Source organism: Muribaculum intestinale (assembly GCF_002201515.1).
Classification (GTDB): Bacteria; Bacteroidota; Bacteroidia; order Bacteroidales; family Muribaculaceae; genus Muribaculum; species Muribaculum intestinale.
This window is the reverse complement of the sequence record NZ_CP021421.1, coordinates 1,669,857-1,785,199: the sequence shown is the minus strand read 5'-3', so window position 1 is coordinate 1,785,199 and position 115,343 is coordinate 1,669,857. Positions and strand designations below refer to the sequence as shown.

The 115,343-nt window shown below is 53.3% G+C and carries 97 protein-coding genes and 3 tRNA genes (2 of these 100 cut by a window edge); 39 read left to right on the top strand and 61 right to left on the bottom strand.

All coding sequences use genetic code 11. The features are described from left to right. From ADH68_RS07250 to rpoC, 9 genes are all read left to right on the top strand, one after another. Nucleotides 1-54 (top strand) — tRNA-Trp (locus ADH68_RS07250); it begins 22 nt to the left of the window's first position. An 11-nt stretch (nt 55-65) separates the two neighbouring features. Then, a complete protein-coding gene (secE, locus tag ADH68_RS07245) occupies nt 66-260 on the top strand; it encodes a preprotein translocase subunit SecE (protein WP_068961377.1) in 195 nt (64 codons plus the stop codon). Nucleotides 261-280: 20 nt separating this feature from the next. Beyond that, on the top strand, nt 281-841 hold the full coding sequence (gene nusG, locus ADH68_RS07240; protein ID WP_068961378.1) for a transcription termination/antitermination protein NusG: 561 nt from the start codon (nt 281-283) through the stop codon (nt 839-841). A gap of 68 nt (nt 842-909) precedes the next feature. Then, nucleotides 910-1,353 carry a 50S ribosomal protein L11 gene (rplK, locus tag ADH68_RS07235; protein ID WP_068961379.1) on the top strand — a complete coding sequence of 148 codons (444 nt, stop codon included), beginning with the start codon at nt 910-912 and terminating at the stop codon, nt 1,351-1,353. 14 nt (nt 1,354-1,367) lie between these two features. Further along, nucleotides 1,368-2,063 (top strand): 50S ribosomal protein L1, encoded by a 696-nt coding sequence (gene rplA / locus ADH68_RS07230; protein WP_068961380.1) that lies wholly within the window; start codon nt 1,368-1,370, stop codon nt 2,061-2,063. A 20-nt stretch (nt 2,064-2,083) separates the two neighbouring features. Then, nucleotides 2,084-2,611: a 50S ribosomal protein L10 gene (rplJ, locus tag ADH68_RS07225; protein WP_068961381.1), complete on the top strand. Its 528-nt coding sequence runs from the start codon at nt 2,084-2,086 to the stop codon at nt 2,609-2,611. A 39-nt stretch (nt 2,612-2,650) separates the two neighbouring features. Further along, a complete protein-coding gene (gene rplL, locus ADH68_RS07220) occupies nt 2,651-3,025 on the top strand; it encodes a 50S ribosomal protein L7/L12 (RefSeq protein ID WP_068961382.1) in 375 nt (124 codons plus the stop codon). Between the two features lie 179 nt (nt 3,026-3,204). After that, nucleotides 3,205-7,014, top strand: coding sequence for a DNA-directed RNA polymerase subunit beta (gene rpoB / locus ADH68_RS07215; protein WP_068961383.1), 3,810 nt, complete (start codon nt 3,205-3,207; stop codon nt 7,012-7,014). A gap of 25 nt (nt 7,015-7,039) precedes the next feature. Next, entirely contained in the window at nt 7,040-11,338 is a 4,299-nt protein-coding gene (gene rpoC, locus ADH68_RS07210; protein ID WP_068961384.1) for a DNA-directed RNA polymerase subunit beta', read from the top strand. 244 nt (nt 11,339-11,582) lie between these two features. Here rpoC and ADH68_RS07205 read toward each other — a convergent pair. Further along, nucleotides 11,583-11,664, bottom strand: a tRNA-Leu gene (locus ADH68_RS07205). A gap of 173 nt (nt 11,665-11,837) precedes the next feature. Between ADH68_RS07205 and ADH68_RS07200 the strand changes: the two genes are divergently transcribed. Continuing rightward, nucleotides 11,838-11,909 (top strand) — tRNA-Arg (locus ADH68_RS07200). 19 nt (nt 11,910-11,928) lie between these two features. Continuing rightward, nucleotides 11,929-12,270 carry a DUF4491 family protein gene (locus tag ADH68_RS07195; protein WP_068961385.1) on the top strand — a complete coding sequence of 114 codons (342 nt, stop codon included), beginning with the start codon at nt 11,929-11,931 and terminating at the stop codon, nt 12,268-12,270. 20 nt (nt 12,271-12,290) lie between these two features. Here ADH68_RS07195 and ADH68_RS07190 read toward each other — a convergent pair whose 3' ends face one another. The 4 genes from ADH68_RS07190 to ADH68_RS07175 form a co-directional block, all read right to left on the bottom strand. Further along, nucleotides 12,291-12,716: a sugar 3,4-ketoisomerase gene (locus tag ADH68_RS07190; protein WP_232321381.1), complete on the bottom strand. Its 426-nt coding sequence runs from the start codon at nt 12,714-12,716 to the stop codon at nt 12,291-12,293. Nucleotides 12,717-12,725: 9 nt separating this feature from the next. Continuing rightward, nucleotides 12,726-13,844 (bottom strand): DegT/DnrJ/EryC1/StrS family aminotransferase, encoded by a 1,119-nt coding sequence (locus ADH68_RS07185; protein WP_068962132.1) that lies wholly within the window; start codon nt 13,842-13,844, stop codon nt 12,726-12,728. 10 nt (nt 13,845-13,854) lie between these two features. Next, on the bottom strand, nt 13,855-14,745 hold the full coding sequence (gene rfbA, locus ADH68_RS07180; RefSeq protein ID WP_068961386.1) for a glucose-1-phosphate thymidylyltransferase RfbA: 891 nt from the start codon (nt 14,743-14,745) through the stop codon (nt 13,855-13,857). Between the two features lie 66 nt (nt 14,746-14,811). Next, nucleotides 14,812-15,582 (bottom strand): tetratricopeptide repeat protein, encoded by a 771-nt coding sequence (locus tag ADH68_RS07175; protein ID WP_068961387.1) that lies wholly within the window; start codon nt 15,580-15,582, stop codon nt 14,812-14,814. A 79-nt stretch (nt 15,583-15,661) separates the two neighbouring features. Between ADH68_RS07175 and pyrH the strand changes: the two genes are divergently transcribed. The 3 genes from pyrH to htpG all read left to right on the top strand — a co-directional run bounded on the left by pyrH (nt 15,662) and on the right by htpG (nt 19,169). Then, complete coding sequence (pyrH, locus tag ADH68_RS07170) at nt 15,662-16,372, top strand: UMP kinase (protein WP_068962133.1); 711 nt, start codon at nt 15,662-15,664, stop codon at nt 16,370-16,372. Between the two features lie 25 nt (nt 16,373-16,397). Next, the gene (gene frr, locus ADH68_RS07165; RefSeq protein WP_068961388.1) at nt 16,398-16,955 is read left to right on the top strand and encodes a ribosome recycling factor; all 558 of its coding nucleotides are present in this window, start codon (nt 16,398-16,400) and stop codon (nt 16,953-16,955) included. A 156-nt stretch (nt 16,956-17,111) separates the two neighbouring features. Next, complete coding sequence (htpG, locus tag ADH68_RS07160) at nt 17,112-19,169, top strand: molecular chaperone HtpG (protein WP_068962134.1); 2,058 nt, start codon at nt 17,112-17,114, stop codon at nt 19,167-19,169. A gap of 73 nt (nt 19,170-19,242) precedes the next feature. Here htpG and ADH68_RS07155 read toward each other — a convergent pair whose 3' ends face one another. The 3 genes from ADH68_RS07155 to ADH68_RS07145 are packed head-to-tail and all read right to left on the bottom strand — an operon-like array spanning nt 19,243 to nt 23,608. Beyond that, nucleotides 19,243-20,088 carry a DUF4249 family protein gene (locus tag ADH68_RS07155; protein ID WP_068961389.1) on the bottom strand — a complete coding sequence of 282 codons (846 nt, stop codon included), beginning with the start codon at nt 20,086-20,088 and terminating at the stop codon, nt 19,243-19,245. After that, nucleotides 20,089-22,155: a TonB-dependent receptor gene (locus tag ADH68_RS07150; protein WP_068961390.1), complete on the bottom strand. Its 2,067-nt coding sequence runs from the start codon at nt 22,153-22,155 to the stop codon at nt 20,089-20,091. A gap of 40 nt (nt 22,156-22,195) precedes the next feature. Next, nucleotides 22,196-23,608 carry a hypothetical protein gene (locus tag ADH68_RS07145; RefSeq protein ID WP_068961391.1) on the bottom strand — a complete coding sequence of 471 codons (1,413 nt, stop codon included), beginning with the start codon at nt 23,606-23,608 and terminating at the stop codon, nt 22,196-22,198. A gap of 646 nt (nt 23,609-24,254) precedes the next feature. Between ADH68_RS07145 and ADH68_RS07140 the strand changes: the two genes are divergently transcribed. From ADH68_RS07140 to folB, 5 genes are all read left to right on the top strand, one after another. Continuing rightward, nucleotides 24,255-25,178, top strand: a complete 924-nt coding sequence (locus tag ADH68_RS07140; RefSeq protein ID WP_157755875.1) for a DUF2156 domain-containing protein — start codon at nt 24,255-24,257, stop codon at nt 25,176-25,178. 79 nt (nt 25,179-25,257) lie between these two features. Next, complete coding sequence (gene lpxB / locus ADH68_RS07135; protein ID WP_068961393.1) at nt 25,258-26,397, top strand: lipid-A-disaccharide synthase; 1,140 nt, start codon at nt 25,258-25,260, stop codon at nt 26,395-26,397. Between the two features lie 41 nt (nt 26,398-26,438). Then, complete coding sequence (dgt, locus tag ADH68_RS07130) at nt 26,439-27,773, top strand: dGTP triphosphohydrolase (RefSeq protein WP_068962135.1); 1,335 nt, start codon at nt 26,439-26,441, stop codon at nt 27,771-27,773. Between the two features lie 12 nt (nt 27,774-27,785). Continuing rightward, nucleotides 27,786-29,045, top strand: coding sequence for a TPM domain-containing protein (locus ADH68_RS14060; protein WP_068961394.1), 1,260 nt, complete (start codon nt 27,786-27,788; stop codon nt 29,043-29,045). Between the two features lie 31 nt (nt 29,046-29,076). Next, nucleotides 29,077-29,433, top strand: a complete 357-nt coding sequence (gene folB / locus ADH68_RS07120) for a dihydroneopterin aldolase (protein WP_068961395.1) — start codon at nt 29,077-29,079, stop codon at nt 29,431-29,433. A gap of 110 nt (nt 29,434-29,543) precedes the next feature. Here folB and tpx read toward each other — a convergent pair whose 3' ends face one another. From tpx to ADH68_RS07085, 7 genes are all read right to left on the bottom strand, one after another. After that, nucleotides 29,544-30,041 (bottom strand): thiol peroxidase, encoded by a 498-nt coding sequence (gene tpx / locus ADH68_RS07115; RefSeq protein ID WP_068961396.1) that lies wholly within the window; start codon nt 30,039-30,041, stop codon nt 29,544-29,546. Between the two features lie 63 nt (nt 30,042-30,104). After that, nucleotides 30,105-31,244 carry a hypothetical protein gene (locus ADH68_RS07110; protein WP_068961397.1) on the bottom strand — a complete coding sequence of 380 codons (1,140 nt, stop codon included), beginning with the start codon at nt 31,242-31,244 and terminating at the stop codon, nt 30,105-30,107. A 165-nt stretch (nt 31,245-31,409) separates the two neighbouring features. Next, a complete protein-coding gene (gene ychF / locus ADH68_RS07105) occupies nt 31,410-32,513 on the bottom strand; it encodes a redox-regulated ATPase YchF (RefSeq protein WP_068961398.1) in 1,104 nt (367 codons plus the stop codon). A 641-nt stretch (nt 32,514-33,154) separates the two neighbouring features. Continuing rightward, nucleotides 33,155-33,565 carry a GNAT family N-acetyltransferase gene (locus tag ADH68_RS07100; RefSeq protein ID WP_068962136.1) on the bottom strand — a complete coding sequence of 137 codons (411 nt, stop codon included), beginning with the start codon at nt 33,563-33,565 and terminating at the stop codon, nt 33,155-33,157. 37 nt (nt 33,566-33,602) lie between these two features. Further along, the gene (locus ADH68_RS07095) at nt 33,603-34,286 is read right to left on the bottom strand and encodes a metal ABC transporter ATP-binding protein (protein WP_068961399.1); all 684 of its coding nucleotides are present in this window, start codon (nt 34,284-34,286) and stop codon (nt 33,603-33,605) included. Continuing rightward, on the bottom strand, nt 34,283-35,182 hold the full coding sequence (locus ADH68_RS07090) for a metal ABC transporter solute-binding protein, Zn/Mn family (protein WP_084274099.1): 900 nt from the start codon (nt 35,180-35,182) through the stop codon (nt 34,283-34,285). Before ADH68_RS07090 ends, ADH68_RS07095 begins: the two co-directional genes overlap by 4 nt. 47 nt (nt 35,183-35,229) lie before the next feature. Next, nucleotides 35,230-35,763, bottom strand: coding sequence for a GNAT family N-acetyltransferase (locus tag ADH68_RS07085; protein ID WP_068961400.1), 534 nt, complete (start codon nt 35,761-35,763; stop codon nt 35,230-35,232). A 189-nt stretch (nt 35,764-35,952) separates the two neighbouring features. Here ADH68_RS07085 and ADH68_RS07080 point away from each other — a divergent pair, with 189 nt between their 5' ends. The 3 genes from ADH68_RS07080 to ribD all read left to right on the top strand — a co-directional run bounded on the left by ADH68_RS07080 (nt 35,953) and on the right by ribD (nt 38,403). Next, complete coding sequence (locus tag ADH68_RS07080; RefSeq protein WP_068961401.1) at nt 35,953-36,426, top strand: Lrp/AsnC family transcriptional regulator; 474 nt, start codon at nt 35,953-35,955, stop codon at nt 36,424-36,426. A 163-nt stretch (nt 36,427-36,589) separates the two neighbouring features. Beyond that, a complete protein-coding gene (locus tag ADH68_RS07075) occupies nt 36,590-37,387 on the top strand; it encodes an inositol monophosphatase family protein (RefSeq protein WP_068961402.1) in 798 nt (265 codons plus the stop codon). Further along, nucleotides 37,384-38,403, top strand: a complete 1,020-nt coding sequence (gene ribD / locus ADH68_RS07070) for a bifunctional diaminohydroxyphosphoribosylaminopyrimidine deaminase/5-amino-6-(5-phosphoribosylamino)uracil reductase RibD (protein ID WP_068961403.1) — start codon at nt 37,384-37,386, stop codon at nt 38,401-38,403. Before ADH68_RS07075 ends, ribD begins: the two co-directional genes overlap by 4 nt. A 39-nt stretch (nt 38,404-38,442) precedes the next feature. Here ribD and ADH68_RS07065 read toward each other — a convergent pair whose 3' ends face one another. Continuing rightward, a complete protein-coding gene (locus tag ADH68_RS07065) occupies nt 38,443-40,254 on the bottom strand; it encodes a hypothetical protein (protein WP_068961404.1) in 1,812 nt (603 codons plus the stop codon). Between the two features lie 189 nt (nt 40,255-40,443). Between ADH68_RS07065 and ADH68_RS07060 the strand changes: the two genes are divergently transcribed. Genes ADH68_RS07060 through ADH68_RS07045 form a run of 4 tightly spaced genes read left to right on the top strand, consistent with a single transcriptional unit; the run spans nt 40,444 to nt 48,904 of the window. Next, entirely contained in the window at nt 40,444-43,236 is a 2,793-nt protein-coding gene (locus ADH68_RS07060) for a carboxypeptidase-like regulatory domain-containing protein (RefSeq protein ID WP_068961405.1), read from the top strand. 16 nt (nt 43,237-43,252) lie between these two features. Then, complete coding sequence (locus tag ADH68_RS07055) at nt 43,253-44,578, top strand: DUF4876 domain-containing protein (RefSeq protein ID WP_068961406.1); 1,326 nt, start codon at nt 43,253-43,255, stop codon at nt 44,576-44,578. Next, on the top strand, nt 44,575-46,035 hold the full coding sequence (locus tag ADH68_RS07050; protein ID WP_068961407.1) for a DUF6850 family outer membrane beta-barrel protein: 1,461 nt from the start codon (nt 44,575-44,577) through the stop codon (nt 46,033-46,035). The genes ADH68_RS07055 and ADH68_RS07050 overlap by 4 nt, the downstream gene beginning before the upstream one ends. Nucleotides 46,036-46,075: 40 nt before the next feature. Then, complete coding sequence (locus ADH68_RS07045) at nt 46,076-48,904, top strand: M16 family metallopeptidase (RefSeq protein ID WP_068961408.1); 2,829 nt, start codon at nt 46,076-46,078, stop codon at nt 48,902-48,904. Nucleotides 48,905-49,036: 132 nt separating this feature from the next. Here the strand turns inward: ADH68_RS07045 and ADH68_RS07040 are convergent, their stop codons facing one another. From ADH68_RS07040 to ADH68_RS07015, 6 genes are all read right to left on the bottom strand, one after another. Then, complete coding sequence (locus ADH68_RS07040) at nt 49,037-49,930, bottom strand: FKBP-type peptidyl-prolyl cis-trans isomerase (RefSeq protein ID WP_068961409.1); 894 nt, start codon at nt 49,928-49,930, stop codon at nt 49,037-49,039. 24 nt (nt 49,931-49,954) lie between these two features. Further along, the gene (locus ADH68_RS07035; RefSeq protein WP_068961410.1) at nt 49,955-50,575 is read right to left on the bottom strand and encodes an FKBP-type peptidyl-prolyl cis-trans isomerase; all 621 of its coding nucleotides are present in this window, start codon (nt 50,573-50,575) and stop codon (nt 49,955-49,957) included. Nucleotides 50,576-51,153: 578 nt separating this feature from the next. After that, nucleotides 51,154-53,235: a GDSL-type esterase/lipase family protein gene (locus ADH68_RS07030; RefSeq protein ID WP_068961411.1), complete on the bottom strand. Its 2,082-nt coding sequence runs from the start codon at nt 53,233-53,235 to the stop codon at nt 51,154-51,156. Between the two features lie 4 nt (nt 53,236-53,239). After that, nucleotides 53,240-53,908 (bottom strand): SGNH/GDSL hydrolase family protein, encoded by a 669-nt coding sequence (locus tag ADH68_RS07025; RefSeq protein ID WP_068961412.1) that lies wholly within the window; start codon nt 53,906-53,908, stop codon nt 53,240-53,242. 132 nt (nt 53,909-54,040) lie between these two features. Next, the gene (locus ADH68_RS07020; protein ID WP_068961413.1) at nt 54,041-55,483 is read right to left on the bottom strand and encodes a DUF5723 family protein; all 1,443 of its coding nucleotides are present in this window, start codon (nt 55,481-55,483) and stop codon (nt 54,041-54,043) included. A 20-nt stretch (nt 55,484-55,503) separates the two neighbouring features. Then, entirely contained in the window at nt 55,504-57,285 is a 1,782-nt protein-coding gene (locus ADH68_RS07015; protein ID WP_128712237.1) for a hypothetical protein, read from the bottom strand. Nucleotides 57,286-57,574: 289 nt separating this feature from the next. Here ADH68_RS07015 and ADH68_RS07010 point away from each other — a divergent pair, with 289 nt between their 5' ends. The 3 genes from ADH68_RS07010 (at nt 57,575) to ADH68_RS07000 (ending at nt 60,710) form a co-directional block, all read left to right on the top strand. Continuing rightward, complete coding sequence (locus ADH68_RS07010; protein ID WP_084274101.1) at nt 57,575-58,780, top strand: exo-beta-N-acetylmuramidase NamZ family protein; 1,206 nt, start codon at nt 57,575-57,577, stop codon at nt 58,778-58,780. A gap of 18 nt (nt 58,781-58,798) precedes the next feature. After that, complete coding sequence (locus tag ADH68_RS07005) at nt 58,799-59,716, top strand: helix-turn-helix transcriptional regulator (protein WP_068961416.1); 918 nt, start codon at nt 58,799-58,801, stop codon at nt 59,714-59,716. Nucleotides 59,717-59,879: 163 nt separating this feature from the next. Then, nucleotides 59,880-60,710 (top strand): DeoR/GlpR family DNA-binding transcription regulator, encoded by an 831-nt coding sequence (locus tag ADH68_RS07000; RefSeq protein WP_068961417.1) that lies wholly within the window; start codon nt 59,880-59,882, stop codon nt 60,708-60,710. Here ADH68_RS07000 and ADH68_RS06995 read toward each other — a convergent pair. The 4 genes from ADH68_RS06995 to rpsA form a co-directional block, all read right to left on the bottom strand. After that, complete coding sequence (locus ADH68_RS06995) at nt 60,650-61,375, bottom strand: ComF family protein (RefSeq protein WP_157755874.1); 726 nt, start codon at nt 61,373-61,375, stop codon at nt 60,650-60,652. The genes ADH68_RS07000 and ADH68_RS06995 overlap by 61 nt on opposite strands. Further along, on the bottom strand, nt 61,341-61,865 hold the full coding sequence (locus ADH68_RS06990; protein WP_068961418.1) for a regulatory protein RecX: 525 nt from the start codon (nt 61,863-61,865) through the stop codon (nt 61,341-61,343). Before ADH68_RS06990 ends, ADH68_RS06995 begins: the two co-directional genes overlap by 35 nt. Before the next feature lie 84 nt (nt 61,866-61,949). Further along, nucleotides 61,950-62,828, bottom strand: a complete 879-nt coding sequence (gene prmC / locus ADH68_RS06985; protein WP_068961419.1) for a peptide chain release factor N(5)-glutamine methyltransferase — start codon at nt 62,826-62,828, stop codon at nt 61,950-61,952. 219 nt (nt 62,829-63,047) lie between these two features. Beyond that, complete coding sequence (gene rpsA, locus ADH68_RS06980) at nt 63,048-64,829, bottom strand: 30S ribosomal protein S1 (protein WP_068961420.1); 1,782 nt, start codon at nt 64,827-64,829, stop codon at nt 63,048-63,050. A 295-nt stretch (nt 64,830-65,124) separates the two neighbouring features. On the opposite strand from rpsA, the gene ADH68_RS06975 reads away from it, so the two are divergent. The 5 genes from ADH68_RS06975 (at nt 65,125) to ADH68_RS06955 (ending at nt 73,070) form a co-directional block, all read left to right on the top strand. Beyond that, the gene (locus ADH68_RS06975) at nt 65,125-66,963 is read left to right on the top strand and encodes an LTA synthase family protein (RefSeq protein ID WP_084274103.1); all 1,839 of its coding nucleotides are present in this window, start codon (nt 65,125-65,127) and stop codon (nt 66,961-66,963) included. 41 nt (nt 66,964-67,004) lie between these two features. Further along, nucleotides 67,005-68,588: a DUF6056 family protein gene (locus ADH68_RS06970; RefSeq protein ID WP_068961422.1), complete on the top strand. Its 1,584-nt coding sequence runs from the start codon at nt 67,005-67,007 to the stop codon at nt 68,586-68,588. Between the two features lie 368 nt (nt 68,589-68,956). After that, the gene (locus tag ADH68_RS06965; RefSeq protein ID WP_068961423.1) at nt 68,957-69,457 is read left to right on the top strand and encodes a thioredoxin family protein; all 501 of its coding nucleotides are present in this window, start codon (nt 68,957-68,959) and stop codon (nt 69,455-69,457) included. A 250-nt stretch (nt 69,458-69,707) separates the two neighbouring features. Next, nucleotides 69,708-71,717: an OPT family oligopeptide transporter gene (locus ADH68_RS06960; RefSeq protein ID WP_068961424.1), complete on the top strand. Its 2,010-nt coding sequence runs from the start codon at nt 69,708-69,710 to the stop codon at nt 71,715-71,717. 63 nt (nt 71,718-71,780) lie between these two features. Beyond that, nucleotides 71,781-73,070 (top strand): MATE family efflux transporter, encoded by a 1,290-nt coding sequence (locus tag ADH68_RS06955; protein ID WP_068961425.1) that lies wholly within the window; start codon nt 71,781-71,783, stop codon nt 73,068-73,070. Between the two features lie 248 nt (nt 73,071-73,318). On the opposite strand, the gene ADH68_RS06950 is transcribed toward ADH68_RS06955, so the two are convergent. The 11 genes from ADH68_RS06950 to rplM form a co-directional block, all read right to left on the bottom strand. Then, on the bottom strand, nt 73,319-75,397 hold the full coding sequence (locus tag ADH68_RS06950; RefSeq protein WP_068961426.1) for a SurA N-terminal domain-containing protein: 2,079 nt from the start codon (nt 75,395-75,397) through the stop codon (nt 73,319-73,321). 184 nt (nt 75,398-75,581) lie between these two features. Further along, on the bottom strand, nt 75,582-76,469 hold the full coding sequence (locus tag ADH68_RS06945; RefSeq protein WP_068961427.1) for a DMT family transporter: 888 nt from the start codon (nt 76,467-76,469) through the stop codon (nt 75,582-75,584). Between the two features lie 2 nt (nt 76,470-76,471). Beyond that, nucleotides 76,472-78,754, bottom strand: coding sequence for a cation:proton antiporter (locus tag ADH68_RS06940; protein ID WP_232321383.1), 2,283 nt, complete (start codon nt 78,752-78,754; stop codon nt 76,472-76,474). A gap of 44 nt (nt 78,755-78,798) precedes the next feature. Further along, nucleotides 78,799-79,536: an MgtC/SapB family protein gene (locus tag ADH68_RS06935; RefSeq protein WP_068961428.1), complete on the bottom strand. Its 738-nt coding sequence runs from the start codon at nt 79,534-79,536 to the stop codon at nt 78,799-78,801. Between the two features lie 20 nt (nt 79,537-79,556). Continuing rightward, nucleotides 79,557-80,501, bottom strand: a complete 945-nt coding sequence (locus tag ADH68_RS06930; RefSeq protein WP_068961429.1) for a hypothetical protein — start codon at nt 80,499-80,501, stop codon at nt 79,557-79,559. Nucleotides 80,502-80,787: 286 nt separating this feature from the next. Then, a complete protein-coding gene (locus ADH68_RS06925) occupies nt 80,788-82,152 on the bottom strand; it encodes a leucine-rich repeat domain-containing protein (protein ID WP_084274104.1) in 1,365 nt (454 codons plus the stop codon). 9 nt (nt 82,153-82,161) lie between these two features. Continuing rightward, on the bottom strand, nt 82,162-84,627 hold the full coding sequence (locus tag ADH68_RS06920) for a hypothetical protein (protein ID WP_133165664.1): 2,466 nt from the start codon (nt 84,625-84,627) through the stop codon (nt 82,162-82,164). Between the two features lie 288 nt (nt 84,628-84,915). After that, on the bottom strand, nt 84,916-85,908 hold the full coding sequence (gene tsf, locus ADH68_RS06915; RefSeq protein WP_068961432.1) for a translation elongation factor Ts: 993 nt from the start codon (nt 85,906-85,908) through the stop codon (nt 84,916-84,918). A gap of 36 nt (nt 85,909-85,944) precedes the next feature. After that, a complete protein-coding gene (rpsB, locus tag ADH68_RS06910; protein WP_068961433.1) occupies nt 85,945-86,778 on the bottom strand; it encodes a 30S ribosomal protein S2 in 834 nt (277 codons plus the stop codon). Nucleotides 86,779-86,958: 180 nt separating this feature from the next. Then, nucleotides 86,959-87,345: a 30S ribosomal protein S9 gene (gene rpsI, locus ADH68_RS06905; RefSeq protein ID WP_068961434.1), complete on the bottom strand. Its 387-nt coding sequence runs from the start codon at nt 87,343-87,345 to the stop codon at nt 86,959-86,961. 5 nt (nt 87,346-87,350) lie between these two features. Beyond that, on the bottom strand, nt 87,351-87,830 hold the full coding sequence (rplM, locus tag ADH68_RS06900) for a 50S ribosomal protein L13 (protein WP_068961435.1): 480 nt from the start codon (nt 87,828-87,830) through the stop codon (nt 87,351-87,353). Nucleotides 87,831-88,129: 299 nt separating this feature from the next. Between rplM and ADH68_RS06895 the strand changes: the two genes are divergently transcribed. From ADH68_RS06895 to ribH, 3 genes are all read left to right on the top strand, one after another. Then, nucleotides 88,130-88,753, top strand: coding sequence for a KpsF/GutQ family sugar-phosphate isomerase (locus tag ADH68_RS06895; RefSeq protein WP_068961436.1), 624 nt, complete (start codon nt 88,130-88,132; stop codon nt 88,751-88,753). A gap of 61 nt (nt 88,754-88,814) precedes the next feature. Beyond that, complete coding sequence (locus tag ADH68_RS06890) at nt 88,815-89,591, top strand: carbohydrate kinase family protein (protein ID WP_068961437.1); 777 nt, start codon at nt 88,815-88,817, stop codon at nt 89,589-89,591. Nucleotides 89,592-89,641: 50 nt separating this feature from the next. Then, complete coding sequence (gene ribH / locus ADH68_RS06885) at nt 89,642-90,136, top strand: 6,7-dimethyl-8-ribityllumazine synthase (RefSeq protein WP_068961438.1); 495 nt, start codon at nt 89,642-89,644, stop codon at nt 90,134-90,136. A 164-nt stretch (nt 90,137-90,300) separates the two neighbouring features. Here the strand turns inward: ribH and ADH68_RS06880 are convergent, their stop codons facing one another. From ADH68_RS06880 to ADH68_RS06785, 20 genes are all read right to left on the bottom strand, one after another. Then, nucleotides 90,301-90,492 (bottom strand): hypothetical protein, encoded by a 192-nt coding sequence (locus ADH68_RS06880; protein WP_068961439.1) that lies wholly within the window; start codon nt 90,490-90,492, stop codon nt 90,301-90,303. A gap of 224 nt (nt 90,493-90,716) precedes the next feature. Beyond that, complete coding sequence (locus ADH68_RS06875) at nt 90,717-90,929, bottom strand: hypothetical protein (RefSeq protein WP_068961440.1); 213 nt, start codon at nt 90,927-90,929, stop codon at nt 90,717-90,719. Nucleotides 90,930-91,043: 114 nt separating this feature from the next. Continuing rightward, nucleotides 91,044-92,525, bottom strand: a complete 1,482-nt coding sequence (locus ADH68_RS06870) for an NADH-quinone oxidoreductase subunit N (RefSeq protein ID WP_068961441.1) — start codon at nt 92,523-92,525, stop codon at nt 91,044-91,046. Nucleotides 92,526-92,536: 11 nt separating this feature from the next. Next, nucleotides 92,537-94,042 (bottom strand): complex I subunit 4 family protein, encoded by a 1,506-nt coding sequence (locus tag ADH68_RS06865; protein ID WP_068961442.1) that lies wholly within the window; start codon nt 94,040-94,042, stop codon nt 92,537-92,539. A gap of 38 nt (nt 94,043-94,080) precedes the next feature. Continuing rightward, entirely contained in the window at nt 94,081-96,042 is a 1,962-nt protein-coding gene (gene nuoL, locus ADH68_RS06860) for an NADH-quinone oxidoreductase subunit L (protein ID WP_068961443.1), read from the bottom strand. A 9-nt stretch (nt 96,043-96,051) separates the two neighbouring features. Continuing rightward, nucleotides 96,052-96,366: an NADH-quinone oxidoreductase subunit NuoK gene (gene nuoK, locus ADH68_RS06855; protein WP_068961444.1), complete on the bottom strand. Its 315-nt coding sequence runs from the start codon at nt 96,364-96,366 to the stop codon at nt 96,052-96,054. A gap of 7 nt (nt 96,367-96,373) precedes the next feature. Then, entirely contained in the window at nt 96,374-96,892 is a 519-nt protein-coding gene (locus ADH68_RS06850) for an NADH-quinone oxidoreductase subunit J family protein (protein WP_068961445.1), read from the bottom strand. A gap of 9 nt (nt 96,893-96,901) precedes the next feature. Then, nucleotides 96,902-97,495 (bottom strand): 4Fe-4S binding protein, encoded by a 594-nt coding sequence (locus tag ADH68_RS06845; RefSeq protein WP_068961446.1) that lies wholly within the window; start codon nt 97,493-97,495, stop codon nt 96,902-96,904. A gap of 135 nt (nt 97,496-97,630) precedes the next feature. Further along, on the bottom strand, nt 97,631-98,512 hold the full coding sequence (gene atpG, locus ADH68_RS06840) for an ATP synthase F1 subunit gamma (RefSeq protein WP_068961447.1): 882 nt from the start codon (nt 98,510-98,512) through the stop codon (nt 97,631-97,633). A gap of 69 nt (nt 98,513-98,581) precedes the next feature. Next, on the bottom strand, nt 98,582-100,159 hold the full coding sequence (atpA, locus tag ADH68_RS06835; RefSeq protein ID WP_068961448.1) for a F0F1 ATP synthase subunit alpha: 1,578 nt from the start codon (nt 100,157-100,159) through the stop codon (nt 98,582-98,584). Nucleotides 100,160-100,176: 17 nt separating this feature from the next. After that, nucleotides 100,177-100,722 (bottom strand): F0F1 ATP synthase subunit delta, encoded by a 546-nt coding sequence (locus tag ADH68_RS06830; RefSeq protein ID WP_068961449.1) that lies wholly within the window; start codon nt 100,720-100,722, stop codon nt 100,177-100,179. 8 nt (nt 100,723-100,730) lie between these two features. Beyond that, nucleotides 100,731-101,228, bottom strand: a complete 498-nt coding sequence (gene atpF, locus ADH68_RS06825; RefSeq protein WP_068961450.1) for a F0F1 ATP synthase subunit B — start codon at nt 101,226-101,228, stop codon at nt 100,731-100,733. A 19-nt stretch (nt 101,229-101,247) separates the two neighbouring features. Further along, the gene (gene atpE, locus ADH68_RS06820) at nt 101,248-101,499 is read right to left on the bottom strand and encodes an ATP synthase F0 subunit C (protein WP_088294794.1); all 252 of its coding nucleotides are present in this window, start codon (nt 101,497-101,499) and stop codon (nt 101,248-101,250) included. Nucleotides 101,500-101,552: 53 nt separating this feature from the next. Further along, the gene (gene atpB / locus ADH68_RS06815) at nt 101,553-102,746 is read right to left on the bottom strand and encodes a F0F1 ATP synthase subunit A (protein ID WP_068961452.1); all 1,194 of its coding nucleotides are present in this window, start codon (nt 102,744-102,746) and stop codon (nt 101,553-101,555) included. Between the two features lies 1 nt (nt 102,747). Then, on the bottom strand, nt 102,748-102,981 hold the full coding sequence (locus ADH68_RS06810) for a F0F1 ATP synthase subunit epsilon (RefSeq protein WP_068961453.1): 234 nt from the start codon (nt 102,979-102,981) through the stop codon (nt 102,748-102,750). Between the two features lie 39 nt (nt 102,982-103,020). Further along, nucleotides 103,021-104,523, bottom strand: coding sequence for a F0F1 ATP synthase subunit beta (gene atpD, locus ADH68_RS06805; RefSeq protein WP_068961454.1), 1,503 nt, complete (start codon nt 104,521-104,523; stop codon nt 103,021-103,023). Between the two features lie 49 nt (nt 104,524-104,572). Then, entirely contained in the window at nt 104,573-105,652 is a 1,080-nt protein-coding gene (gene nuoH / locus ADH68_RS06800; protein WP_068961455.1) for an NADH-quinone oxidoreductase subunit NuoH, read from the bottom strand. Nucleotides 105,653-105,711: 59 nt separating this feature from the next. Then, complete coding sequence (locus ADH68_RS06795) at nt 105,712-107,340, bottom strand: NADH-quinone oxidoreductase subunit D-related protein (RefSeq protein ID WP_068961456.1); 1,629 nt, start codon at nt 107,338-107,340, stop codon at nt 105,712-105,714. A gap of 56 nt (nt 107,341-107,396) precedes the next feature. Next, complete coding sequence (locus ADH68_RS06790) at nt 107,397-108,041, bottom strand: NADH-quinone oxidoreductase subunit B (protein WP_068961457.1); 645 nt, start codon at nt 108,039-108,041, stop codon at nt 107,397-107,399. After that, complete coding sequence (locus ADH68_RS06785) at nt 108,032-108,406, bottom strand: NADH-quinone oxidoreductase subunit A (RefSeq protein WP_068961458.1); 375 nt, start codon at nt 108,404-108,406, stop codon at nt 108,032-108,034. Before ADH68_RS06785 ends, ADH68_RS06790 begins: the two co-directional genes overlap by 10 nt. 439 nt (nt 108,407-108,845) lie before the next feature. On the opposite strand from ADH68_RS06785, the gene ADH68_RS06780 reads away from it, so the two are divergent. Both ADH68_RS06780 and ADH68_RS13925 read left to right on the top strand, forming a co-directional pair. Further along, nucleotides 108,846-109,376 carry a hypothetical protein gene (locus ADH68_RS06780; RefSeq protein WP_068961459.1) on the top strand — a complete coding sequence of 177 codons (531 nt, stop codon included), beginning with the start codon at nt 108,846-108,848 and terminating at the stop codon, nt 109,374-109,376. A 173-nt stretch (nt 109,377-109,549) separates the two neighbouring features. Beyond that, nucleotides 109,550-109,693, top strand: a complete 144-nt coding sequence (locus tag ADH68_RS13925) for a hypothetical protein (protein ID WP_157517407.1) — start codon at nt 109,550-109,552, stop codon at nt 109,691-109,693. A 778-nt stretch (nt 109,694-110,471) separates the two neighbouring features. On the opposite strand, the gene ADH68_RS06775 is transcribed toward ADH68_RS13925, so the two are convergent. The 4 genes from ADH68_RS06775 to ADH68_RS06760 all read right to left on the bottom strand — a co-directional run. After that, the gene (locus ADH68_RS06775) at nt 110,472-112,007 is read right to left on the bottom strand and encodes a hypothetical protein (RefSeq protein ID WP_068961460.1); all 1,536 of its coding nucleotides are present in this window, start codon (nt 112,005-112,007) and stop codon (nt 110,472-110,474) included. An 89-nt stretch (nt 112,008-112,096) separates the two neighbouring features. Then, the gene (locus ADH68_RS06770) at nt 112,097-113,059 is read right to left on the bottom strand and encodes a hypothetical protein (RefSeq protein ID WP_068961461.1); all 963 of its coding nucleotides are present in this window, start codon (nt 113,057-113,059) and stop codon (nt 112,097-112,099) included. A gap of 30 nt (nt 113,060-113,089) precedes the next feature. Then, complete coding sequence (locus ADH68_RS06765; protein WP_068961462.1) at nt 113,090-114,673, bottom strand: RagB/SusD family nutrient uptake outer membrane protein; 1,584 nt, start codon at nt 114,671-114,673, stop codon at nt 113,090-113,092. 21 nt (nt 114,674-114,694) lie between these two features. Beyond that, nucleotides 114,695-115,343, bottom strand: the end of a protein-coding gene (locus ADH68_RS06760) for a SusC/RagA family TonB-linked outer membrane protein (protein ID WP_068961463.1). 1,955 nt of this gene lie beyond the right edge of the window; only the last 649 of its 2,604 coding nucleotides appear in the window; its start codon lies off the right edge, out of view — the gene reads right to left on this strand; its stop codon occupies nt 114,695-114,697.

Here is a 115,343-nt window from a genome sequence, read left to right as displayed (position 1 = left end):
AGCACCGGTCTCCAAAACCGGGTGTCGGGAGTTCGAGTCTCTCGTCCCGTGCCAAAAATTGAGAAATGAAGAATTTTAAACTACTTACAGACCTTCAGGAGTCTTATACCGAACTGCGGTATAAGACCTCTTGGCCTACTAAGACCCAGCTGATCAAGAGCAGTTGCATAGTGCTGATAGCTTCCGTCATAATCGCACTGATTATCTTGATCTTCGACCAGATCATCGATCATTTCATGCACTTCATTTACGGACTTTAATACCGCAGGCGTAGTAAATCATGGCTGAATCGAAAAAAGAATGGTACGTGCTTCGTGCCATATCAGGAAAAGAAGCTAAAGTCAAGGAGCTTCTTGATGCACAGATCAAGAATACCAATCTTGGCAACTACGTATCGCAGGTGTTGATTCCCTCCGAGAAGATTGTGACCACCCGCAATGGAAAGCGTGTCGTAAAAGAGCGCAACCTCTATTCGGGCTACGTATTCATCGAGGCAACCCTTACCGGAGAAGTGATTCATGAGCTCAGCAACACCACCAACGTAATCGACTTCCTTCGCGGACGCTCGAAAGGCTCAGCCCCCGAGTCGCTCCGTCAGTCGGAAGTAATGCGTATGCTTGGCGCTGCCGATGAGATTAATGACGCTAACGAGGATGGATTCAATGACTTCCTTGTAGGCGAACATGTCAAAGTTACCGTCGGCCCATTTGCCGGATTTACCGGTGAGATTGTCGATCTCGACTCCGAGAAACGCAAACTCAAGGTAGAGGTAAAGATTTTCGGCCGTCGTACACCACTTGAGCTGGAAGCGTCGCAGGTAGAGCGTGAGTTGGCCAAATAATGCGGTTACGAGCATTGTTTGCGTCAATATAGCGCACGTTTATACAACACCATCAAATTTGTAAAAAAATGGCTAAAGAAATTGCTGGACAGATCAAATTGCAGATTAAAGGTGGGGCAGCAAATCCTTCACCGCCAGTAGGTCCCGCTCTGGGTTCTAAGGGCATCAACATCATGGAGTTTTGCAAGCAATTCAACGCCCGTACCCAGGACAAGGCTGGAAAGGTTCTTCCGGTTGTCATTACATACTACACCGACAAGTCATTTGACTTTGTAGTTAAGACTCCCCCTGTTGCCATCCAGCTCCTCGAGGCTGCCAAGGTTAAGAGCGGTTCTGCCGAGCCTAACCGTAAGAAGGTTGCCGAAATCACCTGGGAGCAGGTTAAGGCTATTGCTGAAGACAAAATGCCCGACCTCAACTGCTTCACTGTCGAATCCGCAATGCGCATGGTCGCCGGCACTGCTCGAAGCATGGGTATCACCGTAAAGGGAGCATTCCCGGAAAATAACTAATAACTTCAATTGACATGGCAAAACTTACTAAAAACCAAAAGTTAGCTTTAGCGAAGATTGAAGCAGGGAAGGCTTATTCACTCCTCGAAGCCGCCGATAAGGTAAAGGAGACAAACTACGCTAAGTTTGACGCCTCGCTTGATATCGACGTACGTCTGGGTGTTGATCCCCGTAAGGCTAACCAAATGGTACGCGGCGTTGTCACTCTGCCTCACGGCACTGGTAAGAAGACTACCGTGCTCGTACTTTGCAACCCCGATGCCGAGACTGCAGCCAAGGCTGCCGGTGCCGACTATGTGGGTCTTGACGAGTATATCGACAAAATCAAAGGTGGCTGGACCGATGTTGACGTAATCATCACTCAGCCCGCCATCATGGGTAAAATCGGTGCCCTCGGCCGTATCCTCGGTCCCCGTGGCCTCATGCCGAACCCCAAGAGCGGCACCGTTACCAACGACGTTGCCAAAGCTGTCGAAGAGGTAAAGAAAGGTAAGATCGACTTCAAGGTTGACAAGAATGGTATTGTACACTCGTCTATCGGCAAGGTGAGCTTCACCCCCGAGCAGATGCGCGACAATGCACGCGAGTTCATCAACACTCTGATCAAGCTCAAGCCCGCTACCGCTAAAGGCACCTATATTAAGAGCATTTATCTTTCAAGCACCATGAGTCCCGGCATCAAGGTTGACTCAAAGTCAGTGGATGCCTAACCCATTAAAGACGATTCACAATGAAGAAGGAAGATAAAGCAATTATTATAGAAAAGATTGCAGACACCATCAAACAGTACAGCTGCTTCTATCTGGTAGAGACCGCCGGTCTCAACGCAGAAAAGACTTCTGACCTGCGCCGTGCCTGCAACAAGGCCGACATCAAGCTCCTTGTTGTCAAGAATACTCTTCTCCACAAGGCTCTCGAGTCGCTCGACCAGGACTATTCTGAAATCTACCCCGCTCTCAAGGAAGCTACATCCATCATGTTCTCTAATGTTGGCAATGCTCCCGCGAAGCTCATCAAAGATGTCCTCAAGAAAGATAAAGACGCCAAGCTCCCCTTGCTTAAGGCTGCCTATGTAGAGGAAACCGTCTACCTTGGCGCTGATCAGCTTGACACGCTGGCTGCAATCAAGAGCAAGAACGAACTCATCGCCGATGTTGTCGCTCTGCTCCAGTCTCCGGCCAAGAATGTGGTATCCGCTCTTACTTCGGGTGGCACCAAGCTCCACGGCATCCTTGAAACTCTCTCCAACAAAGAATAATCAATACCCAATTCGAACAAACAAAAAAATCATACTAAAATGGCAGATTTAAAAGCTTTTGCAGAACAATTAGTTAACCTCTCAGTAAAAGAAGTAAACGAACTTGCTCAGATTCTCAAGGAAGAGTATGGCATCGAACCCGCAGCTGCTGCTGTTGCCGTTGCCGCTCCCGCTGCCGGTGGTGCTGCTGCCGCTGAGGAGAAGACCTCTTTCGACGTAGTACTCAAGAGCGCTGGTGCCAGCAAGCTCGCCGTTGTTAAGCTCGTTAAGGAGCTCACAGGTCTCGGCCTCAAGGAAGCTAAAGAACTCGTTGACGGCGCTCCCGGCGTTGTTAAGGAAGGTCTCTCTAAGGCTGACGCCGAGGGTCTCAAGAAGCAGCTCGAAGAGGCTGGCGCTGAAGTTGAACTTAAATAATTTTACCTGTCACCAGGTAACCGGGTTAAGAATCATACTATATGATTCTTAACCTTTTTGTGCTATATTTTAAGTACACTTCACCTGAAGTATCGTATCGGGATGCATCAGGCAATATCCGTAGACAACCGGCATCCTCACTGATTCCGCTGCGATACTTCTCTTAACCATTTCTCTAAATGTCTGTTACCGCAACTAAACCCCGTATCAATTTCACATCGGTAAAGAATCCTCTTCCTTACCCCGATTTCCTGGAGGTGCAGCTAAAATCGTTTCAGGACTTCCTGCAACTCGACACTCCCCCGGAAAAGCGCAAAAATGAGGGTCTATACAAAGTTTTTGCCGAGAACTTCCCAATCGTGGATACCCGCAACAACTATGTGCTGGAATTTCTCGATTATTATATCGATCCGCCCAGATACACCATCGCTGAATGTCTGGAACGCGGACTGACCTACTCTGTACCCCTCAAAGCCAAGCTAAAACTATACTGTACCGACCCGGATCACGAGGATTTTGAACCCAAAATCCAGGACGTTTATCTCGGCCCGATTCCCTATATGACCGCACAGGGAACATTTGTGATCAACGGTGCCGAACGCGTTGTGGTATCACAGCTTCACCGTTCGCCCGGCGTGTTCTTCGGTCAGAGCACCCACGCCAACGGTACAAAGCTCTACTCCGCCCGTATCATCCCGTTCCGTGGCAGCTGGATTGAGTTCGCCACCGACATCAACAACGTGATGTACGCCTACATCGACCGCAAGAAGAAGCTCCCCGTGACCACACTTCTCCGTGCGATTGGCCTTGAGAGCGACAAAGACATTATTGAGATTTTTGGCCTCGCCGAAGAGATTAAGGTCAACAAGACCAACCTCAAGAAAGCAATCGGCCGCAAGCTGGCTGCCCGCGTCGTAAAGAAGTGGGTAGAGGATTTCGTCGACGAAGATACCGGCGAAATCAGCTCGATTGAGCGTACTGAAGTAGTTGTAGAGCGCGAGTCAGTGCTGGAAGACGAGATGATACAGGATATCATCGACGCCGGCGCGCAGACCGTCCTGCTCCACAAAGAGGATGCTTCGGCCAGCGACTACTCCATCATATTCAACACTCTCCAGAAAGATACATCCAACTCTGAGAAGGAGGCCATACAATATATATACCGACAGCTGCGCAATGCAGAGGCTCCCGACGATGCTTCGGCACGCGAGGTGATAACCAACCTCTTCTTCTCCGAAAAGCGCTACGACCTCGGAGAAGTAGGCCGCTACCGCATCAACAAGAAACTCGGTCTGGGCACATCGATGGACGTGAAGGTTCTTACAAAAGAGGACATTATCGCAATCATCAAGTACCTGATCGAGCTTATAAACTCAAAGACCGATGTCGATGATATCGACCACCTCAGCAACCGTCGTGTACGCACCGTAGGCGAACAGCTCTACAACCAGTTCGGCGTAGGCCTCGCACGCATGTCGCGTACCATCCGCGAACGCATGAACGTGCGCGACAACGAGGACTTCACTCCCATCGATCTTATCAACGCCAAGACCATATCATCGGTAATCAACACCTTCTTCGGCACCAACGCGTTGTCGCAGTTCATGGACCAGACCAACCCCCTGGCTGAGATTACCCACAAGCGCCGTATGTCGGCCCTCGGCCCCGGCGGTCTGTCGCGCGAGCGTGCAGGCTTCGAGGTGCGAGACGTACACTACACCCACTACGGCCGTCTATGTCCGATTGAGACCCCTGAAGGCCCCAACATCGGTCTGATATCCTCGCTCTGCGTATACGCCAAAATCAACGACCTCGGATTCATCGAGACCCCCTACCGCGAGGTTAAGGATAGCAAGGTCAACGTAAACAACGACGAGGTGGTATACCTCACCGCCGAAATGGAGGAAGGCAAGATTATTGCTCAGGGCAACGCACCCATCACCATCACCGGCGACTTCGAGCGCGAGCGCGTCAAAGCCCGTCAGGACGCCGACTTCCCTATCGTCGCACCTGCCGAAGTCGACCTCATGGACGTGTCGCCGACTCAGATTGCTTCAATCGCGGCATCGCTCATCCCCTTCCTCGAACACGACGACGCCAACCGCGCACTCATGGGTTCAAACATGATGCGCCAGGCCGTGCCTCTGCTCCGCAGCGAGGCTCCCATCGTGGGCACCGGCCTGGAAGGACAGCTCATCAGCGACTCACGCACACAGATTATGGCCGAAGGCGACGGTGTAATCGAATTTGTCGATGCAAAGACAATCCGCATCCGCTACGACCGCACTGAGGACGAGGAGTTTGTGGCATTTGAAGATGCTGTGAAAGAATACAACATCCCCAAGTTCCGCAAGACCAACCAGAGCACAACCATCGACCTGCGCCCGATATGCACAAAAGGCCAGCGCGTAGTGCCGGGCCAGATTCTCACCGAAGGTTATTCGACCGAAAACGGCGAACTCGCTCTCGGACGCAACCTCAAGGTGGCATTCATGCCCTGGAAAGGATACAACTATGAGGATGCCATCGTGCTCAACGAACGCATGGTACGCGAGGACATCCTCACATCGGTCCACGTCGACGAGTACTCCCTCGAAGTACGCGAGACCAAGCGCGGTATGGAAGAGCTTACCTCCGACATACCCAACGTCAGCGAAGACGCCACCAAGGACCTCGACGAACGCGGTATCATCCGTGTGGGCGCACACGTGGCCCCCGGCGATATCATGATTGGTAAGATTACCCCCAAGGGCGAATCTGACCCCACTCCGGAGGAAAAACTCCTCCGCGCCATCTTCGGCGACAAAGCCGGCGACGTCAAGGACGCATCGCTTAAGGCCACTCCATCGCTCAAGGGTGTCGTCATCGGCACAAACCTGTTCCAGCGCGCCACAAAGAAGAAATCAAAGAGCGCCAACGCCCAGCTCCCCAAACTCGACGAAGAGTATGAGAAGCGTCAGGCCGAGCTCCGCGATATTCTAGTAAACAAGCTCCTTATCCTCACTGAAGGAAAAACCTCCAACGGTGTCAAAGACTTCCTCGGAGCCGACATCGTGGCCAAAGGAGCCAAATTTACCGCCGGCGCACTCAAGGACATCAACTACGACACTGTAAACCTCTCGAAATGGACTGCCGACGCTCATAAGAACGACCTAATCCGCGCTACCATTTCCAACTATATCCGCAAGTCGAAAGAAATCGACGCAGAACTCCGCCGCAGAAAATTCGACATATCAATCGGCGACGAACTTCCCTCGGGCATCATGCAGATGGCCAAGGTATACATCGCCAAGAAGCGCAAAATCAGCGTAGGCGACAAAATGGCCGGACGTCACGGTAACAAAGGTATCGTGTCGCGCATCGTGCGCCAGGAAGACATGCCCTTCCTCGCCGACGGTACTCCGGTCGACATCTGCCTCAACCCGCTGGGTGTGCCATCCCGTATGAACCTCGGACAGATTTTCGAGACCGTACTCGGATGGGCCGGACGCGAACTCGGCGAGAAATTCGCCACCCCGATTTTCGACGGCGCCTCGCTCGACGACCTCAACGACTGGACCGATAAGGCAGGCATACCCCGCTACGGAAAGACATATCTCTACGACGGCGGTACCGGCGAACGCTTCGACCAGCCCGCTACCGTAGGCATCATCTACATGCTCAAACTCGGCCACATGGTCGAAGACAAGATGCACGCACGTAGCATCGGCCCGTACTCGCTCATCACCCAGCAGCCCCTCGGTGGTAAGGCCCAGTTCGGCGGACAGCGTTTCGGTGAGATGGAGGTGTGGGCGCTCGAGGCATTCGGCGCATCCCACATCCTGCAGGAAATCCTGACCATCAAGTCGGACGACGTAAACGGACGCTCCAAAGCCTACGAGTCAATCGTCAAAGGCGATCCCATGCCTACACCCGGCATCCCCGAGTCGCTCAACGTTCTTCTCCACGAATTGCGCGGCCTCGGTCTGAGCATCAACTTAGAGCAGTAATCTTTATAAGAAAGGTAAATATATAATGGCTTTTAGAAAAGACAACAAGACAAAGACCGGTTTCTCCAAAATCTCCATCGGGCTCGCTTCGCCCGAGGAGATTCTCGAGAAGTCGAGCGGAGAGGTCCTCAAGCCTGAAACCATCAACTACCGCACATACAAGCCCGAACGCGACGGCCTCTTCTGCGAGAAGATATTTGGCCCCGTAAAGGACTACGAGTGCCATTGCGGAAAGTACAAACGCATCCGCTACAAAGGCATCGTATGCGACCGATGCGGTGTAATGGTGACCGAAAAGAAGGTACGCCGCGAGCGCATGGGCCATATCAAGCTGGTAGTGCCCGTGGCTCACATCTGGTATTTCCGCTCTTTGCCTAACAAAATAGGATACCTGCTTGGACTTCCCTCCAAGAAGCTCGACGCAGTTATCTACTACGAGCGCTACGTCGTGATACAGCCCGGAGCAGCCGAAGGCGTCGACAAACTCGATCTTCTCACCGAAGAGGAATACTTCGACATCATCGACCGTCTCCCCGAAGGCAACGACCGTCTCGAGGACACCGACCCCAACAAGTTCATCGCAAAGATGGGCGCCGAGGCTGTCTACGACCTTCTCACACGTATCGACCTCGACTCTCTATCCTACGAACTGCGCCACCGTGCCAACACCGACGGCTCGCAGCAGCGCAAGACCGAGGCCCTCAAGCGCCTCCAGATTGTAGAATCATTCCGTGCTTCGCGCCACCGCAACAAGCCCGAGTGGATGATACTCCAGGCTGTGCCTGTAATTCCCCCCGAACTCCGCCCCCTCGTTCCCCTCGACGGCGGACGCTTCGCAACATCCGACCTCAACGACCTCTACCGTCGCGTAATCATACGTAACAACCGTCTGAAGCGCCTTATCGAAATCAAGGCTCCCGAGGTGATTCTCCGCAACGAGAAGCGTATGCTCCAGGAGGCCGTCGACTCTCTGCTCGACAACTCACGCAAGTCATCGGCTGTAAAGACCGACGCAAACCGTCCCCTCAAGTCGCTCTCCGACTCCCTTAAAGGAAAGCAGGGACGCTTCCGTCAGAACCTTCTCGGTAAACGTGTCGACTACTCCGCACGTTCGGTTATCGTCGTAGGCCCCGAGCTCAAGATGCACGAGTGCGGCCTGCCAAAGAACATGGCAGCCGAGCTCTACAAGCCCTTCGTAATCCGCAAGCTCATCGAGCGCGGCATCGTCAAGACCGTGAAATCGGCCAAGAAGATTGTCGACCGCAAGGAACCTGTCGTATGGGACATCCTCGAGCACGTGATGAAAGGCCACCCCGTGCTCCTCAACCGAGCCCCGACACTTCACCGTCTCGGTATCCAGGCATTCCAGCCCAAGATGATTGAAGGCAAGGCTATCCAGCTCCACCCACTTGCATGTACGGCATTCAACGCCGACTTCGACGGTGACCAGATGGCCGTACACCTTCCCCTCGGCAACGAGGCCGTGCTCGAAGCCCAGATGCTCATGCTCGGCGCCCACAACATCCTCAACCCCGCCAACGGTGCTCCTATTACCGTGCCTTCACAGGACATGGTACTCGGACTCTACTATATCACCAAACTCCGCCCCGGTGCACAGGGAGAAGGCCACAAGTTCTACGGCCCCGAAGAGGCGCTCATCGCCTACAACGAAGGCCGCATATCGCTCCACGCCCCCATCTCGGTAGTTGTGGACGATATCGACGAACAGGGCAACCCCATCCAGCACCTTGTCGATAACACCTCCGTAGGCCGCGTCATCTTCAACCAGAGCGTGCCCAAGGAAATCGGTTATGTCAACAAGATTATCTCCAAGAAGTCGCTCCGCGACATCATCGGCGATGTAATCAGCACATGCGGTGTGACACGTTCAGCCCAGTTCCTCGACGACATCAAGAACCTCGGCTACTACATGGCATTCCGCGGTGGTCTGTCGTTCAACCTCGGCGACGTGCTCATTCCACCGGAAAAAGAGCAGCTCGTGGCCGAAGGAAACGAGCAGGTGCAGGAAGTCCTCAACAACTATGCAATGGGCTTCATCACCAACAACGAACGTTACAACCAGATTATCGATATCTGGACACACGTCAACTCCCGTCTTACCGACATCCTCATGAAGCAGATGACTGCCGCCAACCAGGGCTTCAACTCTGTATTCATGATGCTCGACTCTGGTGCCCGTGGTTCGAAAGACCAGATTCGTCAGCTCGCCGGCATGCGTGGTCTTATGGCCAAGCCCCAGAAAGCCGGTGCCGAAGGCGGCCAGATTATCGAGAACCCGATTCTTGCCAACTTCAAGGAGGGTCTCTCGGTGCTCGAATACTTCATCTCTACCCACGGTGCCCGAAAGGGTCTTGCCGACACCGCCCTCAAGACCGCCGACGCGGGTTACCTTACCCGCCGTCTGGTCGACGTCGCCCACGACGTGATTATTCACGAAGAGGACTGCGGCACACTGCGCGGTCTCGTATGTAAGGAGATTAAAAACAATGAAGAGGTTGTGGCATCGCTCGGCGAGCGTATCCTCGGCCGCGTATCGGTACACGACGTATTCGACCCCATCTCCGGAGAACTCATCGTAGCCTCAGGCGACGAAATCGACGACATTGCCGCCAAGCGCATCAACGAGTCACCCATCGAATCGGTTGAAATCCGATCGGTACTCACCTGCGAGTCCAAGAAGGGCGTATGCGCCAAATGCTACGGCCGCGACCTCTCCAAGAACCGTCTCGTGCAGAAAGGCGAGGCTGTCGGAGTCATCGCCGCACAGTCAATCGGCGAGCCCGGTACACAGCTTACCCTCCGTACATTCCACGTCGGTGGTGTGGCCTCAAACATCGCTGCCATCTCCACCATCACCTCTCGCTACGAAGGTGTGCTCGAAATCGATGAGCTCCGCACCGTACAGACCGAGGAGAAGGATGCCAACGGACGCCCCGTGGAAGTCGTAATCGGACGTCTCGCCGAAATGCGCATCGTCGACCCCAACACAAAGATGATGCTCACCTCGGCCAACATCCCCTACGGCTCGAAACTCTACTTCGACAATGGCGCCACCCTCAAGAAGGGCGACGTAATTTGCGAATGGGACCCCTTCAACGCCGTTATCATCTCGGAAGTAGGCGGCAAAATCCACTTCGAAAACCTCATCGAGAACGTCACATACCGCGTCGACTACGACGAGCAGACCAATCTTGAGGACCGTATCATCATCGAGTCGAAAGACCGCACACGCGTGCCCGAGGCTCAGATTCTCGACAAAAACGGCCAGATACTCAAGACCTACGCTCTCCCTGTGGGCGCCCACGTAATGGAACTCAAGGAAGGCGACGACATAAAGGTCGGCGACGTCCTCGTCAAGATACCCCGCTCGGCCGGCAACGCCGGTGACATCACCGGTGGTCTCCCCCGTGTCACCGAGCTCTTCGAGGCCCGCAACCCGTCAAACCCCGCCATCGTATCGGAAATCGACGGAGAGGTCAAGTTCGGCAAGCTCAAGAGAGGTAACCGCGAGATATCAGTCACCTCCAAGCTTGGCGAGACAAAGAAATACCTCGTGCCTCTGTCAAAACAGATTCTTGTGCAGGAGAACGACTACGTGCGTGCCGGCACACCTCTGTCCGACGGCGCCACAACTCCCGCCGACATCCTCAACATCATGGGCCCGACAGCCGTACAGGAGTACATCGTCAATGAGGTGCAGGATGTATACCGCATGCAGGGTGTGAAGATCAACGACAAGCACTTCGAAGTCATCGTACGCCAGATGATGCGCAAAGTCAACATCCTCGACCCGGGCGACACATGCTTCCTCGAACAGCAGATTGTCGACAAGCGCGAGTTCATGGAAGAGAACGACCGCATCTGGGGCAAGAAAGTAGTAGTCGACGCCGGCGACAGCGACAGCGTGCAGCCGGGTCAGATTATTACCGCACGCAAACTCCGCGACGAGAACTCGGCACTCAAACGCCGCGACCTCAAGATAATCACCGTACGCGACGCCGTGCCCGCTACCTCCGAGCAGATACTCCAGGGTATCACACGCGCTGCCCTTCAGACATCGAGCTTCATGTCGGCCGCCTCATTCCAGGAGACCACAAAGGTGCTCAACGAGGCTGCCATCAACGGCAAGACCGATACCCTCGAAGGCATGAAGGAAAACGTAATCTGCGGACACCTAATCCCCGCCGGTACAGGTCTGCGCGAGTACAACTCGCTCATCGTTGCCGGTAAAGACGACATCGAGGCCGTAATCGAAAAGCCCGAGATTATCAATGTCGAGGCTGTCGAGACAAAAGCCCTCTAAAGCCGAATGTAATTCTAAGTCAACAATGATTTAGCTCAAAAGCATCTATACACACCGGAGAGTGCGCCCCAATTCGGGCGCACTCTCTTTTTTTTACCCATCTGTATCTATTAGCCGGGGACTACGCCTGACATCCAGGCAAAACTCCAATAAGAGATTGTCTAAGAGAACTCATAATAGTAAATGCATATACAAGGAAAGGTCGTTGGCAATGTCAGACGACACTGCCAACGACCTTTCCTTGTGCGCTCGGGGGGACTCGAACCCCCACGACGGAAGTCACCAGATCCTAAGTCTGGCGCGGCTACCAATTACGCCACGAGCGCCAATGCGGATGCAAAGATACGCATTTATTTACTATAATCCAACTTCATAATTCCTTTAATTGCAGGTTTGGCTGCAAAAACATCCATTGATAATATCCAAAAACCGGATATTCACGCGTCAACTATACCTGTATTTGCAATTATTTGCGTATCTTTGTCGCAGTTTTCCCTATGGCCTGGTAGTTCAACGGATAGAATAGAGGTTTCCTAAACCTTAGATAGGGGTTCGATTCCCCTCCGGGCTACATCCACCCTCCCTTATTTATGAATATCGCCGCTTTATTGCAGGAACATCATATTCTCGGCGTAGCCATCGGAGCCGCCACATTTCTAATCATAGGCTTGTTTCATCCCCTCGTAATCAAAGGACACTATTACTTCGGCACAGCATGCCGCTGGTGGTTTCTCGCCGCCGGCATAATATTCATGATTCTTGCCGTGGCCGTGAGCGATGTGCTATGGTCAAGTCTGCTCGGTGTAGTGTCATTCTCATCGCTGTGGAGCATAAAAGAAGTCGTAGAGCAGGAACAGCGAGTAAAAAAAGGATGGTTTCCGGCCAATCCCAAGCGTCACAGCGCAAATACCGACAAGACACGCATAGGATAACTACACCTGGTTATCCACATTTACCGACCGACGGATAGACCGCGCGACTGCAGATACTCATCGTACGAGCGTATATAATCCTCCTCGTCATATCTGTGCGACGCAAGCACCATACACACAGCACCCGAACTGAAATCGTCAAGAGTACGCCATATCCCCACCGGCACAAGCACACCTTCATACGGATGATTCAACAGAAACGAGCGACGGTTCACACCATCGTCCAATGTAAGAGTGAACGACCCGTTTATAGCAATAATCATTTCCTGACACTCCTTATGTGCATGTCCGCCGCGGCACTCTCCTCCGGGCACATCATACACCCAATAGGCTCTCTGTATCTCAAACGGCAGATCAGTTCCCGACTGCGCTACGGTAAGATTGCCCCTACGGTCGGCAATCTTGCAGAAAGGTGTCACTTTTATATCTTCAACAGTTGTCATCATTGTGGAGAATCAAATTCGGAATTCATTGATAATAGCTGCAATCTCACGGGCATCATCAACCGATGTGCATGCAGGTGAGATTGGAAGGCTCACAACTTCATTGGCGAGACGTTCAGCGACAGGCATACTGTACCGGGCCAAATCGGGATAGCAGTTCTGACGATGTGGCGGGCACGGATAATGTACCAGCGTCTCCACGCCCCGGGAAAGCAAATAGCCTCGCAACTCATCGCGCCACGGAGTAGTGATGACATACTGGTGGTACACATGCCTGTCAGGCCCGGGCTCCGGCTTCAACACCAGCGGATTGGCAATCTCCGCATCATATGTGGCGGCAATCTCTCGCCGCCCGTCGTTCTCATGCCCGGTATACGCCAGCTTCACACGTATCATTGCAGCCTGTATCGGGTCGAGACGAGAATTGGCTCCGAGATGGTCAAAATAATAAGCCTTGCCTCCTGAGCCGTAATTGCGCAGAGAGCGCAACATGTCGGCAAGCTCTGCATCATCAGTCGTTACCGCACCAGCATCACCAAGCGCACCCACATTCTTTGTAGGATAGAAACTGAAACATCCCGCATCGCCCAAAGCACCACAGCACCGGCCGTCGGCAAGCGACGCTCCGATAGCCTGCGCCACATCTTCGATGACAAGCAGACCGTTGGCCGAGGCGAAATCCGCGATACGACTGTCCCAGGCCGGACGCCCGTAAAGATGCACAGGCATGACGGCACGCGTACGCGGTGTCATAGCACGCTCAAGCAGCGAAGTATCGATATTATGGGTCGATGCGTCCGCGTCGACAGGGACCGGACGCAGACCGGCAGTACTTACCGCCAACACCGATGCGAAATAGGTATTGGCAGGCACAATTACCTCATCGCCCGGCGACAGGCGTCCCAGCTCAATCCATGCCGAAAGCGTTAGTCTCAGCGCGTCGAGCCCGCTCGCCACCCCTACGGCATGGCGTGTGCCTACAAGTCCGGAAAGCTCGCGCTCAAACTCCTCGACTTCAGTGCCGCCGATGTATCGGCCGCTATCTATCACGCGCGCGCAGGCATCCTTCAGAGCAACAGCATAAGGAGCGTTAACTTTTCCTAAATCAAGAAAGGGATAATGCTTAGCCATGATAGTGCCGTTATCGCGGATTGGGGCCGTCATTGGCAAGCTGCACGAGATATGCGCCATAAGCATTCCCCGAAAGCGGAGCCGCAATCGCCAGAAGCTGCTCGGCCGTGATAAATCCGCGACGGAACGCAATCTCCTCAAGCGCCGCAATCTGAAATCCCTGACGCTTCTCGATAGCGGCGACAAAATTCGACGCCTCAAGCAGAGAATCGACAGTGCCCGTATCGAGCCATGCGAATCCGCGTCCGAATTTCTTCACGCTCAGACGGCTCTCTCCGAGATAACTCATATTGACCGACGTAATCTCAAGCTCACCCCTGGCCGAAGGCTTTACCTCCGACGCCACTTTTACCACATCGTTGGGATAGAAATACAGCCCTACAACGGCATAATCCGACGCAGGAAATTCCGGTTTCTCCTGAATGTCTATTGCTTTGCCCGACTCATCGAAACTTACCACTCCATAGCGCTCGGGATCCTGCACCTGATAGGCGAACACTACAGCATCACGCTGCTCCCTCACTATGCGCGAAGCGTCGTTGAGCATTCCGCTAAAGCCCTGCCCGTAGAATATATTGTCGCCGAGCACGAGCACAACGTCGTCATCACCGATAAAATCCTTACCGATAATGAATGCCTGTGCCAGCCCCTCGGGACGCGGCTGCTCGGCATATTCGAATCTTACACCGAGGCGGCTGCCGTCGCCAAGCAGACGCCTGAACGCCGGCAAATCGTCGGGAGTGGATATTATCAATATATCGCGTATGCCGGCAAGCATCAGCACCGACACAGGATAGTACACCATCGGCTTATCATATATCGGAAGCAATTGCTTCGACACTCCTGTGGTCACAGGATACAGACGAGTGCCGGCACCACCGGCGAGAACTATACCTTTCATATTTTGGTCATGTTATATTATATATAACGCCGCTACAATCGTTTATGGTGTTGCATTAAAAAAATTTCACTTACTCTCCGCTCCTGCCTCCAGACGCGATATGCACTCATCAACATATGGAGTAGGCTTCAATGCCTGTGCCCGTCTAAGATAATGCAGTGCGTCGGCAGCCTTACCGTTGTCCCTGCAGTAGTTGCCCAGATAAAGCAAAGCGGTATAATTGTCGGGATATAGAGCAAGCACATCCCTGTATGTGGCCATGGCTCCCTCATAGTCTCCGTTAAGCAGCCTTCCCTGCGCGAGAGCAAGCATGAAATCGGCATTGTCGGGAGCGCCCGAAAGCATTATACGGCTATACTTCTCAATCTCCTGAGCATTACGCCTGAACAGATAATATTGCAGCAACTGCTTGTCAATACTGCGTCCGAGCCACCTCTGGCGCTCCTTCAGCAACAGCAGAAACTTCTCATACTGTGAAGTCTCTCCAAGCGAGAAACTCACAAGGCGCACACCCTGCAGCAGCGAATCCACAGGTACCAGATTGGCCTGCGCCTTCTCGGCAAGAGCAATCTCGTAGTCAGGAAGCGAGCGCATTCCGGCCGTCACTATCGCATGGGCATACGTATCGCACACCTTAGGCTGCTCCTCAAGCATCAGTTCATACATGGCCGCGGCGTTGGCCCACTCCCTGTACTTGAAGAATCGCCCGGCCTTTACCGCCGTAGCCTCATAGCTGCGCTTTTGTGTGGATGACGGAGTATCGGCCGACACACATGCCGGAGCTATCAAGATTGCCGCGACCACCCACCCGCATATTTTTGTACGCAATAGTTTCATCCTGAAAATGCTTTTCGTATATTTGCAAAATGGAACCGGAATAATCCTGTTTGAAATCCAAATTTACAAATATATTGCAATGAGAACAAAATATAATCGCATACTTTTGAAACTTAGCGGCGAATCTCTCGCCGGAGGCAAAGGTCACGGCATTGATACCGAGCGTCTGAACGCCTATGCCCAGCAGATAAGCGAAATCGTGGCCTCCGGAGTGCAGGTGGCGATTGTAATCGGCGGAGGCAACATATTCCGTGGTCTCCAGGGAGCATCCAAAGGTTTTGACCGTGTGAAAGGCGACCAGATGGGCATGCTTGCCACAGTCATCAACTCGCTCGCACTCAGCTCGGCTCTCGGCGCTGTAGGTCAGCCGGCCAAAGTATACACTGCCATCAACATGTTCCCAATCGGAGAGCATTACAGCAAATGGCGTGCAATAGAGTCAATGGAACGAGGCGAAGTAGCCATCATTTCCGGCGGCACAGGCAATCCGTTCTTCACTACCGACACAGGCTCAGCACTGCGCGGCATTGAGGTAGAGGCCGACGTGATGCTTAAAGGTACACGTGTCGACGGCATATACACCGCCGACCCTGAAAAAGACCCCACTGCAACAAAATTCTCAGAAATCACATACGACGAAGTATACACCCGCGGCCTTAAGGTAATGGACCTCACTGCTACCGCACTCTGCAAGGAGAACGGACTGCCGATTATCGTATTCGACATGGACACCCCCGGCAACCTCGCCCGCGTACTCTCCGGCGAACCAATCGGCACACTCGTCTACTGATCCGACAATTCAAAACATATATAATATGGAAGTAAAAGACTATCTCGACCCCGCTGAGGAAAAAATGGAGATGGCCGTGGCCTATCTCGACGAGTCGCTGGCCCACATACGTGCCGGCAAAGCCAACCCGAAAATCCTCGACGGCATACGTGTGGAGTATTACGGTAGCGCAGTGCCCATCTCAAATGTCGCCAACATCTCCGTGCCCGATGCACGCACCATCGTAATCACCCCTTGGGAAAAAGCGATGTTCAAGGAAATCGAGCGTGGCATCATCAACTCCGAAGTAGGCATAACCCCTGAAAACAACGGAGAAGTGATACGCCTCTCAATCCCGCCGCTTACCGAAGAGCGCCGTAAAAACCTCGTAAAGCAATCGAAGGCCGAGGCTGAAAACGCCAAGGTTTCGGTGCGCAATGCCCGCCGCGACGCCATCGACGGCCTCAAGAAAGCAGTAAAGCAGGGTATGCCCGAGGATGTAGAGAAGGACGCCGAAGCACAGGCCCAGAAGCTCCACGACAAGTATCTCAAGAAAATCGACGATCTCTTCGCCGCCAAAGAAAAAGAGATTCTTACCGTGTAATTCCCATCGTTTATCGATAAAAAAGGAGATGCCCATGCATCTCCTTTTTTTCAAAACAGACAAATTGTCAGTATGATTATAGAAATTTAACCGGAAACGGGAGTGGCACACGTTTTGCAATGTGTTATACATAGAATGAATAACCAAAACAGACCCATGGATACCAAGACAGGAAAAATCGGGGTAACGACCGACAATATCTTCCCCGTTATCAAGAAATTTCTATACTCCGACCACGAGATATTTCTGCGCGAGCTGGTGAGCAACGCCATCGACGCCACACAGAAATTGCGCACACTCTCATCGTTCGGCGAATACAAAGGCACACTCGACGATATGAACGTGCGCGTGGCCATCGACAAAGAGGCCGGCACCCTTACCGTGAGCGACCACGGCATAGGCATGACTGCCGAAGATATCGACAAATACATCAACCAGATTGCATTCTCCGGTGCAGAAGAGTTCCTGGCAAAGTACAAGGACCGCGCTGAGAATATAATCGGACACTTCGGCCTCGGATTCTATTCGGCGTTTATGGTTGCCAAGAAAGTCGAGATACGCACACTCAGCTACAAAGAAGGCTCGCAGGCCATGATGTGGAGCTGCGACGGTTCGCCGGAGTACACAATGGAGCCGATTGAGAAAAAAGAGCGCGGCACCAACATAGTGCTCTACATCGACGATGACAACAAGGACTTCCTCGAACAGGCCCGCATTGACACCCTGCTCAAAAAATACTGCCGCTTCCTACCCGTACCTGTAATCTCAGGCAAGCAGCAGGAGTGGAAGGACGGAAAGATGACCGACACCGACCGCGACAACGTAATCAACAACACCGAACCGGCATGGACCAAAAAGCCGGCCGACCTTACCGACGAGGATTACCGCGCATTCTATCGCGAACTGTATCCCGGTCAGGACGATCCCCTCTTCTGGATACACCTCAATGTTGATTATCCTTTCACGCTGACAGGTATACTCTATTTCCCGAAGATAAAGAGCAACATCGACATCAACCGACAGGGACGCATCCAACTCTACTGCAACCAGGTGTTCGTCACCGACTCGGTAGAAGGTGTCGTGCCTGAGTTCATGATGCTCATGCAGGGTGTCATCGACAGTCCCGACATTCCGCTCAACGTAAGCCGTTCATATCTGCAGAGCGACTCCGCAGTAAAGAAAATCTCGGGCTACATCACACGCAAGGTCGCCGACCGTCTCGACGAGATTTTCACACAGAACCGCACCGACTTCGAAGCCAAGTGGGACGATATCAAGATTTTCATCGAGTATGGCATGCTTACCGACGAAAAGTTTGCCGACCGCGCCAAGAAATTTGTGCTCCTCAAGGACACCGAGGGCAAATTCTTCACTCTCGACGAATACAAAGCCCTTATCGAACCTACTCAGACCGATAAGGACGGAACTACCGTATATCTCTACACCACCGACCCGACTGCCCAATACAACTATATCAACGCAGCCACCGAGCGCGGCTACGATGTGCTGGTGATGGACGGACAACTCGACTCCCACTTCATCGGACTGCTTGAGCAAAAGGTCGAGAAGAGCCGGTTCGTGCGCGTGGATTCCGATGTAATCGACAACCTCATATCCAAAGAAGACCGCAAGGTTGCCGACCTCACCCCGTTGCAGCGCAACGAGCTCACTACCATATTCCGCTCGCAGATTCCCGCTGTCGACAAAGCCGAGTTCCTTGTAAGTTTCGAGGCCCTTTCTGCCACTGCCGCACCTGTGATGATAACCCAGAACGAGTATATGCGCCGTATGAAAGACATGGCGGCTATGCAGCCCGGCATGGCTTTCTACGCTGAAATGCCCGACAGCTACAACCTCATCGTAAACACCGAACACCGTCTCATCAAGGAGATACGCGATGCGGCAGCCGAGGCTCTTGACGCCAAGGTACAGCCCGTAGAGACTGATATTGAAGCCGCCAACGCTGAAATAACACGTCTGCGCGACGCGGCAAAAGCAGCCGGCGACAAGACCGATGCCGAGACCGACAAACAGCTCGCCGACCTCGAAAAGAAGGTAAGCGAACTCCGCGACGCCGAAAACAAGACAATCTCCGAATTCGCGGCCACACAGCCCCGTGTAAAGCAACTCATCGACCTTGCATTGCTCGGCAACGGACTGCTCCGCGGCTCCGACCTGTCATCGTTCATCTCACGTTCAGTCGAGCTGATGTAATTGCATTGACCATAGGTTGACATAAACTACTGCGCGTACGGCCACTCCTATCGAGTGCCATACGCGCAGTAGTTTATTCTATTATTATCGTGCGGACATCGACACCGCGGGCGCTCCATATGCCGTAGCCTCCGTCGATATTGCCATGCATCGGAATCGTACCGGCAAGAAATATATTGCCGCCGAATGCAGTAAAATCGTCATATTCATGCCAGAAACGCCATACTTCGGGAGCTATTGCTGTAAGCGCCACCATAATGGTGCGCCCTGTACGAAAATATGGGGTATAGTCTCCTCCGTCGGTGTCAATACTCGGGCGGCACACAGTAAGAGTCACCTCTCCGCCGCCACCCGATGACGATGCCGCATAAGCACCCATGAAGCATGGCAGCATCCTCCCGCTGAGCGACGGGTCATACACCGCAAGTTGATAACACTTGTCGTTGCCAATACCGGGAACAAACGTAAGCGACACCTCGCGGAGGGTATCCGAGTCAGCTACCGGAGCCACATCTATACGGCTTATATCCACCGGACGAGGCATAGTGCATGATGATACTATCCTCTCCCCCTCATACTCCGCGGTTATGGTATAGGTACGCCCCGGCACACCTGTAATCTGTGCGGTAGTATACACAAACGGCGGTGTCATGCTGTTGTCGATACGCCCTATCATAGTCTCGGTGCGCTCTCCGTCGGATATAGTGACATTGGCCCAACGCACCACGAGATCGCTCAAAGTAGTGGATTCGGTCGACATTGGAGAAAAACTGCGGGTGAGAATCACTGTCGGATGTCCGCCTGAATCAATCCAGCCTTCCACCACGAGACGCCCTGTGCCTGCGGTATCATCATCAATGGTCTTTTGGCATGACACGAGTATAAGACATGCCGTCACGATATAAAACACTCTCTTCATTCAAAAACGCATTACATATGCAATCGATGGCATAAACTTATATAGCGACGAGGCCTCCCTGCGGGCAAACACATTCTCATCGGTATCATAGCCGAATGTCACTATCGACACATTATTGTGTCCATAGGCATTGATTACCGACAACACAAGCATATTGTCGATACCTGGCCATTGCTTAATCCGGAAACTCCACGATGCCGACAGGTCAAGCCTATGATAAGGCGGCATACACCGTGAATTACGCTCGCCATACTCCGAAATCACATTTTCGCCGATAAGGTACAGAGCCGTGACCGGAGTCACCGGTCGCCCGGTGGCATAGGTCCATACGGCATCAAGCCCCACCGACCCGCTAAGGCGGTAATGTGCCTGCACCGTAGCCGACAGGCGTTGCTCGACAGCGGCTGTCACCCAGTCACTCCCGATTGAGGGGAAGCGCCGTTGCGCACGTCCCCAGGCAAGCGACACGGAGCCGGTAAGGCGTCCTGCCACTTTCGAGGCCATGAATCCGAGGCCATAATTGCGGCCGTCGCCGGTTATGATATGCTCCATGCTGTCATAATCGGCATCAAGCAGTGTGATGGTAGTACCGTCATACTCCGAAGCCCCGCTGAGCCGCTTGTAATATATGTCGGCCGACAACTCCCAGCCGGCATTGTCAGGAGCATACATCCAGGAGGCGGCCAGTGTGCGTGCTCTCTGCGCTTTGAGCGAGCGGGATGCGGCAAGCCAGAAATTGGATGCAAGCCCGATATCGCTGAACCCCACCTGATGGAGAGTCTGAGTGTAGCCTGAAGCGTGCAGACTGAAAGTACCTGCCTTTGATGTCCACTCAAGTGTGGCCATAGGGTCGACAAACACCGGATGATAATCCCGGGCGCCATATACAGTGAGACTGCTCCCGAGGGTAAGTGTCAGACTTTTAATTGGAGATAGCTCTACCGCTACATGTCCGCGTGACAAAAACGAACTGACCCTATCGGGACGCCGGGCGCTACCGTAGCCGTCGACCGATGCCCATTGCGGAATACCGGATATGTACGATGCGGAGGCACCCATCAGAAGCCGCATGCCGGCACTGCCACCGAAATCGTAAGCGCCATGTCCGCGTGTGCCTGTCTCAGTGATAGATGAGGGCACTTTGGCCGATATGCGTGTCATTGTCATGCCGAATGTAGAGCCGAATGTGGAGCAATACAGGTTCTGATGCCATTGGAAACGCCGTGCCTTATGCTCCCACTCTGCGGCAGCCAGAAAATTATGCCAGCGGAAACGTGTGTCGAGGGCATAACGCTTGTCGGCGGTAGACAAAAAGTCGCGGTTGTAGAACAAGTGCATCGCCAGCCGGTCGGAACTCCCGGCGATAAAGCGGGCAGTAAGATTATAATCGTTAAATCCGTAGTCGATATCAGTGGAATTGGCCTTGAGCACGCCGCCATATAGTGCGTTGATATAACTCAACCGTCCCGAGACGGTAATGTCGGCCCTCTTTCCTACAGGCGCCGTAACTGTGGCACTGCTCGCGAGCAGCCCTACATTGACCACCCCGCGAAGCCTTTCGGATAGACCGCGTCGTGGAGAGAATTCGATGCGTCCGCCAAGGCGCGGAGGCATATCCGGTGTATGCACTGATTTCTCCACTCTGACCACCGGATAATGCTCGGCATTGAATACCGAGAATATGCCTCCGAAATGATAAGGGAAAAACACAGGAGCGCCACCTATGCCGTAGTAAGTGTGGGAATATTCGGTACCGTCGACAGATACTCCCGAAGCATAATCTCCGGCCGACGATATGCCAGGCAAAGTGCCTATCCAGCGCATGGCGTCAGCTTCTCCGAAAGCTCTCATCCGCTGCCCGGTGACAGTGGCATCGAGTGTCACCGCACCGTCGGCCGACAGGCGTGCCGGCCTGCGCGACCGCGCCTCGACCGTCACCTCTTCAAGCGTGACATCACTGTCGGGATACCCTATGCTGTCGGGGCTTGAGAAAACGGTCTCACTCCTACCCGGGAGAGTCCCGATACATAAAAGCGGGAGCCACGCTGACCGCGCGACTCCTGCCATAAATCGTTGACTTGCCGATGTTGATTTCAATTCCTGACAATCAATCGAGGCCGAATGCACCACGATATGTATTTACAATACCTTTAATCGCATTTATAGAACCGTTGAGTGCACCGCTGTCGATAAAGTCGCCAAACGACATCGCCGACCCGCCGGCAAGCGCCACCATAGGCTCTACATCATACCATGTATATCCCCATGATGTGTGTGGCATCGCACCCCATGTGATTGTGCCCTGCTCATAGTCGGTGTTGCCGAAATTCAGGGTGGTGGTCACACTGCTGTTGAGTGCTGCGGCAAAGGCATTCACCTCCTGGAGCACCTCTTCATCATAATCGCCATTGGCAACAATAGCCTTGAGAGAACTGCATGACGAGCTAATCTGTATGCGGTCGAGAAGGTCGACCTTGGCGGTAGCGCCCTTGAAGAGATTGTCGATCTGTGAGGCAATGGCATCCGGGCCGGCGTTGCCGAGCTGCTCAAGCATCTGACGGTTGCAAAGGTTGGTGCCCTTGACCTCGGCTACAGAATAAAGCACACGCGACGAACCGATTGAAGCGTTGCATTTCTCCGAAATGCTTGTATCGATACCTGTCACCTCGGCGTTGGCGCTAATATTGGCCAACTGTGCCGATGACTTGACTGCAAATGTGTGTGCACTCTCGCTGTAGTTGCTCTCGACCACTGCACTTACTGCATTATCACCGTTATGCGACATTACAAATGTCAGCTTGGCAGGAACATTGACAGTCCAGTGGGTGGTGATTTCCGTGTCGTTGGATACCCACACCTGGTTCTTGTCGTCCCAGTAACCGTCGTAGTCATAGTCAACCGTATCAAACTTTCCTGTCCAGCTCTCGCCGCTGACAGTCAGCGAAACTTCCACACGATCCTTTTCGGAACGGAATATTATGGCATTGAAACTGTCGGCGGTTTTGGCCCATACATACTCCTCTTCCTCGTCATCATAGACCGGCGTATATACTCCGAGGTAATCCCGTGGATTGACCGTGAAACTGTTGGATACCTGCTGCACCGCACGTGATATGCCGGCATAATCGCCGCTTTCAGTGTTCTGTGCCATAGAGCGAGTGGCCTTTGCCAGCGCATGTGAGTAGCCCATATCGGAATTCTGACCGGCAACGCCATAGGAGTCAAGCACATTGGCTATGACCATCAGCGACTCCACCGCACCCCTCTGGTCCTGCGGATTGCACAACTGCTTAAGCTGAGTAGCTGTAGCCTCAATATATTTGCCCGCCTGTGACGAAGTCAATACTCCTGTCACAGTGGGGTCGACAGCACCGGGTTCGGTAGAAGGAGGTGTAACTGTGCCATGTATACCGTCTGTACTTGTAAGAATTTCATCGCTGTCGGAAGAACCGCATGCGGTAAAAGCACCGCCTATAAGTCCCGCTAAAGCCCATACAGCAATCTTTCCGGATATTTCCATCTGTGTGATATAAATTATGGTTTATTAAACTATTCAGCGCAAAGGAAACAATTTTTTAGTATTTCGAGCATATCTCTTATGTTAAATATCTGTTACAGTAATGCATTTAACTTTTTTTATTAAAATGAAAAAGCCACAGTCATCACGACTACGGCTTTCCCGAAAAATTTAGTGAATGTTGATTGTGCGATATCGTTTGAATTGTCCTGATGCTTCAAAAGTCAGTAAAACATATAGAAGCGTCCCTGACAACTAATTACGTCTTAAATATTAATTACAGCAATCGGGATTTTTACCGGCATCATATGCTTGAACCGTATATATACCGGAACAGCCGCAAGCCACAAGGCTCCGGCACAACCCCAACCGGGTAAAAATATCTCTGTATCAACATAGTTTTATGTTAGTTATAGACTTGTATCTTATTCATAAGCCGCAGAGCGGCAGACGAATGTCTCATGACATGGAGAAGAGAGGCGTATACCGCAAATTACGAGCATACAATCAATTTCAATGTGTTGCCGCAAAGGTATGGGTTTTTCTCCGACAATGCAAGCATTTATGCTATTCTTTTTGTTTTATAATTAATCCGTGGTACAATGGAATAATCCACACGGGTTGTTATGAATCAACAATAATCTGCTTTATGTATCTGTCAACTACTGCCGTAATACCCCGACTGCGTTTCCATAAAATGGACTACAACGCTGTCGCCACTATCAGCCCGCTGCTCGCCCGCTCCCACAGCCGTACATGCGACTACACCATCGCAGGAATGATTATGTGGGCACATTATTTCAATTATGAATACGCTATTGTCGATAACACCCTATTTGTAAAAGGCGTAGAAGAGAATGACCGCACCACGCCGGCATTCTCTATACCCATAGGCGAGATGCCGCTGTCGGACGCAGCAGCACTGCTTAAGGAATATTGTATGGCCGAAAACATTCCGCTTGTATTTTCAGCCGTGCCCGAAGACCGTGTCGAGGAACTAAGACAACTCGGCGAATGCCGCATAGAGGAGCTGACCGACTGGGCCGACTATCTATATAATGCCCGTGACCTCGCCACACTCTCCGGCAACCGCTACAGCAAAAAACGCAACCATGTGAACCGGTTCACCTCCGACCATCCGGGAGCAAGCCTTGTCGACCTCACACCGGACATGGTACCCCGGATAAAGACGTTTCTTGATACTCTGCCTCCCGACGAGGAACATGTGACGGCACAAATCGAGCGCAACGAAGTGATGCGGCTGCTCGACCACTGGGACTCACTGCCCATGGATGGAGCGGCTCTGATGACTCCCGACCGCGGTATAGTGGCATTCGCCATCGGAGAAGTCATAGCCGACACTCTCTATGTGCATATCGAGAAAATGCTCCACGACATAAACGGCGCCGGTGAGACAATCAACAAGGAGTTTGCAGCCATGATGCTCGACCGCTACGGAGTGACATTCATCAACCGCGAGGAGGATGCCGGCGACGAGGGCCTACGACGCGCCAAAGAGTCGTACCATCCGCTCATGATGCTGCGCAAATACAATGTAGCGTTCAGCGGCTGAACGAATTCCTACGCATTTTCCACTCTCAAAGAGCAAATAATTACGTATCTTTGTGGAAAATCATCTAAACCTACGAGCGATGAAGTACTTTATATCGGCAGGAGAGCCTTCGGGCGACCTCCATGCATCCGAACTGATTGCAGCAATCATGCACACCGACAAATCTGCGGAGATAGCATTTCTTGGCGGCGACCTCATGGCGGCCGCAGCCGGATGCGAGCCGGTAATCCACTATCGCGAGATGGCTTTCATGGGATTCAGCGAGGTGTTGCGCCATCTGCCCCAGATTGCATCCAACATGAAGCGCGCGCGCAAAGCCATCGACGACTTCCGTCCCGATGTGCTCGTGCTTGTCGACTATCCGAGCTTCAACCTCAAACTCGCAGCCTATGCCCGCAAGCATGGCACCCGGGTGGCCTACTATATATCGCCGAAGGTATGGGCATGGAAAGAATGGAGAGTAAAAGAGATACGCCGTCTGGTCGACAGGATGTGCTGCATACTCCCATTCGAGCCTGCATTCTACCGCGACCGCCACAACTACGAAGCCACATACGTAGGCAATCCGTCGGTAAAGGAGGTCGATGAAAGACTGGCCCGCGCATCATCACGGGAAGAATTCATACGGCGACACAATCTACCCGACCGACCGATAATAGCGCTCGTGCCGGGGAGCCGACGCAGTGAAATCAAAAACAATCTCCAGATAATGGAAGCGGCCGCAGCCATGTACCCCGACTATATGCCGGTAGTGGCGGCGGCTCCGGGCATCGATCTGTCATATTACGGATATTATCTGACTCCGGGCATACCGCTTGTGAGCGGCGACACATTCGAACTGATGCACCACGCCGAAGTGGCGCTCGTGACCTCAGGCACAGCCACTCTGGAATGCGCCCTGATAGGCACCCCACAGGTAGTATGCTACAGAGCCAACGGAATAAAGCTCTCCTACAAAATAATGGAGAAACTGCTGAAAATATCCTACGTATCGCTCCCCAACCTGATTTCCGGGAAAAAGATTATCCCGGAAATGCTCGTACACATGTGCACTCCCAAATTGGTAGGACGTGAACTCGGCAACATACTTCCCGGACGCCCGGGCCACGACAACCAGCTCGAAGGATACCGCGAGATGCGCGCTATTCTCGGCACAAACGATGCTCCGGCTACCGCCGCCGGAATAATACACCAACTCGCAAACAGAAAGCAACAATGACTACCGACACCCCGGACAATACCATAAGCACCCCGCCGGCCATGAGCTGGGACCGACTCATCTGCGACAAGCGGTTCGGACTGGAACACTACCACGACGCGCGCAGTGGCATTCGCAGCGACTTCCAGCGCGATTTCGATCGGCTGGTGTTCTCGTCGCCATTCCGACGACTGCAAAACAAGACTCAGGTGTTTCCTCTGCCAGGCTCGGTATTCGTACACAACCGACTGACCCACTCAATGGAGGTGGCCTCGGTAGGACGCAGTCTGGCCAATGAAATCACTCGCGAATTGCGCAAGCGGCATGCATCACAGCCATGGGTAGGCAAACTCGATGCTATCGACGAAATCGTGGGCGCCGCATGCCTCGCACACGACCTCGGCAATCCGCCGTTCGGACATTCGGGCGAGAAAGCCATATCGACTTTCTTCAGCGAAGGAGAGGGTGCGGGACTGTGCCCAATGCTCACACCCGAACAGTGGGCCGACATAACACACTTCGAGGGGAATGCCAACTCGTTCAGGCTCCTAACCCATCAGTTCAACGGACGTCGCCCGGGTGGTTTCGCCATGACCTACTCCATGCTCGCCTCTATCGTAAAGTACCCTTATGAATCGTCGCTGGCCGGAGCCAACGGCAAATTCGGCTTCTTCACGACCGAAATATCGACATTCCGCCGTATCGCCGACGAGCTCGGTCTTATAGCCCTACCTGCACCGGACGGCCGCACTCGCTATTGCCGCCATCCGCTCGTCTACATTGTGGAAGCTGCCGACGATATCTGCTACCAGGTGATGGACATGGAGGACGCCCATAAGCTGCATGTGGTAAGCACACGCGAAGTGACCGACATGTTTCTCGGATTCTTCTCCGAAGAGCGGCGCTCGCGCATGATGGAGATTATGGACAAGGTGGCCGACCCCAACGAGAAAATCGCCTATATGCGCTCGTGTGTCATCGGCTCGCTTGTCAGCCAATGCTCACGCGCATTCCTCGACAACGAGGATACTATACTGCGCGGTGCCTTCTCAGGCTCCCTGCTCGATCATATCGATGAACAGGAGTGCCGGGGCTACCGCAACTGCTCTGACCTTGCATGGAAAAAGATATATTGTGCGGGCGATGTGGTCGACATCGAGCTCGCGGGCAACCGCATCATATCGTTCCTGCTGGAGAAACTGATACATGCCGTACGCAACCCGTCGCTCAACTATTCCGAACTGCTTCTGAGCAAAGTGCCGCAACAGTACGACACGGCGGCCCCTACCCTGTTCGGAAGAATACAGGCCGTGCTCGACCACATGTCGGCGATGACCGACGTCTATGCCCTCGACCTATTCCGCAAACTCAACGGCCACTCTCTTCCGGCCGTATAAGATACATACGTTATGACACGCAAGATTCTGACATTCTTCCTGATAATACTTGCAGCCGCCATATCAGCGGGGGCTGCCGTACACTCCGTAAAGGATATACCCAACGTACACCTGGCCGATGCACGGCGCTATGTGTCGGACCCCGACGGACTCCTGTCGCCAGCCATGCGCGACAGCCTCGACGCAGCCATAAGACGCGTGTGGGAGACATCGTCGGCCGAACTCGCCGTAGTGGTAGTCGACCGCATCGAGGGTGGCGACATCGACAGCTTCGCCACCGAACTGTTTACCGACTGGGGCATCGGCAAGGAGGACAACGACAACGGTGTGCTCTACCTCGTGGCCATGGGCGACCGCAAGGCTGTGATACGCACCGGCTACGGGGCCGAGGGCGTAGTGCCCGACATAATAGCGGGGCGCATCATACGCAGTTCCAACCAATATTTCAAAGGTGGCGACACCGACGGCGGAGTGGCCGACGCGGTAGGCAATCTGAGCTATCTCCTCACAACCCCGGGCGCTACCGAGGAGCTTATGTCGAAATATGCCAACGACCGGCGCCGCGGCGGGGAGGAGACCATCGACTTCTTCGGGATATGGATAAAGATAAGCATGTTTATCGCTGCCCTTATGCTGATATTCTTTATAATCACGCTCGTGTCGACACGTCGTCAGAACCGCTACCAGCGCTACATCAGGCTACAGCAACTGCAACTGCCGGCGCTCATTATCTCGTTTGCCACCATCGGTATGGGGCTTGTGGTATTTGTGCCGCTCATGATTATCATGCGCCGTCTGCGCACAGCATCGCGCAAATGTCCCAACTGCTCGACAAAGATGAAGCGCCTCGACGAGAAGTCGGACAACGCCTACCTCACACCCGCCCAGGACACCGAAGAGCGCATCGACTCAGTCGACTACGACGTGTGGCTGTGTCCCAACTGCGGTGAGACCGACATCCTTCCATATGTCAACCACTCGAAAAACTATACGCCATGTCCAAACTGCGGCGCACGCGCATGTACACTCGTGGCCGACCGCATAGTCAAGAGTCCGACTACAAGAGAGGAGGGCTGGGGACAGAAGATATACAACTGCCGCAACTGCCACAAAGACAATGCCCGCAACTACACTATCCCGAAAGCCGCCCCTCCGGTAGTAATCGTTCCCCCGATTGGTGGCCGAGGCGGTGGATTCGGTGGAGGAGGCTTCGGCGGAGGCTCGTTTGGAGGAGGCTCAACCGGTGGAGGCGGAGCATCGGGAGGATGGTAACTCCCCATACATTTTATATGGACTGTAAATCATGAATGACCTTACTATAGAAGTAAACGGATTGCGACTGTTTGCCCGCCATGGCGTAGGCGAGCAGGAACGCAAGGTAGGAAACCTGTTTGAAGTAACTGTGCACCTCCGCTATCCCGCCGACGGGGCAATCGCGGATGACCGTCTTGAGGATACTCTCAACTATGCCGAAGCTGTGGCAGTGGTGCGTGAAGTAATGACTGTGCCGTCGCAGCTTCTCGAACATGTGGCCGGACGACTGCGCATGGCTCTTACCCGACGTTTCCCGCTCATAGCCGGTGGAATGATACGCGTAGCCAAACTTGTACCCCCCTTTGCCGCCGACATCGATTCGGTAGCGGTAGTGCTACGATGGTGATTGTAGATATCGACAGCATATACATCATTATACTACTATCCCCTTAGAAGCGACAGTCGCCTCTAAGGGGATAGTAGTATAATGATGTGCGATATAAGTGGTCTGTTGCGTCAGAGCATTCCCAGAGCTGCATCATAGTCGGGCTCACCGGTAATCTCATCGACAAGCTCGCGGTATATTACCTTACGGTCGGCGTCAATGATAACGACAGCACGGGTAAGCAGCCCCTTGAGAGGACCATCGACAAGTTCAACGCCATACGAGCGCGCGAACTCCGAAGAACGGAACGCCGACGCCGGAATTACATCCTTCAGCCCTTCGAGCGTACAGAATCGTCCTGCTGCAAAAGGCAGGTCGACCGACACACAGAGCACTACGGCATCCTTTTTTCCGGCGGCCTTCTCGTTGAACCGGCGCACCGATGTGGCGCATACCGGAGTGTCAAGACTCGGGAAAATATTCAACACTATCTTCTTCCCGGGGAAGTCAGAAAGGCCCACTTCTTTTAGTTCAGGGGTCACAAGCGAGAAATCGGGAGCGGTGGAGCCTACCGAGGGCAGATTTCCACAGGTATGGCATTCGTTACCTTTGAAATATACGGTTTCCATTTCGACAGAATTATTTTTATGAACATGTTAAATGTAAGCCACGGGTCCGACTTGAGAGCACTCTCAACGGAGCATCGCCGCTTTCTGAATAACATCGGACACAAGCGAATTGTTGTAGCCGACAACTACATCGGCCACCACTCCGTCGCTCCCGACCAGTATCACCACCGGAAATGTGGCGGTGCCGCAGTCGCGCGCCAAAGCCTTGGCCGATACAAGTGTAGTCTCCCCCATCCTGTCGGCCGGGAGGAGGCTGTCGACAGCGTCACGGTCATTGCTCACCGAGGCCCATAGGATGTCGGCGTTGTAAGGCAGCTGCATGGCCGCGCTTCTCACCCCTTCGATTGTAGCCCGGGCAAACGACGACTCAGGCTCGAAAAGCACCACCATAGTAGGCTGGCGGAATCCCTGAGTGCGTCCTAAATATGTATACCGCTCGCCGGTAAGGGTAGGCAGAGCGAATCTCGGCAGAGGCTGTCCCGGCAGATTCACTATGGCAAAAGTATTTTCTCGATACTTCTCGAATATATCGGGGTACATGTCGGCGAGCAGACTGTCGGTAAGCGGGGCACACGCCAGAGGTGCCTCCGGAGCGGTGTATGTCGCCACAATGGTCTGCTCGGCCAGAGCGCCCGGATTGTTGTCGGTGGTGATGCACAGAGGCATGGCGCTCTCACGGTCGAAGAGATAAAGAGCCTCACGCGACACAGCGCCGTTCACCTCAAGCCGCGCGCCAAGAGCCATGGCCGCGCGCCCGTCGACTATAGTGTCGGGGGTGAAATGCCACAGGTAGTCCGACGATGTGGTTATAGCCTCTATCTCGTCGGCGATAAACTGCGGCAACAGTTCGGCAAACTGTGTGCGCCTCTGCGCGCCCGGCGTGCGTCCCGAGGGGAGAAAAGGCATAGGGTCTGACAGAAAATGCCGTTCTACCATACGCTCGCCGCGGAATGTGAACAGATTGCCGCTGAAATATGCCGAGAAGCCGTCGGTAGCGACTCGGTTCTCCGACCCCGGCACCGACCACCGTATCAGATAATCGCATGGAGCCAGTGTGTCGGCCGGCGATGCGGCGGAATACAGGTCGACATGATACGCCACATCGTCCTGTAGTGACATAAGCACCTTGAAATCGACAGTCGCATTGTAGCACACCTTTCCGCGCAGACGCGAAATAAGGTCATCTACCCCTTGTGACGACATTGCGCACAAGGGGTAGATAAGCACTACTGCTAACAGTAAGCGTAGATTGCATCTCATAGATAAATGTGTGAAACGTTGTAATATAAAAACCGCTACACCACACATTTTGTTCACATGCTCAAGTGATCCTTCGCCCCGAGATGGCACGGGTCAGGCATGCACTTCTTACACATTGAAGCGGAAATGCATTATATCGCCATCCTGCACCACATATTCCTTACCCTCGATACCGAGCTTGCCGGCCTCGCGCACGCCGGTCTCGCCTCCGAGGGCCACATAGTCGTCATACTTGATTACCTCGGCACGGATAAATCCCTTCTCGAAGTCAGTATGGATGATACCGGCACACTTTGGAGCCTTGGAGCCGCGCATGAATGTCCAGGCGCGAACCTCGTCGGGACCTGCGGTAAAGTAGGTCTGAAGGTCGAGCAGCGCGTAGGCCGAGCGTATCAGTCGGCTAACACCCGACTCTTCAAGTCCGATTTCGGCAAGAAATTCCTGACGCTCTTCCCAAGTGTCGAGTTCCGCGATATCGGCCTCGGTCTGGGCGGCCACAATCAGTATCTGGGCGTTCTCCCCCTTCACGGCCTCACGTACGGCCTCCACATAGGCGTTGCCGGTGGCTGCAGAGCCGTCGTCGACATTACATACATAGAGCACAGGCTTGTTGGTGAGCAGGAACAGTTCGCGGGCAAATTTCTGCTCATCCTGTCCGTCAAAGCTCACCGAGCGTGCAGGCAGACCCTGGTCGAGCGCCTCCTTGTAGCGGAGGAGCACATCAAGTTGCATCTTGGCCACCTTGTCGCCTCCGGTCTGCGCCTGTTTCTGGGTCTTGGCGATACGGCTCTCTACGGTCTCGAGGTCCTTGAGCTGAAGTTCGTAATCGATAATCTCCTTGTCGCGCACGGGATCAACCGAGCCGTCGACATGGGTGATATTGTCGTCGTCGAAGCAGCGGAGCACATGTATGATGGCATCGGTCTCGCGGATGTTGGCCAGGAACTTGTTGCCCAGGCCCTCGCCCTTGGAAGCACCCTTTACCAGACCGGCAATATCGACAATCTCGACCGTGGCGGGCACCACGCTCTTGGGCTGACACATCTCCACGAGTTTGGTCAGGCGGTCGTCGGGCACGGTGATTACGCCCACATTCGGCTCAATGGTACAGAATGGAAAGTTGGCCGACTGAGCCTTAGCGTTTGACAGACAGTTGAAAAGGGTCGATTTGCCCACGTTGGGCAGACCGACTATGCCGCATTGCAATGCCATGATAGTTCTGTTTTAATTATGTAAGTTGCTTGTATGATTCAAAAACACGGGGCATCCACATAGCTTCGCGGGGGTGTCAGCAATGGTTAATATGCCGGCAATCTCCTCAAAAGCAAAGTGATATTTCCATGGCAAAGTTAGTAAAAATCCCCCACTCCGCGAAATCGCTCACAATCGTCGTATGCCGATGTTACTTAACAACAAACACCATCCCATTTGTCGCCGGGCAAAAACCAAATTGTCACCTCTCACCTATGGTTGCGAACCGCTATGGCGGCTCTTACCATAGGCTAACGTTGTGAACGCCCCCAGAGGGGCTATGCGCTAACGCGTTGGGTTGCCATCGCAGAGCCATCCGGGCATCCGCCAATCCACCGTCTCAACATCACGCGCCATCCAGGGATGAACACATACCAATCTCCCTCCATCATCCTCGCCACCTCAACATCACGTGCCATCCGTGGATGAACACTGCGATTGTATTGCCATCCCTCTATTTTTGGTTTACATATGCAACTCCACGCGTCAGCGCATAGCCCCTCTGGGGGCGTCTACAACGTTAGCCCCACCCAAGAGCCGCCTTAGCGGTTCGCAGAGTGGGGTTGGCCCCCTTCCACGGAATGCCTGGCGTAGCCCGGCGACTAGTCGCCCATCTCGGTCAGATACATGGCTACCGAATCGTGGGCTGCATGGAAACCGCAGTTCTCGTAAAATCCTGTGCCATGCGTATAGGCTATAAGCACAATCTTAAGGTAATCGGCATATCGCTCCTTGGCTATTTCCACGAGGCGCCGCCCGATGCCACAATGCTGGCACTCAGGGTCGACAAGCAGATAATGTATATATGCCGTCATCACCCCGTCGTCCATCGCACACAACATACCTACGAGGCGCTCGCCGTCCCAGGCCGACAGCACTGTCTCATACCGCTGCATGGCCTGCACCAGACGTTCGGGATAGCGTCCCGACGACCATTCGACCGACAGGAACAGCCGCTCCAGTTCATCGCGGCCAAAAGTCTTAATCTCCTTATACTCTATATTACTGTTCATATCCATACTGTATCTGTCATGGCGCACTGCTCTCTAACTATTCGTCGCACTCAGAGGCCACGTAATGATGATGGGCCGAGCATTCATGTATCGAATGGTCGACAATTATATGCCTGTTGGCCATGCCTGCGATTGCCGACATCTCGTGGCTCACAAGCACAATGGTAGTATCACCGGCCAACTGTCCGATTATATCATAGAGCTGATGCTCAAACCGTTTGTCGATATAACTCAGCGGCTCATCAAGTACAAGCAGCTCGGGAGCTGATATCATGGCCCGCCCGAGCAGCGTGCGCTGAAGCTGTCCGCCCGACAGTTCACCGATGGCCGCATCGGCACGCTCACAGAGGCCCATAAGCGCAATGGTATCGTCAACGCGGCGCATGCGGGATGCCTTGTCGGTATTCACCCCGAGCAGCCCCGAGGCTATCACCTCGCGCACCGTAATGGGGAACCGCGAGTCGACCATATTCTTCTGAGGCAGATAGCCTATAGGCAGACGCGTCACCTCGTGTCCGTCGGTGTCGCGGTAGACGACACTCCCTGCTGTCGGTGGCAGTAGCTTGAGCATCATGCGCAGAAGCGAAGTCTTTCCCCCGCCGTTAGGCCCCGTTATAGCCATAAAATCGCCCCGCCTGACGCTAAAGTCGATGTCGTTCAACACCACCCGGCGGTCGTAGCGCAGCGAGACGCCCTGCATCTCGATTATCGTACTGTTCATTGTGAGTCAGATGCCATGGCATTGGCTATATTCAGCATTTCCCCCTTCCAGTCGTAGTCAAGAGGATTGATTTCCACTACCCGTGCGCCAATCTGGTCATTGACGGTCTGGGCCTGTCGCGAGTCGGCATCCTTCTGGAAGAACATCACACGGGCGCTGTCACTTCGTGCCGTTTCCACAGCGCGGCTTATATCCTCAACCGACATCTCCTTACCTTCGGGGCTGAGAGCTATCTGGTGGAGACCGTAGTCGCGGGCGAAATAGCTGAGCGATGGATGCCACACGACAAACGACGCTCCGCGGCACGGGCGCAGTATTGAGTCTAGCGCCATGTCGAGCGAATCGAGCGACTGAATAAATGTCTTGAACCGGCGGGCATAGTATCCCTTGTTGGACGGGTCTATGTCGACCATAGCCTCATACATGTTGGATGCCATCTTCTTGACATTGCGCACCGACGTCCATGTATGCGGATCAACTTCGGCAGCCACCTCCTCTCCCGCTCCCTCGCGGGCATGTGTACCCGTGATGAGCGCCACCCCCTCCGAGGTATCGTAAAGTCGCAGTCCGGGATTGTTGTTGTGAATCTTGTTGATGATAGCGCTCTCAAACGGTATGTTGCCAACACGCATGTATGCTTTCGACATCTCCAGATTAAGCAGATGGGTCATACTGGGGTCGTAGCTCTCCGGATTGGCACCGCTCCCGAGCAGACACTTTACGTCCCACTTGTCGCCGACTATCTGCTCGAGTATATATTTCTGCGGCTGTATGCTGACCGTCACCGCGGGTTTCTGCTCCTGATGTCCGATACATCCGGACAACAGTGCCGCAGGAATCAGAAGCGCTGACACAAGGAGCATGCCGGCAGTCTTACGGTAGTGAATCTTGGCCATGTATTCTTGATTTTTTGCAAATTTAATAAATCTGCGACAACCTGCCGTCACCCTCTTGCCTTGTATACCCGCGAATAAAGAAATTCGCGTGCGCTGTCAAGATCAATGTCACCAGAAGTCATCAGCACCATAGGCAGAGGATTGAGTCCCGAGGCATAAGGTGGCTGCATATACTCAAACGAGTAGCGCGGCTCAAGACCGTGTCGGCGGTAAAAGTCGATACGTCGCACGGCCATAGGCCCCGAGTCGGGGAGTTCGACTTCAAGCAGAAGAGGCTTGTCGGATTCCTCCCTCAGCCGCTCTATTACCGCCCCGCCGATGCCGTTGCCGCGCATATGGTCGAGAGTGGCGAAATGCTCGATATAAAGAAATTCGCCAGAGTCCCATGTCGTAACGAAACCGGCTATACGCCCCCCGGCATATATCACACGGAAATCGAAAGCAGGCTCGCCACCGTCGATAAGTGAAAAAAGATGGTGACACGGACGCCTCTCATCAGCAGGGAAGGCCAGCAGATAAAGCGACAGAATGGAGATAGGCATACTCTCATGAGAGGTAATTTTAATAAATTCAGGTTTCATATGCGTAATCCGGACTTTGCCAAAGGTAGCTTTTTACGATTGTTTTACAAATTTAGCGGAACTTTATGAAAGTTTCATTATTTATGCGTAATTTTGCTTTTTGAAAAAGGAAGAGTGTTTCACTTTATCTTTTTTCATATCTCAACAATTCATTACAAACTTTAAACAAGTACATTAAAATATAAGTTTATGGCAAGAGCTCAATTGGATTCTCTGGATTACAAAATTCTTCATACACTGTCGTCAAACGGTCGTAAGCCTTACCTTGAGATAGCACGCGAGTGTGGTGTTTCAGGCGCTGCTATCCATCAGCGTATACAGAAGCTCACCGCAATGGGTGTGCTCAAAGGCTCTGAATGCCTTATCGACGCAGCTTCGGTAGGCTACGACACATGCGCCTACATCGGCTTCTTCCTCAAGGACCCGTCGAAGTTTGATGAAGTTGTAGAGCGTCTCCGCGAAATACCCGAAGTAGTGGAAGTACACTTCACCACCGGACAGTACGACATGTTTATCAAACTATATGCTCGCAACAACGACCACCTGCTCCACCTCATCCACGAAGAGCTGCAGGCGCTCGGCCTGGCCCGCACAGAGTCACTGATATCATTCAAGGAGGTATTCAAGCGTCAGCTTCCGATACATCAGCGCAACAAGGACTGATACCCTCCGTTTCTCCCCACGTCATTAGCGAACATTCACCTCTCCCCATACCTTATTATATATAAAGTAGACGGTGCGTACGTCCGATACCCGGTAGTGCGCACCGTCTGCATAAATAAAGGCACCAACTTGATATCAAATATTATAGTCTAAAAAAGGAATTATGCAAGACCTCAGACCTCATCTCGACGGTATATTGCTCGACGCCATGTCGCTGGCACGCCAGGCAGGAGCGGTACATATGCGCTACTTCCGCGGAAATGAACTCGACATCACCGCCAAACTCAACGATGCCGACATAGTGACAGCCGCCGACAAGGCCGCCGAACGACTTATCATCGACAGCATACGCCGGAAATATCCCGACCATTCCATACTCTCGGAGGAATCGGGTGAGACTGTGCAGGCCCCGGGATTCCGCTGGGTAATCGACCCGCTCGACGGCACCACCAACTTCTCACAGGGTCTGCCGATATTCAGTGTGTCAATCGGCGTGGAGTATGAGGGACGCCCGGTGGTGGGAGTGGTCTACGACGCATATCTCGACGAGATGTTCCACGCCGTGGAGGGCGCCGGAGCATTTCTCAACGGCAACCCCATACATTGCGCCGAAAAGAGTTCGCTTGACCACGCTGTGGTGTCGACAGGATTTCCGGTAGACAAGGGCGAGACGCCTGACAACAATCTCGACAATGTGTCGCGCATAATGCCCCGAGTGCGCGGGTTGCGGCGACTCGGGTCGGCGGCCATGGACATGTGTTATGTGGCAGCCGGATTTCTCGACGGCTATTGGGAACTCAACCTCCACCGCTGGGACGTGAGCGCCGCAATGCTTATCGTAAACGAGGCGGGAGGCAGTTGCACGGAGTTCCGCACCGACCGCAACATAAGCCTTGTGGCCGCATCGCCGGCTATACACGACATGCTCCTGCCGCTTATCTCTACCCGCCCCGCACAATGAACACACCCTCCCTCAATATGGACAAGCTGATGATGCGCCGTGCCATACAGCTCGCCCGCCACGGACTCGGCACCACATCGCCCAATCCTATGGTAGGAGCCGTGATTGCTCTACCCGACGGGAGGATTATCGGCGAGGGATGGCACAGACGGTGTGGCGAAGGACATGCCGAGGTCAATGCCGTGGCCTCGGTAGCCGACCGCGACATGCTGCGCGAGGCCACAATCTACGTGACCCTCGAACCATGCTCCCACTACGGACGCACGCCTCCATGCTCGAAACTCATAATCGACTGCGGCATACCGCGTGTGGTAGTCGGCACACTTGATCCGGCACCATGGGTGGCCGGACGCGGAGTGGCCATGCTACGCGAAGTCGGTCGTAAAGTGACCGTAGGCATTCTTGAGGAAGAGTGCAGGGCCTTGAACCCGGTATTCATGACAGCCCACAGCCTCGGCCGTCCGTGGGTGACATTGAAATGGGCACAGAGCGCCGACGGCTTCATCGACCGCGAACGCTGTCCCGGCGGAGCTCCGGCCCGCTTCTCGACTGCACTGTCGACAATGCTCGTACATCGTCTGCGCTCGCTCCACGACGCCATACTCGTAGGGAGCGGTACTGTCATAGCTGATAATCCGTCGCTGACCACACGCGCATGGCCAGGACGCGACGCCACTCCCGTAGTGGCCGACCGACGGGGACGCATCAATCCAGTGTCGACATGCCTCGATACCGACAGACTGATAACCCTCGGTGTATCCACCCCTGCGGATATGCTGGCCATCTTGCGGGAAAAAGGCATAACCTCGGTGCTCGTAGAGGGTGGCGCAGCCATACTGCAATCGTTTATCGACGCAGGCCTATATGATTTCGTGCGCGTGGAGACATCGCCGGTACGTCTGAATACAGGAGTCCCGGCTCCTGCTATCGGCCTTGTTCCAGCCGATAGCTTTGAAGTCGGGACTAACCGTATCGATTTATACGGACGTGTGCCTTGGTGGGCCTCAATCCGCTAAACCGAAAATTCCAAAATAGATTCAGTTGTAAGAGATTGTCTATTTGACCATCAGTTTCTTGCCTACGGCCAGATAGATGCCTCGTGGGAGCGTTATGCTTGCCGATGATTCTGCGCCCACGCGCTCGGCTGCGACCTGACGGCCCACAATATCATACACAATCACGGTAGTGTCGCTACCGCCGTTGTTTACGACATTTATGCATCCGACTCCGCCCATTACCTCTATGCCATCGGCTGCTGCTATGCCGGATATGGCGGATGTCGACGACGATTGCTTCAGACTCTCGGGCAGTATGGCCTTGCCGATAAAGCCCTTCCAGTTTACTGCTTTCTCACCGGCTTCCAGACCCTTTGGTGCCGGAGTGCCTTTTGTGCGGCCCGTATAGTATACTACACCCTCCTTGGGGTCGTAGGCGATATTGTACATTGTGATTGTTGTGCCTGTGATAAGGTCAAACGAAGCACTCTCGTCGTAAGCGAGCGTATTAGCGTCCATCGCATGCATGAAGATAGGCGCGGGATTCACACCCCAGTTGTAGCCGTAAGCCCACACGTCGCCGGTGCCGGCGGGATTCTGTATCGCACCGAAGTAGCCGATGATTCCAGTCTTGGCGTTATATGCGCTTGTTGCCTGTGCGGCCACGAGACGGCCGTCGGTAGCCGATGCCTTGAAGATATACCCCTCGCGCATCTTGTTTTTCGACTCAACGGCCACTCCTGTCGACGGATCGTAGAACTTGCCGTTGCCCATGCCTCCGAGCCATATATTATTGCCGGCCTTGGAGATTGAGCTGTTCTGGATTACATTGGCATTGTATGTGGCGTCGCGCTCGCCGTTGTAGATTGACACCCAGTCGGCATTGAGGTCGGAGTCAAACTTGCCGAGCACGATATTGAACACATTGGCAAGGGGTGACAGAGTCACTCCGCCAAACTCGCAGTTCTCGCCCTCGACACCCTTCATATAAGCATGCACATACAGAGCGCCGTCGGCCCACACCATTGACTGAATCGAACCCTTCTTCACAATGCCCTTGTTGGCGGCATTGCCCGCAAAGTATCCGTTGCTGTCGAGTTTCACAAGGAATAGATCGCCGTTGTCATACTGTGTGAAGTCGCCGTCGAAATTATCCATATTGTCGGGGGTGAGCACAGTCTCCGTGCCGTCGGCGTTGGGGAAATGCATAGGCATTACATAGCGTCCTCCAAGATACACATTGCCGTAATCATCACCTTCCACAGCAAGCAGATCGACCGATACTGTCACCTCCTTGTTGTTGACTACAGGATGCTCTACATCAATCAGACGCGACCACTGTATCGCTCCTTCATTATCGACCTTAAGCACTATCAGCGCATTATAGCGGCTCTCGCCACACTGCCAGTCAATGGTGTGGCTGTCCCCTTTGCCATCGACAAAATTGATAGGCTCCGACTCATATCCCTGCGCATGGCGCATACGCAGAGCAACTATGGCACCTCCGTCGGCAGTTGCCACGACTCCGTTCTGGTTTGTCCATGTCTCCCCGCTGTTACTGTAAAGAGTATAGAGCTTGTTCCCTGATTTGTCGAGTTTTACAAGACAAACATTCTGATTGGCCGAGGTAGTTGTCGACTTTGAGCCTTCAAACAGACTCTCGCCATTGTAGGTAATCTGCAGATTGCCGTCAGCAGTGCCGGCAGTCGAAAGCCAGTATACACTGTTGTCGTCATACTCTATGACAAGCGGACACACGCCGCTCGAAGTCGGGCCGTCAAGATAGTTGATCCACTGCGAATCGCCATCGGCGGCATAAGCACCCAGGGCACACACTGCCGCCATTGATGCAAGAAGAGTAAATTTCTTCATATTGAAATTAAGTTAAATATGATTGGTTGATTTTCCGCATGCAAAGTTAACGGCACGTTTATTCACAAAAAATACCATATTTTAGGCAAAAAAATGTCTGAATATACCGTCTAAATACTAAAATTTAGGTATTTCTCACGCTCGGCAGGGTCCGTAACTTTGCATTCACAAAGAATATATGCCCTGTATATGAAGCTATTCCTCAGCATAATACTTTTCATTATCGCATTTTCGACACCTGTACACGTATTTTCAGCCGACAGTTTCACTCTATCCGGCAATGTCCGCGATTCCGCCGACAACGAGCCTCTCACAGGAGCATCCATATCGGTAAATCCGGGCAACCACATATCGGCTACCGACATTGACGGACACTTCTCCCTGTCTCTGCCAAAGGGCACTTATACTCTGAAAATATCATATATAGGATATACCCCTCTGACGCGCCGGATTACCCTGAGCGGCGACATGTCAATCACATTGCACCCTAAGCGTTCGGGCATTGCGCTCGGCGAAGTCACCGTCACAGCCTCGGAGTCGACAGGCATCACAAGCTCATCGCGTATCGGGCGCGACGCTATGGCTCATCTTCAGCCGACAAGTTTTACCGATCTTCTCGAATTGCTTCCGGGTGGCATGTCGAAAGACCCCGATATGAGTTCAGTCAATTCGATAGCCCTCCGGGAGACGGGAGTCAAGGGGGCGACAGGTGCCGACGTGACCAATCCTGATTATGCCGTGACATCGCTCGGCACACTGTTTATGATTGACGGCACACCGGTCAACGGCGACGCTAACCTACAGACAGTAGGCACCACATCCGACGCCACCTCACCCGACTATACCCGCAACACCACCAACCGCGGAGTCGACATGCGCACAATCTCTACCGACAATATCGAATCAGTCGAGATTGTGCGCGGCATTCCCTCGGCTGAATACGGCAATCTAACCTCCGGCCTGGTCAATATCAAACGTATCCGCCGCTCGACTCCGCTCTATGCCCGCTTCAAGGCCGACGAATACAGCAAATTATTCTATGTCGGCAAGGGGTTCGGCATACGTGGCCACGAACATGTGATAAATGCCGATCTCGGGTGGCTTGACTCCAAGAGCGACCCACGTAATTCGCTTGAGAACTACCGTCGCCTGACAGCCTCGGCCCGACTGAGTATGCGCTGGATACGTCCGGCTACAGTCACGTCATTCTCTTTCGGAGGTGACTTCACCGGCTCTTTCGACAATGCCAAGTCTGACCCCGACCTCTCATACCGGAAAGTCGACGAGTACCGTTCGGAGTATCGGCGCACATCGGTCACATCCGATTTCTCGATGAGATTCACTCACGGCTCACTGCTGAAAGGGATTCTCATTAATGCCTCGGGAAGCTACCAAAACGACAGACTGACACGTCGCAAGCAGGTGGCCCCACAACGTGCGTCGGTAGCGCCTACATCCATGGCCGAAGGAGTGAACGACGGCAGCTATCTGCTCGGCGAATATATCGCCGACTATCTTAGCGACGGCCGGCCAGTAAATATATTTATCAAATCACGCGCAAACGGCTCGCTTCCTCTCGGCAGCATATCCAACGACTGGAAACTCGGCGTCGAATATACTTTCTCAAAAAATTACGGACACGGCCAGGTATACGACCTCACACGTCCGTTGTCGGCATCCTGGACATCGCGTCCGAGAGCTTATCGTGACATACCTGCCCTACAGGTAGTATCGTCATTCATAGAGGAACAGGCTACAGTACCTGTCGGAGGAAACTCGGTAGAGATTCAGGCCGGCGCACGAACAATAAGCCTTGTAGGTCTTGACCGACGCTACTCACTGAACGGAAAGGTATACATAGACCCGCGCGCCAACATCGTATGGAATTTCCCTGCCATACGGATAGGCGACCGCAAGCTGAGGCTCCTCGCCGCCGGAGGATGGGGGCTCACTACCAAGATGCCGACAGTAGATTACCTGTTTCCTCAGGCGGCATACAACGATTTCGTGCAACTCAACTATTACGATGTTGCCAATCCGCGCGAACACAGCCGTGTGAGTCTGCGCACATATATCGACGATGCCACCAACTACTCGCTGCGCTCCGCACGCAATCATAAATGGGAAATACGCCTCGGAGCCGAACTCGAGGGGAACCGTATGTCGGTGACATATTTCCGGGAAAAGATGAACGACGGATTCCGTTATTCGTCATACTACGCGCCATACTCCTACCGCAAATACGATGCCTCGGCCATTAATCCGGCGCAGCTCGAAGCCCCACCGGCACTTGAGTCACTCCCGTATGAGGATGTGACAGTGCTCGACGGATTCCGACGCGCCACCAACGGTACCCGTATCGACAAGGAGGGTATCGAGTTCCAGCTTAACACTATGCGCATACCGGCAATCGCTACGGCGCTAACCGTCACCGGAGCATGGTTTCGCTCTACCTATTCCAACTCGCAGATGCTGTATGCAACAGTCACCGATGTCGTAGGCCAGACTCCCGTAAGCGACATGTATATCGGCCTGTACGACTATCGCGACGGACGTGTCAACGAACAGTTCAACACCAACTTCATGCTCGACACCCAGATTCCAAAGCGCGGACTCATATTCACCACCTCAATACAATGCATGTGGTGGACCAAATCGACACGTCTGCGCCAGAACGGCACTCCCGTCAGCTATCTGTCGGCGGCTGACGGTCTGTTGCATCCATACACCTCCGCCGATGCGTCAGACCCTGCACGACAGTTCCTCATAAAGCATTACAACGAAGATACATACCGCACATTCCGTGTACCACTGGCAGTCTATGTCAACCTCAAGGCCACCAAAAGTATCGGACGCTACCTCAATGTATCAATGTTTGTCAACAGGCTTTTCGACCACCTGCCGTCATACTATTCCAACGGTATACTGGTACGACGCTCCTCCGACCCGTATTTCGGCATGGAGCTTAACTTCACTATATGAAACATAATTGACCGATATGAAACATATATTACTTGCTTTACTGCCGCTGTTGGCGCTACTGTGCGGATGCGGCGATGACTCCCTGTCGGGCGCGGTTGACGTGGCCCGCGTTAACATACAGATTGAGCGCCCCTCCGACCTCGATTCCGATGCTGATGTGACGCGCGGCAATCTCTCGTTCCGTAACGTATCGTCGGGACTAACATCACAATGGCTCGAAGGCGACGATATCTCGGTAATGCCGGGTCTCTACGATATCGACTACTCGGCCGAGGTGAGACTTCCATCCGGCACGGTGACTCAACTGAAGGCAGCCCGACGCTCGGTGGTCCTTCCGGCTTCGTCCACGCCCGTAAATATCGTGATGCAGGCCTACAACAACCGCATCGCCGACGATCTGGTAATCGCCGAGGTATTCTTCTCCGGGACTCTGCAAAGCTCGGGCAACCAGTATTACGGCGACGACTATGTGAAGCTGTACAACAACACCGACCACGTGTTGTATGCCGACGGAATAACCCTATGGGAGTCTAAATTTACCACTGTCGACAAATACAACTATACTCCCGACATTCTTCCTGAAGCTGTCACCGTACAGGCCCTTTACACGGTGCCCGGCTCGGGCACCGACCATCCGGTTCTCCCGGGCGAATATTTCCTGCTCGCCGACACAGGCATCGACCACCGCACTATAAATCCCAACTCGTTTGACCTCTCGGAGGCTGATTTCGAGTGGTACGATGTATCGACCAAGCCCAACAATCTTGACATCGACTCTCCGACAGTACCCAATCTCGATAAATGGTATTGCTATACATTATCCTTCTTTGTGCTGCACAACCGCGGCTTCCGGGCCTACGGAATATCGCGCATACCTGTCGACCGCGACACATATCTGCGCGACTATCTGTATACCTACAATTACGACATCATAACCGAGGCGGGGGTGTTTCCGATGGAGACATCGGCATTCCGTATGCCCAACGAATGGGTTGTCGACGCAGTATGCTGCTCTGTGGCATCAAGATACGCATGGAACGTGGTGGATGCCTCAATAGACACGGGCTGGACGCATTGCGGCACTATCGACAAGGACAAGACACGCTATTTCCACTCGGTGCGCCGCAAAGTATTGTACATAAACGACAACGGCACACCTGTGCTGAAAGATACCAATGACTCGTCGGCTGACTTCAATCCCGACTGCATTGCTTCTGAAATCGAGCTTCAGGCTACTGCGGCCGATGCCAACGGCACTCCCTGCACTACTCTTACATTCGACGGGATAACACCCGTCACTCCCGACGCCGAAGCCGCCTACCGTCAAGCCAACCACCGATGAACCGCTATCTTCTTATCCTGCCAATATTGGTAGCCACTCCCGCCCTATATGCCTCCGACGAGACGGCCGACAGCATTGCCGCAACGGCAATATTGCAACGGCAACTGACTGTCGACGCACAGACCACAAGGTTTGTCAGCGCACCATATGCCTCTCCGGCGATGCGCCAGTTCCGACTTCCGTTTACCTACGGTACCGTAGGTGCGGGATGGCAAGGTGAATATATATCCGAGGCCGTCAATCCACAGACCGGAAGCGGAGAGCAATATGGATTTTTCAGTGCCGATGCAGAGCTGAAGAGCGGAACATCCACGCTGTGGGGCACAGCCGGCTATACCAACGGCATAATCCGGGATGTACGATACAACGAGACATCCGACATCAGCCTCACCTACCCTTACGTAACGGCAGATGAAGTGGGAGGTGACATGCGTGCCGAGCGATACAGTTTCTCGGGCGGCTACTCCGACCGCTACAGGCATATGGCATGGGGAGTATCGCTGTCGTATGATGCCGGTCTGTATTACCGCAATATCGACCCGCGTCCGCGCAATACCACCGGAACACTCGACATCGACGCAGGCGTGGCTTTGCGCACATGGGCCGACTACTATATCGGCCTGTCGGGAGCATATCGAAAGTACCGTCAGACCTGCGACCTCATGTTCATGAGCGAAACGGGAGAAGCCAAGGTGTATCATCTGACAGGTCTCGGCAACCATTACGCACGCTTCGCCGGCACAGGCTACTGCAATTATTACGACGGTGAGCGCTATCTGGCCCGGGTGACGCTGGTCAGAGCCTCGCGTACCGGCCTAAGTGTCGACGCCGAATTTTCTCGGTTCTTGTTCGACCATATCCTCAAAGACCTTAACCGTCTACCTATGGCCTCGGCCTGGCACAACGAGGCCCGGCTGCATGTCGCATGGCGTCACTCCGGAGAAAGCCACTCATGGGGGATAAAGACTGAGGGGGATTTATATCGCCGACATGGTTCAGAGAATATATTCGGCGATGCCGTAACGGGTACATACCCACAGATAGGCTCGCTTGAGATGTATGCCGACAACCTGCGGCAGATATCTGCCTCGATGTTCTACGAATTCACCGGCAAATCACTGACATGGAGCATTACCCCGGAGTGGGGATACACATACCGGTCGGAAGTTTACGCCTCTCCGGCCGCAAGCCGCAGGACTGAATCCAACAATGTAGCCATCACGGCAGCAATAGCCTCTGTCAATGCCGACAGATGGTACTGGCGCATCGAAGCATCCGCCTTTGTATCCGACGGCCTGAACCTTGGCACACTCCGTACCGGCTCCATATCAATGTCATTGAGCCGGCGCCTTCGTGCCGACCATGCCATAGGGATATCTCTGGGCTATCGCCACAGCGACTACACCGAAGGCCCCACCGCCAATGGCGGAAACGCCTCCATCCAATTTATCTTCTGACATAAACGCAATAAACAATCATTTACCGTCTTGTAAATTTATGAACATAAGAAAGATTCTACTGACAATCACGGCTATTGCCGCGTGCCTGTCGGCATCGGCATACACGGCTGTAAACGACACGGCAGTGCGTGTCGGCACACTCCCCAACGGACTCACGTATTATATCCGCCACAACACCGTGCCGGCAGGGTGCGCCGATTTCTTCCTCGCCAGAAACATGGGTTCGGTGGTCGAACGCGAGAATGAGCGTGGACTCGCCCACTTCCTCGAACACATGTGCTTCAACGGCACTGAACACTTCCCCGGCAACTCGCTGATATCATATCTCGAAACTCTCGGTGTAAAATTCGGAAAAAATCTCAATGCATATACATCGACCGACGAAACGGTATACAACATCTGCAAGGTGCCGTCAGGCCGCATGTCGGCAGTGGATTCATGCCTGCTGATACTGCGCGACTGGAGCTGCGCGCTCACCCTGTCCGACAAGGATATCGACGACGAGCGCGGTGTCATAGTGAACGAATGGCGTCACCGCAACTCGTCGGCCAACCGCATGCTGGAGAACGCTCTACCTACACTTTACCCGGGGTCAATCTATGGAGAGCGTATGCCAATAGGCAAGATGGAAGTCGTGGAAAACTTCAAGCCTAAAACCCTTAGGGATTTCTACCGAAGATGGCATCGTCCGGACAACGAGGCGATTATCATTGTCGGCGACATCAATCCCGACACAATCGAGGCTCGTATCGTATCACTCTTCTCACAGATAAAGGCCCCAAAAGGCGCCAGTAAAACGACTGCACCCACAGTGCCTGTAAGCGACAATCTTATAGTGTCATGCCAGACCGACCACGAACAGCCTGTACACATGGTACAGCTACACTTCCGTCACGATACACCCGATTATACCTCGGAATCCGATGAAATACGAGCCGCTCTTGTAAGCGACCTGATGCTCAACATGCTTGTCAATCGCTTTGACGAACTCGAGTCGGAGCCCGACTGTGCATTCCACCACATGGGTCTCGGCGACCGCAAGTATCTGATGTCGCGTCCGGCCCGTTCACTCATGATTCGCGGTCTGTGTCAGGCCGGACGCGAGGTAGAGAGCCTTACCGCATGGTACCGGGAGATGAAGCGCGCATTTGACTTCGGCTTCCTACCTTCTGAGCTTGAACATGCCAAAGCTCAGCTGTCGGAAACACTTGGAGCAGAACTGCGCAAAGCATCCCGCAAAAGCAACTCCGACTACGCGCGAGAGTACGTGCGCCACTACCTTGACGGCGGAGTGATTTCATCGGTCGAAAGCCGAGTGAACGCCAAGACAGAAATGATGCCCGAGATTACAGCCGATGATATCACTGCCGCACTGCGCTCGATAGTCAATCCGTCGGGACGCGGAGTGGTGATTCTGTCATATATGCCTGAAGAGGAGAACAATTTTGACGAGGATGATATGCGCGCGGCATTCCATTCGGTCAACGACCTGGCTCTGACTCCTTATGTCGACCGTGTGGTCGACGGCCCGATTCTCGAGTCGGAACCGCAACGAGGCGAAATCGCCCGAATTGACTCGCTGGGACGATTCGACGCCGTGCGCTATACTCTCTCCAACGGTATAACAGTGCTGGCGCGGCGCTCACCGGTGACTCCCGGACAAGTACTCGTCAGGGCTCTCAGCCCGGGCGGACTGTCGATGCAGTATACCGACAGTATCGTTCCTTCGCTCAAGATGCTTGAAGAAGTAATACCCATATCGGCTTACGGGCGTTTTTCAGCCAATGACTTGAAGCGCCGCCTTACAGGAAAGGATTTGAAAGTATCGGTAGAAATCAAGGAAACGGAGGAGAAAGTCGAGGCATCGGCGACAACTGCCACGCTTGCCGACGCATTCCGTCTCATGTACCTGCGTATGACCGACATACGCCCCGACCGCAAGGCTTATGAGTCTCTGGTGAAGACTCGCTCGGCACAGTTGCGCAACATGATGCGCAATGCCATACAGATAATGGGCGACTCCATACACCGCAATGTGTACAACCATCACCCGCTTGGCGCCAAGACTATCGCCGCGACTGTCGAAGCAGCCGACTACGACACTATGCTCGGCCTGTATCGTGACCGTTTTGCCGATTGCAGCGACTTCACCTACTATGTGACCGGCGATTTCGCCCCCGACTCTCTCGCCGATCTGCTGGAACGATACGTGGCCTCGCTGCCAGCCGCCGGACGCCGGGAATATCCACGTGAGATGGGCTACCGTTATACTCCGGGCGACAAGGAAATACGATTTACAGCCGAGATGTCGACACCGCAGTCGGTTGTATATACCTTCCGCCATGCAGCATTACCCTATACGATGGAAAATATTGTGGCGGCACGGGCATTCGGCCAGATATACAAATCGCGTCTGCTCGCCGAATTGCGCGAGAAAAGAGGGTGGACCTACTCAATCAATTCCCACTGTTCGGTAGTGCCTGATATGAACGGAATCGACGGACCGACATTCCTCCTGCCTGTATATGTGAAGGTGCCCGATGGTAAAGAGAATGAAACATCGCGCATCGTCGATGACATACTCGCCGGAATCGCCACCGATGGAGTCACCGCCGAAGAACTCGGAAGAGTGCGCGAAAACGCACTGCGCGACAACAATGAGGCTGAGACCGACAACTCCTACTGGCTTGCCGTACTTAAAGTATTTGACCGTGACGGGGTGGACTACCCTGCCGAATATACCGATGCATTCCGCGCCCTCACTCCCGAGGCAATACGCAAGTTCGCATCTGAAAGCATACTCCCCTCGTCGCGGATGAAAATAATAATGACCCCTGCCACCTCCGCAGAGTCGTCAGCCAATTGAAATACCGGGGACTTTTCTATAAATAGCAGATGCCCTGCGAAGCCATTCGAGACTTCGCAGGGCATCTGCTATTTGTTCAAGTAATCTCTCTCTTATACGACAGAAAATGTCATTAAAGAGGGGCGACAGCTATTAGTTCTGGGGATTTACGTCGACAATCTCAACGTCAAATACAAGCATCTGGTTGGGACCGATGCCGGCTGCGGGCTGGCCGTTTACACCATAACCGAGCTTACCGGGGATATAAAGAGTCGCCTTTCCACCCTTTTTGAGCATCTTCAGACCCTCACCGAAACCGGGCACTACGCCACGGGCCATGAAGCGGGCGGGATTGCCCTTGCTTGAGTCAAACTCTTTGCCATCGGTAAAACGTCCGGTGTAATTGACAAGCAGAGGGGTATTGTCGCCGATAGCCTCGCCTTCGCCTTCTTTCTCAATCTTATAGTAGAGACCTGTCTCGCTCTTCTTGATGGCGGGGTCGGTCTTCATAAGGCCGGCCATGTACTCCTCGCCGGCCTTGATGTTGGCCTGCGATTCGGGAGAATTTTCTTTCTCGGCATTCTTGCGTTCCTGTGCGGTCTGCTCGGCACGCTGTGCACAGTTCTGGAACTGCTGCTGCATTGCATCCATCTGAGGCAGAGAGTCGGCAAGAAGGGCTTTCTTGAACTCAGCCATCCACTGGGCTGCGTCAACATTCATGCCAAGTTCTTTCATTGCATATGCACGCTGCTGAGCCAGACGCACACCCATGCTCAGACCCTGAAGATAGCTTTGGTCGGCAGTATCGGCGAGAATGGCAGTCTGCACACCGCGCAGGAAAGCCTCCTTGTCGACCTTTACTCCGGCTGGTGCAGCCTGAAGCATCTGTGCGGCCTGTCCGCCGGCCACATATCCCCATGCTGTAGTCAGAGAGTCATTGAGGGCCTGCTCCTCGGGAGAGAGTTTCGAGCTGCTGTTGCCGCCACAGGAAGTGGCTGTGCCCACAAGCATAGCTGCTGCTCCGAGGGCAAAAATCAGTTTCTTCATAATTGTATATTTTCTATAATCAGATTAATTGTTTACCTTGATAAGTTCCACATCAAAGATCAGAGTGGCATTCGGGCCGATGACATTTCCGGCACCGTTGGGTCCGTAAGCAAGATTAGAGGGGATAAACAGACGCCACTTAGCACCCTCCTTCATCATCTGAAGAGCCTCGACCCAACCGGGGATAACCTGTGTCACACCGAATGTGGCGGGCTCGCCACGCTCTACCGAGCTGTCAAACACTGTGCCGTCGATAAGTTTGCCGGTATAGTGCACAGTAACACTGTCGGTGGCGGCAGGCATCTTGCCGGTGCCTTCCTCAAGCACCTCGTACTGAAGACCGGAAGCGGTAGTCTTTACCTCCACACGCTTGCCGTTCTCATCGAGGAATGTCTTTCCGGCGGCAGCGTTAACCTCGCCCATCTTCTCGGCGGCGGCACGCTGCTCGGCTTCCATCTTTTCAAAGAACTCCTTAATCTCCTTCTTGGCCTCGTCGTAAGTCATTTTGGGAGCTGCGCCCTCAAACACTGCGGCAACGCCGTCGGCGAAATCCTTAACATTAATAGTCTTAATGCCGGAAGCCTGAAAATTGTTGCCCATGCTCAAGCCGAGAGCATAGCTTATACGGTCTAATGAATTGTCCATATCTTAAATCTATTTATTTTGGTTATATATTTTCGAAAATAATACGCTCGTCATTCTCCTTTTGCATAAAGAATCATAACGGTATATTCCCCACAAATTTAACCATAATATTTGAATTGTCAAATTCGGCCGCTACCGGCGCTGTAATATACAACGTTGATAACGTCCAAATGGTTGACAATCAATCGCGCGTGGAGCCCTGTCGGAAGAATGTGATTGAATCCTTAAGGCATTCAATCGAAACGACAGGCACACCGTCAGTCATCTACATACGCCATCACTAAAGGCAATGAGCCATATCCGTGTATATGGAATTGGGAAGGTGATGGGTGGGTATATGGAATGGTGATGGGTGGGCGGATGTCCGGCTGGGGCTGCGATGGCAACCCAACGCGTCAGCGCACAGCCACTCTGGGGGCGTTCACAACGTTAGCCTATGTAAGCTCCGCGTTAGCGGTGCGCAGCCACAGGTTAAGGCACAACCATCCGTCATGCCCGGCGTAGCCCAGCGACTAATCCCCGGGCTACGCCGACAATCCGGCAGAACAACCGGATTCCATTCGGCAGATTAACCGACTTTACTTCTCTGCGCGGAAAGTGGATGCCGGCAAGCCGGCTGAGTTTACAAGATTGGCGCGAGTGAACGGTTGCCATGCATAACGTATATAGCGTGGGGAGGCCACCTTTTCGCTGTAGACTTTCAAGCGCCCGTCATCCGTCACTTCAGCGACAGCAGGGTAGTACAGTCCTTCGGTAGCGGCAAGTTCAAACGTACGCAAGGGCGCCCCGTCGGAACTTGTCATGCCGTCGCCATAATCAAAGTCGACATACACTGCGTCGGCACAGAAATCTGCGCTCCTGAACAACGGACCGCATGGCACAGTGGCCGTCAATCCATAAGTGTCATGCAATGCCAGGCGTCCAAGTCTCTCGCCGATGGGCTGCTTATTGACAGGGTGCACATCGAGCGAATCACCCCAGTCGCTTGACACCGCCATAGCGGTATGAGGGATTTTCTCCATCATCCTGCGCTGGCTGTCGCGAAACCATGGCCAGGACGGACGGTCGATACTCGAGAGCTGTACATAATAGAAGGGCATACTGTCGTTCTCCCATGTCTTGCGCCAGCTGTCAATCAGCAAGGGAAAGAGGCGCTCATGCGCCTCGCTGTTATGGGCATTGGATTCACCCTGATACCAGATTACCCCCTTTATAGGATAACTGTCAAGGGGAAGGATACCCGACTCGTACAGGTAGCATGGTTCGTAAGGATGTCTCTGCTTCGACTTGTTTTCAGCCAATCCTACATTGAGAGCGGCACGCCCACGTACCCAGTCCTGGATAAAATCGTTGTTGGTCCAGTCTCTCAATATCTCGGGGAATCCATACTCAAGAGCGTTGCGGCTTATCCATGCCTCAGTGGGCGAGCCGCCTATGGCATTACATATCAGACCGACCGGCACATTCAGACTGTCGCGCAGCATCTTACCGAAATAATATGCCACGGCAGAGAAATCGGATGCATTGGCGGCAGTAGCCGGTTTCCATTCCGCGCTACGGTAATACTGGAGATGGTTGAGCGAATCAAGCACCGATGCATCCCACTGCACAGGGTCGGTGCGCCAGCGCGCCTTCATGTCGTACAGACGCAACTGATTGTCAGCGCATCCGCTGTCATCGCCGGGAGCTGTAGCCGACTGGCGCAGCATAAATTCCATATTCGACTGTCCGGAGCAGAGCCATACCTCACCGACAAGCACATCGGAGTATTTCAGAGACCTGGAAGGGGTGGATATCATAAGCTCGTACGGACCTCCTGCTTTCATCGGAGGTAGAGTGACATGCCATTTGCCGTCATTGGCCGCAGTGGCGACGGCCTTCACGCCGTTGACGGCAACCGTTACTTTCTCTCCTGCATCGGCAATGCCTTGGATAAGCAACGGCTCATCACGTTGCAACACCATATTATCAGTATAAACGGGCGACATGGCCAGGCCGCCGTAATCGCCTGTAATGGCGGAGTAAACAGTTTTTGCAAGGATGGCAGCACCTTCTGCATCGGGATGCACAGCATCGGGAAAGAGCTGAGGATAGGGATACAGCGGCGCATGGAAATCGATTAACTCCACTCCGGCATATCCGGCTACAGTCTCAATCGCCGACTGTATCTCGCCATGCCAGTCGCGAGTGCCCGAAAGGAAACGCGGATGACAGTCGGCAATCGGAGTCATGCGTGCGATTATCACTCTTGCCTTTGGATTAACCTGACGGAGTGTGTCAATCAGGCTCAGATAATCACCGACGAAGAAATCGCGGTAATTAGGCCAGTTGCGCGGATCGGTGTCATTAATACCAAGATGTATCACCACAATATCGCCGGCAAAATCGAGCGCATCGACATATTCCTGCTGACGGGTATACGGACGATGCCCCTTGTTGAGTAGTGTCGCTCCCGGCTTACCGAAATTGCCTACGATATAACCGTCGCCGAGCATTTCCTGCAACCGCACCGGATATGCCTCCGTGTCACGGTCGGCCAGTCCGGTACCATAGGTGATACTGTTGCCTACACATGCCACCTTTATTTTATCTTTAGCAAAAGACAGCTGACAGCATAGCAGACAGATAATCAATGATAATATCCCTGTATTTCTTATCATACAATTATTCCTCATCAACATAAGGCTTTACAATTCCTACCCATTTTTTGTATCCTTTTCCAAGCAGATGGAGGCCGTCATTGGTATACTTGATATTCATCTTGCCTGTGGTATTGTCAATGAAATGGGAGTAGAGGTCGATATATTTTACTCCACGGTCGGCGGCAAGACGCACAAGGCCTTTGTTTATCTCGGGGACAACCTGCCAGCGCGAGGTATGTCCGTTGAACATCTTATAATGGTCGGATACGGGAAGTACGCTTTGGAGATATATCTTAGTAGAGGGTGAGTCTTTACGGATTTTATCAACAATCATGCCTATACGCTCCACAATCGTGTCGGCAGAGGCGCCACGATCTACATCATTTATGCCGATAAGAAGAAATATCTTTGCCGGCGACCCTTTCAGTATCGCATCAAGTCGGTCATACACTCCCATGCATACATCACCACTGATGCCACGGTTCTTGACATGCGGATTGTCAAAAAGCTCGGCCCACTCGCCACCGTTGGTAATGCTGTTTCCAAGAAATATTATGTCGGAAGATGTGACCGGAAGTTCCTCAAAAAGAGTGGCACGCTGGTAATAGAATGTTGAATATTTACGCTCCTGCGCATGAATAGACGAAGCAAGGGCCAAGATGGCCATTAAAAAAAAGAGTTTTTTCTTCATGGTTTATTTCTATAGCTTATTTTCAAATGCAAAGATATTAAAACTATTTTTAATCCGGCACTCCGTTATAAAAAAGACAGATGGCCTAAGGCATTTACCGTAGGCCATCTGTCTTTTTATTATTCCGTAGTATCAGCCGCGCTTACGCTTTCCGAAAGTGAAGTTTATGCCAAACTGTACATTGAAATTTACATTGCCCACAGGGATATACTGCTCGGTGACCTTGAAGAACTGGTAGTCACTGCCGAGGAACAGGTTGAATCCCGCCGGATGGAAGTTGATGACCCATCCCAGAGAGCTGCCAAACGACGAAAGAGCGTAGTTGGCCGACAGGTCAAACCATCCGCAGGGAATGATGTTGGCGGAAATGCGGCCCTCAGTCCAGGAATACATGCCGTCGATACGCTGGGTAAGGAGCAGACCGCCTACGAGCCCCTTCCAGACAGGAGCGGTATAGGCTGCACCCACACTTATGGTAGTGCCGAGGCCTGTAGTACGCTTTGCTCCTGTCTCTGTGCGGTGGAAGTTGAGGCATTCCTCCATATCGTCGCCGAGTTTCTCAAACTGATTGCCAAGTTTGTTTTCCTCGTAATTTGGGTCGGAAGAATCTACAGCGATATCCTGGAAGCCGTCGAATGTCCATGTAGTGGATGGAGTCTGACCTTTTATCACATTGTTCCAGCTCATCATGCCGAGGTCGAGCACTGCGGCGCTCAACTCGAGGTTAGGAAGAAGCTGATATGTGGCGCCGAGGTCAAATCCAAGACCAAAACCCGACATACCGAAGCTGTCGTAGTCGATATCACCCCATTCCACCATATTGGCGTCAGGCGAAGAGGCCGACTCCTTGCCGAGCTCATACTTTGTGGGCACACGCAATCCCTTGCCCGCAGCAATGGCCATCTCACCCTGTGCCTTTATCTGCCATATCTGGTCGCTTAAGGTTATATCCATATCGCTGATGCGGGCGTTGACATTGGCTCCGCCGAGGAGCACCTTCACCTTGGCCCCGACACGGAGGTCTTTGGTAATAGCACGGCTATGGCCAAAAGCAATCTCACCTATCACCTTGGCATTTATGCCAAGGTCTTTGAAGTTATAATGGGTCGACGGGCCTGTCATGCCGCGCTTCATAAAAGCAAGCATATCCTTGGGAATCACCAGCGACGCACTTTCGCGCACGCTGATGCCCACGGTATTGTAGCCGCCGAATCCGCGGAATCCGAACGACAGAAGATTGACGCTTGCCGACTGGGTAAAGTGGTTGCGATCCTTTAATTTGCCGAGGAATTCATCGGTCCCGACAGTCGGACTCATGAATGTGGTGAGCCGGCCGCCGCCGACAGGATAAAGGAATGTGCTGAGGCCGATATTGCTGTTGAGGCCTATGTTTAACCCACCGAGAGCCGGGATGGCCACATAGCCGCGCTCAGGAGCAAGCGCCGGATTGAGCTCATGGCGGAAATTGTAGCCCGGCAGAAAGTAAGCCGAGCGGAGTGCCTCCTGTGCGGAGGCGGTCAATGCAGTCATCGCCACGACAGCGACTGCCATTGCCTTATATATAGTATGCTTCATTGCAAGTTGATGGTTGAAGGTTAGTCGTTGAGGTCTACAATTATGCCGCCGGCGATAGTCACACTCAGCTTGCTGATGGTAAGAGCCTGCGATTCATTGAGCGGCTGGCCGACAATGGGACTGTCTGCCGCGAATGTATATTCGATACCATCGAGACCGGCGAGATTGGCCACTTCGCTTACAAGCTCTACGGTAAATGAACTCTGGCTCGGCGACGACAATGTGCCTGCCGCGATATTCCCGGTAACATTCACACGGATGTCGCGTGAGCGGTCGCCGTTGGGGTCATCCTTGAAGATGGCTCTCACCGAGGGAGTCATCGACAGGGGGATTGTATTCGTGGTCTGTGCGGAAATAATCACACGCTTGAAGTTGTAGTCCTCGAGGTCTTCGTCCCATCCCTCTTCCTTATCGGAATATGTGAATGTAAGCGCCGGTCCGAAAGCGAGCGGGGCAATGACTTCGTTGGCGGTAGTAAACGAGTAGTCTCGCCCAAGTACAAACTCAACCGGCTGCTGCACTACAGCTACCTGACAGTCGGCAACCTCGATATAGTCGGGAATAGTGGAAATCAAATTGGTAAGATCTGATGAGGTGACATTGCCGGTAATATCATTGCGATTGCCCTGTCCGGTACGTGATATACATATTACATTATGTCCGGGGACCACGCGTATGCCGCCGACATTGACACTGGCGAGCAACCCCTTCTCATTGGAAACAGAGCGCAGCGTGACATTGATGTCGGCCGATACTTCCGACGAGTTATCGACGGTAAGATATATCTGCGGATTGTCGATATCAAGATTGGACGAGCCGTCGTTGAGAAAATCCGGAATATCGTTGATGGCAAATGAGGTGTTGTCGATAGTGACAGTAGGATTTACCACGCCCTCTATGCTCTTAATCACAGCCGAGCTGAGTGAGAATGAGGTGTTTATATTAAACGAGACATCTCCTGCCGGAACCGACACGCCCGACACTTCAATCTCGCCGGTAGTGGTGACTTTTCCGTCGAAGATAAAATTGTGGTTTACAAGCCCCTGTCCGGAGGGCAAACGAGAGCAGTCCATGCCGGTAATACGGATTACCAGATCAAGGCTGCTGACAGTAGCGTCGGCGTTGAATACCAGGTCGCTCCCCTCGAAAGCACAGTCAACGTTGGCCGACACAACCTCAAGCGAGAGTGACGGGTCGAATGACACGCGGAAACCACGCTTGATTTTAGCGTCTATCCGACTGTTGTTCATACCTACCCACATGTTGAACACGCCTCTGATATCGGTACCGATACGGTTAAGGCTTACAAGGTCGCGGTTTACACCGGATTCGCTCATGTGCACGGTATTCTCGATTGCATCGATTTTCTGCACGAGCCCCGAAGATGTCGCGTTCCCACCGATAAGAATACCGAATGTAGGCAGAGTGACACCGGCTGGAACTGTAAAATTGACAGGTATGGACTGGTTGGCTCCCGCAGCCGACAGATTCGTGATTACTACCTCGTCGACGGAGAATGTAGTGCTGCTGCCGCTACCGCTCTGAACGAGCACATAATCGCCCGCCGACAGTCCGTAAAGAGCTCCGTCGGGTCGTATCGAGCTGCTCCCATCATCGGGTAGATTCATGATTTTCTTCATGCTGTAGGGCGCGACACTGCTTGGCGGGAGGGTTAGATTTCCTCCAAACTCCATTGTCATATCGATATCCTGGGACAGATCGTAACCATGGTCTACGCATCCCTGCATCCCGAACATCGCTCCAATAGCCATAAGGCTATAGATACCTCTGTGATAATGCATTTTTAATGGTTTATATTTATTAAATTTATAAAATTTCCGTTGCAAATTTAATATATTCCAACTAAATCACATAAAGTAATCTAATTTTTTCCTTGAAAAATATCATTATTAATACATTTATGCAAAATATAGTTAAAGCAACATCTGCCGGGCATCTCCTTTCACGATTATCATTAAACAAGCTCTTTTTATATGTTATCCAAAATTTCAGCTATCAAATCGCACAAATGTGCAATAGTTTTCATAACTTTGCGCTACACACTCATCCTCTCACCTCAACAATTATAATATGAATATATTACGACAATTATTTATAGTGAATGTTGGATTTATATTGTCGATAGTGGCACTATTCCTTTTCGGAATGATACCGGCAAACGCCACAGAAGTAACCGTAGGCGGAGCGCGTACAGAAATATATGCCCCGATGCTGTCGGGGAAAAAGGTAGCGCTTCTGTCAAACCATACCGGAATTCTCCCCGACGGACGCCATACTCTCGACGCCATGCTCGGAGCAGGCGTTAAAGTAACCCGACTGCTATCGCCTGAACATGGATTCAGAGGGACAGCCGATGCCGGCGAACATGTATCGGCCGGTATCGATGCGCCAACCGGGCTTCCGGTCGTGTCGCTATATACCGGAGGGAGCACGGGGCTCCCACAAGGCGCTCTTGATGGAATCGATGCCGTAGCCATCGACCTGCAGGATGTAGGAGTGAGGTTCTACACATATCATATAACAATGATAAAGGTAATGGAAGGGGCCGCCAAAGCCGGCATTCCGGTAATCGTGATGGATCGCCCCAACCCGTTGGGATGGATTGTAGACGGCCCGGTGCTCGACATGAAACTCCGCTCCGGAGTCGGGCGTCTGCCTATACCTGTCGTACACGGAATGACCATGGGCGAACTGGCTCTCGCCGCCAATGGCGAGGGGTGGCTCGACGGAAATCTGAAGTGTGACCTCACCGTTGTGCCTTGCCTGGACTATACACATGCCACACGCTACAACCTGCCGGTAGCTCCATCACCCAACCTGCGCTCGACCAAGGCCATCGGCCTGTATCCGTCACTATGCCTCATGGAGGGTACGACAGCAAGCGTGGGGCGCGGCACCGACTCCCCGTTCACCATATACGGACATCCCGATATGGAGCCCCGTGGATTTTCATTCACTCCCCGCAGTATGCCCGGAGCCAAGCAGCCGCCTCATTTGGGAAAGGTATGCCAGGGAGTAGACCTGCGCGGCATATCCGACGCCGACGCTCTCAACACGGGATTTGACCCAGCCTATGTAATCGATGCGTATTCCCACATGCAGAGGGGTGCCGACAAATTTTTCAGCCGATTTTTTGACAAACTCGCAGGAAATGCATCCATACGGAGAATGATTCTGCTCGGCACTCCTGCCGATAAAATCAGAGACTCATGGGCCGATGAAGTATACAGGTTCAAGCAGCTGCGCCATAAATATCTACTCTATCCGGAAAAATAATACTACCTTGAATATACCATGTCACGCGATCTTTTCTCACGCTACATATGGCTCATCGACACAATAAAGCGCTATGGAGCTCTCACCCGCGAGCAAATCAACCAGTTATGGATACGCTCGTCATTCTCCAACGGCGAACCGATGCCGAGGCGTACGTTCTATGCATACCGCAATGCCATAGAAGAACTGTTTAAAGTCAACATCGAATGCAATCCGTCGACATTCGAATATTTCATAGCTCACGACGACGAGCACCACGAGAGTGTGATGAACTGGCTGCTCAACTCAGCGTCGATAGGCAATCTGCTGAATGATGCACGCGATATAGGCGACAAGATATTTCTTGAAAACGTGCCTTCGGCCAGACAGCATCTGTCAATCGCAGTCGACTCTCTGAAGGAACGCCGTCAGATAAAATTCTCGTATCATCCCTATTCGCGCATAAATCCTACTCCCGACATCGTAGTAGAACCTTACTTCCTGAAAATATTCCGCCAAAGATGGTATCTGACAGGACGTAATGTAAAAGAGAACACAATCAAGACATATGCACTCGACCGCATGTCGGAGGTGACCCTGCTGACTACACTGTATGAAATTCCCGACGACTTCAATGCCGAGGCTTATTTTCACGACAGTTATGGTATAGTGTTCGACGAAGGTGAGGTAAAGCGTGTGGCTCTGCGCACCGACTCCCGTCAGGCGAAATACTTCCGCTCGGTACCGCTACACCATTCCCAGCAGGAGGTCATACACGACAGCTACTCGATATTCTATTTCAAAATAAAGCTCACCCCCGACTTCGTGCAGGAGATACTGTCATATGGTCCGAAAGTGACTGTACTGTCTCCGCCCGAACTACGGGCCATAATGGTCGACTCGCTCAAAAAGACACTCGACACATATGCCGACACGTCTCTGTTTCCGGAGCCGTGACATCGTGATGTGCAGGCATGATTCAGAGCCCGCTTAAGAGTCGCTCCGATAATATATTAAACATGCTTTATAGCATGCTCCTGTAATGACACGCCTATTTTATCGGAACTTTTCATTATATTTGCATCTCTGACCAGTCAGTATATATCACGCCTAAACACATATGACAAAAGAAGAACGCCACTCATTAATTATCGACACCCTTATCAAACACGAGTCGATTATGGTATCCGACCTGTCGTCGCTACTGGCAGTGTCGGCCGTAACAATACGCAAGGACCTAACAGAACTTGAAAAGGAGAACAAACTTTACCGTAGCCATGGAAAAGCAATTCTGATTAATCCTTATATCAACAACCGTTCGGTCAACGAAAAGGAAAAACTATACCGTGAGGAGAAGAAACTCATCGGAAAGGCTGCCGCATCACTCATCACAAAGGACGATTCGGTAATCATCGCATCGGGCACCACTGTGCTCGCAATGGCGCGCTCCATACGTCCTATCCATAAACTGACCGTGATATCGGCATCGCTTCAAGTGTCGGAAATCCTCGGAAGCAACGAAGCCATCGAGATAGTACAACTCGGCGGCTCGCTGCGCCACAGCTCGCTGTCGACTGTAGGAAAATATGCGGAAGCTCCTTTGGCCGATTTCTCTTGCAGCAAACTGTTTCTCGGAGTCGACGGCATCGACCTGGAATTCGGCATCACAACCACCGACATCCGTGAGGCCGACCTCAACAAAGCCATGATGCGCTCGGCACAAAAGACCATCGTGCTGGCCGACTCTTCCAAATTCCGCCGTCGCGGATTCAGCAAAATCGCAAACATGGACGAGATTGATCTCATCATAACTGATTCACGCATCTCTGACAAACTGGCCCAGCGCATCGAAAGCCTAGGCATTGAACTCACAATTGTGCCCGATGAAAATCACGACATCCGTGCGCTTGCGATAGCCAACACCGACAATCTGGCAGTAGGAGAAGCCTGACGCAACGCTGCCGCACAGGCCAGCACAGTGGCTCCGGTAGTCACCACATCATCAACTATAAGCAGATGCAGCCCGTCGATATCGCCGGGCCGCACTGTTTTATAGAGCGACTGGGCGTTCTGCCATCGCCCGAACCCTCCGCGACGTGTCTGCGAGGAGTGGCCATGTGCTGCGACAAGATTGTCGAACATAGGTAGACCGGTGGCATCCTGCACACCGCGCGCCACCCACTCGGCCTGATTAAACCCACGGCGCATCCTTTTCAGGAAATGCATCGGCACAGGCAATATACCGTCGATTCCGTCGAAAAATCCCTCACGGTGCAATCCCGCGGCATACCTCCGTGCAAGCCACCTCATTATCACGGGCCGGCCATGATATTTGGCATGCTGTATCAGGCGTGCATATGCCGACCCTCGGTCATAGTGGCAGTAGGCCACAGCGCGCTCGACAGGAACAGTGCCGACAAGTCTTTCCTCAAGTGGGTTGGGCGACATGAGATGCATGTGGGTCTGGGGCAGAGCGCTACGGCAATGGAGGCACAACACCTCCTCACCCGCAACAAGAGAGCGCCCGCATACCGCGCATACGTGTGGAAACACAAGGTCAGCCACATAGGCTGCGGCCCTGTCAATCAGACTCCCCGCCATACACTTCGGCCTCATCGGCAATCTGCATGGCCGCCTCACGCACAGCGCGGGCAGCCAGCGACGGTTCATATCCTGCGCTCACAAGCGATCTCAACACCTTGGTGCCACCCTCATAACCGGCCTCCACTCCACCCAGGCGCAACAGACGCGCACATGCGGCATGAAGCAGTCCGGCATAATATCTGTCCTGGTCAATCTCCTCATCCACGGCCTCCTTGGCCATATCCGAGGGTATGCGTTTTGCAGCAAGCCCCATGAGAATCTTGCGCCGCCCCCAGTGGCTGAAAAGCCATTTGTCACGCACATAGGCATGGGCAAAACGCTCGTCGTCGATATACCTGCGCTCCTTCAGGCTCGAAATTATGCTGTCGATATCCTCCGGGCCTATACGCCACGCATAGAGCTTGCGGCGCACCTCTTCGGTACATCTCTCTGATTTTGCACAAAGCGCCTCCAGGCGTTCCAGAGCCTTGTCGGGCGATATTTCAGTCTTCTTGCTTATCATACAGGGAATATGGGATTCATGACTCGTGTTTATACCGGAATTGTATCAGACTCGTGGATATTGTTTTACCGATAATCCATATAATCATTCTTTACGGGCCGAGGCAAAGCGTGTGAGTCCGGCAAAATCGCGGTAAGATGTCACATCGGTAAGTCCGGCATCGCGCATACAGCCGATTACTTTCTCTGCACCGGCAGGGTCAAGCTCCACATAAAGCATGCCTCCGGGAAGCAACGCTCCGGAAGCATACGTCGCAATCGGGCGATAGAACTTCATCGGGTCGGCGTCGGGCACAAACAGGGCCAGACCGGGCTCGTAGTCGAGCACGTTACGGTCCATCCCCTTGGCATCGCTCTGAGGTATATATGGAGGGTTGCTCACTATTATATCATACTCCGGGGCGGCAGGCGTCTTCATGGAAAGCAAATCGGACTGAGCGAAGTCGACTCTGACATGCTGCGCCAAAGCATTCTCACGCGCTACGCCGAGCGCCGCATCCGATATGTCGACAGCATCCACCCGGGCAAACGGGAGTACGCGTGCAAGCGTCACGGCTATACATCCCGAGCCGGTACAGAGATCCATTACGCGCAAATCGCGTCTGTCGCCCCAACGGTCTACAATCATATCGACGAGCTGCGCGGTCTCGGGGCGAGGAATAAGCACATCGGGCGTAACCTTCAGTTCAGCGCCATACCACTGCGTATGTCCATATATATATTGTATAGGCTCCCCGGCGAGCAGACGTGCCGCAACTCTGTCGATACGCATCAGAGTCTCCGGCATAACCTCTTCATCACGCCGCAACACAACGTTGACCGGCGAGAGCCTCAACGACTCCTCAAATATAATTTTCGTCATAGCACCAGCCTCTCCGTTGCCGTAGCGCGGGGAAAGAGCATGACGGAGTGCATCAGCAAGCGCTCCTATCGTGGCCTTATCCGGTAATATCCGCTTTTCCATATCAATTGTTTTTCTGAACCTGACAGGTTACATTTACAAAGATAACAAATTGCCGACGTTTCCGTATGCACGGATTCCAGCAATTTTCCCCAAAAAGGGTTACACACCCGACATGTGTACATATCCGGCATGTAGAGGACCATCCTATATAAAAAAAGCAGCGCGAATACCCTTGCGGGCATCGCGCTACCATTGCGTTTATTCTCGTAGAGCAAGATATTACTTGCCTGCGAGCTTCTCCTTGAGAGCGGCGAGCTCCTGGAGGTCGCCGAGAGTTGTCTTCTCGATGGGAGTGTTGAGCACGGGCTGCTCCTCACGACGGCTGTTCTGACGACGTGCCTTGCGTGCCTCGTTCTTCTCGGCCTTAGCCTCATCCTCGAAGATACGGCTGTGGCTGAGGAAGATACGCTTGTTGTCCTTGTTGAACTCGATAACCTTGAAGTCGAGCGTGTCGCCAACCTTGGGCATAGAGCCGTCCTGCTTAACGAGGTGCTTGGGAGTAGCGAAGCCTTCCATACCGTGGTCAAGTGAGATAACGGCACCCTTGTCCTGCATCTCAACGATAGTACCTTCCTGGATGCTGCCGGGGGTGAAGATAGCCTCAAGTCCTTCCCAGGGATTATCCTCGAGCTGCTTGTGTCCGAGCGACAGACGACGGTTGTCCTTGTCGATTTCGAGAACAACAACTTCGATTTCTGCGCCGAGCTGAGTGAATTCAGAAGGATGCTTAACCTTCTTGGTCCAGCTGAGGTCAGAGATGTGGATCAGGCCGTCAACGCCCTCCTCGATTTCAACAAATACACCGAAGTTGGTGAAGTTGCGAACCTTGGCAGTGTGCTTAGAGCCGATGGGATAGCGTACTTCGATATCTTCCCAGGGATCCTTCTTAAGCTGCTTGATGCCAAGCGACATCTTGCGCTCGTCGCGGTCGAGGGTGAGGATTACGGCCTCTACCTCGTCGCCTACCTTCATGAAGTCCTGAGCGCTGCGGAGGTGCTGGCTCCACGACATTTCGCTTACGTGGATAAGACCCTCTACGCCGGGGGCGATTTCAACAAACGCACCGTAGTCGGCCATAACCACTACGCGGCCGTTGACCTTGTCGCCAACCTTGAGCTCTGAGTCAAGAGCATCCCAGGGATGGGGCTGGAGCTGCTTGAGACCGAGGGCGATACGCTTGCGCTCGTCGTCGAAGTCGAGGATTACAACGTCGAGTTCCTGGTCAAGCTTCACTACCTCTTCGGGGTGGCTTACGCGGCCCCAGCTCAGGTCGGTGATGTGGATCAGGCCGTCTACGCCGCCAAGGTCGATGAACACACCGTAGGTGGTGATGTTCTTCACTACGCCCTTGAGCACCTGGCCGCGCTCGAGCTTCGATATGATTTCTTTCTTCTGCTGTTCCAGCTCGGCCTCGATGAGCGCCTTGTGGCTGACAACAACATTCTTGAATTCCTGGTTGATCTTAACGACCTTGAACTCCATGGTCTTGCCCACGAAGATGTCGTAGTCGCGGATAGGCTTCACGTCGATCTGTGAGCCGGGGAGGAAGGCCTCGATGCCGAATACGTCGACAATCATACCGCCCTTGGTGCGGCACTTGATAAAGCCCTTGATTACCTCGTCGTTCTCCAGAGCCTGGTTGATACGCTCCCAGCTGCGCGACATGCGTGCCTTGCGGTGAGAGAGGATCAGCTGACCCTTCTTGTCTTCCTGATTCTCGATGAATACCTCTACTGTATCGCCTACCTTGATGTCGGGATTGTAGCGGAATTCGTTTACAGGGATGATGCCGTCGCTCTTGTAGCCGATGTTAACCACTGCCTCACGCTTGTTAAGGGCGATGATGGTACCTTCGATTACTTCTTTGTCCTTTACAGTGTTGAGCGACTCGTCATAAGTCTTGGTGAGTTCTTCGCGGCTCTTGGTGCCTTTCTGTTCGCCTTTTTCATAGGCTTCCCAGTCGAAGTCCTCGATGGGTGAAGTTTTAATTTCTTCGTTCATTAAAAAGGTTAATAAAATAAGTTAATTAATTGTACGCAACCCACAGGCGGCACTTCACCGGCATGAGCCGTGTCGACGTGCCTCCGAACGTCACCAATCCCTCTGCGGAACCGGCCATGACGTTCATCGCGTCAACACCCTGCCCAGTCGCTGACAAGCACCATCAGGCACTCTTCGCCCCCTCTGCATTGCGTCCCGCAAAGTTACTACATAACTTTCGTTTACACAAATACTTCCACCCTAAATTAATAATATTAGGCACAAAATATATACCTTTGTATAAAATCACTCATATATGAGATTTCTTCGAAACCATATCATAACACATAAATCTCTGCTAACCCTATTTGCCGTCGATTTCACATCAGCGCTTCTGTTGATGGCTACATTCCTGATTATCATAAAAATACCCGCATCTAATCCCGTTACATTCATATCCCATCTACTGCCCGAAGCCATACTGTTGACCTTGCCGGCGATACTGTTATGGCCCAGAGGAAGATACATCACAACAACGATTTTCACACTCGTCGCCATATTCTTTTTTGTCAACATACTGTATTTCCGCAACTTCCACAACCTAATCACATTCTCAACGCTAAGGCTATGCACCACGGTCGACAGCATCATACTGCGCTCGGCACTGTCATCTATAAAGTGGTATGATTTCATACTTTTCATTCCTCCCGCCATTACAGCTATCACTGGGTTCACAGCCTTTGATAAAACTGCAAGCACCCGGATTTCAGGAAAAGCCAAAATAACAGTTCTGATACTCTCTGCCGTAATAATCTCACTGTCACAATACAAGCATTTCCGCGACTTCACGATCTACTCTATCAGCAGAGGACACATGCCTGAAAATGCCTCCTTACCTGAAAAAACAAGACTCTTCTTCCAGAACAATGCCTCCTTTTACTCCGACATCATCCGACATGGCATCTCCGGCGCATATCTGATTGATGCATGGCATACCTGTAACATCATTGCCGGTGCCGCCGCGATGTCAGCAGAAGACATCAATGCAATAAAGACATGGCATGATTCGGAACATCAGACATCCCCTCCCGGCACTCTCCGGCAAAAGAATCTGATAATGATAATCGTAGAGTCGCTCAACACCACCGCCTGCGAATGGAGCGCCGGCAACAGAAAGGCGATGCCCAATCTCAACCGGCTCATCGCCGACTCTACGTCCATTACATTCACATCAGTATGTCCCCAGGTCGGCAACGGCCGAAGCAGCGACGGACAACTGATGTATAATACCGGCATATACCCGTCGCCATCCGACCCTATGTGCGCCATATCGCCCGAAGGCCCATATCCGTCATTACCGCGAATGCTTCGCGATACATATTATTCAATAGAGATAATCCCTGAAAATCCACGATTATGGAATCATGCCTCAACCAGCAAGGCATATGGATTCAAGGAGATGAGACACACTCTGGCCGACGATGACCCGGTGGTCGAAGCCGACAGCATACTCCTGAGCAAAGCCTACAATATAATTTCGGAAATGCAAGAGCCGTTTATCGCGGTAATCACCACCTTGTCGATGCACGACCCTTATATCCAGGCCCCGCCGGCGACAACATGGATTTCACAGGTGCCCGACATGGAGGATACCGACAAAAATTATCTGGAGGCATGCGCAGTCTTCGACAAGGCCCTTGGCACATTCATTGACCGTCTATGGCACACCACGCTCCGTGAAAACACCATCGTTGTAATAGTCTCCGACCACGAAGCACGCAGGATGTGTCTTAGCCCCGCCATGTCCGACGACCGGCTGCTTTTTACCATCGTCAACTCCGGCCTACCGGGGTTCACCAACGACGAAACCGTAGGACAGATTGACGTGTTCCCGACCATCGTCGATGCCATGGGGCTATGGGACTCCGTCACATGGCATGGATTCGGCAAAAGCCTCCTGCGGGAAATCCCCGGATTCGCTCTGCGCCACGATGGCTCCATCGCCGGCAACGCAATGAGCGACACTGCCGGTATCGCAAGACAGCAACGCGCGGCAGAACTCTCCTACAGATGGATTGTCGCCGACAACAAGCGCTACATCCTCGACTCACTCGGCATCGACAGCACAATACTACCGCCGTCAGCTACTGATTGAAATAATAGTTCAATATATCAACTCATCATAAACCGACGCACATGAAAGGACTTTTAGCCAAGGACACAACGCTTATGTCAATTATCATCCTGGCAATCATTCTGATATATGCTTCATTTTCGTGGCTATGCCCGATTATGATTGACGATTATATGTTCTGGGACAAATACCTCACCGCCAACAACGGGAGCATTTTGCCATCGCTGTCGGGCTACTGCAACTATGTACGCGATTTATGGCTATATGAAAACGGCCGGCTTGCCAACATGCTGTGTGCGCCCGTCGTACTATGGATGCCCAAATTGGCTTGGGCCATCATCCTTGCCGTGATAATCTGTGCCATATATCTGTCAGCAGCAAGTCTGGTCAACGGCAGCCGCCCCGTCAGCCCGCTTCTTCTCATGTCGGTATGGATATGCTGCATACTGCTCCTCCCCTGGCATGACTACAGCTCACTCATGCTTATCGACTATGCTCTCAACTATTTTCCGTCCACCCTGCTGACACTCGCCACCATATGGGCCGCGTATCGCATCGGATCGGGCCGGCGGTTCCGCAACGCCCGTTATTGCCTGATTATATTCGTAGCATTTCTGACAGGAGTATTCCATGAAGGATTTTCAATGCCACTGCTTGCCGCATTATCTGTCATTGCAGCAACCCGACGTTTTTCCATGCCGGGACAATGGTGGGGAGTATACATAGCGCTTTTGTGCGGAACTATCATCAGCGCAGGCTCTCCGGCTATTTGGACGAGATTTTTCACCGTCATGGACTCCAGGACGCAACAGCATCTCCTACCCTATCTCAGAACATTGGTAAAAACCACACCGGTGCTCCTCGCCATGTCTACGGTCGCAATCGCCGCTCTGCCGTTCAGAAAATCCCGCCAGGTACTTAACTCAATCATTTCCGACAGGTTGAACCAATATCTGATTCTTACGGCATCGATATCGGCAATAATGGTAATCATATTAAAAGCTCCCGCGCGCGCCACTACCGGATTAAATCTGCTGTTGATTATATTACTCCTACGCACTGTTAAATCACTCGGAATCAACCCCTTTCAAAAGTCATCGACAACAGCCGTTATAGTATCGCTAATCTCCGTATGCCTGTTCTACTCCGGTGTATTGCTATGGCAATTCAAGATATTTGACGAAAACCATCAAATAACCATGCTGCTTAAAGACGTGGACAGCGACGAGACAATATATATGGATACCATTCGCCATGCGCCGTGGTGGACATTATCCCACCCGATAGTCGACATATGGTATACAAGCGGACAAATCCGGTTTGTAAACAATATATACGGTCGTCCGGAAGATATCCCTCCCGTGCTGCCGAAGGTACTCGAAAGGTATGATTTCAGCAATCCTGTCACTATACCGGAAAAACCCGTTTTCTGTCAGGCCGGAGATATAATATTAATGAAAGGTGACAATATCGATGCCGACAAGCTCCCATACAACTGGAGATTCACTCTCGCCGGCGGAGAGGAAGTCGGGTCGTATGTGATGTTTGTCCCGTTCATAGCCAACAATGGCGAGAGGTGGATAGCCGGATTCCCCACAAGAATTCAAGTAAAAGGACCGTTCCTCAACATAAAGGAATCATACTGACGCAAGACGAAAATTGCCGTATAACCATGTTGTAAAACATGGTTTTAACAGAGATTAACCAAGTCGTTAAAACCCACTCCCGGAGAGCGTTTTCAGCCTACTAATTGCGCTAAAACGGTCATTATCAACGGATAGATTTGGACAGACGGGTACTTTTTCGTACCTTTGCACTGTGGAAATAAAAAATCCACTCCGGACAGAGGTTCGGAAACGAGCCGGCAGAGGCCGGCCCGCGCCGAAAATCGGCAACAGACTTCCGGAGCTCCGCGCCCGCCATTATTTACGATTGCACACATTTATTAGGCGCAACGCGGCATCTCCCCCTAAAGCACCGGACAGACTGTAAGTGCTAACATTAATACAAACTGATGAAGAAACCAATGTTTATCATTGTGCTCTTCGCAGCTCTGATCGCCCTGTTTACCGCAGCTACCGACCGCGCCGTCGATGGCGCCAAAGGCTCAAAAGCTCCGGTATTCAAAATCGAACGCGCCGATTCACTCGTGCAGCTCGACAACCTTAAGGGCGAGTGGATACTCCTCCAGTTCTGGAGTTCGGCCGATGCCTCTTCAAGGCTCGCCGCAAAAGAGTACTCACGCCTACACAGTGCAACTACAGATAGCGCAGGCAATGAGCAATTCCGTCACCTGGCGGTCAACTTCGACCGTTCGTCAAGCCTTTTTCGTGAGATAGTGCGCAGGGACGGCCTTAACGCGAAGTCACAATTTTATGTCGGGGATGGACAGATGCGAAGCAGTCTCGCCCGCAACTACCACCTCGAAGCCGGCATGAAGGCATTCCTTATCAATCCCGACGGACAGATTGTTGCCGTCAATCCTTCAGCCCGGACAATCAGGGAAGCTATATAATAGCTCCTTGTCCCGAAAAACATACAGGGACAGACATACGCAGAATTCAAGCAACGACCGCAACGGCTATACAGAGGTTACTCACAACTTATCAAGAAAACACAGTCGCCATCGGTCCGACCACAATCTATCGTTCACCGCGTAATTCGACGCGATGAGCGATTTTTTTATGTCTATCCCATGACGGCGGCCCTCTTTCTCATGATTTTTCGCTAAATTCGCGCAAAAGAATCAATTATCACATATCGAAATGTCTGAAAAAAAATCGCATGGAAATGTCAATCCCGACGGATTTGACGCAACGACAGCCGACAACGGCCCCGCCGGACTACCGGAAAACGCATTCCGCGAGCTCGCCGCCGATGAAAGCTACACACCCGTAATGCATCCGGCCCACGACTATCCGGAAGTAACACCCTACTCCGTGGGTATGGGCCTTGTGCTGGCAGTAATATTCTCTGCCGCTGCCGCCTATCTGGGGCTACGCGTGGGGCAGGTATTCGAGGCGGCCATACCGATTGCCATCATCGCCGTAGGCCTCAGTGGGGCGCTCGGAAAGCGCAATGCGCTTGGCCAGAATGTAATAATCCAGTCTATCGGAGCATGTTCGGGCGTAATTGTGGCTGGAGCCATCTTCACTCTGCCGGCTCTCTATATCCTTCAGGCCAAATATCCTGAAATCACAGTCAACTTCCTCGAGATATTCTGTTCCTCGCTTCTCGGAGGTATACTCGGCATACTCTTTTTCATCCCCTTCCGCAAATATTTCGTGAAGGACATGCACGGCAAATACCCCTTCCCCGAAGCCACAGCCACAACCCAGGTGCTGATTTCCGGAGAAGGGAAAGGCGCCGAAGGCGGCTCTCAGGCCAAGACACTCGTAATAGCCTCGCTCATCGGTGGTATCTACGACTACCTGCTCGCCACATTCGGATGGTGGGCCGAAAACGTAACCTCCATAGCATCGCAGTGGGGTGCTACGCTGGCCGAGAAGACCAAACTCGTATTCAGCGTAAACACCGGCGCGGCTCTGCTTGGTCTGGGATATATAATCGGCATACGCTACGCATTCATCATATGTGCCGGCTCATTCTTCGTATGGTGGGTGCTCATACCCCTCATCGGCACATACGGCGCCCCTGAAATAACATCGCTCGCTCCGGGAGCAATATTCAGCGACTATGCCCGACTGATTGGCATCGGCGGAATCGCCATGGCCGGAGTGCTCGGCATCATCAAGTCGTGGGGCATTATCGTGCAAGCCGTAGGGCTTGCAGGACGCGAGCTAAAGGGTAAAAGCTCTGCTGCAAAAGAAGTACGCTGGCAGACAGATATCTCCATGAAGGCGATTGTATACATGATTGTAGTAGCTCTCGTAGCCGTGTTGCTGTTCTTCTGGTTCGGAGTCATCCACTCCTTCTGGCAGGCCCTTGTGGCATGGGTGGTAGTCGCCGTAATCGCGTTTCTGTTTACGACAGTGGCAGCCAACGCCATCGCTATTGTAGGCAGCAACCCCGTATCGGGCATGACCCTGATGACCCTCATCATAGCATCGGCAATATTCGTGGGAGTAGGCCTCAGCGGCACATCGGGCATCGTGGCATCAATGGTAATCGGAGGCGTTGTCTGCACCGCCCTGTCGATGGCAGGAGGCTTTGTCACCGACCTGAAAATCGGTTACTGGCTCGGCTCCACACCCCGCAAACAGGAATGCTGGAAGTTCCTCGGCACACTCGTTTCCGCAGCCACTGTAGGCGGTGTGATACTTGTCTTGAACAAGGTGTACGACTTCTCCAACCCCGACATCATCGCAGCTCCACAGGCCAATGCCATGGCTCGCGTCATCGAGCCTCTCATGATGGGCGGCGACACCCCATGGATTCTCTATATGGCCGGAGCGGTACTCGCTCTCATCCTCAACTGGCTCGGCGTACCGGCCCTCGCCTTCTGCCTTGGCATGTTTATCCCCCTCCAGCTCAACACACCGCTCCTCGTAGGTGGTGCCATAGCATGGTGGGTAGGCTCTCGCTCGAAGGATGAAGCTGTAAACGCAGCACGTCGCGACCGTGGCACACTCATCTCATCGGGTCTCATCGCCGGAGGCGCTCTGTTCGGAGTGTTCGCAGCGCTCACACGCTTCTGCGGATTCGAATACACCAATCCGCTTTCAGGCTCCACCACCCAGACTCTCGGCATCGTGCTTTATGCATTGCTTATAATTTATCTCCTTTGGGACTGCATGCGCGCAAAGAAAGCCTGAATGGTTATGTAAACATGCTCTAATTCGGAATAACAATATTTCGTGAACATACATCCTATTCCCATGCAATCGGGGGTCAACCGCAACATTCTACAGCTTGCGGTGCCCTCGATTGTCACTAATATCACCACCCCGCTCCTGGCCCTGATGGATGTGACCATAGCCGGACACATGGGGGCGCCTGTATATATCGCAGCCATAGCAGTCGGCGGCTCGATGTTCAACATGCTCTACTGGCTGTTCGGGTTCCTCCGCATGGGCTCCAGCGGCATGACCGCACAGGCCTACGGCGCTGACGATTCAGCCGCCACTGCCACCATACTGCGGCAGGCTCTCCTTGTGGCAATCATAGCCGGCTTGGCAATGATTGCTCTGCGCACTCCGATTTGCGACATGATTATTCGGTTTATGGACACCGACGACACCACATCGGCGCTGGCCTCGGAATACTTTCATATACTGATATGGGGAGCCCCACCCTATCTGGCCACTTTCGCACTTTCGGGATGGTTTCTTGGAATGCAGAACTCAAAGGTGACAATGTGGACATCCATATTGATTAACGTCACCAATATAGTCGCAAGCCTCTCGCTCGTGTACATATTCCACCTCGGGATAGCGGGTATCGCCACAGGAACGCTGATAGCCCAATGGACGGGATTCTCTGTCCTGCTGCTTCTGGCTCTGCGGCGTTGTTCCGACGCCCGCGCGCCTTTGCGCGATATCTTCGATATGCCGCGCCTGAAGCGTTTCTTCCGGGTCAATACCGACATATTTCTGCGCACAGTATGCCTTGTGTCGGTAACAATGTGGTTTACACGCATGGGGGCGATACAGGGCGAACGCATGCTTGCCGTCAACGCACTGCTGATGCAGTTTTTTACATTATTCTCATATTTCATGGACGGATTTGCCTTTGCCGGCGAGGCGCTCACCGGACGATATAAAGGAGCAGCCGACCACATGATGATGCGGCGTGCCATACGCGCCCTCCTACGCTGGGGAGCCGCCGTTGCAATAATATTCTGCGCCATATATATCCTTGCGGGAGACCGGATACTGCATCTGCTGAGTTCCGACCTCGGCATAAACGCCATGGCTCACGAGTATCTGCTCTGGACCGCAACAGTGCCGATTGCCGGATTTCTTGCGTTCACATGGGACGGTATATTCATCGGAACCACGGCCACACGGCGCATGCTTATGTCTATGGCGATGGCCACCGCAGCATTCTTCATTGCCGAGACCATAGCATTTCCACGGCTTGCCAACCACGGGCTCTGGCTCGCATTTATCATATACCTGTCAGTACGTGGCCTAATCCTTACTCTCTTCGCCCGCCGCCTCTACTGATTTCGCCGCCATCCTCAAGATTCCCTGTCTAAAAATTTGAAGTCATCTCACCCTCAATCCTCCAAAAAATAAGAGCACAACCTTCGGCGATGAAGATTGTGCTCTTGTGTTTTTTCTCGGTTTCAGGTATTGCCGGATGATGGTAAGGTAAGTGTTCCGGCAAAAGGTTAGCAAAGAAGATGAATTAGGATAAAAATGGGATATCCGGCCTATCCGGATATCCCGGGTATAATATTAGGGAACTAAAATTATTCAGTATAGAATTTGAGAGTGTTGTTCTCAACCTTCTCCTTCTCCATCATGATGCCGATAAGATTCTGCATCACGGCCTGAGAACCGAACTGCTGGTTGAAGCGGGCGGCATTTTCCTGATAGTTGTAGGGACGGCCCTGATTGTCTACCTCATAAACGGTATATACAAACACTGCGTTGTTGCCCTGTACAGGCTCGGAAACCTTCCCCTTGGGAGCCACAGGCACCTGACCAAGGAGAGCCGACTCCATAACACCGATACCGGGGATGTACATCTGGCCAAAGGTCACTTCGGTTGAGTCGACCTGCGAGCCAAGCAGACGTGCATAGCCGTTGATGTCGCTTGCCTTGCCCTTGACCTGCTCGATAATGGCGGCGGCCTTCTTGTCGTTGCGTACCTTGCGGGTAAGAGCGGCGCTGATGGCCTCGTCGTTCATCGGCATATAGCCGGGCTTCACAATATCGTTGAGAGCGACTACGATAAGATTGTCGTTCTGGCTGTCCTGAAGTACGGGACTTACCTGACCGGCCTTGGCGTCCATCACCCATTTTACCACATTGCGGGTATAAGGCACATTGCCTATCATATAGGAGTTGGCTGTGACAGTAGCGGGCTGGAGAGTATATCCGGCTGCGATAGCCTTGCTCATGGTAAGGGAGTCGGCATTGCTGATACCGCTTACAAAAGCCTGGAGGTCGTCGTTGAGTTTGTCGACAGTGGCGTCGGAGGGATATACCTTATAGTTTACTGTAGCGTAGTCGTAGATGGTGACAGGAGCCTTCTTTGAGTTTACACGGATGATGCTTGCCATGTTGGCGGCGCTGTCGGCGATAAAGTAGCCGTTGCCAGCCTCAAGGATGCGAGTCTTGACATCATTGTCGGGAGCCGAGGCAAGAGTCTGCCAGAGATTAGAGCGGCTGTCGAGCACACCGGGAGTGTCTGCCACGTCGGCTGCGGTCTTGCCGGAGTTGAGGGCGGCGAGGAGCGAGTCGCGGGCGGCGGCATTGCCCTGGAACTGGATGATGTCGAGGTTCACTGAGTCTACTGCATTCTTCTTGCCGATAAGTTTGGCGATTGTGAACTCATCGTCGATATAGCTTATCTGGGCCACTGCGCCTACTGCCGAGTCGGCGAGGAAAGCGCGGAGTACAGGGCTGCTTACTGCGGCTGCTGTCGACGATGTGCGGTTGACACCGAAGTTGGTGTCGCCGGCTACAGCATCGATGGCGGGAGTGTTGCGGAGATTTACGATAACCGAGTCAACTAGCGCCTGGCCTTCGGCCTTATCGGCTGCCGAGGGAGCGACGTTGACAACGATGAAGTTGGCGCGGCGGGTCTCGTCATCCACACGGTAAGCCTCTTTCTCCTTGTTGTAGGCGTCGCGGAGTTCGCTGTCGCTTACGGGATACTCTTCGTCGGGCATTGTGCTGAAATTCTTGGAAGCGTAGGCGATATGACTTGTAGAAGCGTTGCCGGCATAGTACTCCTTGGCGTCAAGATCGTTGGCCACAAGAGCGCCGGTAAGAAGAGTCTGCAGCTTCTGAATCTTCAGCATCTGGTTCATCTGGTTTTCCTGAGCAAGCCACATCTGCTGCAGCTGCTGGGCAGTTTCTGCCGGAAGATTGTATTTTGTGGGATTGAATGCATAGTCATACACCTGGTCGGGGCTCTCGGCTCCCATCTGGCGGGCAAACTGCATCATGTAGGGATGAGCGTTGGCGCCGGTCATAGCCTTGGAAAGTTCTGCATCGGTGACTGTGATGCCGAGGCGATTCATTTCCTCATCAAGGAGCGACTCCTGAATCATGCTTTGAAGCACCTGAGCCTGCATGACAGCAGGATCAATCTTGCTGTTAGGCTGCTGTTGCTGCATCTGCTGCGATGCCTCTTCATTGCGACGCTGGAAATCCTGCACGTCAATTTTTCTGTCACCCACTTTGGCTATAGTGGTACCTGTGCCGAAAAGAGTGCGTCCGGATGTAAAGAAGTCTCCGATGATGAATGCCAGAAGAGCGACGCCTACCACAACAAGGAGCAGTGTCGATCTCTTGCGGATTTTTTCAAGTGTTGCCATTTATATTTTATCTGTTTTTTAATTGCGTAATTGATTGGTCTTCACCCGCAAAACTTTACTTTTGGGGGTAAAATCGCACAAAGTTACGAAATTTGCCGTATTATCCCAATCCGGGACCACGTTTTTTCACACAATTTTTCGACTCAATCATGCGATTTTCACCATCACCCGCTCTGCGATAAGCCTACATCGAGCCGATGACAAGCAGCGCAAGGCCGGCGATAAGCACACATAGGTCTATCAGCTTGGCGCGGACATGACGTTCCCTGAGCGCTATCACACCGTAGAAGAACGACACTACGACACTGCCGCGACGTATCATCGACACGACAGCTATCATAGCTCCCGGCAACGACAACGCATAGAAATAGGCGATATCGGCGGCCGTAAGAAACAGGGAGATGAACAGTATGGTCCAACGCCACCGGAACGGTGTCACAGCCTCGCCGCGCATGCGGTGTCCGCGCAATATCAGGGCTATGGTTATCCCCATAATCACAAACTGATAGAAACTGTACCAGGCCTGTACCTCAAGAGGCTCGTAGCGTCCGAGCAACCATTTGTCGTACAGAGCGCTGACAGCTCCCATGAAGGCGGCTCCGACAGCCATGAGCACCCAACGGCCCTCGCCTGTACCGCGCCCCTCCTTCATGCCGATACGGCTTATGAAGAACAGCGAAAAGAAGCCCAGGGCCACACCACCCCACTGCCATGCGTTAAGTCGCTCTCCATATATGAGTATGGCACCTACAAGCACCATCACAGGGCGCGACGCGTTTACGGGCCCGGCCACCGTGAGAGGCAGATGCTTGATACTGAAATATCCGAGTAGCCACGACGAAAGCACGATAAGCGCCTTCACCATTATCCGGAAGTGCCCTGTCAGGGTGCCGCCAAGCCCTATATATCCATCTGCAAGACCGACAATAATGACAGGCGCCATGAGCAGCGAACTGAACAGGGTGTTGAGAAACAGTACCACCAGCACATTGTTGCCGGCTACCGACAGTTTCTTGAAAACGTCATAAAATCCCAGGCACAGCGCCGAGGCTACAGCAAGCAGTATCCACATGATTACTTCATCTTTTCTACACTCTCCGACGACCCGACAATCCACAATACATCCTCGGCCTCAAACAGGGTGGTGCCATCGGGATGCATGTATGTGCCGTCAGGACGCTGTATCGCCACAAGCAACACCTTGTATTTATCGCGCAACTGTCCTGTTGCCGATGTCTTGCCTATAAGCTCGGAGGTGGCCGACAGCTGCACCTTGGTCAGCTTCACATCGGCCATCGCCGGAGTGTCGGGCTCCGAATCGTCTATACGCTCAATTACCGGGAGTATGCTCTCTATTTGGTCATCTGTACCGATGATACCGAGCGTATCGCCGGGGAAAATACGCATCGCCCCGTTAGGCACAAGCAGAGTATGGCCGCCACGCTGTATGCTCGCCACATTGACGCCATATTTCTTGCGCAGGTTGGAGTCCATCAGCCGGTCGCCCACAAAGGGACAGCCGTAGCCGACCGTTATAAACGCCAGATGCATGTCGCTGACCAGATTGTTGTTCTTGCCCGAGCGACGCAGCTCGCGCTCATTGAGATTGTCAAAAAATCGCATCTCCATATGCTGCAGGCGCTTGCGCAGACGCCCCGAGAAGGTGCAGAGCATCACCACAAAAATCAGCAGACCGACTATCCAGCCGATTCTCATCGAATGGATGGCGCTTATGGCATAGATGATAAATCCTAAGGCCAGAAGCAGGCGGAAGATAGTCATCACAATCAGCGGCACGTCAAAATGGGCATTCGCCGCCACCAGGCGCTCGCGTTCGGTCTTGCGCGAGGCGGGCATGGCCAGTGCAAGAAGGAAAGGCGCCATCAGAAGCAATGTAATCACCGAGGTAATAAAACGCCCCCAGCCGGGCGAGAACTCGAGCAGCAGTGGCTCGACATATTTCAGACACAACAGCATGATTGCTATCACCACACTGCTGTAAAGGAGTATGCGCCACACATATCGCTTCAGCACCGAGGCCCACAGCACACGTGTCTCGCTCTCCGAGTTTGCGTTCTCGCTATAACGCTCTATGAGGAAATGCATGCGCTTGGGCAGATGTCTCTCGACAAAGCCGTAGACCGGATCGGCCATACGTATAAAATACGGCGTAGTGAAAGTGGTAAGCACCGACACAGCCACCACTATCGGATAGATAGTAGGGTCAAGCACACCGAGCGACATACCCAGCGACGCGATGATAAACGCGAACTCGCCTATCTGCGTGAGGGAGAAGCCCGACTCCATCGCTATGCGAAGCGACTGTCCTGTAATAAGCATACCGAAAGTGCCAAACAGAATCATGCCGGCTATCACCACTCCCGAGAGCAGCAATATCGGCCAGAAGTACTCGACTATGACATTAAGGTCGACCATCATGCCGACCGATATGAAGAATACCGCGCCAAACAGGTCCTTGACCGGACTCACCACAGCCTCGATTGACTCGGCGTAGCTCATCCCTGCGATTATCGACCCCATAACAAACGCTCCGAGCGCAAGCGAAAATCCGCAGTACACCGAGAACACAGCCATGCCGAAACAGAGACCCAAGGCGATTATGAGCAGAGTCTCGCTGTTGAGATAGCGGCGTATGCGGTTGAGCGCCGACGGAAGCACGTATACCCCCACCAGAAACCATATTATAAGGAAAAACACCAGCTTGGCCACGCTCATCAGCAGCTCGCTCCCCTCCACACTGTTGTTTATGGCTATCGACGAGAGCACCACCATCATGAGCACCGCAAACAGGTCCTCGACTATGAGCACCGCGAATACCAGCGAGGCAAATTTCTTCTGCCGGAGTCCCAGGTCGGTGAACGCCTTTATGATGATAGTGGTCGACGACATCGACAGCATTCCGCCGAGAAACAGACTGTTCATGTGGGAGAAATTCAGCAGATGCCCTATGGCAAACCCCGTACACATCATCCCTATCACGATAATCATAGCCGTCACCACAGCCGAGCCCCCGGTGTTGAGCAATTTCTTGAAGCTGAATTCCAGCCCCAGAGAGAAGAGCAGCACCACAATGCCGAGCTGCGCCCAGAATTCTATGTTGCTCTCCGTCGTGACAGACGGAAGATAATGAAAATGAGGGCTTGCGAGAAATCCCGCAACGATATAGCCCAGCACTACCGGCTGTTTCAGCCATTTGAACAGCACCGTCACCACGGCGCCCATCAGCAATATGAAAGCAAGGTCTCTCACCAGGCTCTCCACCTGGATATCGCTCATCTCGCCGCCTCCGGATGCGACATCGCCTGTCGCGGCAGCCATTATCAGATTCAGCAACATATGTAATTTCGTAGATTCAATCCATCCTTATTGTCCGCCGCCTATTATATCGACACCTGCGTGCCGAGCGATATCGCTATGGTAGGCTTCACATCGCGCAGTTCGGCAAACAGTTTCATATAGTCGGTGCGCTCCCTCACGAGCACCACAAGATTCAGGCGTGTCACAGGCTCCATATAGTCATACTCTACATACACATTGCTAAGATGTATATGATGGCGCGCAAGCACCTCGCGGTATCCCTCGATATCCTCCGCTATCACCGACAGTTTGAGCCTTATGATGCGCGACTCGACGCCTGAATGCACATAATGCTCCCAGCGCTCCATCACCACGAGCACCACAAGTATCAGTCCGGTGGTTATCACCGACAGCCAGTAAAGCCCTACACCGACAGCCATGCCGATGGCCGCGATAATCCAGATGCCGGCGGCAGTGGTAAGCCCGCGCACCGACCCTTTCATCTGTATGATGGCCCCGGCGCCGAGAAAACCGATACCGGTCACCACCTGGGCCGCGATACGCCCCGGGTCGCCATTCTTGAGCCCCATATATTCCTGTGGAACATATATCGACAGTATCATTGCAAGAGTGGCGCCCATGGCTATGAGAGCGAATGTGCGCACTCCGGCAATCTGCCCTTTACGCTTGCGCTCATAGCCGACACAGCAGCCGAGCATCAGACTCAGGCAGAGCTTGAACACCGACGAGACCGTATTGACTTCAATCGAGGTGATATCCGTCACAAAGTCGGCCCACGCATATGCGCCGCAGAGTATCATGTCGAGAATCCTCCTGCGGTTTATTTACGCATCGTAAACTTGCGCGATGCCAGACGGTAATTGTCGGCAAACAGTTCTACAAGATAATCGCCCGGAGTAAGAGCCGTGTTAACATCCCAGTAGATTTTTACTCCGCCGATTTCCTCGCCGGCATATTCGATTGTCTTGCGTGCAGTACACTGAAGCGACGAACCCTCGAAACTGAAGCTACCTCCGGCGCCGAGCAGTGTGCCCTCTGGCGATGTGATACGCAGGTAGATGGTCTTCTCGCCTACAGGAGTCGAATTGTTCTGCGGTATGGTAAATGTCACCTCAAGCTGCTTGGCCTTGGTGATATTCTTCTCTGTCTTGCCGTTTTTCTTCAGTCCGATAAGCTGTACGCCGGTCACATTCAGTTTCTCGGCGAGCACCATACGCTCCGACAATGCCTCGACGCGCTTGGTCTGCGACTCTACGCGGCTGCTAAGTTGCTGGTTGCGCTGCTTGATTTCTGCATTCTCGTCGCGCAGGGCGGCATTCTCCTTACCCAATGAGTCAATCTGCGACACATAGTGGCGCAATATATTTTTCAGAGTGCCTATCTCATCCTGAAGCTGCTTTATGCGCTTCGAGCTCTTCTGCTTCTCGTTTTTAAGTTCCTGAAGCAGCTTCTCGACCTTGGATTTTGCAGCCGCATACTTTGTCACCAGCGAGTCATTGGCCAGCAACTGCGACTGATTCTCATACTGTGCATACTGCGTGTTGAGCACCTGATACTCGTTGGCGAGCTGCAACTGCTCATTGGTAAGCTGCAGCTGCTCGTTGGCCAGTTTCTGCTGTTCGAGTTCGCTGTGCATCTTTGTCGTTGTCATCACCACAGCGACAATTGCCCCGACAATAAGCAGAGCAAGCACAACGATTGCAATCATCGTAGTCCCGGACTTCTTTCCTGAAGTCTTGCTGAAGTCATCAAATTTCTCGGCCATGACCTATAATTAAGCTGTGAAAGAAACGTTTTGTCGAATTATGGCAAAGTTACAAACTTTATTCCATAAACCCGTACCCTATCGCCAAATTCTTCATATCACGCCACTCGGCCACATCCCGACGCATGGCTCAGAGGCCTCAGCCTCGCCACCCCATCGCACCTATGCCTCCGTCGACATCCGACAATCCACCGAAGCCCCCTTAAACAGCACATACCCCGGCCATAAAGCCCCGTAGCGGCTACCATTCGGGAATCCCGCCACGGGGCACTACCGGAAATCCGGACTAATGTAGTTCTTTCCTGGCAGAGCCATCAGAATATCTTACGACCACAACACCACGGTAGCTATCGTCGACCTTACGCCCGTTAAGGTCATATCGTCCGGTCTCGACCGGTTCGCCATTATGCCGTATATCATCAATTCCGCTCAACTCCGACAACGGATATATCCGTGTAAAATTCTTCCATCCCGGAGCAGAACGATATGCTTCGACCGCATCAGACGGAACATACAGTGGTATCCTACCGGCAAATTCCTCATGACAGAGCAACGGCTCCTCCCGCATGAGTTCGTCAGTCAACTCGCCCGTTGTTTCATCCCGTTTATATTCCTGGACAACCTTAGGAGGAGTCGGATTCATCGACACAATCTTCGACAGGCATAAGTCCGTCTGATAAGACACATCTTTAGTATACTCACGATATGTCTTTTCATCCAAATATGAGGTACATTCATTGCAATACACATACGGAAAGTCTGAACTTCCGGTATAATTCAAAACTTTCTGTGTTGACAACGCAGGGCCAAAGGCCATCTCCCCCACCTCTTCTAATGATTCCGGCAATACAATTTCCTTTGCCGACATTGAATACATGGCTTTAACACCTATATGCGTGAGACTGCTTGCCTTTGACAGGTCTATATCAAAATCTCCGCAATAAAATGCCATATCACCGATATATTCAAGTGTCGACGGCATCACCAGCGTAGAGTCAATCACCACCACATTATCACAGGCTGAGTCGCCTATATGAATCAATCCTTCAGGCAGTTCCACTGATTCAAAGCCCCAATACATTTCGTATTCAGGGTTTGTAAACACATCCAGGCTTACCTGGTAACGACCCTCCACCATAAGATCTGTACAAGGCCATAATTCGGTTGTATCATCGTTATCATAATATGCAGCATCTCCAGTTGCATCTGACTGATAAATATGCTGGCCCTGTTTATATCTCACCCGCTCATAGGGCCTGGGGTCGATTTTCGCCAGCGACAATACATCATACGTCAGTTGATGTCCATACTTCTCGTCATATACATCAGAAATAGAGGGACAGGTTTCCCAAGGTATGGCATCCTCTTTAAATGGAAGCATACGCAATTGCGCCGGCAAAGCCAGATTCATTTGATATGAAGTACAACGCCTAAACGACGTTGGAGTATTTTGCCACCGATCACTATAGATATTTCGGACTTTTACTTGCAGCCCTCCTGTTTCTCCCCACATCGCACACGTATAAGGCTTAAAATATGGGGCATCTTTTACCCTGCCATAGCCCATATTATGGTTAGGACAGTCCCAACGATATGCATATGCCATGATACACATTATCGTCATACCTAAAATTATAATCAGTCTTCTCATAACAATATATTACTTTTTAACTTTCATTGTCCAGGAATCATCCGTGCCGACATTGTACACACGGTCACCGACCCTCCACTCTCCTATAGTAAAATCAATTGATTTAGTCGAATAGACATCTACATTTTGCCCATGATAATCAATGCCGGTTACACCGTCATTAAATGGTATCTCCGCCGGCTGCGCTCCTATCTTTTTCCACGCAAAACCGCTGGCACACATTCCATTGTCATAGATAACACGACTTCCGGCAACAGGCACAATACTTTCTTCCCACTCAATCGCGCCTCCATTTTGTGACTGGTAGCCGCGGTAAAGATGAACCAGGAAGTTAAGACCGGTCATTTCATCATACCCGGAGACATTAATCAGAATGGTTCCCGTAGTATCCGTGTCCTTAAAACTTCTTCTGACTACAGTATTACCGCCGTCAAACATAAAATCCCTTAGACTCACATTACCGGTGCCACATGTGTAAATCCTTCGTTCATCGCTCCATATTATCAGATATTTATATCGGTATATCCCGCTTTTGCCTACCCAATTACCATGACTCATATTAAGCAAAAACGGATATAGGCCAATCGAATTAATATTATGAGCCGAACTATTAGGAATCAACACTTTATTGACAGGCATTACCCTGCTCTGACAGGAAGCAAGGAATGAAACTGAATTGAACTTAGTATTCTCTTCCACTTTATAATTATCACCGACAGGAGTCTCGGTCGCCGTCAATATGCCATACGGTACTCCGGTAGGAGTAACCTTTGAATTATTATAAGTACGGTAACAATTGGATATCTCCACATTGATATCTGCCGGCATAACCACATCATAGCCAAATTTATGCGACATAGCTTCCACGAAATCAGCATATTCCTGGCTTGTTCTCGCGTCTTGATACCTTGCCTGCCATTGGAATATATTGTTGGAAAGTCTGATCATCGGTACATTTGGGAAAACCCGACTGATATATATGGATGCGTTTTCACATCTTTCAAAATAGTTGGAATCAATATTAACCACAGAATTATTGATATATATTCTTGGAGAAATTCCTTCAAAATGATTTCCGGTGACACTCAATCCGTTACTGTCAAATATTTCAAGAGAACAATTGATTATATTGGCATCCACCACCCCGCCATGACATTGCCGTAAGCATACCCCTTTTGTAAACTCAGGGTCATGCAGAGCATTTCCATGAAACACCAGAGCATCTCCCAATGTTCCCATATCTATTGCATATTCGGACTCTATTTTGGGGCTGCCATCATTATTCAGCTCTACCGGAAGACAATTGGCATTAATCTCGAAATTATTGCATCCGGGTCTATGTAAAGTGCATCTTGCCAAAGTCTTACAGTCGCAATAGTTCGACTGCCATAATATCGACTGCCACAGTCCGTCAAACAATACGCTCTCAATGCGAGCACCACCGGCCACAAAAATACCACGCAAAAACGGCATACCTATACAGTATTCTTTTATAGCAGCAGGAGCTTTGGCCTCGGCAGAATAATTCCATTTGTTCAGAATCATGATATTCTCAATTGCAGTACCCGGACAAGGATAAGCCCGCTTCCAATAGTACTTGGTATTCCCAATAGCCGGCTTTTTATCCAATGAGATATCATCCGTCTGCACAAACGAATCCACCACATTTACCGCCACAACCACACCGTGTGAAAAACCGGTTGATATCGAAGGCCTCGCTACGTTCGACGGAATTGGCGGCATCAATTTCACCACAGTCGGACGAGGCTCCAGAACAGTGGAACATACCGGATTTAGCCCAGGCTTGACCTCCTGAGTGCCATTCTCTCCGATTAGTCTTATGCCCATCGTCACCAGAATCGTATGCTTTACATAATACAGTCCTGCCGGAAGAAATACATCACCCGTTGTTTTGAGAGCTATAGCCTTGTTAATTGGAACCGACCAATCATCGCAACCGGCATCAGCAAACCACTGCGGATAGGCTCTGTCCATATCCCAGCGCCCCTTGAACTCAGTACCGTCAAACGCTTTGCATATCGGAGCATCCAGATAACTTCTCATGTGCTGAAATGCATGATAGTCTTCCGAGTTAATCAAACTATCATTTTCAGCAGCCCAGCCTCCCGCAAGGATTCCACCCTTAACGGGGAAATCAGACAACAACAACGTGCCCCCTGACTTCAAATTACACCGTGCACCGGTAAGATTCAATGTACCTCCTCGGGCATCAAGACGGGAATTCTCGCCTAACGTCAACACACAGCCGGAAGCGACAATCAAACTTCCTGATTCAATACGCAACAATGAATTCCGTCCAAGTGTAAGGTTTCTACATTCTATAATGGCATTATTGCATATGATTATCTCAACGCCATCTTCAATCGTCATATTATCCTGAATACTGCCGGAGCATGACAACAATACACGATTGTCATTGCACTGTGTACCGAAGAGAGAGAGTTTTAGTGTCATATCGAAAGTTATTTAACAGCAGGAGAACATTCTCATTTCGCAAAGATATCATTCAAATATAAGCATTCAAAATATTTTACCGTTTTTAACATTATTTTATAAGCCGTCCAATAATTATAACGAATTATTTTAATACTACGAATTGAAATAATTTCCGATTATAATCCACATCACAATAATGACAGGCTACTGACTTATCCGATACATCGACGAAAAAAGTTGCCGGGCATCGGAGCTGTATGTCGCTCCGATGCCCGGCTATAAATAATTGTTATGACTATCGGTGGATTAGTCGGCGTTGAGGTTGACGCGCTTGAAAGCGACGGCAACGAGGCCCTTCTGGGTCTGTTCGAGGAACTGGCCTACAGAGAGCTTGCTGTCCTGAACATACTCCTGCTCCATGAGGCAGCTTTCCTTGAAGAACTTGTTGAGACGGCCGTTGGCGATATTCTGGATCATAGCTTCGGGGAGGTTTGCAGCCTTTGCCTCGGCGGTTTCCTTCATAATCTGGCGAGCCTTTGCAGCATCTTCTTCGGTAATCCAGCCCTTGGTGATGTTCGACTCGATGTGGTCGTCGGAGTCGAAGTGGTTGGGGTTGAGACCCGCTTTTCTGAGAGCTGCTTCAACAGCCTTCTTAATCTGCTCCTGCTTGGTCTTCTCTACAGCTACTGCGATTTCCTGGTCGATTGTGGCCTGGGGAACATCCTCGCGGCTTACGGCTACGGGATTCATCGAAGCAATCTGCATGCAGATTTCGCGGCCAATCTGAGCGTCAACATCGGGGAGGTTGAAGCCTACGATAGCGGCGAGTTTGTTGTTGAAGTGGTTGTAGGCGGCGGTGGTGGGAGCCTCTACTACCTCGTAAGCGCCGATTTCAGTCTTTTCGCCGGTCTTGCCCGACTCCTCTGTCACGAGGTCGGCAACGGTGATACCGTCAACGGTCACTGCCTTGAGCTCCTCTGCGGTCTTGCAGCGGTTGGCCACTGCGAGGTCGAGAAGTTTCTTGGCGAGGTTTACGAAGCCTTCGTTCTTGGCCACAAAGTCGGTCTCGCAGTTGAGAGCGAGAATGGCTGCGAAGTTGCCTTCGTTCTTAGAGAGCACGCAACCCTCTGCTGCCTGGCGGTCCTCACGCTTGGCGGCAACAGCCTGACCCTTCTTGCGGAGGATCTCTACGGCGGCGTCCATGTCGCCGTTAGCTTCGGCGAGAGCTTTCTTGCAGTCCATCAGGCCGGCGCTTGTAAGGTGGCGCAGCTTGGTGATTTCTGCCATTGTAACTGCCATATTCTTTAGTTTTTAGCGGTTCGTAATTAAGATGGATTATGCCTCTTCGGCGGGAGCGGCCTCTTCAGCCTTTACCTCGGCTTCGGCGGGAGCTTCCTCCTCGCTGCGACGGGCAACGCGGCGACGGCCACGGGGAGCCTGGGCGGGAGCTTCTTCGTCGGCGGGAGCGTCGGCCTTCTCTGCCTTGCGCTCTTCAAGGCCCTCGGCCATGGCGGCTACTACAGTGTCGAGGATGAGCTCGATCGACTTGGATGCGTCGTCGTTGGCAGGGATTACGAAGTCAACGTTGTTGGGGTTGGAGTTGGTATCTACCATAGCGAATACGGGGATACCAAGACGGTTGGCCTCGGCTACTGCGATGTGCTCCTTCATTACGTCTACTACGAAAAGGGCCGAAGGCAGACGGTTGAGGTCGGCGATTGAGCCGAGAGTCTTCTCGAGCTTGGCACGCTGACGGCTGATCTGCAGCTTCTCGCGCTTCGACAGATTGTCGAATGTTCCGTCTTTCGACATCTTGTCGATGTTGGCCATCTTCTTGACAGCCTTGCGGATGGTGGGGAAGTTGGTCAGCATACCGCCGGGCCAGCGCTCGATTACGTAGGGCATGTTGATCTGCGATGCCTTGTCGGCGATCACTTGTTTGGCCTGCTTTTTGGTGGCTACGAAGAGTACCTTCTTGCCAGCCTTAGCTATGCTCTTGAGAGCAGCCGATGCTTCTTCGAGCTTGGCGGCTGTCTTGTAGAGGTCGATGATGTGGATACCGTTGCGCTCCATGAAGATGTAGGGGGCCATGGCCGGATTCCATTTACGCTTGAGGTGGCCGAAGTGGCAACCTGCTTCAAGGAGCTGTTCAAATGTAGGTGTTGACATTTGTGTTGTTGGATGTTGTTTACGTTCTGTCAATTTTACAATCCCGGGGTAGGGAACGTGTCCATCGCCGGAATTTAGATGCTAAACACTATCGAGGGAGAGGTGATTATATGGTCTGTGCGGTCTCTCCCGTGACGGATGCGCCCTGACTGGAACGCCGCCACATGGAGAAAAACGACATTAACGCTTGGAGAACTGGAAGCGCTTGCGTGCCTTGGGCTGACCGGGTTTCTTACGCTCTACCGAACGCGGGTCGCGGGTCATGAAGCCTTCTGCACGGAGTGCGGGCTTGTCCTCGGGGTTAACCTTTACAAGAGCGCGGGCGATAGCCAGACGGAGTGCCTCTGCCTGTCCTTTGTAACCGCCGCCGTCGAGGTTGACCTTGATGTCATACTTGCCCTCGGCTTCGAGTGTTGCCAAAGGCTGCTTTACGATATACTGAAGTATAGACGAGGGGAAATATACTTCGAGGGGACGCTTGTTGATGGTGATGGTGCCATTGCCCTCGCCCATGATTACGCGGGCGATAGCGGCCTTGCGACGGCCTACTGCATTAACCTTTTCCATACTTCTTATTTAATGGTGTTGATGTCGATTACTTTGGGGTTCTGCGCTTCGTGGGGATGTGCGGGACCGTTGTATACGTGCATATTCTCGATGATCTGACGACCCAGACGGTTCTTGGGAAGCATACCCTTTATCACCTTGATGAAGAGGGGGTTGTAGCCGGGCTTGATGTGCTTGTTGAACGACTTCTGCTTGAGAAGCTCGGGGGTCGACACACGCTGGCCGCCGGGATAGCCGGTATAGCGGAGATATTCGCGGTCGGTCCACTTGTTGCCGGTGAGGCGCACCTTGTCGGCGTTGATGATGATTACATTGTCACCACACTCTACGAAAGGAGAGTAGGTGGGCTTGTTCTTGCCGCGAAGTATCATGGCAACAACTGAGCAAAGACGGCCGAGAACCTGGTCGGTGGCGTCGATTACCACCCATTCGCGGTTGCACTGCTGCTCGTTGGGGGTTAATGTCTTGTAGCTTAAAGTATCCACGTTAAATCTTTAATTAATAGATGATTAGTTTGACTTGTCGTTGAGTTGCATTCGGCCAAAAATGCTTCTCCGTGCAAATCAATGCATTAATTTGGACATAATCGGTGTGCAAAGGTACGACTTTTTAAGTTCCCCGCAAAATCATTTTAATTATTTTTAACTCTCCCGACTTCGCCATACCCTCTCCTGCCATGTTGATAGTGTAATGCACCTGCCATATACAGACACGTTTTTTCTTCCGCACTTGCCCGTTTCTCATTTATATTGCCTAAATTTGCATTGATTAACATAAATACACTATGACCGACGTACAGGAATCGATGCGGCACATCCTCCGATGTGAAAGCGACGCAATTCTCAACATACCCGTCTCCGACGCCTACGACCGTGCTGTAGAGCTTATTATCGAGCACGTACACCGACGCCGGGGCAAGCTCGTGACCTCTGGAATGGGTAAAGCCGGACAGATTGCGATGAACATCGCCACAACATTCTCCTCGACAGGAACTCCCGCCGTAAATCTCCACCCGAGCGAGGCACAGCACGGCGACCTCGGCGTGCTACAGCCCGACGACGTGATGCTCCTCATCAGCAACTCCGGAAAGACCTACGAAATCATCGCTCTCGTAGAACTTGCCCACAATCTCTATCCCCGGGTGCCACTTATCGTGATAACCGGAAATCCCGACAGTCCGCTCGCCGCGATTGCCGACGTGACACTCTCCACAGGAGGGGCGCCAGAGGTATGTCCGCTCGGACTCACGCCCACCACCTCAACCACAATGATGACCGTTATCGGCGACGTCCTCGTGGTAAATGTTATGCGACTTACCGGATTCTCACGCGAACAGTATGCCCTGCGCCACCACGGCGGATACCTTGGCTCCAAATCTCGCGGCGAAGAATCCTCTACCGAAAGGTAACACACCCCACCCACTCGGCAGACAACTACGGAACACACACACAACAGCATCATACTTGACAATGCGTAAAATAATCATAATCGGCGAATGCGCCCTGCAGATTACCTTCGACGGCACAGCCCCGGTCGCATCAGCACCCCATGGCGTCCTGCTCAACGCCGCGGCGGCAATAGCCGCATCCGCACAGCAGGTAAGCCTCGTAAGCGAGATTGCCTCCGACCCCGTGGGCGACATAATACTGCGCTATCTTAACGACGCCGGTGTCGACACGGAAAGCGTCGACCGATACACCGGAGGAGCGACACAGCTGCACCTGCTCTTCTCCGACGGAAAAAGCTCGCGCTACGGAGCATACCACGACTCCGGATTCACCGTAGTATGGCCGAGAATAAATCCCGGCGACATACTGCTCTTCGGCGGAAACTACGCCCTCGACCCAAGAGCACGGACACGCCTGTTCGACATAGTGCGATATGCCCGCGAACGCAATGCAAAGGTCATATATGTACCCGACTTCGAGCCGGCGCGAGTGCGCAACATCACCCACCTCATGCCGGCTATCCTCGAAAACTTTGAGGCGGCCGACATTGCCGTGACCACCTCTGCCGACCTTCGTGCGATATTCCGCGCGAAAGACCCCGACGAGGCATTCCGCGACCACATTTCATTCTACACCGACACCATGTACAACCTCTCCCACGATGGCCGGCTTACAATCCATTCCCACGCTTCGCCCGACACTCTGCCGACTCTGTTCCTCACATCCCCCACCCCGGTGGCGCTCCTTTCGGCCCTGACCACAGTACTCCTCGCCGACAACGACTCTCCCGAGAAATAATCCCATGGCCGTCTCTTCCGGCGGCTATTCTGTAAAATCAAAAAAACGATATGTCAACAGCCCTCTCTACCGGTGCCCCCTCAGGCGAACTGCCGGTTATATCAAAAAATGCAAAAATAGCCCTCGTCGCCGCCCGCTGGAACAGCCACATCACCACACCGCTTGCCCAAGGAGCCGCCAATCTCCTCGAGAGCCGCGGCATAGCATACAGCAGCTTTGAAGTGCCCGGAACTGTCGAACTCACCTACGCCGCAGCTCGCCTGCAGCCAATGTTCGACGCCGTAATAATAATCGGATGCGTAATCCGCGGCGACACCCCACACTTCGACTACGTATGCCAAAGCGTCACCGAAGGCATGACACAGCTCAACCTCAATGCCGAATGCCCGGTGATATTCGGAGTGCTCACCGTTAACGACGAGCAGCAGGCTATCGACCGAGCCGGAGGCCGGCTCGGCAACAAAGGCACCGAAGCGGCCGAAGCGGCAATCCACATGATCAGCTTCGCCGAAGCCACTGCCATCACTACCGATTCCCTTCAATAACCCGACAGTCAGCGGAGAAAACACCGCTAAGACTACATACAAAAAAATTCAAGGAGCTGCACCCTAATCTTCACGGATGCAGCTCCTTGCCATTTGTTAACCAATGTATCTACGATACAATCATCTCTTTCTAAGAGTAGGATTACGCTTGCTCGATATCTGCTTTACGGCAGGCCTATAAGCATACGGTCAAGCGACTCATAAGCCAAGTCGTTGGCCTCTCCTCCCGAAGTGTGGAGAGTCGGCTTTCCCTGACCGATGTCAATGCGCGCCACATCCCCCAAAGCAACCTCCCTGGTGGTACCATCCTTTGATATCACCACGACCGCACGCTCGCCCAGAGCATTGGCAGGCATAGCCATGCAATAGATACAAGCATCGCACCCACAAGCTGTCTGTAGCAAAATCTCATAATAATCAGTCTATTTTTAACAATCTTCTACAAAGATCAGCAAATATCACACTTATAAGCAACTCGATATTATTTTTTGACTTAGAGTTTGTTTATTATGTTGACGGCAATAGAGGCGCATCAGTACATGCACCGATGCACCTCCTCTTTGGGTTAATGACAATATGATTATATCAAAAAACTATCCGTCAGGCTCATAGCCGTTAATTTACTTTCTTGAGAGCGGGCTGTCTGACGGCGCAATACCTCAATCTGCTCCGGAGTCAGTTCCGCCGGCAGATGGGCCACAAATGCATCAAGTCGCTCGTCGAGTTCTTCATCCGTAGGGCATTGCGACATATCATATTCGTCCTCCATGCCATTGACATTCTCAGTATCCATATTGCATTATAAGTTAAATAATCGTTTGATTGAGAAAAAAGCAAAGCGGGGATGGAATTCGGTTTCCACCCCCGCTTTTTATGTATGTCAAGCGGTAGCGTGACCGCCGTATTGTCAATTGGCGAATGAAGCGAATATGTATTCGGGATTCATCACCGACGCATCGATAAGGCCGTTGTAGATGCACGACACAATACCGATAAGGATGATGCCTGCCACACATACTGTCATGGCCAGACGCTCGCTGCCGGCGCTGCGGAATGCAGGAATCACGCAGGCTTCCTGGTTGTTGATAAACATCGCCTTCACTACGAGCAGGTAGTAGTAGAGCGAGATGATAGTGTTGATCAACGCGATGAGCACCAGCACATAGAGAGCCGGAGTGCCCGGTTCGGTGGCGGCTGCGAAGATGAAGAACTTGCTGAAGAAGCCCGCAAACGGCGGGATACCGGCCAAAGAGAACATGGCGAGCATCATTGTGAACGCCAACTTGGGATTGGTCGAATACAGGTTGTTGTAGCTGTCCATATCCACCTTGCCTGTCTTGTTCTCGATAGCCTGGATTACACCGAAGGCAGCGAGGTTGCTGAAGATATACACAAGGATATAGTACATCAGCGAGCCAAGCCCCTGGGTAGTGGCGGCCATCACGCCGAGCATGATATAACCGGCCTGGGATATCGACGAGAAAGCGAGGAATCGCTTCAGATTCTTCTGGCGGAGGGCGAAGAGGTTACCTACGGTGATGGTGAGGATAATCAGAGCATAGAGCATCCACTCCCAGGCCTTGCCGTAGAACGGACCGAACACCTGCACCATTATCACGAAGAACGAGAAAGCGGCGGCTCCCTTGGAGATTACCGACAGATACGAGGTGATGGTGGTCGGAGCGCCCTGGTATACGTCGGCGGTCCACAGGTGGAACGGCACAAGCGAGAGCTTAAAGCCCATGCCGGCGATTACAAACGCGATGGCGAGAAGTAGCATCAGGCTGTTCTGCGGATTGATTGATGCGGCGATGTCGGCGAAGTAGAGGGTGCCGCTCAGAGCGTACACAAACGACAGGCCCATCATGAATATCGCCGAGGAGAACACGGCTGTGAGCAGATACTTGATGGCGGCCTCGTGGCTCTCGTAGCGCTGCTTGTCAAAGGCCACAAGGGCGGCAAGCGGCAGAGAAGCTGTCTCCAGACCGATGATGAAGAGCAGGAAGTGGCGTGCCGAAATCATCAGGTACATACCGAAGAGGGTGATGAGCAGAAGCTCGTAGAACTCTCCGCGGCGCACCTTCATAAACTCGCTGTCGGCCCACTGCATGGCCTGCACCAGCACGATGAGAGCGCCGATGTTGAGTATGTTCTTGATGGCTGTCATCACAGGCGAGGTGGCATACATGCCGCCGAAAGCCGTGGCCGAGGTCGCATCCCAGGGATATACGAATCCGCCGATAGTGACCAAAGCGAAGAGGCACACTGTGAACATCGACAGTCCGCGGGGTGCCTGCCGCGAGCTGAATGTGTCGAAAAGAAAGACCAATAAGATGAGGACCAGCAATCCTATCTCTTGGTGCATGACCAGAAACTGTGAATAATCCATATCTTATTATCTTACTTTGTGAGGACTTCGATAATGGGGAGGAACGAATTGTGGATCAAGGTGCTGATCCAGTTGGGGAAGCAACCGATACCGGCCACACACACGATAAGTGTGATAGCCGACAGACGCTCCCACCATGTGGCGTCGGTGAGCGACAGATGGTGCTCGTCCTGTACCGGGCCGAAGAGCAGCTTGCCTACAACGCGGAGGATATACACCGCGGTAATCACAATCGAGCAGCAGGCAGCCACGGTAAACGCGCGGTGGAACATGTCGGTGTGCTCCCATGAGCCTACAAAGATTGTCATTTCAGCCACGAAGCCCGACAGACCGGGCAGACCCAGCGAGGCCATACCGGCGATTACATAGCATACGGCCAGGAAAGGCATTATCTTCATAAGGCCGCCCATCAGACGGATATCGCGGGTATGTGTACGTCCGTAAATCATACCGATAAGGGCGAAGAAGAGGGCTGTCATCAGACCGTGCGAGAGCATCTGGAGCACGGCGCCTGTCATGGCGGTGGTGTTGAGCATGAGGATGGCGAAGAGCACCATGCCGCAGTGGCTTACCGAAGAGTAGGCGTTGATATACTTGAGGTCGGTCTGTACGCAGGCGCTGAATGCTCCGTACACTACCGAGATACCGGTCAGGATAAGGAATATCCATGCCAGCTCATTGGCCGCCTGGGGCATCAGATAGATGGCCACACGGAAGCAGCCGTAACCGCCGAGCTTCATGAGCACACCGGCGTGGAGCATCGACACAGCGGTCGGAGCCGAGGCGTGACCGTCGGGACTCCATGTGTGGAACGGGAACATCGCGCCGAGCACACCGAAACCTACGAATGTAATCGGGAAGAGGAATGTCTGCCAGCCGTGGGGTATGGCGCCGTTGGCCGAAATCTCAAGAAGGTTCATGGTCAGCTGTCCGCCCTCGGGAGCCGAGTGGTAGTAGATGCCGAGGATGCCGAGCAGCAGGAATGCCGAGCCGCCCATAAGCATAAGGGTCAGCTTCATGGCGCTGTACTCCTTGCGGCCTGTACCCCAGAGTCCGATGAGAAGGTACATCGGGATAAGAGCCACCTCGTAGAACATGAACATCGTAAACAGGTCGATTGAGATGAAGAACCCGAACACGCCGGTCGACAGAAGAATGAGCCAAAGGAAGAAATCTTTGGGCAGCGGATCGATTTTCCACGATGCGAAAGTGCCGGCAAATACGATAATCGCCGAAAGCAGAATCATCGCCACGGAAATTCCGTCGACACCGAGGGCAAGATGGATGTTGAGAGGCTCAAACCACATCCACGACCCGGTGTAGAGCATCGGAGCGTCGGCGCCGAGCTGGCGCAGATGCAGGAAGTCAAAGAGCAGATATACCGAAAGGGCCACAAGCGCCGTAGAGCCGATGACGGCCACTGTGCGCACCTGCTTGATGTCCCGGCAGAGGAACAGCAGCCCGAGCATCACCAGCGGGATGACTACGAAATATATCAGAATATTTGAGAATATCATAATTACTATATTTTTTCAGAGTGTTTTCGCATCAGTGATTACAGCAGGCAGATCCAGGCTATTGTACCCAGAGCAAGCGCTCCGACAAGATAAATCCATACATAGAACTGCACGTTGCCCGACTGAAGTCCGCGCACCTGCAATGAGGTCCACTGGGTGACTTTGGCAAAGCTGTCCATCGTTCCGTCGATGATATGGCGGTCAAACCATGCTATCGGACGGCATATGCACTGAAATATCACCTTGTGGGTAATCCACATATAGAGCTCGTCCCAGTAGAAGCGATGGTGGGCGGCGGTCCAAAGGCCGTGGAATGTATCGGCGAGCTTGTCGGGGAGAGGATTCTCCTTGAGATACATCTTTGTGGCCAGCAGAATGGCAAGCACTGCAACGCACACGCTGGAGATAGCCACCCAGCCTACCATGTGGATATCGTAGCTGGCGCCGTTCCATGTCACGAAGTGTCCGAAAGGTATGAAACCGGCCACACAGCTTACAGCGGCAAGGAATACCAGAGGTATGCTCATCACCACAGGAGCGTCGTGGGGGGTATGGTGAGCGCAGTCATGCTCTTTCCACCAGAAAATCATGTAGTAGAGACGGAACATGTAGAAAGCGGTCAGGCCCGCAACCATCATAAGCCATGCGCCCCAGAACCAGTGGTTCTCGAATGCGGCGGCCAAAATCTCGTCCTTGGAGAAGAAGCCGGCGAAGGGGGGTATGCCCGCGATGGCCAGACAGCCGATAAGGAACGTGATGTGGGTGACGGGCATATACTTGCGCAGACCGTGCATGGCCGTATAGTTGTTGGAGTGTACGGCATGTATCAGAGCACCGGCGCCAAGGAACAACAGAGCCTTGAACATGGCGTGGGTGAACAGATGGAACATCGAGGCCATGAAGCCGAGACCCTCGTGGATTTCGGGACGGGCGATGCCGAGCGATGTCACCATGAACGCAATCTGAGAGATGGTCGAGAACGCGAGCACGCGCTTGATGTCAATCTGTGTGCATGCCACCACAGCCGCATAGAATGCGGTGATGCAGCCCACGACAGCGATGATGTTCATCGCCGACATCTCAAGCAGATAGAGCGGGAACAGACGGGCCACCAGGTACACACCGGCCACAACCATCGTTGCGGCATGGATGAGGGCCGACACGGGAGTCGGGCCTTCCATAGCATCGGGGAGCCAGATGTGGAGCGGAAGCATAGCCGACTTACCCATACCTCCCATGAAGATAAGCACGAGAGCCCATGTGAGAGTCGAGGCACCGAGGAAGGTCATTCCGGAGAATGAAGTAAGGATGCCGGTGAACGGACCGGTGTAGGAAGCGACTCCGCCTTCATAGTTGGCCACAGCGGCCGAAGTGATGTCGAGGAAGTCGAACGTCTGTGTGCAGTAGCTGAGAATAAGGATACCCAGCAGGAAGCCGAGGTCGGCGAAACGGGTGACGATAAACGCCTTCTTAGAGGCCGACACTGCCGAAGGCAGCTTGTAGAAGAAGCCGATCAGCAGGTAGGACGATGCGCCCACAAGCTCCCAGAAGATATACATCTGGAAGATGTTGGTGGCCACTACAAGGCCGAGCATCGAGAAGCTGAAGAGCGACAGGAATGCGAAATAACGCTGGAAGCCCTTCTCTCCCTCCATGTAGCCCATCGAGTAGAGATGCACCATAAACGAGATGGTGGGTATCACGATGAGCATCATGGCCGATATCGGGTCGAGCATGAAGCCCAGACGGATTACAAGATGCTGTGTGAACTGTAGCCAGTCCACATTCCAGAGTACAAGAGCGGCACGTGTGCCCTCGGCGGTATAGAAGTCGCCGAAGAAGTAGCTCAGTGCGGTCCAGTAGCTGAGCACGAGCACGGTGCCCATACCGAGACAGCCGAGTACGCCCGCGAGCTTATGGCTCATCTTCATGCCTGTAAGGCCGAGCAGCAGGAACATGAAGAGGGGTATGCAGAGTATGAAGATTGATATAATTTCCATAACCGTGTCTTAGAATTTCATTTTGTTAAGGTCGCGTATATCAATATTGCGTGCCCAGCGGAAGAGGTTTACGATAATGGCAATCGCAAGCCCCGTCTCGGCGGCGGCGATAGCGATGGCGAAAAGTGTAAACATCATGCCCTCGAGCTGTCCGGGATACAGAAAGCGGTTGAACACCACAAAGTTGATATCGACGGCATTGAGCATAAGCTCCAGCGAGATGAGTATCGCAATCAGATTTTTACGGGTGACGAAACCGTAGACTCCGCAGCAGAACATTATGATGCTGGGGATTATATACATTGCTATAGGTAAATTGTCCATCGTCTGATCAACGTTTGCGGGCGATTACCACGCCACCGATTATACATGCGAGTAACAACACACTCACTGCCTCGAACGGCAGCAGATAACCGAACTTCTCGGTACCGAGCAGCACCTCACCAAGATGATTCATGGTGAAATCTCCGTCAAACGGACGGCTGAAGGTACTCCAGAAGTCAGGACGGGCCACCACTGCGTAGCCCAGACCCGCGAGTGCTAGCGCCGAGGCCACACCTCCGAAAAGACGGCGGCGCGAAGTAAGTTGCGAACTGGCGTCACCGGGCTTCGTCGTCAGCAGTATCGAGAATACCACAAGCACGACGATACCACCGGCGTAAACGGCAATCTGCACAGCGCCGAGAAACTCATAGTCGAGCTTGAAGTAGAGGCCGGCGGTGGCAAATAGCGTAAACAGCAGGTAGGTCGCCGCTCTAAGGATGCGACGTGTGGTGACAGTCAGTATCGAAAAGATGATAATCGAGGCTACGATTATCCAGTACATTACAATACTTCCAACTGATTCCATATATACGATTTAATTTTCTTTCTTTTCGGGTTCGGTTGCAGGAGCCGAGGTGGCCTCGGCCTTAGGTGCGGCAGGGGCTGCCTTGGGTGCTGCGGCAGGAGCCTTGGGTGCGGGATCGCCCGGCTGCTCGGGGAGATAGTTGAGCTGCTGCACAAGTTTCTCACGGGTAAACACGGCCTGCTCGAAGTCGTTGCTGAACTCGATGGCGTCGAATGGGCATGTGGTGACACACAGCTCGCAGAATGTACAGCTGCCAAGGTCGTACATATACTTGTCGAGCTTGCGTTTCTTCTTTCCGTCGGGGAGGTCGACCATCTTGGTGGTGATGGTGATGGTGCCGTTCGGACAATTGCGCTGGCATGTGCCGCACGCCGTACAACGGTTGCGTCCGTCAGGAAGATAGATAAACTGTAGCTTGGCGCGGAAGCGCGGGGCCGCATACTGCTGATAGCGGGGTTCCGAGGGGTCGGCGCCCTTGCGGGAGTCGGGATACGACTCGGTCACCTTGGGAGTGAAAAACTCCTTGCCGGTGACTCCCATACCTTTTATAAGGCTTGATATGCCTGTGCCCAGTGATGAAAAATACTCTTTTACACTGCCCATAGATATGACTGGTGTTCTTTTTTTCGCGTACCGATAGCAAAATTATATGTGGTTCGTCTTTGCGGGAAGGCATCCGGCGGTCCGGTACGGCAATATTCTCACTGCCGGATGCTCCCTCTATGCCGGAGGCGCGGCCTATCTGACCTGACCTCCGAGGATATCGAGCAGCTCCGAGGTGATAGCCTGCTGGCGCAGCTTGTTGTATTCAAGCTGCAGCTGCTCGAGGAGTTTCTTGGCGTTGTCGTTGGCGCTCTGCATGGCCATGATGCGGGCGGCCTGCTCGCTGGCGACATTCTCGGTGAATATCTCCTGCACCACTGCGAGGATGAAGAGCGGGAGCACCGAGTTGAATATCGTGTTGGCGTCGGGCTCGAAGATATAGGGGCGGCACTGCACGGTCACGGCGTTGGCGGTAAGTGTCTCGTGCACTACCGGCAGAAGCTGTTCGTTGCGCAGAGTCTGGCGGCTCATGCTCTTGAAGTTCATGTAGAGGAGATCGAGCATGTCGATGTCCCCGTCGAGAAACTTCTGCTGGAGAGCCGACGTGAAAGCCTTCACAGCCTCGCCGTCGCTCTTGGCATGGATGTCGCCTATTACCTCTACAGTGATGCCGTTGCCCGAGAGCTTGCGGGTGGCCTTGACCATCTTGTTACCTACAGGATACAGGGTTATCTCAAGCGACGCTCCGTAGCGCTCGCGCAACTGGTTGATGCGCAGCAGAAGGCCCTTGAAGATATTGATATTGTAGGCGCCACACAGACCGTCGTCACTGCCCCACACGGCGATACCCGCACGGGTCACGTCGCGCGTAAGAGTCAGAGGCGAGCTGAATTCGGCGTCGGCCGACAGGAGATTGCCCATGATGGTCTCGATCTGGCCGCGGAAGGGGAGCAGACGGCGCAGCGACTGCTCGGCCTTGTGCATCTTGGCCGATGAAATCATCTTCATGGCGCCGGTAATCTTCTCCGACGACTTGACCGATCCGATACGGCCCTTTAGTTCTCGCAGAGTTGCCATTGTGAGTTATTGATACGAAGCGGTGCGGGGCTTTGACGGGCACCCGCACTGCCTCTGTCGGTTCCTTTATTAGTTCTTGTAGCGGCTCGCTATCTCGCGGGCGGCCTTGGTGAGCTTGTCGGTGATATCGTCGGTAAGCTGGCCGGCGGCGATGGCGTCGAGCACATCTTTCTGGTACTTGGCGTGGAGGAGCTGGAGGAAGAGTTTCTGGAACTCGGCCACCTTGTCGAGAGGCACATCCTCAAGCAGGCCCTTGGTGCCGCAGAAGATTACGGCCACCTCGTCCTCGACGGCCATAGGCTCGTACTGGGGCTGGATGAGGAGTCGCTCGTTCTTGCGTCCCTTGTCGATGACACGCGCGGTAACAGGGTCGATATCGCCGCCGAATTTGGTAAACGACTCAAGCTCGCGGAACTGTGCCTGGTCGATTTTCAGCGTACCGGCAATCTTCTTCATCGGCTTGATCTGGGCGTTACCGCCTACACGCGATACGGAGATACCCACATTGATAGCCGGACGGATACCGCGGTTGAACAGTGCGGTCTCAAGGAAGATCTGGCCGTCGGTAATCGAAATTACGTTGGTAGGGATGTAAGCCGACACGTCGCCCGCCTGGGTCTCGATAATCGGGAGCGCAGTAAGCGAGCCACCACCCTTCACCTTGTCTTTGAGCACGGCGGGAAGGTCGTTCATCGAGGCGGCCACCTCCTGGTTGTCGATAATCTTGGCGGCACGTTCAAGCAGACGCGAGTGGAGATAGAAGATATCGCCGGGGTATGCCTCGCGGCCCGAGGGACGCTTAAGGATAAGCGAGATCTCGCGATAGGCCACAGCCTGCTTCGACAGGTCGTCGTATACGATAAGGGCGTCTCGGCCGGTGTCGCGGAAATACTCGCCGATGGCTACGCCGGCAAACGGGGCATAGTAGCGCATCGAGGCCGAGTCGGAGGCGTTGGCGGCCACAATCACGGTATAGGGGAGCGCACCGTTGTCGCGCAGAGTCTGCACGAGAGCGGCCACTGTCGATGCCTTCTGGCCGATAGCCACATATATGCAGTAGACGGGCTTGCCCTCCTCATAGTTCTTGCGCTGGTTGATGATGGTGTCGATGGCGATGGCGGTCTTGCCTATCTGGCGGTCGCCGATGATAAGCTCACGCTGTCCGCGGCCTATGGGCACCATCGAGTCGATGGCCTTGATACCGGTCTGGAGAGGCTGCTTCACGGGCTGACGGAAGATAACGCCCGGGGCTTTGCGCTCGAGTGGCATGCGCAGGCGCTCGCCGCTGATGGGGCCGGCGCCGTCGATAGGCTCTCCGAGCACGTTGATGACGCGACCCAAGAGGCCCTCGCCGACGAGCACTGAGGCGATTTCGCCGGTGCGGCGCACGGTCATATTCTCAGTCACCCGGTCAACGCTGTTGAGCAGAATCACACCTACGTTGCTCTCTTCGAGGTTCATGGCAACGCCTTTAACGCCATTCTCGAACTCGACGAGCTCGTTGGCGCGCACATTTTCGAGTCCGTAGACGTGGGCTACGCCGTCGCCTACCTCAAGGACTGTTCCAACTTCTTCGAACGACACCTTTGAGTTGACGTTCTCAAGCTGTTGCTTTAATACTTCCGATATTTCGCTTGGGTTGATCATTCTTGTTGTGGGGGTATTTACTTGCTAAGGAGTTTTAGACGCAGCTGCCGCAGTTCGCTCTCGAGCGAAGCGTCGAGGCGCTCGGAGTTGACGTCGACGATGAAGCCGCCGATGATTGAGGGATCGGTCAGGTGGGTGTACTCCACAGTGGCGCCGGGGAGATGACGCTCGACCAGGGCATGCAGCTTGCCGACCACTTCGGCGGGCATGTCGGTGGCGGTGACAATCTTCACCAGGCAGATGTTGTTGGCCCGGCGGTAGATGTCGAGATAGCGCAGGGCTATCAGGCGCACGATGTCGATGCGGCGGTTCTCCACCAGCAGCTTCAGGAAGTCGGCAAAGACCGTGTCGGTGCTCTTGGCGCATGCCGCTGTGGTGAGCAGGCCGGTCTTATCTTCGGTAGCCACAAACGGGTTGGCGACTACTTCCTGCAGGCGGGGCTGCCCGGCAAAGGATGCGCAGAGGCATTTCATCAGCTCATACACCCTGTCGGCCGCTCCCTTTTCGAGGGCGAACTTGTAGAGGGCTTTGGCGTAACGGTTGGGGATAAGACCTTGGTCCATGTCGGTTGTCAGTTGTTGGTTTCCATTTCATCAAGGAGGGAGTCGACGAGCTTGGTCTGGGCCTTGCGGTCGGCCATCTGTCCGCGTACAACCTTTGTAGCGATATCGAGGGCAAACGAGGTCACCTCGTCGCGGAACTGCTGACGCGCTTCCTTGCGCTCCTGCTCGATAGATACCTTGGCGGCGTCCATCACTTTCTGGGCCTCCTTTGAGGCTGCGGCACGCGCTTCCTCGATTATCTCGGTTTTCATGCGGTCGGCCTCGCGAAGTATCTCGGCCTGCTGCTTGCGCGCTTCGTCGATATACTTGCTTGCCTCCTGGCGGGCGTTGTCAAGCTGCTCTTTGGCATTCTGCGCATACTCCACACCCTTGTCGATGAGATCGGCGCGGTCGTCGATGCTCTTCATGATGGCAGGCCAGCCCCACTTCCACAGTACGAAGAAGAGGATGGCGAATGCCACGAACATCCAGAATACCAGGCCGAATTCAGGCGTGAATAGTTCCATTTCAGGGATATGCTACAGATTAGAGGAAGAATGCCAGCACGCAGACGATGACGGCGAAAAGAGCCACACCCTCGATAAGGGCGGCGATAACGATCATGTTGCTTCGGATGTCGCCGGTAGCCTCGGGCTGACGGGCGATAGCTTCCATGGCAGCACCGCCGATCTTGCCGATGCCGATACCTGCGCCGATTGCTGCGATAGCTGCGCCAAGACATGCTCCGATACCTTTGAGACCTGCGTCGATTGCTGCGATGATTAATGCTGTTAACATAATTGTGTAGGATTTATGGGTTAATATTTTCTATGACTTTGGGGTGAGGAGATTCATGAACGGGTGGTGGTGGGCGCCGCGGGGACCTCGTGGGCATCCTTTCCATGGTGACCGTCTTCCTGCGCAAGACCGATGAATACGGTCGAGAGCATGGTGAACACGTAGGCCTGGATGAAGCTCACGAGCACATCGATAAGGAGCATGAACACCGAGAATATCAGTGACACCACCAGAGTGCCTCCGGCTGCCGCAGCGCCGAGAGCGCCGAGGATGAAGATGAGCAGCGTGAGCACGATTACTATGATGTGGCCGCCCATCATGTTGGCGAAGAGACGCACGGTAAGCGCCGCCGGCTTGGTGAACACGCCGAAAAGCTCGATTACCGGCATGATGGGGATGGGGAATTTCAGCCACAGGGGCACATCGGGCCAGAACACTTCTTTCCAGTAGTGCTTGGTGCCGAATATGTTTACTATGAGGAATGTAATCAGCGACAGCACGAGCGTCACGGCGATGTTGCCGGTGATGTTGGCGCCGCCGGGGAATATTACCATCAGGCCCAGCAGGTTGGCCACGAGTATGAAGAAGAATACCGTGAGGAGGTAGGGGCCGAACTTGCGGCTCTTGGCGCCGAGGGTGGGCTTGATTACACCGTAGTATATGAACTCGATAAGGGCCTCGATGGCACCTGTGGCACGGCGGGGAGCCGTATACCCTTTCTTGCGGTACCATGCGGCCACATCAAGCACCATCCACATTACCAGCAGGCAGGCGATGAATATGGCGCAGACGTTTTTGGTGATGGAGAAGTCGAGGGGACGGTACTCCACCATCTGTGTCTGTCCGTCGACTACCTCGGGACGCATCCCGACGAGCTTGTTGTGCCACTTGCTGTCGTGGCCTCCGAGACGGAATGTCATCTCGGCACCGTCGGAGTCGGTCACAGTATAGCTGTGTCCATGGCCGATACGCGACGAGCTGAAGCAATGCCAGTCACCCTGATAGTCGCGCACGATTACCGGCAGGGGTATGCGCACGTCGTGGCAGAAAGGCACTTCCCAGCCGTAGCCGTCGCCCAGATGCTCGAAGATAATCTCCTTGGGGTCGATTTTCTTCTCTTCCGAGCGGCTTTCGGCTTCTTCCGCCTGCGCCTCGGCACGCACGCCGGCCTCGTCCGCAATCAGCGACAGCGGGGCGGGGAGCAGCACGGCCAGCAGGAGGGCAAGTAGCAGGATGGTTCGTTTCATATCAATAGATGCATACAGATATTATGTCGTTGTCTACATCGACTATGCCTCCGGCGACATCGATGCGTGCGGAATGTCCGTCATGGTCGTATACCACAGGACCCGGCACAAGAGTGGAGATAAGCGAGGCATGGCCTGGAAGCACCATGAATGTACCTTCGGCTCCCGGAAGCGACACTTTGCCCACTTCGCCCTCGAAGAGGACATCCTGCGCGGAGATTACTTTGAGCACCATATCCGTATGAGTGTTTTAATTGCCTTACAATCTTGTTGGTTACTTCACTTCGGCAAGCATCTTCTTGCCCTTGGCGATGGCATCGTCGATGGTGCCTACATTGAGGAACGCCTGTTCGGGATACTCGTCCATCTCGCCGCTGAGAATCATCTTGAAGCCGCGGATGGTCTCGCTCAGGGGCACCATCACACCGGGGAGGCCGGTAAACTGCTCGGCCACGAAGAACGGCTGCGACAGGAAGCGCTGGGCGCGGCGGGCGCGGGCCACTACGAGCTTGTCCTCGTCGGAGAGCTCGTCGACGCCGAGGATGGCAATGATATCCTGGAGCTCGTTGTACTTCTGGAGCAGCTGCTTCACAGCCTGGGCGGTATTGTAGTGGTCCTCGCCGATGATGTGGGGGTCGAGGATTCGCGATGTCGATTCCAGCGGGTCGACGGCGGGATAGATACCGAGCTCCGAAATCTTACGCGAGAGCACGGTGGTGGCGTCGAGGAAGCTGAATGTTGTGGCGGGAGCGGGGTCGGTAAGGTCGTCGGCCGGCACGTAGATAGCCTGTACCGAGGTAATCGAACCCTGCTTTGTCGAGGTGATACGTTCCTGGAGGGCACCCATCTCCGAGGCAAGTGTGGGCTGGTAGCCTACGGCCGAGGGCATACGACCCAGAAGAGCCGACACCTCGGAACCTGCCTGGGTGAAACGGAAGATGTTGTCGATAAAGAGGAGGATGTCCTTGCCTCCGCCATCCTGGTCGCGGAACTGCTCGGCGACGGTAAGACCGGTAAGAGCCACACGCAGACGCGCGCCCGGGGGTTCGTTCATCTGTCCGAACACGAGGGCTGCCTGCGACTCGGCCACCTGCTTCATGTCGACATCGGCAAGATTCCACTCGCCTTTCTCCATGCCTTCGGTGAATTTCTCACCATATTTCATAACGCCGCTCTCAATCATCTCGCGCAGCAGGTCGTTGCCTTCGCGGGTACGCTCGCCCACACCGGTAAACACCGAGAATCCGTTGTGGCCTTTGGCGATATTGTTGATAAGCTCCATGATGAGCACCGTCTTTCCTACGCCGGCACCGCCGAACAGACCGATTTTGCCACCCTTGGAGTAGGGTTCGAGAAGGTCGATGACCTTGATACCGGTATAGAGAATCTCGGTACCGATGGTGAGATCGTCGAACGCGGGGGCGGGCTGATGGATGGGGCGCAACGACTCGCGATTAAGTTCGGGCAGGTGGTCGATGGCATCGCCGAGCACGTTGAGCAGGCGTCCCTTCACCTGGTCGCCGGTAGGCACCGCGATAGGACGTCCGAGATTCTCCACGCGTACGCCACGCTGCAGACCGTCGGTACTTTCCATAGCCACACATCTCACGGTGTCCTCGCCGATGTGTTGCTCGACTTCCAGGATGAGGTCGGTGCCATCATCCTTGGGTACACGCAGAGCCGTGTAAATAGGCGGGACGAGATTGTCCTCGCCTTCGAAGGTGACGTCGACCACAGGGCCGATCACCTGAGCTACTGTTCCGAATTTATCGCTCATTGTTAGGTATATGACGTTGAGAGGGGGTTAATATGCGTTTTGTTACTGATTAGAAGTGGAGGCCGAAGCATACCACCAGCACCATCAGCACGAGGTTGACAAGGTTGATGGGGAGGAGGTATTTCCACTCAAGGGCGAGCAGCTGGTCGATACGCAGACGGGGGAATGTCCACTTGAACCAGATGATGATAAACGAGATTGCAATCGCCTTGGCTATGAACCATATGGTCGAAGGAATCCAGTCCATCACGCCGTTGAAGGCATCCCAGCCCGGGATGTGGAGAGGGGCCCATCCGCCGAAGAAGAGCAGGGCGGCCACGCCCGATACGATAAAGAGATTGAGGTATTCGGCCAGATAGAAGAAGCCGAAATGAATACCCGAATACTCTGTATGGTAACCGGCGGTAAGCTCGCTCTCGGCCTCGGGAAGGTCAAACGGGCCACGGTTGGTCTCGGCAGTACCGGCGATAATGAAAATCACAAATGCGATGACAGCGGGAATGTGGCCCGAGAATATGAACCACATGCCGTCGCTCTGCATCTGACATATCTCAGAAATCGACATCGTGCCTGCGAAAGCTACCATTGTAATAACCGACAGACCGAGAGAAAGTTCGTAGCTGACCATCTGTGCGCCCGAACGGAGAGCACCGATAAGGGTGAACTTGTTGTTGGACGACCATCCGGCGAGCAGTATGCCGAGCACTCCTATCGAGCTGACAGCCAGCAGGAAGAAGATGCCGATATTGAAGTCGACAATCTGCAGTCCGCTACCCCATGGGAGCATCGAAAAACAGAGCATCGAGGCCAGAATCACCAGATAAGGCGCCAGGGCAAACAGGAATTTGTCGATATGGTTGAGCGAGATAAGCTCCTTGATAAGGATCTTGAACATGTCGGCTACCGACTGCAGCACACCCCATGGGCCCACACGGTTGGGGCCTCGGCGGCACTGGAATGCGGCGCAGACCTTGCGCTCGAAGTAGATGTAGAAGAGTGCGAGCACCGAATAGGCAAGGAGCAGCAGCACGCCGATGAGCACACACTCAATGGTCACGGCCACCCAGGGTGCGCACCATGAAAGAAGCCACTGATTGAGCCACTCGGCTCCGTGAGATAGTTCTAACATATATCTTGATGTTCTTTGTATTCTTTACTTGAACTGATTATATCCTCGTCCCCGGCCGATCAGCGGTCGATATCGGGCACAACGTAGTCGAAGGTACCTCCGATGGTGATAAGGTCGGCAATCTTGCCGCCCTCTGCGGCGTGGGGAACGATGCCGGCGAGATTCATACACGGAGAGTTGAACTTCACGCGCCAGGGCTTCTGGTCGCCGTGGCTCTCGATATACACGCCGAATGCACCGCGGCTGGCCTCTACCTGCTGGAACCAGTGTCCCTCGGGGAGCTTGATAATCTTGGGCACCTTGGCGCAGATGTCGCCGTCGGGGATGTTGTCGACAAGCTGCTCGAGTATGCGGCAGCTCTGCTTGATTTCCTCGACACGCACGAGATAGCGGGCCATGGAGTCGCCTTCGGGGAGGGTGATTTCATCGAACTGAAGCTCGGAATAGATGCCGTAGGGGGCAGTCTTGCGCACGTCGCAGGCCCATCCCGAGGCACGTCCTACAGGGCCGGTGGCTCCGTAGCTGATGACATCCTCCTTGGAGAGCACGCCTACGCCCTTCATACGGTTGTGGGCAATGACGTTGCCGGTGAATATGGTGTCGTACTCCTTGATTGCCTTGGGCATGATTTCGAGAAGTTTCTTCACGTCGTCGACGAAGTCCTTGTCGAGGTCGTCAATCACACCGCCGATGCAGTGGTAGTTGAATGTCATGCGCGCGCCGCAAGTCTTCTCGAATATGTCGAGTATGCGTTCGCGCTCGCGCAGGGTATAGAACAGCATGGTGGTAGCACCGAGGTCCATACAGAATGTGCCCATGAACAGGAGATGCGAGCTGATACGCATTAGCTCGTCCATCATCACACGGATTACCTGTGCGCGGCGGGGCACCTCAAGACCCATCGCTTTCTCGATACAGAGGCAGAGGCAATGACGGTTCTGCTGGGCCGAGAGGTAGTCGAGTCGGTCGGTGAAGTGGAGTGTCTGCATGTAGCCGAGTCCCTCGCAGAGTTTCTCGATACCGCGGTGGATATATCCGAGATAGAGGTCGATTTTCTTGATGGTCTCGCCGTCGACTGCTGTGCGGAAGCGGAGCACGCCGTGTGTGGCGGGGTGCTGCGGGCCGATGTTGACCACGAAATCCTCGGGGGCGAATACCGTGCGCTTCTCCTTTACGATTGTTCCGTCGGGCTTCTCTACATAAGAGTATGTGATGTCGTCGACAGCCTCGTGGTCGAGACGCACGGGGTTGGTCTCGGGCGATGCGTCGTAATCCTTGCGCAGGGGGTATCCTACCCAGTCGTTGCGCAGGAACAGGCGCCGCATGTCGGGATGGTTGATGAAGATGATGCCGAAATAGTCGTAGACCTCGCGCTCGTAGAGGTTGGCCACATGCCACAGGTCGCTTACGGAGTGGAGCATGGGCTTCTCACGGTTGTCGGTGGCCACGCGTACCGATATGTGGTGGCCGTGGCGTGTCGAGGTGAGGTAGTACATTACGCCGAGAGTCTCGGTCCAGTCCATACCTACAAGCGACACGAGGTAGTCAAAGTCGAGTTCCGGATCCTCTTTGAGGGTCTTGGCCAGTGTATGCCACTTGGCATCGGGAATATTCACCAGCAGCCATTCCCCCTCCTCGAAAACGGCTTCGGGGAAGAGCCGGGCGATGTGTTCCTGAACGTTTGCCATATCTATGTGATGATTGGTGCGTTAATAATTATTTGACGGTTGCAGAAGTGAGTGGATTATTCCGACATGCCTTTCTCCTGCTCCACACCCTCTTTTACGAGGGCTGCGGCGGCATCGCGTGCGGCGAGGAATGCCTCGCGCTTCTCCTGACGGTTCACTCCGCCGAAGAATTTCTCCACCTTAATCTTGCGGGAGAGCTGCATGATACCGTATATCATGGCTTCGGGGCGCGGAGGACATCCGGGCACGTATACATCGACGGGGATTACCTCGCCCACACCTTTTACTACATGATAGCTATGCTTGAATGGGCCGCCGGAGATGGCGCATCCGCCGCATGCAATCACATACTTGGGCTCGGCGAGCTGGTCGTAAAGACGACGCACTACCGGGGCCATGCGATGCACGATTGTGCCGGCCACCATCATGAAGTCGGCCTGACGGGGCGAGGCACGAGCTACTTCCCAGCCGAAGCGCGCCATGTCGAAGCGCGCCGCTCCAAGTGCGATAAACTCAATACCGCAGCAACTGGTGGCGAATGTGAGCGGCCATATAGAGTTACTGCGCCCCCAGTTGATTAGCTTGTCGAGCGAACCGACCACGACATTTGTGCCGTTGGCGCGCAGCTCGCTGACGAGCGATTCTATATATTCATTATCCTTAAACTCGGCATAAGGCATGCCCTGTGCAGTTACTTCCATTCAAGAGCTCCTTTCCGCCAGGCATATACGAGGCCCAGCACTAAAATTCCGAAAAATACAGCGATGCAAAGCAGACCGTCGGTGCCGAGGGCTCTCATGTTGACAGCCCAGGGGTAGAGAAACACGGTCTCTACGTCGAACATCAAAAACAGGATGGCATAGAGATAGTAGCCGATGTGGAACTGCGCCATGCTCTCGCCACGCGTAGGAATACCGCACTCATAGGCCTCGCCCTTCTGAGGATTGAAGCTGCGCGGCGAGATGAGCCCCGCGAGCACGAGCGCCAACGCCACGAGGGCAACACCTGTAAGGGCGCCCACCACGGCGAGAGTAGAGTTCTGAATACCAAAAATTAATGATACCATATAATGATTCAAAATATATCTGTTTTGCCAAGGCCGCATTAACACCGCGCGCCTGAACGGCCACGGAATGACACGGTAAAGATAGAATATTAGCGCGGCGCGAGATATATGTACTGTAATACCACGTACAACACGCTGAATTTCAAGGAATAAACTTTAAGGTTGACAATTAGCAAATTGCTTTCTCCTAAAATCTTTGCAAATATACAGATATTTTTTCAAATGAAATCGTGTGGAATGCTCCAAACTTGGACAAATGGGACGACAAGAGTTAAATAATCTTAAAACATAAAATTCCGTTTAGCATCCAAGTGTGTGAAAAGCGGAAGATTAGCATAGTTTTATTTCATGTACTAACATCAGCAAGTATTGCATATCGATAACATATTATTGTATATTTGCAAAGGAATTACAATCAACATCTTAATCATACATAAATATGAAGACACGGTACAAATTTGACGAGTGCTGGAAAGAGGCATTGCGCCGGCTCGGTGACAGCGCCGGACATGTGGAAGCGCAGATACGACGATATCTCGAAGAGGGCACAGAGCCGGATATCGCCGACCTGAATTATTACTACGAAGGATTCGTGGCCGTATGGGTGCTTATAAAGGCCCAGATTGATGCTCGCAAAGAGCGCAATGCACGCGCCCGTGAGCGTCGCCGCATGCGTCGCGATGCTATCCTGGAGGCAGAGGAAGCAAAAAAGCGCCGCCGTGAGGCGGAGGCTGCACGCAAGGCGGAGGCTGCACGCAAGGCGGAGGCTGAGCAGGCTGAAAAGCAGCGAATAGCAGACGAACGTAAAGCCCGACGCCGTGAGGAACGCCTGCGCAAAGTCGCTCCGCGCCGCGACAGTATATCGTCATCGCCGGCCATGACAAAACCGGCGCCCTCCCCTACCCCGACATTTGCATCTCGTTTCCGCGGCCCGGGCATCGCAACGCCACGGGTGGCAGGGTGGCAATAAGATAAAGTTTCAGGCAATGCAGGGATTGTCGCCGGGCTACGCCGGGCATATCAGGGTGGGTCGGAAACCCCACCCTGCGAACCGCTAACGCGGCTCTTGGGTGGGGCTAACGTTGTGGACGCCCCCAAAGGGGCTATGCGCTAACGCGGGGAGTTGCCTGACGCCGACATAACATGAACCGACTACTATCCAACTCACCTGCCCACAGAACCCTACGCCGTATAATAAAATGCCCGGAGGGTGATACGATAGACCGGAGGGTGATGCAGCAGACAGGATTGATACGACAGCAGCCTATGCAAATGCCCGGATGGTGATACGATAGACCAGAGGGTGATGCAGCAGACAAAATGAATACAGCAGCAACCCAACGCGTTAGCGCATAGCCCCTTTGGGGGCGTCCACAACGTTAGCCTATGGTAAGCGCCGCCTTGGCGGTGCGCAGCCATAGGTGTGACGCAAATCCACTCATCTCCGGCCAGGCGTAGCCCAGCGACAAACCAATACGAAAATGAATGCACCGTCCCACCTCCCCCATAGGGCCCTACACATTATAATAAAATGCCCGGAGGGTGATGCAGCAGACAGGATTGATGCAGCAGCAACCCAACGCGTTAGCGCATAGCCCCTTTGGGGGCGTATACAACGTTAGCCTATGGTAAGCGCCGCCTTGGCGGTGCGCAGCCATAGGTATGGAGCAAATCACCTCATCTACCGCCCGGCGTAGCCCGGCGACAAACCAATACGAAAATGAATGCACCGTCCCACCTCCCCCATAGGGCCCTACACATTATAATAAAATGACCGGAGGGTGATGCAGCAGACAGGATTGATGCAGCAGCAACCCAACGCGTTAGCGCATAGCCCCTTTGGGGGCGTCCACAACGTTAGCCTATGGTAAGCGCCGCCTTGGCGGTGCGCAGCCATAGGTGTGACGCAAATCCCCGCACCTCCGGCCCGGCGTAGCCCGGCGACAAATCAGGATGCGCCCACCGGGCGATAAAATAACGAGGCTGCGCCGTAAGGGTTGGTTACGACGCAGCCGGGGAAGAGACATAATCGGAAGGATTATGTCGGAATCCAGATGAAACTGTTTTATTCTATTACATAATGTAAGCGCGGAGCATCGGCAAAGGCGCCCTCCTTAACCACATTGAAGCTGATTGTCACCTTATGGGTGCCTACAGCGCCTGTGAAGTTGGTGTTGGGGCCGTCCCAGATGAGATTGTCAAGTTCGCCGCCGAGCGAGAATGCCCAGTTGGGTGCGGCCGGATTGGCCTGACCACGGAGTTTGAACTCGCCTGTGGAGGTGAAGTTGATGTCGGCCGAGAAGGTGGCGCAGTCAGCGGCGTCGGTAGCGGGCTGAAGCACCTGCACGTCAGCGTCGCCCCATCCGCCGGTAGCGGTACCGATAAGCTCAAACTGCTTGATGGGAGTGGCTGTAACCTCGCCTGAGAGGATGTTGAACACCCATGCGTAGATACCGTCGGGCAGACCCTCGATATTGCCGGAGGAAGAACCCGAGCCTACAGTGCCGGTATACGACTTGCCATCCTCGCTAACCGTGAACGCGAAGTTGGCCCATTCCGCACCACCCCATGAGGGTTTGTCGGTCATCTTGCAGCCCCATCCGCTGAAGGCCACGAATCCGCCGTAGTTGACATAATCCTTGGTGGTGAGGACTGCCGGAGCGACGTCGCCTCCCTGAGCGTTGCCGAGGATATAGACTACCTCATAGGCGAGCTTGATATCGTAGGTGGGGCGCAGTTCGGTATAGTTGTCGTTGGGGTTGGTGATGTTGATGGAGATCATGTAAGGCTCCTTCTGGACTACGTTGATGGTGCCGGGCTGTCCGCCGAGCACAAGGCTGCCCTCGGTGTCCTCGGCCACTTCGGGGCCGAAGCACTGGGCGGCAACGGGGTTGGCCACCATCGAGCCGGGCACTACCTTCCAGTTGATGCCCTCGAGGTCTACATCGAACACGGCAGAGAATTTCGGATCGTTCCACACGGAAGCGCCGGAATTTTTCATCTCATATCTTACCGACGGGTCGTCGGCATTGACAATCCAGTAGCTGTTTTCGGGAGCGTAGGCATACTGTACGGGCTTGAAGCTGACGGTACCGGTAGTGCCGACAGTGCCGAGCAGAGCCGAAGTCTGGTCCTTGACAGAGTATGCGTCGAAGCGCACAGCCATGGGCTGAGCCGCGTCGCTTGGACCATAGAGTCGGTGGAAGATCACATTGAAGGCTTCGGCCGACAGACCGAGAGAGCGCAGAGCGCCCGACTGGGCGGGGAGCTCGGTGAGCACGGTGTCGATGCGTGCGGCGGGATTGGACAGGTCGGCCTCGGATTTTGCCACGAGCATGCTCACCTGAAGGTCGTATCCGGCGGGCTGCTCATCGAGACGGCTGATGTTGAGCACGGGCATCATCTTGGCGAGGTCGGTCTTCTCGGCATTGACGTCGAACAGAGAGCCGGGAGCGTATACGTCGGTGCCCGACACAGCGTCGGCGGGGAGTACGTCGGGCTGTGGAGTCACCTGGGGCTCTCCGGTGTATTCATCGTCGGAGCAAGCGGCAAAGCCTACGGCCAGCACACCGAGAAGCCATATATTTGAGCGAAGTTTCATAAATGTCTGTGGTTAATATTGATTTTTGGAAACTCCTCCGGAACCGACAGGGACGAGCCTTGGCGGCTCCGGAGAAACTGTATGGTTTATCACTCGGCGTCGGGACCCGACACTGCTTTGAAAGTCACATTCTTGGCCTTGAGGTTGACGGTCATCTTGACCCATCCGCCGGCCCAGTCGGCAATATCAAATGAGCCTTTGCCCTCCATGATGTCGCCGGAGAACACGCCGTCGGTCATCTTGATGGCAACAGGAGCGTCATCCTTCTGGGGACCCCAGGAGTTATCTTCCCAGTTGTCAAGAAGCGTATAGAAGCGGAACTGGAACTTACCTGCGGGAATATCGAATGTGCCATGGTAAATCTTCGAGTCGATACCGTCCTTGCTTTCGAAGAGCATCCAGTCCTTATAGTGCTCGGCATTGGCGGGAGTAGGACCAACCCAGCCTTCGGGAGCGCCCACGAGGTAGATCCATCCTGGCTGACGCACTGTAGGATAGCCGATAACGGTAGCGAGAGTGACCACATTGGACAGAATCGAATACTTGTCGTATGTGCCGGGATTGGCTGTAGGGATTGTAGAGAGCACGCGGCAGTAGAGAGGGCCGGTATAGCACTTGTCCTCGCGTCCCTTGTACTGCTCGATATCGTCGTAGCCGAGCATGGCCGAAATGCCGTCGGCAATATCCTTGGCACTTGCGGCAAACGATACGCTCTGCGACGATACAGGAAGCTGATAGTAAGCACGCTCGTTTTCAGCGCTGTAGACGAGGGGGGCCACCGAAGCAATCTCGGAGGGTAGTTTCTCAAACGACGGGTCGAGCGATATCTGGAGCGCGTAGTCGGGCACGATGGCTACTCCATAGTCGGGCTGCGAGAGAGTGAAGTCGACACTTCCGGCAGTCTCAAGCACGATGGTCTGGTTGGCCATCACGGGGATATTGAGAAAATCGTGGTTGGTGGGATAATCGGCCTTGGGCTCGGTGTCGTCGGAGCATGCTATGAATGCCATGGCGACAGCGGCGAGAGCAAGGTATGAAGTTATCTTTTTCATAAATATGCTTGAATGATTGAGGTAAAGCGATTAATAGCCGGGGTTCTGTCCCAGAGTGGAAACATACTGTGTGGGGATTGCATAGAGGTTGCGGTCGGCCGAGATGGCTCCGACGCCAAACTCAGTGCCGCCCTTCCACGACCAGTTGGCTGTAGTGAATTTGCCGAAGCGGATGAGGTCGGTGCGGCGATGTCCCTCCCAATAGAGCTCGCGCATACGTTCGTCAAGCAGATTGTCGGCATTGAGAGCCGCGGGAGCAAGGCCGGCACGTGCACGCACACGGTCGAAATAGCTCTGTCCGTTGCAGCTTACACCCTTGAGCTGGCACTCGGCGAGCATAAGGAATGTGTCGGCAAGGCGGAAGAGGGGGAAGTCGGCCGAGTTGAATGTGTTGACCTTTACAGAGCCGTCGGTGTTATAGTAGTTTTCTTCGGGAGTGTATACATATTTGATACACATCAGGCCTGAGCCGCCGGGCATGCCCCAGTCGCCGATGTCGCTGAGGTCGTTGGAGAGACCCTCGTCCCAAAACAGCCAACGGCCATCGCTCTTGGTAATCGTGCTGCCAAGCTCGGGACGCACGCGCGGGCCTCCCCATCCTGTGCCGTCGATACCGAGGCGCTTCTGAAGGTCGGCGCCGATGTTGGCGTTGTAGGCACCCATGCCGAGGTAGGTTGTGCCTCCGTAGCTCTGAGTGTAGGAGTTGTCCTGAGGGATGGCCCAGAGAATCTCTCCGCCGCGGGCATAGCGGTCGTTGGTGGCGCAGAAGAGGTACTTGTACTCCTTGCCGTCGTTCTCACCGACGAGAGTGTTGATAGTCGATACAATCTGCTGGCATGCTGCGGCACACTTGTCGTACATGGGAGTGCCGGTATATACCTCGGCGTTGATGTAGAGCTTGGCGAGGAGCATCAGGGCGCCTTCGCGGCTCACACGGCCATATACCTGGTCGGAAGCCTTGGGTATTCCGCCGTTGATGGCGTCCTCAAGGTCGGCGACGACTTTGGGGAACATCTGGGCGCGTGTCTCGGTGGGAGGAGTCACACCGATGGGCGAATCCTCGGTAGTCCAGGGACCGCGGCCGAAGCAGTCCATCATATGATAGTAGGCAAGCGCGCGAACCACGCGAGCCTCGCGCTTCATGAGAGCGATTTCGTCGGCCGGGATAGGATTCTCAACCGATGCGGCCTTGTCGATAGTGCGCAGAAACTCGTTGCAGAGATTAATCTGAAATGTGAAGCGCGACATAGCCTCATAAAGCCAATGGTTGTCGGGGCTCCATGTGCAGTAGTCGAGCTCGTCGAGACCTGCGTCGTTCCAGTTCTTACCGATGAAAGCCTCGTCGGTACAGAGTTCCTGGAGGTTCCAGAGCTGGCGGGTGTATACACCGGCGCCGCCGTCGTCGACGGAGATGTCGGAGTTGTTGTTTACACCGGCGATAGTCAGTCCGGCATAAATCTGGGCGAAGTAATTGTAATACTCCAGACCGTTGGTAAGGTCGGTGCGCTTGCTTGGGTCCTTCGGAGTGATGTCGAGGTCGCCCACGCAGGATGTAGCTCCGACAGCCAATGCGGCACAGGCGAGAACGGTATATTTTATTTTATTCAGTTTCATGATTTTATAGCCTTTTGGATATTAGAAAGAAGCTACCACACCGAGCGACACGGTGATAGGACGTGGATAGATGTTCTTGTCGACACCGGAGAATACCTCGGGATCAAGACCGTTGTACTTGGTAATCACGAACGGATTCTGCACGGCTCCATAAAGGCGGAGGCGTAGAGCGTCGTTGATAAGCGAAGGCCATGTATAGCCAACGGTGATGTTGTCGCAGCGGAGGAATGAGGCGTTGCGCACGAAGTAGTCGCTCATGGCGCCCTTTACGCCGAGGTCGTTGAAGATGAAGCGGTTGGCCATGAGGTTGCTCAGAGGTAATGAAGCAGTCGACGACTTGCTGACGTTGGAAGCCTCGAAGTCGTTGTATACCCAGTTGCCGATATTGGCGCGGAGCACGATACCGAAGTCCCAGTTCTTATAGTTGACCGAGTTGCTCCATGTAAGCACCACCTTGGGGTCGCGGCTGTGGTAGAGGTATTTGTCGGCCTCTGTAATCTGGCCGTCACCGTTGCGGTCGACATACTGACCCTCGATGGGGTTGCCGTCCTGGTCGTAGACCTGCTGATATACATAGTAGCTGTAGGCCGGATGACCAACCATATGTGCCTGTACAGTACCTCCGGTACCGGCCGAGATACCTTCACCGGCAGCGATGAAGAAATCGGGG

Bases quoted from the DNA above. Each gene is read 5' to 3' on its own strand.
- rpsB (WP_068961433.1), bottom strand. From the start codon at position 86,778: ATGTCAACACCTACATTTGAACAGCTCCTTGAAGCAGGTTGCCACTTC.
- nuoH (WP_068961455.1), bottom strand. From the start codon at position 105,652: ATGTTAGAACTATCTCACGGAGCCGAGTGGCTCAATCAGTGGCTTCTT.
- ADH68_RS06810 (WP_068961453.1), bottom strand. From the start codon at position 102,981: ATGGTGCTCAAAGTAATCTCCGCGCAGGATGTCCTCTTCGAGGGCGAA.
- ADH68_RS06785 (WP_068961458.1), bottom strand. From the start codon at position 108,406: ATGGTATCATTAATTTTTGGTATTCAGAACTCTACTCTCGCCGTGGTG.
- rplJ (WP_068961381.1), top strand. From the start codon at position 2,084: ATGAAGAAGGAAGATAAAGCAATTATTATAGAAAAGATTGCAGACACC.
- ADH68_RS06990 (WP_068961418.1), bottom strand. From the start codon at position 61,865: ATGATAAGCAAGAAGACTGAAATATCGCCCGACAAGGCTCTGGAACGC.
- tpx (WP_068961396.1), bottom strand. From the start codon at position 30,041: ATGGAAACCGTATATTTCAAAGGTAACGAATGCCATACCTGTGGAAAT.
- ADH68_RS07190 (WP_232321381.1), bottom strand. From the start codon at position 12,716: ATGATGACAACTGTTGAAGATATAAAAGTGACACCTTTCTGCAAGATT.
- ADH68_RS06780 (WP_068961459.1), top strand. From the start codon at position 108,846: ATGAAGACACGGTACAAATTTGACGAGTGCTGGAAAGAGGCATTGCGC.
- ADH68_RS07010 (WP_084274101.1), top strand. From the start codon at position 57,575: ATGAATATATTACGACAATTATTTATAGTGAATGTTGGATTTATATTG.
- ADH68_RS06775 (WP_068961460.1), bottom strand. From the start codon at position 112,007: ATGAAACTTCGCTCAAATATATGGCTTCTCGGTGTGCTGGCCGTAGGC.
- ADH68_RS06770 (WP_068961461.1), bottom strand. From the start codon at position 113,059: ATGAAAAAGATAACTTCATACCTTGCTCTCGCCGCTGTCGCCATGGCA.
- ADH68_RS07150 (WP_068961390.1), bottom strand. From the start codon at position 22,155: ATGGCAGGAGTCGCGCGGTCAGCGTGGCTCCCGCTTTTATGTATCGGG.
- ADH68_RS06935 (WP_068961428.1), bottom strand. From the start codon at position 79,536: ATGATACTCTGCGGCGCATATGCGTGGGCCGACTTTGTGACGGATATC.
- dgt (WP_068962135.1), top strand. From the start codon at position 26,439: ATGAGCTGGGACCGACTCATCTGCGACAAGCGGTTCGGACTGGAACAC.
- ADH68_RS07075 (WP_068961402.1), top strand. From the start codon at position 36,590: ATGCAAGACCTCAGACCTCATCTCGACGGTATATTGCTCGACGCCATG.
- ADH68_RS06875 (WP_068961440.1), bottom strand. From the start codon at position 90,929: ATGGATACTGAGAATGTCAATGGCATGGAGGACGAATATGATATGTCG.
- ADH68_RS07020 (WP_068961413.1), bottom strand. From the start codon at position 55,483: ATGAAGCATACTATATATAAGGCAATGGCAGTCGCTGTCGTGGCGATG.
- ADH68_RS07025 (WP_068961412.1), bottom strand. From the start codon at position 53,908: ATGAAGAAAAAACTCTTTTTTTTAATGGCCATCTTGGCCCTTGCTTCG.
- ADH68_RS06870 (WP_068961441.1), bottom strand. From the start codon at position 92,525: ATGGATTATTCACAGTTTCTGGTCATGCACCAAGAGATAGGATTGCTG.
- rplK (WP_068961379.1), top strand. From the start codon at position 910: ATGGCTAAAGAAATTGCTGGACAGATCAAATTGCAGATTAAAGGTGGG.
- nusG (WP_068961378.1), top strand. From the start codon at position 281: ATGGCTGAATCGAAAAAAGAATGGTACGTGCTTCGTGCCATATCAGGA.
- ADH68_RS06920 (WP_133165664.1), bottom strand. From the start codon at position 84,627: ATGACACTAAAACTCTCTCTCTTCGGTACACAGTGCAATGACAATCGT.
- ADH68_RS07185 (WP_068962132.1), bottom strand. From the start codon at position 13,844: ATGGCTAAGCATTATCCCTTTCTTGATTTAGGAAAAGTTAACGCTCCT.
- ADH68_RS06850 (WP_068961445.1), bottom strand. From the start codon at position 96,892: ATGGAATCAGTTGGAAGTATTGTAATGTACTGGATAATCGTAGCCTCG.
- ADH68_RS06925 (WP_084274104.1), bottom strand. From the start codon at position 82,152: ATGAGAAGACTGATTATAATTTTAGGTATGACGATAATGTGTATCATG.
- ADH68_RS06970 (WP_068961422.1), top strand. From the start codon at position 67,005: ATGAAAGGACTTTTAGCCAAGGACACAACGCTTATGTCAATTATCATC.
- rplL (WP_068961382.1), top strand. From the start codon at position 2,651: ATGGCAGATTTAAAAGCTTTTGCAGAACAATTAGTTAACCTCTCAGTA.
- rfbA (WP_068961386.1), bottom strand. From the start codon at position 14,745: ATGAAAGGTATAGTTCTCGCCGGTGGTGCCGGCACTCGTCTGTATCCT.
- ADH68_RS07140 (WP_157755875.1), top strand. From the start codon at position 24,255: ATGTATCTGTCAACTACTGCCGTAATACCCCGACTGCGTTTCCATAAA.
- ADH68_RS07110 (WP_068961397.1), bottom strand. From the start codon at position 31,244: ATGTCGTCACAAGGGGTAGATGACCTTATTTCGCGTCTGCGCGGAAAG.
- ADH68_RS07085 (WP_068961400.1), bottom strand. From the start codon at position 35,763: ATGAAACCTGAATTTATTAAAATTACCTCTCATGAGAGTATGCCTATC.
- rpoC (WP_068961384.1), top strand. From the start codon at position 7,040: ATGGCTTTTAGAAAAGACAACAAGACAAAGACCGGTTTCTCCAAAATC.
- ADH68_RS07005 (WP_068961416.1), top strand. From the start codon at position 58,799: ATGTCACGCGATCTTTTCTCACGCTACATATGGCTCATCGACACAATA.
- atpB (WP_068961452.1), bottom strand. From the start codon at position 102,746: ATGAAACGAACCATCCTGCTACTTGCCCTCCTGCTGGCCGTGCTGCTC.
- ADH68_RS07100 (WP_068962136.1), bottom strand. From the start codon at position 33,565: ATGAACAGTAATATAGAGTATAAGGAGATTAAGACTTTTGGCCGCGAT.
- ADH68_RS06965 (WP_068961423.1), top strand. From the start codon at position 68,957: ATGAAGAAACCAATGTTTATCATTGTGCTCTTCGCAGCTCTGATCGCC.
- ADH68_RS06765 (WP_068961462.1), bottom strand. From the start codon at position 114,673: ATGAAACTGAATAAAATAAAATATACCGTTCTCGCCTGTGCCGCATTG.
- ADH68_RS06830 (WP_068961449.1), bottom strand. From the start codon at position 100,722: ATGGACCAAGGTCTTATCCCCAACCGTTACGCCAAAGCCCTCTACAAG.
- ADH68_RS07090 (WP_084274099.1), bottom strand. From the start codon at position 35,182: ATGGCCAAGATTCACTACCGTAAGACTGCCGGCATGCTCCTTGTGTCA.
- rpsA (WP_068961420.1), bottom strand. From the start codon at position 64,829: ATGAACGAAGAAATTAAAACTTCACCCATCGAGGACTTCGACTGGGAA.
- ADH68_RS07080 (WP_068961401.1), top strand. From the start codon at position 35,953: ATGGCAAGAGCTCAATTGGATTCTCTGGATTACAAAATTCTTCATACA.
- ADH68_RS06890 (WP_068961437.1), top strand. From the start codon at position 88,815: ATGCGTAAAATAATCATAATCGGCGAATGCGCCCTGCAGATTACCTTC.
- frr (WP_068961388.1), top strand. From the start codon at position 16,398: ATGGAAGTAAAAGACTATCTCGACCCCGCTGAGGAAAAAATGGAGATG.
- ADH68_RS07095 (WP_068961399.1), bottom strand. From the start codon at position 34,286: ATGAACAGTACGATAATCGAGATGCAGGGCGTCTCGCTGCGCTACGAC.
- ADH68_RS06790 (WP_068961457.1), bottom strand. From the start codon at position 108,041: ATGGAAGTAACTGCACAGGGCATGCCTTATGCCGAGTTTAAGGATAAT.
- ADH68_RS07155 (WP_068961389.1), bottom strand. From the start codon at position 20,088: ATGAAGAGAGTGTTTTATATCGTGACGGCATGTCTTATACTCGTGTCA.
- ADH68_RS07145 (WP_068961391.1), bottom strand. From the start codon at position 23,608: ATGGAAATATCCGGAAAGATTGCTGTATGGGCTTTAGCGGGACTTATA.
- ADH68_RS06955 (WP_068961425.1), top strand. From the start codon at position 71,781: ATGCAATCGGGGGTCAACCGCAACATTCTACAGCTTGCGGTGCCCTCG.
- ADH68_RS06945 (WP_068961427.1), bottom strand. From the start codon at position 76,469: ATGTGGATACTGCTTGCTGTAGCCTCGGCGCTGTGCCTGGGATTTTAT.
- nuoL (WP_068961443.1), bottom strand. From the start codon at position 96,042: ATGGAAATTATATCAATCTTCATACTCTGCATACCCCTCTTCATGTTC.
- prmC (WP_068961419.1), bottom strand. From the start codon at position 62,828: ATGGAAAAGCGGATATTACCGGATAAGGCCACGATAGGAGCGCTTGCT.
- atpD (WP_068961454.1), bottom strand. From the start codon at position 104,523: ATGAGCGATAAATTCGGAACAGTAGCTCAGGTGATCGGCCCTGTGGTC.
- folB (WP_068961395.1), top strand. From the start codon at position 29,077: ATGAATGACCTTACTATAGAAGTAAACGGATTGCGACTGTTTGCCCGC.
- ADH68_RS06865 (WP_068961442.1), bottom strand. From the start codon at position 94,042: ATGATATTCTCAAATATTCTGATATATTTCGTAGTCATCCCGCTGGTG.
- ADH68_RS07060 (WP_068961405.1), top strand. From the start codon at position 40,444: ATGAAGCTATTCCTCAGCATAATACTTTTCATTATCGCATTTTCGACA.
- secE (WP_068961377.1), top strand. From the start codon at position 66: ATGAAGAATTTTAAACTACTTACAGACCTTCAGGAGTCTTATACCGAA.
- atpE (WP_088294794.1), bottom strand. From the start codon at position 101,499: ATGTTAACAGCATTAATCATCGCAGCAATCGACGCAGGTCTCAAAGGT.
- ADH68_RS06795 (WP_068961456.1), bottom strand. From the start codon at position 107,340: ATGGCAAACGTTCAGGAACACATCGCCCGGCTCTTCCCCGAAGCCGTT.
- ADH68_RS06975 (WP_084274103.1), top strand. From the start codon at position 65,125: ATGAGATTTCTTCGAAACCATATCATAACACATAAATCTCTGCTAACC.
- atpF (WP_068961450.1), bottom strand. From the start codon at position 101,228: ATGGAACTATTCACGCCTGAATTCGGCCTGGTATTCTGGATGTTCGTG.
- ADH68_RS06930 (WP_068961429.1), bottom strand. From the start codon at position 80,501: ATGGCCGAGAAATTTGATGACTTCAGCAAGACTTCAGGAAAGAAGTCC.
- ADH68_RS06995 (WP_157755874.1), bottom strand. From the start codon at position 61,375: ATGAGGCCGAAGTGTATGGCGGGGAGTCTGATTGACAGGGCCGCAGCC.
- ADH68_RS06960 (WP_068961424.1), top strand. From the start codon at position 69,708: ATGTCTGAAAAAAAATCGCATGGAAATGTCAATCCCGACGGATTTGAC.
- ADH68_RS07045 (WP_068961408.1), top strand. From the start codon at position 46,076: ATGAACATAAGAAAGATTCTACTGACAATCACGGCTATTGCCGCGTGC.
- ADH68_RS07065 (WP_068961404.1), bottom strand. From the start codon at position 40,254: ATGAAGAAATTTACTCTTCTTGCATCAATGGCGGCAGTGTGTGCCCTG.
- ADH68_RS06940 (WP_232321383.1), bottom strand. From the start codon at position 78,754: ATGTTGCTGAATCTGATAATGGCTGCCGCGACAGGCGATGTCGCATCC.
- rplA (WP_068961380.1), top strand. From the start codon at position 1,368: ATGGCAAAACTTACTAAAAACCAAAAGTTAGCTTTAGCGAAGATTGAA.
- ADH68_RS07050 (WP_068961407.1), top strand. From the start codon at position 44,575: ATGAACCGCTATCTTCTTATCCTGCCAATATTGGTAGCCACTCCCGCC.
- ADH68_RS06950 (WP_068961426.1), bottom strand. From the start codon at position 75,397: ATGGCAACACTTGAAAAAATCCGCAAGAGATCGACACTGCTCCTTGTT.
- ADH68_RS06845 (WP_068961446.1), bottom strand. From the start codon at position 97,495: ATGGGCAGTGTAAAAGAGTATTTTTCATCACTGGGCACAGGCATATCA.
- nuoK (WP_068961444.1), bottom strand. From the start codon at position 96,366: ATGGACAATTTACCTATAGCAATGTATATAATCCCCAGCATCATAATG.
- ychF (WP_068961398.1), bottom strand. From the start codon at position 32,513: ATGGCATTGCAATGCGGCATAGTCGGTCTGCCCAACGTGGGCAAATCG.
- ribH (WP_068961438.1), top strand. From the start codon at position 89,642: ATGTCAACAGCCCTCTCTACCGGTGCCCCCTCAGGCGAACTGCCGGTT.
- ADH68_RS07175 (WP_068961387.1), bottom strand. From the start codon at position 15,582: ATGAAACTATTGCGTACAAAAATATGCGGGTGGGTGGTCGCGGCAATC.
- ADH68_RS14060 (WP_068961394.1), top strand. From the start codon at position 27,786: ATGACACGCAAGATTCTGACATTCTTCCTGATAATACTTGCAGCCGCC.
- atpA (WP_068961448.1), bottom strand. From the start codon at position 100,159: ATGATCAACCCAAGCGAAATATCGGAAGTATTAAAGCAACAGCTTGAG.
- ADH68_RS07040 (WP_068961409.1), bottom strand. From the start codon at position 49,930: ATGAAGAAACTGATTTTTGCCCTCGGAGCAGCAGCTATGCTTGTGGGC.
- ADH68_RS07035 (WP_068961410.1), bottom strand. From the start codon at position 50,575: ATGGACAATTCATTAGACCGTATAAGCTATGCTCTCGGCTTGAGCATG.
- ADH68_RS06880 (WP_068961439.1), bottom strand. From the start codon at position 90,492: ATGCCTGCCAATGCTCTGGGCGAGCGTGCGGTCGTGGTGATATCAAAG.
- ADH68_RS07015 (WP_128712237.1), bottom strand. From the start codon at position 57,285: ATGCATTATCACAGAGGTATCTATAGCCTTATGGCTATTGGAGCGATG.
- ADH68_RS07030 (WP_068961411.1), bottom strand. From the start codon at position 53,235: ATGATAAGAAATACAGGGATATTATCATTGATTATCTGTCTGCTATGC.
- rpsI (WP_068961434.1), bottom strand. From the start codon at position 87,345: ATGGAAAAGGTTAATGCAGTAGGCCGTCGCAAGGCCGCTATCGCCCGC.
- atpG (WP_068961447.1), bottom strand. From the start codon at position 98,512: ATGGCAACTCTGCGAGAACTAAAGGGCCGTATCGGATCGGTCAAGTCG.
- htpG (WP_068962134.1), top strand. From the start codon at position 17,112: ATGGATACCAAGACAGGAAAAATCGGGGTAACGACCGACAATATCTTC.
- ADH68_RS07000 (WP_068961417.1), top strand. From the start codon at position 59,880: ATGACAAAAGAAGAACGCCACTCATTAATTATCGACACCCTTATCAAA.
- ADH68_RS06895 (WP_068961436.1), top strand. From the start codon at position 88,130: ATGACCGACGTACAGGAATCGATGCGGCACATCCTCCGATGTGAAAGC.
- tsf (WP_068961432.1), bottom strand. From the start codon at position 85,908: ATGGCAGTTACAATGGCAGAAATCACCAAGCTGCGCCACCTTACAAGC.
- ADH68_RS13925 (WP_157517407.1), top strand. From the start codon at position 109,550: ATGAACCGACTACTATCCAACTCACCTGCCCACAGAACCCTACGCCGT.
- rpoB (WP_068961383.1), top strand. From the start codon at position 3,205: ATGTCTGTTACCGCAACTAAACCCCGTATCAATTTCACATCGGTAAAG.
- ADH68_RS07055 (WP_068961406.1), top strand. From the start codon at position 43,253: ATGAAACATATATTACTTGCTTTACTGCCGCTGTTGGCGCTACTGTGC.
- pyrH (WP_068962133.1), top strand. From the start codon at position 15,662: ATGAGAACAAAATATAATCGCATACTTTTGAAACTTAGCGGCGAATCT.
- ADH68_RS07195 (WP_068961385.1), top strand. From the start codon at position 11,929: ATGAATATCGCCGCTTTATTGCAGGAACATCATATTCTCGGCGTAGCC.
- lpxB (WP_068961393.1), top strand. From the start codon at position 25,258: ATGAAGTACTTTATATCGGCAGGAGAGCCTTCGGGCGACCTCCATGCA.
- ribD (WP_068961403.1), top strand. From the start codon at position 37,384: ATGAACACACCCTCCCTCAATATGGACAAGCTGATGATGCGCCGTGCC.